Consider the following 113,190-nt stretch of genomic DNA (forward strand, 5'->3'; position numbering starts at 1 on the left):
CTGCAAACCATGCTCGGTTTCATGGGCCAATTGCTGCTGACACGCACCCAGGACCAGCACGAATGCTATGCTCGATAGCAAACGAGAATTAACTTTTCGCATACAGTTCTCGTACTGTTTCCGTCATTGTTCGCTCGCGTCGGGATCATGGATGGATTCGTCGCAGGTAAAGCGGTCAGCACCAGAGGGGGTACGAAGACCCGACGGCAAGGCGACGTTTTCGTGAATCCGAATCCCTTCAGGCAATTTCGCATCTCGACCGTAGATGTATCCCGGTGCCAATGGATAGAGATCGGTAATCGATGGGTCATTCTTCAAGTCATAAGTCCGAGCTTGGGGCTGCCCGGTGGACGAAAGCGGCACATACTTATACGTAAACATTGTGATGTACATCGAATCCTTAGTCACAGAAATCACATATTTGTCGGAGTCCGAAACAGGATCAAAACTGGTGTCGTACCTGTCGTATCGCGTCCAATTGAAAGTTCTCCCTCCATCGGTCGAATAGGCCACATAGTCGATACATCCTCTGTCGCCACACACGTTTCTGGAAACCCGAGGAATTGCCACATTCATCCCCGTAGGATCGTCGATGATAAGCCGTCCTCGGAATGCAGTAGGCCAGAGCAGACCAATCCTTGTCCGCACTCCGGTCCGCGTGTCGTTGTACCACGCATAACCAAGACAATGGTTGTAGTTTTCCAGCGTGACGACACGGTGATCGTCAATGCGATAGACGACCTGCGGCGGCACGTTGTAGTGTAGTTCTGGAATCTGGCTCGTCTTGATTGCCTGTTGTCTATGCTCAGTGTCATGGGCCAATGGCTGCTGGCAGGCAGTCAATACAAGCGCGACCGCCATGCTCAGCCCCAAGCGGACATTAACTTTTCGCATACAGAGCCTCCGTGCGCAGTTGCTTGGCCTGCGCCTCCGTGATCGCATCGGCAACTGTTTCCTTTTCGACGCCATCCGGCACAGGCGGCACGTTCAGGGTTCCGCCCGCAAAGTACGGATCGGTGTAGTTCAGCCAATCCGCGTCACGCATCAGCCGCACCCAGAAATCGGGGTCATCGAACGAATCGCAGAATCCGATTGGCAGGTCCCACGCCGCAACGCGCGTCATGAATGGTTCGAACTGGGGCAACGTACTGTGATTGGTCGGCATCGGCTGGTAATCCTCGATCCGATTCAGCATCTCGCCATGCGTTTCAATCCGCCTTCTCGTGCCGCTCGGCGCATACGGATCGTCAACCGATACCCACTTCTCCTGGTCGTGGATGGATTCGAGGTAGGGCACGCCTGAGTCCAGATAGTTTCCGTCGTCGTCGCGCGCACCAAGTGAATCCTGATCGGAGCGCGCCTCATCAAAGTAGCGAAGGACGTTCTTCGTTTCCATCTTGCCGTCCTTCATCAGCGTCACCTTACGCACCGTAGGCTGCGACATTTCCTCAGCGGTAATTGGCGAAGGCACCTGCTCGGCGTTGATGTTGACCTGCTGGTTACCGTTCGGCACCTTCCACAAAAGCATCCCGGCAGCGCTCCGGTTGCCGTTCCAGAATTCGGTCGGCTTGACACCTTGCTCAGGGTTTGGAATCGGTGGCAAATGTCCAAACCTTTTCATGCCGGGTTCGTCACCACAGGGCGTACCCCGCGCCAGCATGCGCTGCTTGACCGTATCGCCCAGCTCTGAAATCAGCTCATTCGATACACCCTGCCAGCCGATGCTTTGCAGCGGCGAGGCTCCCATTACGCGGTCGTGTGCGTTGAAATAGCAGTAGAAGCGGCCATGATTGTCGCGCTCCCTGACGCCGTTGAAGACGGCATCGGGCTTCCAGAACTCATTGTTCTGCGTCGCACCTACGTGAAGCTGCTCCAGTTGCTCGGCAGTGAACGTCTTTTTGTCGCGCTGGATGCGTTTTGCAATGGCGCGAAACGTGTTGACCCGCGCCTGCGTGGTCGGACGCTTGCCGTGCGACGTCAGTGCGTCGGTCGGCTTGTCCTCCAGGGCAAACGGCGAATCCATCACCACCAGCGAATCCGGCGCACGCGTCTTGCACATCAGGGTCGCAGCCATGGAAACCATCGTTCCCTGGCTGTGCGACATGATAGTCACCGTGTCCTGCGGATAGGTGGTTCTGATCCGGTCAATCAGGTCGGCGAGGCGCTGTGCGGCATGCGCATAGTATTGACGCCCTGGCGCACTGTGCAATTCCCGGTCCCATTCGGTATTGAACCACTGCATGTTCACGAAACCGAACAGGTCCCGACTGAAGCCAGTCTCGCTCCACAGCTGCTGGAGGTTGTTGGTGCCATTCTGGAATGGGCCGCCGCCCCAGTACCACGGACCCTGTTTCTTCGAGCCAGCGTCCGTCCACCGATCAGCACCGTCGATATTCCTTAGCGGAACTTTCCAGTTCTTTTCCTCGCCATCCTTGGCGCGATAACCCCAGTAGAACCGGATGACAGGTGACCTCTTCATAGCAGCTATCCTATGCGGTGACAAGTTCCCGTCGTTGCCGTCCACATAGACATTCGGTATTAGATCCGCTCGACCCAACCGAGCATTCAAACCTGTGCAAATTTGACTTTCCGCCGCGTTATACCACTCCCCCTCCGAGTTGACACCGTGGACGAAGATGATGACGCCAGGCAGATGCGGCGGAAGCAAAGCCTTCGCATACACCCGGTAGCTATCCGGCGTCATATAGGATTCCCAGTATGGCTGGCCGAGATGATCGCGCTGCATGGGAACCGTATTGGTAGCGACGTTCAGTTGATAGGGTTGTCGGGTTGCGGATGCCGTATCCGCGTTATCCTTCTGGTTTTTCGCTACCTCACCCATCGTTACGCATTCCTGTTCTTCTGGAGCATCAGTTTCAGACCTTGCGCCACTTCGTCCATCGAAATCGAAGTCTCACCGTTCGCAGTTGTCTTACCTTCCACAATCTTTCCGTTCGCGAGCTGGATGCGATATTGACGGTTCGCAAGGGGACGTCCGGTGAGGTTGTCGCAGAGGACAAATTTTTCGTTATTCGTCACACTGGACTGCGCGAACTTCGGCAGCGGCAGTGACAGCGATCCAGGTCCGCTCTTGTCGATCCCCGCGATCTTGAGGATCAGTTCACCCGCACCGCCGATTTCGACGTTGTCGCCATGAACCTTGACGTACGCCGTGCCGCCGCCCTGCAGGATGACCCCGTTCGCCGCATTGGCCGTCAGCGTTCCTGCCGCGCTCGAAAACTGCATGTTGTCCTGCGAGACGAGTTCCATCGCGTCCGACTGGGCCTGTATCTGGACCTTCCCGCGCATCGCCAGCAGGCGGATTCCGGCGCGCTGTGCGAAGACGGACACGGTCTCCACTGCGGCAAGGGCGATGTTCTTCAGGGCATTGACATTGAAGCCCGACGAGGTGGCGAAACTGGTATCCTTCCCGGTCGATACCATCAAGCGACTTGGCGTCGCGACGCCGATGCCGTGCGGTGCCGTCAGGGCGATAACAGCCTGCTTGAGTCCTGCCAGTTCGTCCTTGAGCCACTGGTTTTCGGCCTTCAGGTCGGCGATCTCGGCCCGGGCTATCGTCGCAGCCGAAGCCAGCCCCTCGGCCTGCGCCTGCGTGAGATTGAACTGGGTCTGCGCCGCGTCCATGTCGGTCATGGAGCCCTGTGCCTTCTCCTGCTTCCATGCCGTCACCAGCAGACCATCGGCACGCACGCTTCCCTTGTTGTCCGTGCGCAGTTCGAATCCTTGCCCGCGCGCCTTGATTTCACGATCCACGACATGGCCCAGGTTGAGCTGGGATTTGCCGTGTTCCGTCGCGGCCTTGATATGCTCCTCGCCCTCGCGGTCTTCCATCTGGAACGTGTTGTTCCGGCGTGTGCGGATCGTGTGGCGTTGCGCCCATGGATGCCCCGAATGAATCGGGTCCGTGTCCTGGACCGTATGCAGCACTTGGGAAATAAACGGTAGATTCGGATTACCCCACAGAAAGGCCACGGTAACGACGGCACCCGGTTCGAGTCCAAAGTGAAAGCCTGTCTGCCCCGGCCCACCGAACGGCTTGGCGAGCCGCATCGGGCAGCTCTCCAGCCCCGGCGTGCGCTGGTCACGATCTGCGTGAATATGGACGATGTAGCGCCCCTGCTCATCGAGATACGGCCCGACATAGCCTTTGGTCGAAGCGATGGTGCCCGTCACCACACCTTCGATACGGGGCCAGGTATGCTCCTCCAGCGGGTGCCTGTACTGACGGTCGCTCGGGATAGCCGTAAAGTCCACCTTGTAGCCCTGCTTGCGCGAGGCGCTGCACGTCACGCGCACTGCCAGCAGCCCGTACTTCGCATCGGGCAGGTCACGGTTCGACAGTTTCAGCACGCAGGACGGCGCGAGGTCGAGCATGTCACAGGTGCCCGTATACGTGATCTGCGCCGCAAGCGCTGCCTCCTGCCGCAGCAGCGCCTCCTCTTCCGCCTGCACCTTGCCCAGGTACGGTGTCCCCCATGTGTAGGCTTCGCCATAGGTCGTGCGGTCGTCGTAAACAAACTTTCTCCCGTCAACGGGTTCGACAGCGCCCTCCTCGGGACTGTAGCTGCGCACCACATAATTCGCCGGTATTACCTCCGAATGCATCTCAAGAGACTTGACCGACTCCCTTCCACCGGTGACAAGACCGCTCGGCTCCAGCAAGGGCACTGTCAGTTTCTCCGGGTTGCGCGTGTAGTACGTGAAGTCGTCACCGAAACGCACTACCTCGCAACGCTTGCCCTGTTCACACACAAACCAGATGCCGCTCATCCGGCAAAGCCGTGTAATGAACGTGAGGTCATCCTCACCCCACTGAACGACGAACTCCCACTTGCGGTAGGTGCGGTAAAGGTTGAACAGATAGTCTGCGAGAATCTGGTCGAAGTCGTTTTCCCTGAGAATCTGCTCGATGATCTCGGGAATTCTCCTGTCTATGAAATGGCGGTACCGCGGGGTGTTCCGTAACAGCGCGAGGCGGGACTCCAGCACAACCTCGTAGACCGCCTGGTCGCGAGTATCGGATAGGTGCGCGAAACTGGTAATCACGCCCGGTACGCGATGGGGCGCCTCCGGCTGGCTCCAGCGCGTGGGGGCTGGCGGCTGCATGACGAACGCCGCCTTATGATTCAGGTACTCGCTGCGCGAAAGATCGTGCCGGGGATGCGTAAACTGGATCATATATTTCGTCGGCTCACACATGCCACGCGTGCCGGTGAACGAGAAGATGTCCGCGAGTGCCGCGCTTTTGACCTGCGGCATGTCGAGGGTGTAATACTGGTGAACGTCGACACCCGGACGCACCACCGGATCGCGTGAATTCAAGTCTTCACTCCTGATTGTCTATTGACAGACCGACTCAGCCCCACAATCTATCGAAGCTGAAGGTCGAAAGACAATAGAACGAATCTGAAATGACAATATTGACGTTGATGAACATCACAGGGGTGTGATTTTTTCCTACCGACACTATTCGCTGCGACTCGAAAAGTGACTTGCCTCCACCTCAATAGGAATCCTATATTTATGAGATAAATAAAAAACAGGATGTGTGCGGCTTCCATGGCAACCCGCCCAGCGGCTAGCAGCGCGGCATGATGGCGGCCAGAAATGATACGGACTATCGTGCCGGGTAACCGAAGGAGCTGGTTCTTCAAATGGGGTTTTCGGCGTGTGGTTCGGGCCATTGTCCTGTTGATAAGGAAAGGTCCGCCAGTCACCCGTCAGGGGTCAGTGGGCAAAGTAACAGGAAGTTCGTGGACCATTGCAGGCAACGTCGTATCGATCGCCTCCGCCAGCGTGTCGAACGCCGGCCCGATCTCCTCGTCGGGCACGCAGGCATAGCCGATCAGCAAGCCCGGGTTCGCGCGCTCGCGCGACGAGTAATACCCCGAAAGCGGCCGCACCACGATATTGCGCGCGAGCGCGGCTTCGGCCACGGCGCGGTCGTCGCTGCCCTCGGGCAGTTGCATCACCACGTGCAGACCCGCGTCGCCGCCCATGGCGGGCAACGCGTCGCCGTAGCGGCGCGAGACGGCGTCCAGCAGCACCTGACGGCGTTGACCGTAGAGCGCGCGCATCTTGCGGATATGCGAGGTGAAATGCCCTTCGGCGATGAATTCCGCGAGCACGGCCTGCTGCAGCAATTGCCCCTCGCGATACAGCTCCGCGCTCGCGGTCGCGAAGCTTTCCGCAAGCGCTTCCGGCGCGACGAGATAACCCACGCGCAAGCCCGGAAACAGCGTCTTGCCGAAGCTCCCCACATAGATCACCTGCCCCGCCGTATCGAGCCCCTGCAGTGATGCGAGCGGACGGCTGCCGTAACGGAACTCGCTGTCGTAGTCGTCCTCAATGATCCAGCATTGGTGCTGGCGCGCGTACTCGAGCAACATGCGCCGGCGCGCGAGGCTCATCACCATGCCAAGCGGGTACTGGTGCGAAGGCGTGACGAGCATGAGCCGCGGCGGCGGTGCGGCGAAGTCGCCGGCCGACGGGTTGAGGCCTTCGCTGTCCACGGCGATCGGCCGCGTGTTGAGGCCCGAGACGTGCAGCACGCTGCGCACGCCCCAGTAGCACGGGTCTTCGGTCCAGATGGTGTCGCCGGGGTCGGAGAGCAGACGCACGGCCAGATCGATGGACTGGTGAATGCCCGTCGTGATGATGATCTGCTCCGGCGAGCAGCGCACCGAGCGCGAGGTACGCAGATAGTCGGCCAGCACGTGGCGCAGCAGCGCGAGACCGCCGCCGGGCGCGTAGGTCAGCAGGTCCGGGCGCAGGCTGCGCCAGTACTTGTTGTGCAGACGCGTCCACACGCGCGCGGGGAAGCGGGAGACGTCCGGCACGCCGGGCATGAACGCGCCGCCTTGACGCTTCGATACGCCGGCGCCGGTGATCAGGCGCGTGCCGCGTGCCGAGAGCGTGCGCGTCGCGGGGTGCTGTGAGTGAGCGGCGGTTTCCAGACCGCTCGCCCCGGTGGCGCCAGTTGCCGCCGTGGCGAGCGTTTGCGCGCCATGCACAATCTGGCTGTTAGTTGCGATTATCCCGGCAGACAGGACGGCTCCTGGCAAATCCGCACTTTTTCGCGCCGGCATGGAGCCAATTTCGGTCGATCCCACGATCTCGTCGGGCGACGTGTCCGCCACGAACGTCCCGCGCCCCGTCGCCGAGGTGACATAGCCTTCGAGCACCAATTGTTCGTAGACCTGCGTCACGGTATTGCGCGCAATCCCCAGTTCGGCCGCCAGCAGCCGCGACGACGGCACCCGCGCCCCGGCCGGCAGCTCGCGCGACAGGATCGCCTGCTGCAGCAGCTTGTGCAGTTGCCGGTATACCGGCTGGGCGCTTCCGCGGTCGAGCCGTTGCGCCAGCCAATCGGACAGAACACTCGCACGCATCGAAATTGGCTCCTAAAGATTGCACTGAATGGCTCTGAAATTTAGAGCCAAACGTGAGTATAGTCGCGACATGGACTGCTTGCCGGTCCGCCAGCCAACCTCAGAACTGACACCGATTCCACAGGAGATGAACGTGAGCAAGAACGCCGACCTGCAAAGCCGCAAGAACGCCATTACCCCGCGCGGCGTGGGCGTGATGTGCGACTTCTACGCCGAGCGTGCCGAAAACGCCGAGCTGTGGGACGTGGAAGGCCGCCGCTTCATCGACTTCGCCGCCGGTATCGCCGTGTGCAACACGGGCCACCGCCATCCGAAGATCGTCGCCGCCATCAAGGCGCAGCTCGACCGGTTCACGCACACGGCCTACCAGATCGTGCCTTACGAGTCATACGTCTCGCTGGCCGAAAAGGTCGCCCAGCGCGCGCCGGGCAGCTTCGCCAAGAAGGCTGCCTTCTTCACGACGGGCGCCGAAGCCGTCGAAAACGCCGTCAAGATTGCACGCGCCCATACGGGCCGTCCCGGCGTGATCGCCTTCGCGGGTGGCTTCCACGGCCGCACGCTGATGGGCATGGCGCTCACGGGCAAGGTCGCTCCGTACAAGCTTGCGTTCGGCCCGTTCCCGGCCGACGTGTACCACGCCCCGTACCCGAACCCGGTCCACGGCATCAGCACGGCCGACTCGCTCAAGCACATCGAGATGCTGTTCAAGGCCGACATCGATCCGAAGCGCGTGGCCGCGATCATCTTCGAACCGGTGCAGGGCGAAGGCGGCTTCTACCAGGCGCCGGCTGATTTCGTGCGCGGCCTGCGCAAGATTTGCGACACGCACGGCATCCTGCTGATCGCCGACGAAGTGCAAACGGGCTTCGCACGCACCGGCAAGCTGTTCGCGATGGAACACTACGACGTCACGCCGGACCTCATGACGATCGCCAAGAGCCTGGCAGGCGGCATGCCCCTTTCGGGCGTGGTGGGCCGCGCGGATGTCATGGACGCGGCGGCGCCCGGCGGTCTCGGCGGCACGTACGCGGGCAATCCGCTGGCCGTGGCCTCGGCGCACGCGGTGATCGAGATCATCGAAGAAGAGAAGCTCTGCGAGCGCGCCACGAAGCTCGGCGACAAGCTCAAGGCCAGGCTCGATGCGATGAAGGCCGACGTGCCGCAAATCGCCGACGTGCGCGGCCCCGGCGCGATGAACGCAGTCGAGTTCTGCAAGCCGGGCACGAGCGAAGCCGACGCCGACTTCACGAAGCGCGTGCAAACCGCCGCGCTGAACCGCGGCTTGCTGCTGCTCGTTTGCGGCGTGTACTCGAACGTCGTGCGCTTCCTGTTCCCGCTGACGATCCAGGACGCCGTATTCGACGAAGCGCTCGCGATCCTCGAAGAGTCGATCAAGGAAGCCGTGGGCGTGCCTGCGTAAGCCCCCACCCCATGCGGGTCCGCGAGTGGCGGGCCAGCCGCGAAACGGCACACCGGCGCTTGCCGCTGTGCCGTTCGTCGTTCTAAATGAATCGTAGTCAATCCGGAGTTCACGCATGAACCTGAAAGATGCATCGCTGCTGCAAACCAGCGCCTTCATCAACGGCGAATGGCAAGGCGCCGAAGACGGCGCTACGTTCGAAGTGAAGAACCCCGCCACCGGCGCGGTCATCGGCACGGTGCCGCGCATGGGCGCCGCCGAAACACGCCGCGCGATCGCCGCGGCGAACGCCGCATGGCCGGCGTGGCGCGCGAAGACCGCGAAGGAGCGCAGCGTCATCCTGCGCAAGTGGCACGACCTGATGATGGAAAACGCCGACGACCTGGCGCTCATCCTCACGACGGAGCAAGGCAAGCCGCTAGCCGAGGCGAAGGGCGAGATCGGCTACGCCGCGTCGTTCCTCGAGTGGTTCGCGGAGGAAGGCAAGCGTATTTACGGCGACACGATCCCCACGCCCGCCAACGACAAGCGCATCGTCGTGACGAAGGAGCCCGTGGGCGTGTGCGCCGCGATCACGCCGTGGAATTTCCCCGCCGCGATGATCACCCGCAAGGTCGGCCCCGCGCTCGCGGCAGGCTGCCCGATCGTGCTCAAGCCCGCCGAAGCCACGCCGTTCTCGGCGCTCGCGCTAGCCGTGCTGGCCGAGCGCGCGGGCGTGCCGCGCGGCGTGTTCAGCGTCGTGACGGGCGACCCGAAAGCGATTGGCGGCGAACTCACGAGCAACCCGACCGTGCGCAAGCTCTCGTTCACGGGCTCGACGCCAGTGGGCCGCCTGCTCATGAGCCAGTGCGCCTCGACGGTCAAGAAGGTCTCGCTGGAACTGGGCGGCAACGCACCGTTCATCGTGTTCGAAGACGCCGATCTCGATGCAGCCGTAGCCGGCGCCATCGCCTCGAAGTATCGCAACAGCGGCCAGACCTGTGTGTGCACGAACCGCTTCTACGTGCACGACGCCGTGTACGACGCGTTCGCGGCCAAACTGCGCGACGCGGTGGAAAAGCTCAAGGTCGGCCTCGGCACGGAGTCTGGCGTGACGCAAGGCCCGCTCATCAACGAAGCGGCCGTGCTGAAGGTGGAATCGCATATCGAAGACGCGCTCGCGAAAGGCGCTCAGGTGATCACGGGCGGCAAGCGCCACGCGCTCGGCCACGGCTTTTTCGAGCCGACCATCCTCACCGGCGTTACGCCCGCGATGAAGGTCGCGCGCGACGAAACCTTCGGGCCGCTCGCGCCGCTGTTCCGCTTCTCGTCCGATGAAGAAGTGATCAGGATGGCGAACGATACCGAATTCGGACTCGCCGCCTATTTCTACAGCCGCGACATCGGCCGCGTGTGGCGCGTGGCCGAAGCGCTCGAATACGGCATGGTGGGCATCAACACCGGCCTGATCTCGAACGAAGTCGCGCCGTTCGGCGGCGTGAAGCAGTCCGGCCTTGGCCGCGAAGGCTCGCACTATGGCGTGGACGACTACGTGGTGATCAAGTACATGTGCATGGCGGGCATGTAACCGCCAGACGAACAACGGGCGCCTTTCCTGGCGCCCGTTCGGATCGTATAAAGAAGCCGCGGATCAAGTCGATCCGCGGCTTTTACAATTCAGAGCGACCAAAAATCAGACGCGCTCGATAGCGATCGCAATCCCCTGGCCCACGCCGATACACATCGTGCAAAGCGCGAAGCGGCCTTGCGTGCGATGGAGCTGATACGTGGCGGTCGTCACGAGCCGCGCGCCGCTCATCCCGAGCGGATGGCCAAGCGCAATCGCCCCGCCGTTAGGGTTGACGCGAGGATCATCGTCGGCAACGCCGAGCATGCGCAGCACGGCGAGCCCTTGCGAAGCAAACGCTTCGTTTAACTCGATAACATCGAACTGGTCAATGGTCATGTTCAGACGCGCGAGGAGCTTCTGCGTAGCGGGCGCGGGACCAATACCCATCACGCGCGGCGCGACGCCAGCCGTCGCGATACCGAGGACGCGCGCACGCGGCACAAGCCCGAAACGCTTCGCGTTTTCCTCATTGGCGAGGAGCAGCGCGCACGCGCCGTCATTCACGCCCGAAGCATTGCCTGCCGTTACCGAGCCGTCCGGGCGCACGACGCCCTTGAGCTTGGCCAGCGCCTCGAGGCTCGTCTCACGCGGATGCTCGTCGCGCGAGAACACAATCGGATCGCCCTTCTTCTGCGCAATCGTCACCGCGACGATCTCTTGCGCAAGCGTGCCATCCGCCTGCGCGCGAGCCGCCTTCTGCTGGCTGCGAACCGCGAACGCATCCTGATCGGCGCGGCTCACGTTGTAGTCGACGGCGACGTTTTCGCCCGTTTCCGGCATCGAGTCCACACCGTACTGCTGCTTCATCAGCGGATTGACGAAGCGCCAGCCAATCGTCGTGTCGTAGATCGCGGCGTCGCGAGCGAAGGCGCTCGCCGACTTGCCCATGACAAACGGCGCGCGGCTCATGCTTTCCACGCCGCCCGCAATCATCAGCCCGGTTTCGCCCGACTTGAGTGCGCGCGCGGCAATGCCCACGGCGTCCATGCCGGAGCCGCACAGGCGGTTCACCGTCGAGCCCGGCACAGCCTGCGGCAGGCCCGCCAGCAGCGACGACATGCGCGCGACGTTGCGGTTGTCCTCGCCCGCCTGGTTTGCGCAGCCGTAGATGACGTCGTCGATCGCCGTCCAGTCCACGTCCTTGTTGCGCTCCATGAGCGCCTTGAGCGGAACGGCGCCGAGGTCGTCGGCACGAACCTGGGCAAGGGCGCCCGCGTAGCGGCCGATAGGCGTACGAACCGCGTCGCAGATGAATGCTTGCGCCATGTGAGTCTCCTTTCGATCGCAGACACCTGATGCGATCCCATGCAAAGATGATTGAGATTGACGGACTGCGCGGGCGAAAACGGGAGATCGAACGCGCACGTCCCCGTGCGTTTTGTTCGACTGCCGAACCTATGATCGTTGATCGAACAATTTGACGGCCATAATAGGCGTGTCCTGGGACGGGTGTCAAGCACGCGGGGCTGGCCCCAGAAACGAGAAAGCCGCACGGGACGAGTGCCCGTACGGCTTCGCGGGTTCAGGCGGGCGCGAGGCGCCAGCCAGTGAGGCGAACGCTTAACGCGACATCATGAGCGCGCCGACGTTGTGCATGACCCACATGGTGCCGAAGATCAGGAACGCGACGGCGAGCACCGTGTATGCGAGCGACAGCACGTTCCAGCCCTGCCCCGGCGACGTGTTCAGATGCAGGAAGAACACGAGGTGCACGACCACCTGCACGAAGGCGAGCACCGCGATCACGATCAAGGCCGTAGTGGCATCGAGCGTGCCGTGCAGAACGACGCCGAACGCGCCCGCGGTAAGCAGCACCGAAAGAATGAAGCCCGCCACATAGCTGCCGAGGCTGCCGTGCGACTCCGCATGAGATTGAGCCATTTAGAGCACGCTCCCCAGATAGACAAAAGTAAACACGCAGATCCACACCACGTCGAGAAAATGCCAGAAGAGGCTCAGGCACGTGAGGCGGCGGATTTCCTGCTCGCCCAGTTCCCGTGCGCGAACCACCTGGATCATCATCACGAGCATCCACAGCAGGCCGAAGAAGACGTGCAGGCCGTGCGTGGCGACAAGCGTGAAGAACGACGAAAGGAACGCGCTGCGCTGCGGTCCGGCGCCTTCCGCGATCAGGTGCGAAAACTCGCGCAGTTCGAGCACGAGAAACGACGCCCCCAGAATGAAGGTGACGGCGAGCCAGCCGAGCACCACGCCGTTCTTGCGCTGATGTGCGCCGAGCATCGCGAAGCCGTACGTGATGCTTGAAAGCAGCAGCACGGCCGTTTCGAGCGCCACGCCTTGAATGTCGAACAGGTCCTTGCCCGTGGGGCCGCCCGCAAACTGGTGGCTCAGCACGCCGAACGTGGCGAACAGCGCCGCGAACAGCAGGCAGTCGGTCATCAGGTAGACCCAGAAGCCGAACACCGAGTGCGACTGCGGGTGATCGTGGTGATCGAGTTCGGCAAGGGTTGCCACATTGGTTTTCTGTAACATCAGACTGCCTCCTCGGCGACCAGGTCACGCTTGGCCACGGCGGCGCCGGTGCCAAAGCGGCTTTCTTCGATCTCGCGGACCTTCGCGGCCGGAATGTAATAACCGTCGTTGTTGCCGAAGCTCTTGAGGATCACCGTCAGCGCGACGCCGACGAACCCGAGCACCGCCAGCCACGTGATGTGCCACACGGCCGCGAAACCCAGCACGAGGCTGAACATGCCGACGAAGAAGCCCGCCGACGTGTTCGACGGCATGTGGATGTCGCTATATTTCGCGGCGAGCCCCGGACCGCGGCCGGCTTCCTTCATGTGCGCGAACGCGTCGATGTCGTCCACGTGCGGAATGACCGCGAAGTTATAGACGGCCGGCGGCGAGGACGTTGCCCATTCGAGCGTGCGGCCGTCCCACGGATCGCCCGTCACGTCCTTGCATTCGGCCTTGTTGCGGTTCACGAAGGCCATGACCCACAGCAGGACCTGGAACACGATGCCGACCGCGATGATCGCCGCGCCAATTGCGGCGACGACGAAGTACGGATGCCATTCGGGCACGTCGTAGTGGTTGGTACGGCGCGTTGCGCCCATGAAACCGAGCACGTAGAGCGGCACGAAGGCCACATAGAAGCCGACGAACCAGCACCAGAACGACGCCTTGCCGAGCTTTTCGCTGGGCTTGAGACCGAACACCTTCGGGAACCAGTACTGCAGGCCCGCGAGGTAGCCGAACACCACGCCGCCGATAATCGCGTTGTGGAAGTGAGCGACCAGGAAGAGCGAGTTGTGGAGCACGAAGTCCGCGCCCGGAATCGCGAGCATCACGCCGGTCATACCCGCGATCGAGAACGTCACCATGAAGCCGACGGTCCAGAGCACGGGCGCGGTGAAGTGCACACGGCCGCGATACATCGTAAACAGCCAGTTGAAGATCTTCACGCCGGTGGGAATGGCGATGATCATCGTCGCGATACCGAAGAACGCGTTGACGTCGGCGCCCGCGCCCATTGTGAAGAAGTGGTGCGCCCACACGAGGAACGCCAGCACCATGATCGCGCACGAGGCGTAGACCATCGTCTTGTAGCCGAACAGCGGCTTCTTGCAGAAGGTGGCCATCACTTCCGAATAGATGCCGAACGCAGGCAGCACGAGGATGTACACCTCGGGGTGACCCCACGCCCAGATCAGGTTCAGATACAGCATGGCGTTGCCGCCGAGCTCGTTCGTGAAGAAATGCGTGCCGACATAGCGGTCGAGGCCGAGCAGCGCCACCGCGATCGTGAGGATCGGGAACGTGGCCATGATGAGCACGTTCGAGCACAGCGCCGTCCACGTGAACACGGGCATCTTCATGAGCGTCATGCCGGGCGCGCGCATCTTGACGATCGTGACGAAGAAGTTCACGGCCGTGATCAGGGTGCCGACGCCGGAGAGCTGGACCGCCCAGATGTAGTAGTCCACCCCCACGTCTGGACTGAACTGCAGTTCAGAGAGCGGCGGATACGCGAGCCAGCCCACCTTCGCGAACTCGCCGATCACGAGCGAGAGGTTGATGAGGATCGCGCTGATCGCCGTCATCCAGAACGAAAGCGAGTTCAGGAACGGGAACGCCACGTCGCGCGCACCGATCTGCAGGGGCACGACGAGGTTGAAGAAGCCGACCATGAGCGCCATCGCCATGAAGAAGATCATGATGACGCCGTGCGCCGTGAAGATCTGGTCGAAGTGATGCGGCGGCAGATAGCCGGGCGAATCGAATGCCATGGCCTGCTGGATACGCATCATGACTGCGTCGGCGAAGCCGCGCACGAGCATGAGCACCGCCACGATCATGTACATCACGCCGATGCGTTTGTGGTCCACGCTCGTGAGCCACTCGGTCCAGATGTACTTCCACTTGCCGGTCACGGTAACAAGACCGAGCACGCCGACGACGATCAGCGCCATGAACGCCGCCGCGCCCATGATGATGGGCTGATCGAACGGGATCGCCTCTAATGTGAGTTTTCCGAACATGCTGCTTACCCCTTGGTCACGCAGGACGGGTCGAAATTCGTGACGTGCCCGTTGTTGTACTTCGCGATGATGTTATTGAAGAGCTTCGGGTCGACGGTCGAGAAGTACTGCACCGGCGCCTTCTCCTGCGGCTTCGCGACCGTTGCGTACTCGTCCATCGAAAGCTGGGTGGACGACGTCTTCACCTTCTGCACCCACGCGTCGAAGTCCTGCTGGCTCGTTGCGAGCGTGCGGAACTTCATGTCCGAGAAGCCCTTGCCGCTGTAGTTGGACGAGAGGCCGTCGAAATCGCCCGCTTCGTCGGCGATCAGGTGGAGACGCGTTTGCATGCCCGCCATGGCGTAGACCTGGGTGCCCAGCTGCGGGATGAAGAACGAGTTCATCACCGCGTCCGACGTAATGCGGAAGTTGACCGGCGTGCCCACCGGCACGGCGAGCTGGTTCACCGAGGCGATGCCGAGGTCGGGATAGATGAAAAGCCACTTCCAGTCGAGCGCGACGACCTCGACGTTGATCGGCTTCACGCTCGACTCCAGCGGCTTGTACGGGTCGAGCTCGTGCGAGGTGCGCCACGTGAGGATGGCGAGGAACAGGATGATCGCGGCCGGAATGGCCCAGACCACCACTTCGATCGCCGTGGAGTGGGCCCACTTCGGCGCATAGGTCGCGTTGCGGTTCGAGGCTCGGTAGCGCCATGCGAACAGGAGCGTCAGGATGATGACGGGCACCACGACCAGCAGCATGGCCCATGTGGCCGTGAGGATGAGCGACTTCTCGGCCGCGCCTACGCTGCCCTTCGGGTCCAGCACGGCAAAATTGCCGCTGCACCCCGCAAGAGAAACGAGCAGCCCGCTGCCGAGGGGGATTAACCACCTTTTAAAGGCTTTTCTGTCTTTCATGTTTGCCTGTTCTTCCGTTGTCCACCAAAACGCGTAACACCCAACACATTTGCATCGCAAATTCGCCACGCAAAATGCACCCGTATCGTATTCAGCGCGATTCTACGGAAAGCACCAATCTCAAAATTTGATCTCTGCTAAGGATTAGCCAGCGTGACAAAGCTCGATCAGGCAAGCGCGACGGAAAGCCGCAAATATCTTTCCAATAGCTTTCATCCTGAAAACGCCCGCTGCACGCCGGTTTCGGCGCGAGGACCAGCGTGCGCGCGCAAGCGAAGAAGGGGACTAAGGGCACGCGCGGCGCAATCGAAGAAGGGGCGAAAAAATGCGCGACGTCATTCGAATTTCGTTACCACTGTTAACTCGCTTCATTTTGGGCTGAGCCGATATTCGGTTTTTATAGAGAAATTCACGCATCAATCATTTTTCGCCAAAAAATTAATTGACTAAAATCAAACAGCCGGATGACAAATGATCCGGCGCGCGCATTTGACGCATGCCATGCCACGCCACACCCTCGATGTTGACCCGGGCGCCCAGCCCCGAAAGTTCGCGCCCGCCTCGCCCTCGCCGTTTTCGTCGCATGTTGGCGAAACCGATCGCTTGGGTTATCTTGATAGGTTCTTCAAGCGCCGCAGCAAGATCGAACGCCAGCCCATGAATTCTGCTTCCAGTGCCTCGCCAGACCGCTCCGCCGACCAGCAGGAAATTCCCGAAAAGCCAGGCGACTCCTATGTGCAGTCGTTCGCGCGCGGGCTTTCGGTAATCCGCGCGTTCAACGCCGAGCATCCCGAGCAGACCCTCACCGACGTCGCCGCCGCCACGGGCCTCACGCGCGCCGGGGCGCGCCGCATTCTGCTCACGCTGCAGACACTCGGCTACGTCGAAGCCGAAGGCCGGCTCTTTCGCCTTACCCCGCGCATTCTCGACCTGGGCTTCGCTTACCTCACGTCGATGCCGTTCTGGAATCTCGCCGAGCCGGTGATGGAGGAGTTGTCGCAAGAAGTGCACGAGAGCTGCTCGGCGGCCGTGCTCGACCGCACCGAGATTGTCTACGTGCTGCGCGTGCCCACGCACAAGATCATGACGATCAACCTCTCGATCGGCAGCCGCTTACCCGCATACTGCACCTCCATGGGGCGCGTGCTGCTCGCCTCGCTCGACGACGCCGCACTCGACGAAACGCTCGGCTCCTCGCCGCTCTATGCGCACACGGCGCGCACGGTCACCGACGTCGGCGAACTCAAGAAGATCATCGCTCAGGTGCGCCAGCAAGGCTGGGCCATCGTCGATCAGGAACTGGAAGGCGGCCTCATCTCGATCTCCGCGCCTATCCGCAACCGGCAGGGCCGCGTGATCGCCGCGATGAACATTAGCGGCAACGCGCAGCGCACCTCGGCGAAGCAGATGGTGAAGACCTTCCTCGATCCGCTTCAGCACGCCGCGGCGCGTGTGTCCAGCATGGTCGCGCGGCGCACGTAAAGACGAGAGCGCAATCCGGCGCGACCAGGCAAGCCGCCCCGGCGCGCACGCTAGCGCCATTTCAGGCAGCCTCGGCAAACACCTGCACCAGCCAGTCGGCGAAAGCGCGCACGCGCAGCGACAACTGGCGGTTCTGCGGATACAGCACCGAGACCGGCAAGGGCGGCGGCGGATGCGCGGGCAGCACGACGCACAGCTCGCCGTTGGCGAGCCGTTCGCGCACGCGGTAGCGCGGCACCTGCACGATGCCGAGCCCTGCCAGCGCACCCGCCGCGTAGAGTTCCGCGCCGTTCACGGCCACCGGGCCCGGCAGCGTCACGCGGGCGATGCCGTCGCCGGTCGTGAATTCGAGCGGGAGCGCGCGACCCGTGGCCGGCGACACATAGTTCACGGCACGATGGCCGGCTCTGCCCGGATTTTCCGTGTGCGTGCCGGCGAGCGCCTCGATCGACTCCGGGTCGCCGTGCCGTTCCAGATACGCGGGGCTCGCGCAGGTCACCTGCTCCAGCAGCGCCACGCGCCGTGCAATCATCGAGGAGTCGGCCAGCTCCCCCGCGCGCAGCACGCAGTCCACGCCTTCGCGCACGAGATCGACGAAGTGGTCGCCCGAGCCGATGAAGAGCTCGACGCGCGGATAGCGCGCGAGAAAGTCGGGCAGCCGCGGCATCACGAAGTACTGCGTGAGCGTGCCCTGCATGTTCACGCGCAAGCGCCCCTGCGGATCGGTGTCGCGAAACGCCTCCTCGGTTTCCTCGAGGTCGGCGAGCAGGCGCATGCAGCGCTGGTAGTAGGCGTCGCCGTCGAGCGTCGGCCTGACCTGGCGCGTGGTGCGTTCGAGCAGACGCACGCCGAGGCGCGCTTCGAGACGCTTGATCGAATTGGTGACCGTCGCGCGCGGCAGGTTCAGATCCTCGGCCGCCTGCGTGAAGCTGCGGCGGTCGACGATGCGCGTGAAAATCTGCATCTCCTGGAAACGGTCCAAGGGCATTCTCGTTGAGTTCTCGGGTCGCCTGTCATCTTCTCACGGCAACCGCGCCCAACCAAAAATCCCCCCGCCCGTTCGAGTCCTTAAGCGGCTGTCAAGCGGCGCTCAAGGACGGCGCCGCGGCTATCCGGCCGCCACCTGCCGCACGAGCTTGACGAACGCCCCGCCCGCTTCCTCCAGATGCCCCGAGTTGTCGATGCGCGCGAACGCGGCGCCCGACGGCACCTCGAACGGCGCGCGCCGCGCGAGACGCAACGCGACCTGCTCGGGCGTCTCGCGCGCCCGCGAAGCGAGGCGCGCAGCGAGTACGTGCTGCGCGGCTTCGATGTGCACGAGCGTCATGCGCGGATAGCGCTCGAATGCCTCGCCTGCGTACGCGCGCGAACCGTTCACCACGACGGTGCAGCCAAGCGCCATCCATTGGTCGATCTCCACGCCCACGCCGTAGTGCAGCGCGTGGCTGCGCCATTGCAGCGCGAAGAGGCCGCGCTGCGAACGCGCCTCGAATTCGGCCTCGGTGAGCGCGATGTGGTTCTCGCCGCCGCTGTCTTCGCGCGTGATGTAGCGATGCGCGAAGACGACGTCTTCGCCGGACAGGCGCTCGCGCGCATAACGCAGCAGCGTGTCCTTGCCCGCTCCCGAAGGCCCCATCACATAGATCAGGCCGCCCTTCATGCGCGGGCCCCCGCGAACGGCAAGCGCCGCCACAGCGCGAACGGCGCGCCCGGCCCGGGCTCGACGAAGAGCGCCGCACCCTCCACCGGCAGCGGGTTGGCACCCTGCATCCGCGTGTTCCAGGCAGCGACGAGTTGCGCGCACGTTTGCGCGTCGGTAAGCGAATCGGAGAGCGTCATGTGAAAGCGGAATTCTTCGAACACGTACGGGTAGCCCCACGCTTCGACGTAGGCGCGCTGACGCTGCGTGAGCGGCGCGTCCAGGCGCTTCGCGAGTTCGGCGGGCGTTTGCGGGGCGCGCAGCGAGCCGAGCGCGCGCAGTGCGTTGGCAGCCAGCTCGCGCAGCGCGGTCTCGCCGGCATCGTCGGCGGGGCGCAGCGCCACGAAGCGGCCGAGCAGCGCCGCCTCGACACTGGCCTGGAAGCACGCCTGCCCCCGCGCCCACTGCTGCGCGGCGGCGAGGAGCGCCGCGGGCGTCACGCCCGGCGCGAGACGGAACGGCGGCACGAGCGTGCCGTGCCAGCCATAGCGGCGCGGCGCGACCGTGAGCGCTTCCAGCGGCCGCGGCAGGCCCGCGACCCATGGCGGCGGCGCGAGGGTATCGCCCGTTTCTGGATCGCGGCCGAGCCACGCACAGCCCGCCTGCCACCATGCCGACTCGCGCGGCGGCGCATAGTAGAGCGCGAAGCGCGTGGCGGAGCCGAAGGCTTCGTGCAGCACGCTCATATGTCGTGCTCCACCATCAGCTGCACGCGGTCGGCGGCGAAGTGCGTGATGCCGTACTTGATCGGCACGCCTTCGAGATCGACGTCGACGTTTTCCACCCACAGCACCGGCTGCTGCCGGTTGATGTTCAGGCGCCGCGCCACCTCGGCCTCGGGCAGCACGCTGCCGATCCGGCTCCACTTGCGCAAATAGTCGGTCACGCCGTATTCGGCGAGGGCCTTCGAGGTGCTGTCGACGCGCTCCATGACCACGGGCAGATCGGCAAAGCGCGCGGCGGGATACCAGCTGCGCGCGTAAGTGAGCGGCACGCCGTCCGACTCGTGCAACGTTTCGAGCCGGTAGACGAGCGCACCCGCGCGCAGGCCGAGCGCCTTGGCAACCGTGGGGTCCGCCTTGCCGCGCGACGACGAGAGCAGCCTGCCCGCCGCCGAATGCTGATGGCGCTTCAGGTTCTCGGTAAAGCGCGTGCGCTTGCCGATGGTGTAGTCGATCGCGCCGGGCTGCACGAAGGTGCCGCGCCCCTGCTCCACGCTCACGAGCCCCAACGCCGCGAGGCCCAGCATCGCGCGCCGCACCGTGTGGCGGTTCACGTCGAAGCGGCGCGCAAGTTCGCCCTCGCTAGGCAGCCGGCCGTCTTCGCCGAAGCCCTTCGCGGCAATCTCGGCCGCGAGGATCTGCTCGATCTGCCGCCACACCGCCACACCGGCGCCACGCTCAAGCAGGCTGGACGGCGCCTCGTCGTTCGATGTCATGGTGCTGTCATTCCTCTCGGTTCCAATAGCATTTTGTGCATTGTAGTGCGCAGGGCGTGATGGAAATATGAAAACCTTCCTTGCGCCTGCATTAGATGACTGCATCTATAAACGTCTAGACGTTTAGATGAATAGATGGTTCAATCGAGGTCCAGACAAGGTTGTTCAAGAGGCGCAGTTGTCACGTCCGTTCTCCCCGTTCACGACACAGGAACTCCGATGAACGCTTCCTCTACCCCATCCTGCGCACCGGCGACCCGGCGCGCATGGATGGCCGTTCTCGCGCACACCCCACGCGCCGAGCTCGAAGCGGCGCTGAACGCCGCGCTCGCCGGTGCGCCCGAGCCCGCTTTCGACTGGCTGCGTCCACCACAAACCGGACTGGCCATGGTACGCGGGCGCATTGGCGGCACCGGCGACGCCTTCAACCTGGGCGAAGCCACCGTCACGCGCGCCACGCTGCGCCTGCGCGCCTCGGGCACCGAAGGCGGCGGTGCAAGCCAGCCCGGCCCGGTCGGCGTGGCCTGCCATCTGGGCCGCGACAAACGCCGCGCCGAACTGGCCGCGCTCGCCGATGCGCTGCTGCAACTCCCCGCGCGCCACGACCAGCTGCACGCCCGGTTGATCGAGCCGCTTGCCGCGCGTCTTGCCGCACGACGCGACGCGCGCCGCGCCGACGCCGCCAGCACGCGGGTCGAGTTCTTCACGATGGTCCGAGGTGACGCATGAGCGACCAACGCAATGCCATGACGCCCGATTTGCTCGCGGCGCTCGCGCCCGGCTTTAGCGATCCGGTTCACGACACGCAGACCGTGTTCCGCACGCTGCTCGACACGCTCGCGCGCCCCGGCACGATCGGCGTGATCGAAACGCCGTTGCCGGCAGCCACGGCGACGGGCGCCTCCCCCGCGCGCGCCGGCCTCGCCGCCTTCGCCTCGCTGCTCGCGCTCGCAGACTACGCCACACCCGTGTGGCTCGCTCAGGTCGACGCCGCACTCGCAGCCGCGCTGCGCTTTCACGCAGGCGCGCCGCTTGCACAGCAAGCGCGCGAAGCCGCGTTCGCCTATGTGCACGACGCGGCCGCACTGCCGCCGCTCGAAGACTTCGCGACCGGCACGCCCGAGTCGCCGGAGCAATCGGCCACGGTGTTCGTACGGGTCGATTCGCTCGCCGGCGGCGCACCGCTTACGCTGCGCGGCCCCGGCATCGAAACGACCTGCAGCATCGCGCCCGTCGGCCTGCCCGAGCGCTTCTGGCGCGAACGCGCCGCCCTCGCGCCGCACTTCCCGTGCGGCATCGACTTCTATCTCGTGTGCGGCGAGCGCCTGATGGGCCTGCCGCGCACCACTCTCGTGGAGATGCACTGATGTACGTCGCCGTCAAAGGAGGAGAGCGCGCCATCGAAGCGTCGTGGCGTCTGCTCGACGAGGCGCGCCGCGGCGATACGCGCGTGCCCGGGCTGAGCGTCACGCAGATCCGCGAGCAGATGCGGCTGGCCGTGGCGCGTGTGATGGCCGAAGGTTCGGTCTACGACGAAGAGCTTGCCGCGCTCGCGATCAAGCAGGCCGCGGGCGATCTCGTCGAAGCGATCTTTCTGTTGCGCGCGTATCGCACCACGCTGCCGCGTTTTGGCTACACGCAGCCGGTCGAAACGGAAAACATGGTGGTGGAGCGCCGCATTTCCGCCACCTTCAAGGACGTGCCCGGCGGCCAGGTGCTCGGCGCGACCTACGATTACACGCAGCGTCTGCTCGACTTCGCGCTGCTCGCCGAAGACGACGATGCCGCGAGCGCCACGCCTCGCGCACCGCGAGCCACCCCGCGCGAAGAAGCGATGCCGCGCGTGGTCTCCCTGCTCGACAAGGAAGGCCTGATCGAGCAGGAAAAGCGCTCGCCGCAGGCGCGCGAGCCCGGCGACCTCTCGCGCGAGCCGCTCGCGTTTCCCGCCGACCGCACCGTGCGCCTGCAGAATCTCGCGCGCGGCGACGAGGGCTTCCTGCTCGCAATGGGCTATGCCACGCAACGCGGCTACGCGCATTCGCACCCGTTCGCCGGCGAGATCCGCTTTGGTTCGGTCTGCGTAGAAATGGTGCTGGACGAACTCGATGAAGCCGTGGAAATCGGCGAAATCGACTTGACCGAGTGCCAGATGATCAACCAGTTCGCGGGCGCGAAAGACGTGCCGCCGCAATTCACGCAAGGCTACGGTCTCGCGTTCGGCCACGCGGAACGCAAGGCCATGGCGATGGCGCTGGTGGATCGCGCGCTGCGCGCCGAGGAGCTGGGCGAGACGATCGCCTCGCCGACTCAGGACATCGAATTCATGCTCTCGCACAGCGATAACGTGGAAGCCTCGGGCTTCGTACAACACCTGAAGCTGCCGCACTACGTGGACTTCCAGGCTGAGCTGGAACTCGTGCGCAAGCTGCGCGCGCAGCACGAAAGCAGCACCGGCGCCGATGCAGATGCAGATGCAGATGCAGATGTCGGCGAGCAAAACAGGGAGGCCGCATGAACGCGCCCGATACCTTGCCATCCACCGCAGCCGAAGTCGCGTCGCACGAAACGCAGGCCGTCTCAGGCTACAACTTCGCGTACCTCGACGAGCAGACCAAGCGCATGCTGCGCCGCGCGCTCCTCAAGGCCGTGGCCGTGCCCGGCTACCAGGTGCCGTTCGCCTCGCGCGAAATGCCGCTGCCGTATGGCTGGGGCACGGGCGGCATCCAGGTGACGGCGGCGATCATCGGCGCGAAGGACACGCTCAAGGTGATCGACCAGGGCTCGGACGACACCACGAACGCCGTGAACATCCGCCGCTTCTTCGCGCGCACCACGGGTGTCGCCACCACGCGGCGCACGAGCGAGGCGTCGATCGTCCAGACGCGGCACCGCATTCCCGAAACGCCGCTCACGGACAAGCAGATCCTCGTGTATCAGGTGCCGATGCCCGAGCCGCTGTTCCGGCTCGAGCCGCGCGTGGCCGAATGCAAGAAGCTGCATGCGCTGGCCGACTATGGTCTCATCAGCGTGAAGCTCTATGAGGACATCGTGCAGCACGGCAGCATCGCCACGACGTACGACTACCCGGTGACCGTGAACAGCCGTTATCTGACGTCGCCCTCGCCGATTCCGAAGTTCGACAACCCCAAGCTGCATATGAATGCCGCACTGCAGTTGTTCGGCGCGGGCCGCGAGCGCCGCATCTACGCCATTCCGCCGTACACGCCGGTGAAGAGCCTCGACTTCGACGACCATCCCTTCGAAGTGCAGCGCTGGGAGCATGCGTGCGCCCTGTGCGGCTCGCACGAGAGCTTCCTCGACGAGATGATCGTCGACGACGCAGGCAAACGCATGTTCGTGTGTTCGGACAGCGACTACTGCCACGACCGGCGCGAACAGATCGATGCGCACGCAACGAACGAAGCAGGAGAACAGGCATGACGCCGCTGCTAAGCGCAAGATCGCTCACGAAGCAGTACGGCGGCCGCAACGGCTGCCGCGACGTGAGCTTCGACCTGTATCCCGGCGAGGTGCTGTGCATCGTCGGCGAATCGGGCTCGGGCAAGACCACGCTGCTCAACACGCTCGCGCTGCGCACCGGGTCCGATTCGGGCACGCTGCACTATACGAACGCGAACGGCGAAACGCTCGACCTGCGCACGCTTTCCGAGCCGCGCCGGCGCCTGCTTGCGCGCACCGAATGGGGCTTCGTGCAGCAGAATCCGCGCGACGGGCTGCGCGCGGGCGTTTCTGCGGGCGCCAATATCGGCGAGCCGCTGATGGCCGTGGGCGCACGCCACTATGGGCAAATCCGCCATGCGGCGCAGCAATGGATGCAGCGTGTGGAACTGGACGCCCAGCGCATCGACGAATTGCCCTCGGCGTTTTCGGGCGGCATGCAGCAGCGCCTGCAAATCGCGCGCAATCTCGTCACGGGACCGCGCCTCGTCTTCATGGACGAGCCCACGGCGGGTCTCGACGTGTCCGTGCAGGCGCGCCTGCTCGACCTGCTGCGCACGCTCACGACCCACCTGCATCTTTCGGTGCTGATCGTCACGCACGACATCGGCGTGGCACGCCTGCTCGCGCATCGCTTGATGGTGATGCAAGGCGGCACGGTGGTCGAAGCGGGCCTGACCGACCAGGTGCTGGACGACCCGCAACACCCCTATACGCAGACGCTGGTGGCATCGGTGCTACCGGTCTAGGATGAAAGACATGACTCTGAACTCATCACCTGGCACGCGCGCGTTCCTCGAAAGACCGGCGCTCATGCTGCGCGCCGAAGACGTGCGCAAGACCTTCACGCTGCACGGACAGGGCGGCATCGGCATCGAGGCGCTCGCGGGCGTGTCGCTCGACGTGGAGCGCGGCGAATGCATCGTGCTGGTCGGCCCCTCGGGCGCGGGCAAAAGCACGTTCTTGCGCTGCCTGTACGGCAACTATCTCGCGAGCGGCGGGTCCATCGCGATCCGCGACGAAGGCGCGCCGCTCGAGCATCGGGAAATCACGGGCGCAGCGCCCCACGACATCCTGCGCCTGCGCCGCAACGTGGTGGGCTACGTGAGCCAGTTTCTGCGCGTGATTCCGCGCGTGAGCGCGCTCGACATCGTAGCTGCACCGCTCGTTTCGCGCGGCGTGGAGGAAGGCGAGGCACGCGAGCGCGCGCAAACTCTGCTGGCACGCCTGAACGTGCCTCAGCGCCTCTGGCCGCTCGCGCCCGCCACGTTTTCGGGCGGCGAGCAGCAGCGCGTAAACATCGCGCGGGGCTTGATCGCGCAGCACCGCGTGCTGTTGCTCGACGAACCCACGGCCTCGCTCGACGCGGAAAACCGCGAACTCGTCGCGAGCCTGATTGGCGAGGCGCGCGAGCGGGGCGCCGCGATCGTCGGCGTATTCCACGACGAAGACACGCGCGGGCGCGTCGCTACGCGCGTACTCGAACTCAGCGCGCCGCGCGCGCAAGCGCCGCTCGGCGCCGCAGCCTGAATCCCGCCTGAACCGCGCAACCCGATATCTGATACGGAGCCTGACGATGTTGATCAAGAACGCTCGCATCGTGACGCGAGACGAAGTTTTCACCGGCACGCTAAGCATGGCAGACGGCAAGATCCGCGACATCTCGCGCGGCTCGACCGCCGCGCCCGAAGCCGAAGACTGGGACGGCGACTTCCTGCTGCCCGGTCTCGTCGAACTGCACACCGACAACCTGGAAAAGCACCTCGCGCCGCGCCCCGGCGTGCACTGGAACACCGACGCCGCATTCGTCATTCACGACGCGCAGATCGCCGCCGCCGGCATCACCACGGTATTCGACGCGCTCGCCATCGGCACGCGCCTGGCCGTGGGCGTGCGCGGCCGCGACGTGCAGCTCGCGAGCGCCAGGGCGCTCACACGCTTCTCAGAGCGCAACCTGCTGCGCGCCGAGCACTTCCTGCACCTGCGCTGCGAAATCGCCACCGAAGACGTCATCGAGCTGTTCGATACGCTCAGCGGCCACCCGCTGCTGCGCCTCGCCTCGGTGATGGACCATACGCCCGGCCAGCGCCAGTGGCACGACCGCGCGCAATGGCGCCGCTTCCAGGAGCGCCATGGCAAGTGGACTGACGAGCAGACCAACACCATGCTCGCGGAAATGGCCACCGAGCAGGAGCGCTACGCCGACGCGCACCGCCTCGAAATCGTGCAGCGCTGCCGTGCACGCAACATCCCGCTCGCGAGCCACGACGACACGCTCGTGGAGCACGTCGAGCAGGCCGCTGCCGAAGGCATCGTGCTCGCCGAATTCCCGACCACGCGCGTGGCCGCCGAGGAAGCGAAAAAGCGCGGCATCGCGACGATCATGGGTGCGCCGAACGTGGTGCGCGGCGGCTCGCACTCGGGCAACGTCTCGGCGCTGGAACTGGCGCAGGCCGGTTTGCTCGACATCCTCTCGTCGGACTACGTGCCGTCGAGCCTCCTGACCGCCGCGTTCGACCTCGTGACCGGGGCCGACTGGACGCTGCCGCGCGCGCTCGCCACGGTCTCGTGGGAGCCCGCCAGCAAGTCGGGCCTGCACGACCGCGGCGCGATCGAGCCGGGGCTGCGCGCGGACTTCGTGCGGGTGACGATGCTCGATTCGCTGCCCGTGCCGCGCGCGACATGGCGCGCGGGCGTGCGCGTGGTCTGACGTCATCCACGCGGTGCAGCCGATGCATTTGCTGCACCACAACAAAACGGCGCGCGATCCAGCCCCGTCATGGCGGAGGGCCAACGGCGCGCGCCGTCGATTCGGTTTCAGCCTCCCTTCATATCGTTGACGATGTCTCGGGCGCATGACATCGCATTCTTCCGACTGTTGCGGCAGAGCATCGCGCAACCCATCCCGGGAACCCCGCAGCGGCCCCTCTGCATTGGCCTGCACACCTTGCCCAACAAGGCTCCGGGTTAAATCGTACAAGCGCACGGGCGTACACTTGGCGAGTCCCTTTCCCGCTATCCGGTATTACACTAGCGACGCAGCAATTTTGACCTGGTAAGCTTGCGCGCGCTTCGCTGGCCGCAGGCTGGCGGGTCCAACAATAATCCGGCGCGAGCCGCGCCGGTGAATGCGCCATGGCGGCACAACCGCACGCGGCGCGCCCTGAACCATCTAGAGGAGTACCCATAGTGAAGAAACTGCTTGCCACCCTCACGGTTGCCATGCTCGCCGTCTCGGCCGGCGTCGCCCATGCGAAGGACTGGTCCACCGTGCGTTTCGGCGTTGACGCCAGCTACGCACCGTTCGAATCCAAAGCACCCGATGGCAAGCTGGTCGGCTTCGACATCGACCTCGGCAACGAAATCTGCAAGCGCCTGAACGCCAAGTGCGTGTGGGTCGAGCAAGACTTCGACGGCATGATCCCGGGCCTGAAGGCCAAGAAGTTCGACGGCGTACTCTCGTCGATGACGATCACCCCGCAGCGTGAGCAGCAGATCGCCTTCTCGGCGAAGCTGTTCAACACGCCGACGCGCCTCGTCGCCAAGAAGGGCTCGAGCCTCGCCCCGACGGCCGACTCGCTCAAGGGCAAGTCGGTTGGCGTCGAGCAAGGCACGATCCAGGAAACCTACGCGAAGGAAAACTGGGCGCCCAAGGGCGTGAACGTCGTTCCTTACCAGAACCAGGACCAGGTCTACGCCGACCTGATCTCGGGCCGTCTGGACGCCGCGCTGCAGGATGAAGTGCAAGCGGATCTGGGCTTCCTGAAGACGCCGCGCGGCGCCGGTTTCCAGTTCGCCGGCAAGGAAATCCCGACGGGTGCCGCCGCTATCGGCCTGCGCAAGGAAGACGCCGACCTGAAGACGAAGATCGACAAGGCTATCGCCGACATGATCAAGGACGGCACGTACAAGAAGATCGAAGCCAAGTACTTCGACTTCGACGTGTACGGCAGCTAAGCACCGCATCGCGGCGCGCGAAGCCCGGGCCTTGTGTCCGGGCTTTTTCTTTTCCGGCATCTTGTTTCGGATTCCGTATTGATTGACGATACCGCAGGCGCGCGCGGGCGCGCTGGTTCCGGCGGCGCGTCGAATCGGCTAAGATCGGTCTACGGTCCCCTGCATGTGCTTATGGGACCATCGTTCACTCCATTACCTTTTGCGGGCCGCCGCGCCTCGCGCATCTATCATGCAAACCCGAAACCACCCGTTGATCGCGCCCGCCCTCGGTACCGCGCGGGAACTTGCCAGTTTCCACTACGGCAAAGCCGGCGGTCCCAAGGTCTACATCCAGTCCTCGCTGCACGCCGACGAGTTGCCGGGCATGCTCGTCTCGTGGGTGCTGCGCCGCAAGCTCGCGGAACTGGAAGCGGCGGGCCGCCTTCGCGGCGAGATCGTGATCGTGCCGGTGCCCAACCCCGTGGGCCTGAATCAGCACTGGCTCGGGCACATGATCGGCCGCTTCGAGTCGAACACGGCGCAGAACTTCAACCGCAATTTCCACGAGCTCACCGCGCTCGTGCTGCCCAACATCGAGGGGCGCCTCGGGTCTGACGAAGCCGCGAACCGCACGGCCATCCGCGCGGCCATGGGCGAAGCACTGGCCGCGCAGCAGCCCAAAACCGAACTCGATTCGATGCGCCTCGCGCTCCAGCGCCTTTCGTACGACGCCGACATCGTGCTGGACCTGCATTGCGACTGGGAAGCCGCCATGCACATCTACACGAACCCCGAACTGTGGCCCGAGGTCGAGCCGCTCGCGCGCTATCTCGACGCCAAGGCGTCGCTCCTCGCGCTCAACTCGATCGGCAACCCGTTCGACGAGATTCACAGCTTCTGCTGGTCGGAGCTGCGCGAGCGCTTCGGCACGCGCTTTCCCATTCCGTACGGCTCGATTTCGGTAACGGTCGAGCTGCGCGGCCAACGCGACGTCTCGCACGAACTCGCCGAGCACGACGCGCAAGCCATCGTCGACTACCTGATCGGGCGCGGCGTGATCGAAGGCACCGCCGCGGCGCTGCCGCCGCTCGCCCATGCGGCCACGCCGCTCGCGGGCACGGAGCCGATCGTGGCGCCTGCCAGCGGCGTGCTCGTGTTTCGCGTGGATTGCGGGACGTGGGTGGAGCGCGGCGCGGCAATTGCCGATGTCATCGACCCGCTCGCCGACACCGTGACGACGCTGCACGCCGGCGTGAGCGGCGTGATGTACGCACGGCATAGCGCGCGCTTCGCCATGGCCGGCATGGAAGTCGCACGCATTGCCGGCGAAAAGCCCATTCGCAGCGGCTCGCTTCTCTCGCTGTAACTGCAACGCCTGACCGTAACAGGGCTCGCATCATGAGTGCGAGCCCTTTTTCATTGATGTCTCCCGCCATTCAAATTAATTCGGTTAACTAACTTTCAATTTTCGTGAATCGATGTCAATCGACCATGTAAAGCGCGCATTGATCGGCCGTTAATGCGCCCTTGAGATAAATCAAGCCCAGTTTGAAGCCAGATTCAAAAAATCCATTAACCAGCGAATAGAAGAAAGCTTAGGAAAAAATTTTATAAGGCCGATTGCCGCAGTCCGGCCTTTCAGATTGACAGGGAAATCGGCCGCAAAGCCAGTAACAGCGAGCCTCCGGCGCCGTTCACCCCCGCCGCAACCCATGTGTCGCATTCGCACAACAGAATGGCGACATTTTCCCTACAAAGTCTTACTGTCACATTCCTTTCGTTATCGACCCTTAAATTGCAGCCCGTCGCATTGACCGGCCCATAAGAGGCCGGAGTAGTCATCTTTCCTTTACCCGGAGAAACAGTTGAAAAAGAAAATTCTGACCACCGCTATTCTTGCCTCGATCGCAGGCGTTGCCCATGCACAGAGCAGCGTGACGCTGTACGGCATTATCGACGCCGGTGTGAACTACATCAGCAACGTGAAGAACTCGAACGGGACGAATGGCAGCTCGCATCAGTTCTCGTACGGTGACGGCGTGGCCCAAGGCAGCCGTTGGGGCCTGCGCGGCTCGGAAGACCTGGGCGGCGGCCTGAAGGCGATCTTCGTGCTCGAAAACGGCTTCAACAGCGGTAACGGCACGGCAGGCCAGGGCGGCGCGATGTTCGGCCGTCAAGCTTTCGTCGGTCTGACGCAATCGAACATCGGTTCGCTGACGTTCGGCCGTCAATACTCGCTCAACACGGACATTCTCGGCTCGCAGTACTCGACCGGTGGCAACACGGTGTCGGGTAACTGGGCCTACCACTTCAACGACATCGACCAGCTGACGTCGAGCCGCATCAACAACTCGGTCAAGTTCCAGAGCGTGAACTTCTCGGGCTTCACGTTCGGCGCGTTGTACGGCTTCTCGAACTCGACCTCGTTCGCCGGCGCACCGGCAACGGGCCCGGCGGCCAGCCCGATCGCCGGCTCGTCGCGCGCGTACAGCTTCGGCGCAAACTACGGCTACGGTCCGTTCAGCCTCGGCGCTGCCTACTTTAACCAGACGTATCCGGGCCAGACCACGCCGTCGACCTCGACCACGATCGCCAACGTGCCGCAGGGCACGCTGCGCGACCTGCGCTCGTTCGGCGTGGGTGGCCGCTACATCGTCGGCCCCGCAACGCTGTGGGCCCTGTGGACCAACACGCTGCTCTCGCCGATCGCCGGTTCGTCGACGCTCTACAACGCGTACGAAGCAGGCGGCAAGTACGCCTTCACGCCGGCTCTCTCGGCTGCGCTCGGCTACACGTACTCGCGCACCTCGGGCAGCCAGACGGCTCACTGGAACCAGGTCAACGCATCGCTCGACTACGCGCTGAGCAAGCGCACCGACGTGTACGGCCTGGTGTCGTACCAGGACGCGTCGGGCACGCTCGCGAACGGCCAGAAGGTTCAGGCGCAGATCGGCGACTCGGGCTCGAACATTTTCCAGCCGTCGGGCACGGGTTCGCAGGATCAAGTCGCGGTTCGCGTCGGTATCCGCCACAAGTTCTAAGCAGCCGCATTACGCAGCAACCGCATTACGCAGCATCGTCACGCAACAGCGGCAGCCGGCGGCTCATGGCGCCGGCTCTGCTCGGCGCGCGGCAGCCTACGCTGCAGGGCGCGCCTTACCGGACGGGGCATCCCTTGGGATGCCCCGCTTTTTTTGGTTCATCGCAACTGATGCGCGACGCCCCTCATCACGCCTTTCTGACGAATTCCGATTTGAGGCTCATGGCGCCGAAGCCATCTATCTTGCAATCGATATCGTGGTCGCTGTCCACCAGACGGATATTCTTCACTTTGGTGCCCATCTTGATCACGCCGCCCGAGCCCTTGAGTTTCAAGTCCTTGATGACCGTGACGGTATCCCCGTCCTGAAGGACATTGCCGGCCGAATCGCGATACACCTTGCCCGCTGCTTCTGCCGGCGCGGCGGCTTGCCTCGACCATTCATGCGCACACTCCGGGCAGACGTAGACGTCCCCATCCTCGTAGGTGAACTCGGAATTACATTTCGGACAGCGTGGCAATGCGCTCATGGGAAATCCTTGGTGGTGACGGAGCAATAAAAGCGCGCAAGTATACCGGCTTCGGCGCGTTGCCCAATCCGGCAAGCGTCCGGCCTGCGACGTTATGTCCGTCGCCGACCCGCCCTGGCCCCGCTTCTGGTACGCTGCGCTCTCTCACCTCGCAGCTATCGAACCGATGGAACTCCCTTTCAACGAAGCCGCCGTTTCGGTCACGCGCAACGCGCTTTCAGCGGCCGGCCAGGTCTTCCCCATGCGTGACATCGAGGACGTGCGCATCGTCATTGGGCGGCGCAGCCGCGTCGTGCCGGTCGCGATCAGCGTGCTCGGCGCCGCAGGCGCTGTCGTGGGCGGCGTGCTCGGCTCGGCGGCCGGTCTCGCGTGCGGCGTGATGGTGATCGTCGTGGGCTGGCTCGCCTGGCTCTGGCAGGAAGCCGTGCACCGGCTCTATGTCGTGACGGGCGGAGAATCGCGCGAGGCGGTCACGAGCCTCGACCCGGCATTCCTCGAACGCGTGCAGGAAGCCGTGCGCACCGCCAAGGCCGCGCAGGCGGCGCAGGCCGAGGGCGGCACGACGCGGCCCGCCGCGCCCTGATACCGCCGGAAGCACAGCCTGCAGCACTGCGGGCAGCGCGCCCCTCACTCCATCTCGATCGACTTCACGTGCCAGATATCGCGGGCGTATTCCGCGATCGCACGGTCCGAAGAGAATTGCCCCATCCCCGCCACGTTTTCGATCGCGCTCGCGGTCCACGCCGGCACGTCCATGAAGCGCTGGTCGGCGGCATCCTGCGCCTCGATGAAGGCCGAGTAGTCGGCCAGCACGAGGTAGTGGTCGCCCCAGTCCACGAGCGTATGGAAGATGTCCGTATAGCGTGCCGGATCGTGCGGTGAGAAGAAGCCCGTGCGGATCTGGTCGAGCGCGCGGCGCAATTCGGCGTTTTCCTCGTAGACCTGGCGCGGCCGGTAGCCTGCGCAACGCAGCTGGTCGACCTGGTCGGACGTGTGCCCGAAGATGAAGATGTTGTCCTGACCCACGGCCTCGCCGATCTCGATGTTCGCGCCATCGAGCGTGCCCATGGTGAGCGCGCCGTTGAGTGCGAGCTTCATGTTGCCGGTGCCCGAGGCTTCGGTGCCCGCCGTCGAAATCTGCTCGGAAAGGTCCGCCGCGGGAATCAGCACCTCGGCCACGCTCACGCCGTAGTTCGGCACGAACACCACCTTGAGCCGGTCGCCCACCACGGGATCGTTGTTGATCTTCGCGGCCACGTCGTTGATGAGGTGGATGATCATCTTCGCCATCCGGTAGGCCGACGCGGCCTTGCCCGCGAACAGCACGACGCGCGGCACCCAATCGCCCTCCGGCGCTTCGACAATGCGGTTGTAGCGCGTGATCACGTGCAGCACGTTGAGCAACTGGCGCTTGTATTCGTGAATGCGCTTGACCTGCATGTCGAACAGCGCGTCGGGATTGAAGATGATGCCGGTGCGCTGCAAGGCGCGATGTGCGAGACGCACCTTGTTGCTGCGCTTGGCCGCGCGGAACGCGGCTTCGAACGAAGCGTCGCCGCGCAGCTTGCGCAGCGCGCCCAGTTCGAAGAGATCGCTGCGCCAGCGCGGCCCGATCGCTTCGTCCACGAGGTGCGCGAGCGGCGGGCTCGCCTGCGCGAGCCAGCGGCGCGGCGTGATGCCGTTGGTCACGTTCGTGAAACGGTTGGGAAAGAGACGCGCGAAGTCGGCGAAGATATCGCGCGTCATCAGTTGCGAGTGCAACTTCGAGACACCGTTCACCTTGTGGCTAGCCACGATCGCGAGATAGGCCATGCGCACGCGGCGCTGGCCGTATTCGTCCACGAGCGAGATGCGGCGGATCAGATCGAGGTCGTGCGCGCCGCGGTCGCTCGCTTCGCGCAGGAACGCCGCGTTGATGTCGAAAATGATTTCGAGGTGGCGCGGCAAGAGGCGCGCCAATAGTTCGACGTCCCAGGTTTCCAGCGCTTCGGGCATCAGCGTGTGGTTGGTATACGAGAACACGTGGCGCACGTGGCCCATCGCTTCGTCCCACGGCAGATGATGCACGTCCACGAGCAGGCGGATCAGCTCGGGAATGGCCAGCACCGGGTGCGTGTCGTTCAGGTGCACCGCGACCTTTTCGGAGAAGCGCCCGAACGTGCTGTGCGTGCGCAGGTAGCGGCGAATCAGGTCCTGCATCGTCGCGGAAACGAAGAAGTATTCCTGGCGCAGACGCAGTTCGCGCCCGGCCATCGTCGAGTCGTCGGGATAGAGCAGTCGCGAGACGTTCTCGGAGATGTTGCGCGCCTCCACCGCGCGCTGATAGTCGCCCTGGTTGAACGCCGAGAGGTCGAGTTCTTCATCCGCGCGCGCGGACCACAGCCGCAGCGTGTTGGTCGCGCTCGTGGCGTAGCCGGGAATGACCGTGTCGTAGGCCATGGCGTTCACATGCTGCGTGTCGACCCATTCGACATGGCCGTTGCGCTGCATGGTGCGCCCGCCAAAATGCACGGGATACTGGACCTCGGGCCGCGGAAACTCCCACGGATTGCCATAACGCAGCCAGTAGTCGGGCGCTTCGACCTGTTCGCCGTTCACGATCTGCTGGCGGAACATGCCGTAGTCGTAGCGAATGCCATAACCGAAGCCCGGAATGCCGAGCGTCGCCATCGAATCGAGAAAGCACGCTGCGAGCCGGCCGAGACCGCCGTTGCCGAGTGCCGCGTCGGGCTCGTAGTCGAGCACCGTGTCCATGTCGACGCCCACGCTCGCCAGCGCCTCTCTCATCTCGTCGTGTATGCCGAGCGCGATCAGCGCGTTCGAGAATGTGCGGCCGATGAGAAATTCCATCGACAGGTAATAGACGCGTTTGACGTCCTGGTCGTACTGGCGGCGCGTGGTGATCATCCAGCGTTCGACGAGCCGGTCGCGCACGGCGAGCGCCGCGGCGTGCAGCCAGTCCTGCGGACGTGCCGTTACGGCGTCCTTGCCGACGCCGTACATCAGGCGATTGGAGAGGGAACGGCGCAGCGCTTCGACGCTGCTTTGCAACTGATCGAACTCGAGACCGATAGCTGTCATCAACTGACTCCTGTCGACCGCACCCAGTGCAGAGCGCCTGGTGCGGTCCCACGCAAAGCGCCGGAAATGGCGGCGCGCCCACAAAGGTGCAGGGCGCGCGGTTGTCCTCGGCCTGCGCCGCGCGCGGCGGAATGGGGCGATGACGCATCGGCGGCGGCGCAAAGGGCCGGCGCCGCTCGCCAGCGAGCGCAGATCAATTTGCAGAGTAGTGCATTTTCAAATGCCGTGCGGCGGCGCGCCAACCGCGCACGGAACGCGGCCGCGAGGCACGCGGAACCTGCCTGGCGCCCCGATCGCTTGCCATGCGGAGCCATGCGGACGATTCCGCGCGCGCAGCGCGGCGGCACGCGTACGCGTGAAGGGCTTGGCAGTTAGTTGCGATATGGCGACATTCGATGGCCATTGAGCGCCGGTCATAGCCTTACAGTCAGCCCACGGTCTGAAGCGTCTCCTGCAAAACCGGGCGGGCTCTGTAACAATCGCAGAATTCGCCCGTGCGGCCCGCGCCGCAGCCTTCATCGTCCACCGGCCCGAAACTGTCTTGTCCGAAACCTTTCCCGCGGCGCGCGAAACCCGCAATACCCTCAATACCGAGCCGCCCGACGCGCCCATGCCGGCGAAAAACCGCCGCGCCATGGGCGCGGTGATGCTCGCCGTCGCGCTCGCGACACTCGACACCGCCATCGCCAACACCGCGCTGCCCGCCATCGCCACCGACCTGCACGCGGCACCCGCCGCCTCGGTGTGGATCATCAACGCGTACCAGCTCGCGATGGTCGCCACGCTGCTGCCGCTCGCCGCGCTTGGCGACATCATCGGCCACCGGCGCATCTATATCAGCGGCCTTGCGATCTTCACGGTCGCTTCGCTCGCCTGCGCGCTCGCGCCCACGCTGACCGCGCTCGCCGGAGCGCGCGTGCTGCAGGGGCTCGGCGCGAGCGCCATCATGAGCGTGAACACGGCGCTGATCCGCTTTCTCTACCCGCCGCACCGGCTCGGGCGCGGGCTCGGCATGAACGCGCTGGTCGTGGGCGTTTCGTTCGCCGTGGGTCCGACCATGGCCTCGCTGATCCTCTCCGCGGGCACCTGGCCGTGGCTCTTCGCGATCAACGTGCCGCTCGGCGTGCTCGCGCTCGTGTTCGCGCTGCCCGCGCTGCCGCAGACGGCGCGCGGCACGCACGCCTTCGATCCCGTGGCGGCGGTGCTCAATGTCATCACGTTCGCGGCGCTGATCTTCGCGCTCGGCGAGGCCGCGCAGCGCGCGCCAGGCGTGGAAGTGGGTATGGCGGCCGTCGTGGCGCTGGTGTTCGGCGCGCTGCTGATCCGGCGCGAGGCCGGGCATCCCGCGCCCATGCTGCCCGTGGATCTGTTCCGCCGGCCGGTTTTCGCGCTTTCGTCGGTCACCGCGATCTGCTCGTTCGCGGCGCAGGGTCTCGCGTTCGTCTCGCTGCCGTTCTATTTCGAAACCGTGCTGATGCGCAGCCAGGTGGAAACCGGCTTCCTGATGACGCCCTGGCCCGTGGTCGTGGCTGCCGCCGCGCCCATTGCGGGGCGCCTCTCTGACCGCTATCCGCCGGGCCTGCTCGGTGCGATCGGGCTTGCCATTCTCTCGGCGGGCATGGCGTCGCTGGCGCTGCTGCCCGCCCATCCCACGGTGACGGACATCGTCGTGCGCATGGCGCTCTGCGGCGCGGGCTTCGGCTTTTTCCAGTCGCCCAACCTGCGGGCGATCATGGCGAGCGCACCGCCAGAGCGCAGCGGCGGCGCGAGCGGCACCATCGCGGTCTCGCGTCTGCTCGGGCAGACGACGGGCGCGGCGTTGGTGGCGCTGTGCTTCGGGATCGTGGGCCGGCACGGCCCGACGCTCGCCCTGGGCCTTGGCTGCGTCTTTGCGGGCGCGGCGGCCATTGCGAGCGGGCTGCGGCTGTTCGCGCCGTCGCACCGGGCGGTGCAGCGCCGGTGATGCGGGCGGTGGGCGGTGGGCGGTGGGCGGCCGAGCCTGAGGTCTCAGGGCAAAGGCGCACGCGAAAAGCGCGCCTTCGCCAGCCCGCCTGGCGGCTTATCGCGCGAAGTAGCCCTTCACCGCCGCCACGAACGTGTCGATATCGGCGGCCGTCACGTCGAGGTGCGTGACGAAGCGCGACGCGTACAGCATCTGCGTGAGGATGCCGCGCTCCTTGAGATACGCCTCCAGCGGCGCGCAATGTTCCTGCGGGAACTGCACGAACACCATATTCGTGGCCTGCGACATCACCTTCACCTGCTCGATCTGCGCGAGACCGGCGGCGAGACGCGCGGCGTTCGCATGGTCGTCGGCGAGACGCGTGACGTTGTAATCGAGCGCGTAAAGGCACGCGGCCGCGAGCACGCCCGCCTGGCGCATGCCGCCGCCCAGCACCTTGCGCCAGCGATGCGCGGCGTCGATGAGCGCGCGGCTGCCCACCAGCACCGACCCCACCGGCGTGCCCAAGCCCTTCGAAAAGCAGATCGACACCGAGTCGAAGCCCGCCGTGAGCGCCTCGAGCGGCTGGCCCGAAGCGACCGCCGCGTTGTACACGCGTGCCCCGTCGAGATGCGTGGCGAGCCCGCGCTCATGCGCGAGCTGCGTGGCCTTTGCGACGTAGTCTGCCGGCAGGACCTTGCCGCCGATCGTGTTTTCAAGCGCGAGCAGACGCGTGCGCGCGAAGTGGTCGTCGAGCGGCTTGATCGCCGCGGCAATGCGCTCGAGCGGGATCGAGCCGTCTTCGGCGTTGTCGAGCGGCTGCGGCTGGATGCTGCCCAGCACGGCCGCGCCGCCGCCCTCGTACTTATAGGTGTGCGCCGCCTGGCCGACGATGTACTCGTCGCCGCGCGCGCAATGCGCCATCAGCGCGGCGAGGTTGCTCTGCGTGCCGCTGGGGAAGAAGAGTCCCGCTTCCTTGCCCGCCTCCTGCGCCACGCGCGCCTGCAGGCGCAGCACGGTCGGGTCGTCGCCCCATACGTCGTCGCCGGTTTCGGCGCGGGTCATGGCGGCGAGCATGGCTTCGCTCGGGCGGGTGACGGTGTCGCTGCGCAGGTCGATCATTGCGATGAAATCCTCGTGGTTGAAGCACGCGCGGAACGCACGGGCGCGCGCCTCGTCGGGCGCGCCGCACGGCGTGGGAACCATCGAGTGTATTTTCAAACGGCGGCCCAGCGCAATGCCGTGCCGGGCGCAGCGCGCGCTTTCGCCGTGACCGGGCCCTAGTGCACGAGCAGCGGCAGCGGATCGACGGGCTTGCCGTCGCTGCGGACTTCGAACTGAACGCCGCCGGCGCCCATTTCCGCGATCGGCTGGCCTTGTGAGACGGCGTCGTCTTCCTTCACGAGCAGCTTGCCGTTGCGGCCATAAGCCGTCACGACCTGGTCGTTGTGCTTGATGATCACGAGCGGCCCGTAGGCCTCGATACCCGTGCCCGCGTAGACCACGCGGCCCGCGGCGGCGGCCTTGACCTCCTCGCCGGGCGTGCCGCCGATCACGATGCCGGTCGACTTGCCAGGCACGAAACGCTGCAGGATCGGCCCGCGCGCGGGCCATGCGAGCGCGATGCTGGGCGCAACGGGAGCCGGCATGGCTACGCCGGCGGCGGCGGGCGCGCCGCCGGGCATCTGCGCCTGCGGCGCAGCCGGTGCGTAACTGGGCGGGGGCGCTACGCGCAGCACCTGGCCTGGCAGGATCTGGGCGTTGGCGGAAGGCAGCTGGTTCCAGCTCGCGATGTCCTGGGGACGCTGGCCGAAGGCCCCGGCCACGCGCGAGAGCGTGTCGCCCGGATTGACGCGGTAGTAGCCCGCGGGCACGCCGCTCGTGGACATGGGGGGCGCGCTTTGGGTTTCCCAGGGCGTGAAGGTGCTGCTACAGGCGCTGCAGACGAGCGTGAGGGCGGCCAGCGCCGCATACGCGCCCGGGTTTCGCCGTTGTCGATTCATCTTGCTGTTCCTCGCTTGGTCCTCGCGTATGACAAAAAATACGCATGTGGAGTGCGCGGCGGGCCGCAGGCGTTCGCTTGCGCGCCACCTTCCGCGCGAGTTGAGCCGAAGCTAAGCCGGAAATGGCGAACGTCCCCCATTATATCGTTCATGCTCCAGCCGCCTTTTTTCGCCGGCATGCTCGCCCGGCCTGCGTTTGCGCGGGTCAACGCCTATACTGGTTCTCGCGTCATCCGATAATCAGATGAAAGGCCTCTCGCTGCAGTCCCATGGCCCTGAGGGATCCGGGAATGAACAAAGCCACCTTTCTTTCGCTGCAGCTCAACGTCGAAGATGTCACGTCGTCGCCGGGCCTTGTCGAATTGTTGAACAACCATCTCATCTTTGCGGCCGACGTGGCCGAAGCCGCCGACGAACTGGTGCAGCACGCCAGCATCGCACGGCTTTCCGGCACCACCCAGGCGTGCGTGGAAATTCCCGCCGTAGTCATCGAGCGCTTGCGCGACGCGCTCGACACGCTGAGCGGCTATGACGAAACCTGGCTTTTCGCGCTCGAGCCCGGCCGTGCGCTCTTCGACGATATTGCACGCCGGCCTCGCCTGCTTCACTAGTACGCGAACCCGGAGCGGACGGCGCCTATCCGCATCGCCCGCCCCGTTTGCCTGCGCGCCGGCGCCTGTGTACCAGGCTGCCGCGCGCGGAGCGCCCTGTTTTTGGCGCGCCGAACTGGGGGAACCGCCGTGAAATCCATTCTGAACCGCCGTAACGCCGCGCTCTCCGGCGCGCCATCGCGAATCCTTGCCGTGGCCCACGATGCCGCGACGCAGCGCGCCGCCGCCAGCGTTGCCGCCAGCCGCGTCCCACAATCCGCGCCCGAGGCGACCGTTGCGCCGTCCGAGACTCCCGTCGAGGTCGAGTCGCGCGCTGAGCCGGCCGCGGGTGCAGCCGCGTTGCCCGAAGGCGCCGGCGGCCCACGGCCGGTCTCCACGCTCCATCCGGTGCCGGTCATGCCTGCGCACCTGAACGGCCGCCCGGTGCAGATCGCCGACGGCACCGCGTTCGAAGCGCTCCACGCCGCCGACGAGTTGATGACCTTTCGCGTCTATCGCTGCTTTGCCTATACGGTCAGCCTCTTCTTCCATCCGCCCACGCTCGGCTACTTCGTCGCGCTCCATCATGAAAGCGTACTGTGGCGCGCGCTGAAAGCCAACGACCTCGACGCGGCCGGCTCCGCATTTCACCTGATGCAGGAGCAAGCCACGCGCCTCGCCGACGGCGAAACGCGCCGCGTCCAGCTCGTCGCGCAAAACGCGGAGCTCACGCGGCAGATCGAGGAGTCCGAGGCCCAGGCCGAACGCCTGCGTGTCGATCTGCAGCGCCATGCGGAACAGGAACAGACGGTGACGGGCCGCCAGCATCAGGTGCGCAAGGAGGTGGCGCAGCTGGAGGCGCAGCGCATTGCCGCGCAGGCCCAGTTGAACAAGGCGCACCGGACGCTGCATCAGCTCAAGGTCGCGACGAGCGAGGGCGTGCCCCATCTGCATGCGCGCTGATCAGGCGAGCGGACCCAGTTGCCGCGCGAATCGCCGGGCGGCTTCGAGGCCGAAGCGGCTCGCCGCCAGCTTCACGTCGCGCTCATAGTCGACGTCGATGCTCATGCGCCACGCCGCAATGCGCTTGCCATAGCAAATCAGCGCATCGAGCGACTGCATGACGAATACGATGGCGGGCAGCACCTGCTGGTACAGGCGTTGCGCGCGCTCGACGTCGCCTGAGCAATACGCCTCGTAAGCCTCCTGCTGCCAGTCGAAGCAATCGGGCGCGACGATCATGCCCGCGCAGCCGGCGCGCAGGTTGTCGAGCAATTCCAGGCCGCCGCGGCCGTTGAGCACGGGCATCAGGTCGCCGATCTGTGCGATCGTTTCGGCGATCGTCACCGCCGGGCCTTCGCCCTTGAGCACGCGAAAGTTCGGGCATTGCGCAGCAAGCGCGCGCAAACTGCCCGGCGAAAGCCCGACGCCCAGATACTCCGGTGCGTTCTGGATGCCGACCGTCACCTCGAGCCCCGCCATCACGCCAGCGAAGAAGTCGAAATAGAACGATTCGGGTTGCGCAGGCTCGCCTCGGGCGCGCACGGGAGGCTGCAGGATCAGCCATGCCGCGCCGCGCTCGATGGCGTATTGCGCGAATTCGCGCTGCGCCTGCACCGTGGGACCGGTCACCGTGACGACAAGCGGCAACGCGCCGCCGCTGTCCTCCTGCGCCCAGTCGATCACCTGCTCGCGTTCGGTGCGCGAAAGCTTGTTGACCTCGGTCGCGAGCCCGAGCACGGCGATGCCCGGCGCGCCGCCGCGCACGGCCGCTTCGACCTGGCGCCGCATAGCGGCGCGGTCGAGGCGGTTATCGCGATCGAAGAACGCATAGAGGATCGGGTAGATGCCGGCAATTGCGCCGGCGGCATTGGCAGGCGCGCTCATCGCATGCTCCGGCACGCTCAGTGGGAGTCGCGCGGCACGGCCGCACCGCTTGCGCCGACGAGAAAGTCCAGGTCGGCGCCCTTGTCGGCCTGCAGCACGTGCTCGACGTAAAGCCGGTAATAGCCGCGCTCGGGCAGCCCGGGCGCCTGCCACTGCGTCTTGCGGCGCGCGAGTTCCGCGTCGGAGACTTCCAGATGCAGGCGCCGCGCCGCGACGTCCAGTTCGATCATGTCGCCCGTGCGCACGAGCGCGAGCGGACCGCCCGCGGCCGCTTCGGGCGACACGTGCAGCACGACCGCGCCATACGCCGTGCCGCTCATGCGGCCGTCCGAAATGCGCACCATGTCGGTAATGCCCTTTTGCAGCACCTTCTTCGGCAGCGGCATGTTGCCGACCTCGGCGAAGCCCGGATAGCCCTTCGGCCCCGCCCCTTTGAGGACCATGATGCAATGCTCGTCGATATCGAGCGATGCGTCGTCGACCTTCGCGTGCAGTTCCTCGACGTTCTCGAACACCACCGCGCGGCCGCGATGACGCAGCAGCGCCGGCGTGGCGGCAGAAGGCTTGATGACCGCGCCGTCGGGCGCGAGGTTGCCCTTGAGCACGGCGATGCCGGCCTTGGGCTTGAACGGCTGCGCAAACGAGGTAATGACTTCGGCGTTGTAGTTCGGCGCGTCGGCCACGTTTTCCCAAATGGTTTTACCGTTGACCGTCAACGCGTCCCGATGCAGCAGCCCTTGCTCGCCCAGTTGCCGCAGCACCGCGGGCAAACCGCCCGCGTAATAGAAATCCTCCATCAGATAATGGCCGGAAGGCTGCAGATTCACGAGGCAAGGGACGTCGGAGCCGAGTTCCCAGTCGTCGAGCGAAAGCGGCACGCCAATGCGCCGCGCGAGTGCGATCAGGTGCACGACGGCGTTGGTCGAGCCGCCGATAGCCGCGTTGGTGCGGATCGCGTTTTCGAACGCCGCGCGCGTGAGAATCTTCGACATCGTGAGGTCCTCGCGCACCATCTCGACGATGCGCCGCCCGGCGAGTTGCGCGAGCACCTGGCGGCGCGCATCGACAGCGGGAATGGCCGCGTTGTGCGGCAGCCCCATGCCCAGCGATTCGACCATCGAAGCCATCGTGGAAGCCGTGCCCATGGTCATGCAGTGGCCGCGCGAGCGGTTCATGCACGATTCCGCCTCGACGAATTCGGACTGCGACATCGTCCCCGCGCGCACTTCCTCCGACATTTGCCACACGCCCGTGCCCGAGCCGATCTCATGGCCCCGGAAACGCCCGTTGAGCATCGGGCCGCCCGAGACGGCGAGCGCGGGCAAATTGCACGACGCAGCGCCCATCAGCAAGGCCGGCGTGGTCTTGTCGCAACCGACGAGCAGAATCGTGCCGTCGACCGGATTGCCGCGAATCGACTCCTCGACGTCCATGGAGGCGAGGTTGCGAAACAGCATCGCGGTGGGCCGCAGGTTCGATTCGCCGAGCGACATGACCGGAAATTCGAGCGGCAGACCGCCGGCCTCGTACACGCCTTTTTTCACGTACTGCGCAAGTTCGCGAAAATGGGCATTGCACGGCGTGAGTTCCGACCACGTATTGCAGATGCCGATAACGGGGCGGCCGTCGAACGCATCGTGAGGGATGCCCTGATTCTTCATCCACGAGCGGTGAATGAAGCCGTCCTTGTCGGCTTTGCCGAACCAGGCCTGGCTGCGCAAGGGCTTGCGGGGGGAACGGGTCATGGCGGGGCGTCTCCTGTAGCGGGGCAACTGTCAGGGAAACTGCCGCCCGATCATAGGAGTGACGTTCGGACCCGTCAATGTTTGATATGGCGTCCTTAGATATGGACAATACGCGCCACAAGAAAGTACGGGCCGGTGGAGAACCGGCCCGCGCTGGACTGCCTATTGCAACAACGAGCAACAACGTACTGCCTACTGCGTACTGCAACTGCACGGCTGCACCTCTCACTGCGCCAGCCAACTTCAACTACCTTCTGCTCTCTGCCTGCTGCAACGTCCTGACTGCAACCACTCAACTGCGTACTGCTACTACGTATTGCAACTGCACACTGCGAACCGCACCTTCCACTGCAACAACTCACTGCGCTCAATTGCGTATTGCAACTGCAACTTCTACTGCAATTCACAACTCACCACTGCTGCAACTACTGACTGCGTACAGCGACAACTCACTACAGGGGGGAACTTGCCGGAACCGCCTGGAGCGGTTCCGTTCGGCCAAGGCTTAGTGGCCGAAGTAAATGCGCTGGTTCGGTGCCACTTGCGCCGGCTGCACCGCCGCGCCCGACTGCGACGTGCCGGCTGCCGGTGCGCCGTAGCCACTGGTGTCGCCAGCGGCGAGCTTTTCCTGGGTCACGCGCGCCTCGGCGGCTTGCAGGTTTTCCGGGTAGTTCACATAGTCAGCCGACGGCTTGTAGCCCGCGTGCTCGAGTTGAACCAGTTCCGCGCGCACTTGAGCGCGGGTCAGGCCTTGCTCGCTCGACTGGGCAAACGAGATTGCCGGGATGGCAAGAGCGGCGGCAACGACAACTGCGGGGAGAAGCTTGTTCATGATCGGACCTCCATCTGTTTTATGTCCGCTTCGGAACACCGTGTTCGTCAGCGGTTGATTACAGTCTAGGCGTCCAGTCACGCTAGGGAAAACCCTAATTTGTCAAAACACCGTTGCGATTTTGGTAATAAAAAAAGGTGAGTCCCGCGGACTCACCTTACGATTCCGACAAAGACCGTAACGACAATGCGGTCTTTCGTCTCGCGACCTTACGACCAGTCGGCGTGGAAGCTGCCTGGCTTGTCGATGCGCTCGAACGTGTGTGCGCCGAAGAAGTCGCGCTGCGCCTGCACGAGGTTGGCGGGCACGCGCTCCGAGCGGTAGCCGTCGAAGTACGCAACGGCCGACGAGAATGCCGGCACCGGCACGCCCGCGCTCACCGCCTGGATCACCACGTCGCGCAGCGCCGACTGATAGTTGGCCGCGATGTCACGGAAATAGGGATCGAGCAGCAGGTTGTCGAGTTGCGGGTCCTTTGCGTAGGCGTCCGTGATCTTCTGCAGGAAGCGCGCGCGAATGATGCAGCCCGCGCGGAAGATTTTGGCGATCGTGCCGTATTGCAGGTCCCACTTGTACTCGTCGGAAGCCATGCGCAGTTGCGCGAAGCCTTGCGCGTACGAAATCACCTTCGAGAAGTACAGCGCGCGGCGCACCGACTCGATGAACGCCTTGCGGTCGCCCGAGAACGGCTTCGCGTCGGGGCCCGAAAGCACCTTGCTCGCGGCCACGCGCTGCGTCTTGAGCGACGAAAGCACGCGCGCGAACACGGCTTCGGTGATGAGCGGCAGCGGCGCGCCGAGATCCAGCGCGTTCTGGCTCGTCCACTTGCCGGTGCCCTTTTGTGCGGCGCGGTCGAGAATCACGTCGACGAGATCCTTGCCCGTTGCCTCGTCCTTCTTGCCGAAGATCTTCGAGGTAATCTCGATCAGGTAGCTGTCGAGCTCGCCTTCGTTCCACTCGGTGTAGACCTTGCCCAGTTCCTCGTTCGAGAGGCCGAGCACCTGCTTGAGCACCGCGTAGCTTTCGGCGATCAGTTGCATGTCGCCGTACTCGATGCCGTTGTGCACCATCTTCACGAAATGGCCCGCGCCGTCCGGACCCATGTAGGCCACGCACGGCTCGCCGTCCGGCGCCTTCGCGGCGATCTCGGTCAGGATCGGCGCAACCAGATCGTAAGCATCGCGCTGGCCGCCCGGCATGATCGACGGGCCCTTGAGCGCGCCTTCCTCGCCGCCCGACACGCCCGTGCCGATAAAGTGCAGGCCCGACTTCGCGAGCTCCTGGTTGCGGCGGATGGTATCGGTGAAGTGCGTGTTGCCGCCGTCGATCAGGATGTCGCCCTTCTCCAGCAGCGGCTTGAGCGCGGCGATGGTGTCGTCGGTGGGCGCGCCGGCCTTCACCATCATCAGGATGCGGCGCGGCTTTTCGAGCGAATCCACGAACTCCTCGAGCGTGTACGCCGGCACGAGCTTGCGATCCGGATACTCAGCGATCAGCTCGTCGGTTCGGGCGCGGCTGCGATTGAACACCGAGACCGCGTGGCCGCGGCTTTCGATGTTGAGCGCGAGATTGCTACCCATCACGGCCAGACCCACAACGCCGATTGGCTGTTTGCTCATGTTGTTTCTCCACTTCATTCATTGACGGCGCCGCAACGGGGCGCCAACCGTGCAAGCATAAGGGAAACGTAGCGGCGCTGCGCGAACGCGCACATGCGTCCCCGACGTTTGCCGACCTGCTTACTGTTTCCGGAACACCAGGCTGAAATTGTTCGCGGGCATCGGCACGCGCGCTACGCACTCGAAGCCCTGCGCCAGCGCCAACGCCTCCACTTCCTCCATGTCGCGCACGCCCCAGGACGGGTCGCGCGCACGCAGGTCGGCGTCGAAAGCCTCGTTGCTCGGCGCCGTGTGCGCGCCTTCGCGCCGGTACGGCCCGTAAAGAACGAGCGCTCCACCCGTAGCAACGCGCGCGCCCGCGCCTTTCATGAGCGCCTGCGCCGCTTCCCACGGCGCGATGTGAATCATGTTGATGCAGACGATAGCGTCCACCGCGTCGATCGGCCAGGGCTCGCGGCGCACGTCGAGATCGAGCGGCGCACGCAGGTTGGCGAGACCCGAGTGCTCGCGCCAGGCGTCGATCGAGGCGCGGGCGCGCGCGTCCTGGTCGCTCGGCTGCCACACGAGGTCGGGAAACGCGGCCGCGAAGTGGACAGCATGCTGGCCCGTGCCGCTCGCGATCTCGAGCACCGTGCCCCGCGCGGGCAGCGCACCGCGCAGCACCTCCAGAATCGGTGCGGCATTGCGCTCGGCGGCGGGCGCGGAAAGGCGTTGGGCGGCTTGCGGTTCGTTCATCGTCTTGCGGTCTTTCGGTTTAAGTCGGCGTTCATTCGGCGTTCACTCAGTACAGCGAATTCTTGATGCGCTCGGCGAGACCGGCCTCGTAAGTCTCGGCGTCGAACGTCTCGCCATATTGCTCCTCGTTCACGCGGCGCAGCATCTCGCCCGCGCTCGGCAGGTGCGAGCGTTCGACGTGGCGCGACGGGTCCCACAGCTTCGAGCGCACGACGGCCTTGGAGCAGTGGAAGTACGCGCTTTCCACGTCGATCACGAGCACCGAGCGCGGCGGCTTGCCATCCACGGCGAAGCTCGCGAGAAGCGCGGGGTCGGTGCTCACGCGGCCACGCCCGTTCACGCGCAGCATCTCGCCCACGCCCGGCACCATGAACAGCAGCCCCACCTGCGACGCGGCGATCACGTTGCGCAGGCTGTCCACGCGATTGTTGCCGGGACGGTCGGGCAACGCGAGCGTGTGCTCGTCCAGAATGCGCACGAAGCCGGGTGCGTCGCCGCGCGGCGAGCAGTCGAGGCCTTCCGGGCCACCCGTGGCGAGCACGACGAACGGCGAGCTTTCGATGAAGCGCCGGTAATCCGCGTTGACGTGATCGATTTCCTTGCGCAATGCGCGTTCGTGCGGCGTGCCGTAGTGCGCTTCGAGGTCGGCTAGCGTGGTCAGCATGTCGTCGGTTCCGTGGGGTCGTGGGAATGTCAGGGCACGAGGCGCGCGCCCAGGGCGTCGAGCACGGCGGCGCAGGGGGCTTCGAGTTTGAGTGCGAGGAGCGGGTCGGCGCGCGTCTTGCCCATGTTGATCGCGGCCACGGGTTTGCCGCGCTGCTGCGCCCACGCGCAGAAGCGGTAGCCCGAATAAACCATGAGCGAGGAGCCGACCACGAGCACGGCGTCGGCCTCGTCGAGCGCGTTCGAGGCGCTCGCCACGCGCTCGCGCGGCACGTTCTCGCCGAAGAACACCACCGACGGCTTGAGCATGCCGCCGCACGCCGCGCATGCGGGCACGTGGAAGGCGTTGGCGCCGTCGAAGTCGAGATGGGCGTCGCCGTCGGCGGCGGGTTCCGCGTTCGCGCCCACGATGGCCGGGTTGCGCGCCTCGAGTTCCGGCTGGATCGAGGCGCGCGAATACTGCGCGCCGCAGTCGAGGCAATGCACATGCGCGATGCTGCCGTGCAGCTCGATCACGTCCCGGCTGCCCGCGCGCTGATGCAGGCCGTCCACGTTCTGCGTGACGAGCGTGCGCGCGTAGCCCGCCGCGCCGAGACGCGCGAGCGCGCGGTGCGCGCCGTTCGGCTGCGCGAGACCCACCGTGGGCCAGCCGATCAGGCTGCGCGCCCAGTAACGGCGCCGCATGCTCTCCGAGCCGAGGAATTCCTGCAGCGTGATGGGCGGCGAGCGCTTCCAGGCGCCGTTCTCGTCGCGGTAGCCCGGAATGCCCGAATCCGTGCTGATACCCGCGCCCGTCAGCACGAACAGGCGCGGATGGCGCTCGACGAACGCCTGCAGCGCGTCGAGGGCGGCGGCGTCGAAGGCGGGAGCGTTGGAAACGAGGAGGGATTCGGTCATGGCGGCAGGGAGCGATTCCGTTCAGCGCGGCGGCTTGCTGCGCGGCGGCGCGGCCGATGGCGAAGCCGGTTTTGCGGCCCGCTTGCGCGGGGCTTTCGCCTGCGCCTGCCGTTCCGCTTCGCGCGCTTCCCACGCGGCCAGCGCGGCGCGGTACCGGCCGAACTCCTCGTCGTACAGATCGAAGATGCAGGGGTCACAGCCACTATGGCAGCAGTCGTCGTTATCGGGGCATACGGGCGGCTGGGGACGCGGATCATCGTCCGGACGCAGGGGCAAAGACATGGGCGCTCGGGCGTAGTGGTGGTTCAGCGTCCAGTATACGGGACGCGGCGGCCGGGCGTGCGGCAGCGGCCGCCCGGCCTGCGCGCTCAGCCGCGCCCCACGAACGGCATCTTCGTCGCCATGATCGTCATGAACTGGACGTTCGCTTCGAGCGGCAGTTGCGCCATGTGCAGCAGCGCGTCGGCCACGAGTTCCACGTCCATCAGCGGTTCGACGGCGATCTCGCCGTTCGCCTGGGGCACGCCGCGCGCCATGCGCTCGGCCATCTCGGTCGCCGCATTGCCGATATCGATCTGTCCGCACGCAATGTCGTGGCGCCGGCCATCGAGCGAAACGGTTTTCGTCAGACCGGTTATCGCGTGCTTGGTGGCCGTGTAGGCGGCGCTGAACGGCCGCGGCGCGTGCGCCGAAATCGATCCGTTGTTGATGATGCGCCCGCCTCGCGGCGTCTGCCGCTTCATGAGCCCGAACGCCGCGCGGGTGCACAGGAATACGCCGGTGAGATTCGTATCGACCACGGCGCGCCAGTCGTCCACCGAAAGCTCGTCGATGTCGACGGCCGGCGCGTTGCGACCCGCGTTGTTGAAGAGCAGGTCGAGCCGGCCAAAGCGCGTGCGAATCGTCTCGAAGAGCGCTTCGACGGCTGCCGTGTCGGTCACGTCGCAAGGCACAGCCAGTGCCTCCTCGCCGCGCGCGCGGGCCTCGCTGGCGAGCGCTTCGAGCGGCGCGGCCCGCCGCCCGGTCAGCACGACGGCAAAGCCGTTGGCCAGCAGCCTTTGCGCGCACGCGCGGCCAATGCCGCTGCCCGCGCCCGTCACCAGTGCGATCTTGCGTTGTCCCGTATCACTCATCGTTGCCTCTTTCCTTCGGTTGAGCCTTCAATCGAGCGGCTGATCGTTGGGATTCGCGAACAGCGCCTTCATCGGTTCCGACATTGGATAGTCGAGATTCACGCCCGCAGGCGGAATGGGCGACTCGAACCAGCGCCGGTAAAGCGCGAGCGCCTCGCCCGAGCGCTCCATCTTCGCGATGGTGTCGTCGGCAATGCGCTTGAAGGCGGTGTCGCCGCGCCGGAACATGCAGCCGTACACTTCCGACCTGACCGGGGTGCCGACGATCGCGAGAACGTGCGCGTCGTTCAGGTTACGCGCGCTTTGCGCGACGGGTGCGCCCGGCGTCTCGCCCGCCAAATAACCGGTCGCGAGCGAGGCGTGCAGCAGCGGCTCGTCCATCACGAAGGCAACGGCGCGTCCCGAGCGTACGGCTTCGACGGAATCGCCGTGAGTCTTCGCGACGACGATGTGCATGTTCATCGCGCGCTCCATGTTCCAGCGGCGCAGCAGGCGCTCTTCCGACGTGCCGGCGGTCGTGGCCACCGTACGGCCCGCGAGATCGCCGAAGTCCTTGACCGGCGATCCGCGCTTCACGAGCATGCGCACGCCGTACTCGAAGATGCTGTTGGAAAACGCCACGTCGTTCTCGCGCTCGCGCGTGTGCGTCGTGGTGCTGCATTCGAGATCGACCGTGCCGTTCTGCACGAGCGTGATGCGGTTCTGCGGCGTGACGACGAGTTCACGCACGCGCAGCTCGGGGCGCCTGAGCGCCTCGCGCACGTTATCCACGATGCGCTGGGCGATCTCGTACGAGTAGCCCGTTGCGTGCTCGCCGCCAGCCATATAAGAAAACGGCACGGTGGCCTCGCGCACACCGATGACGATGGTCCCGGTGTCGCGAATCTTGCGCAGCGTGGGGCTTTCCAGTTCATCCGCATGCAGCGCACCTGCAGCCGTGCAGACGCACGCGAGCGCAACGCAGCGCATGTGGCCGCACACCCTTCTGGCGATACCCAGCGGCTTTGATTCGCGCTTCAACCGTTTCTCCCCTGGATCTCTCGTTCGTTCGCGTAGAGCGCGCGCACGGCGGCGCTCCCCCAGCGCGCGATTGTACCGGCGACCCGTGTCGGCTCGCGTTTGCGGCCTTTGCTCCGATGATCGTGTGAAAGACTTCGATACGACGTAGACGCATGACGCGCATGCCGGGCATGCGTACGAAGCTCATGCGCGGCGGGATGGAACGCAAGGATAGCGCGTTCGGACACGCGCTTCGCTTGTTGCTTCGACCCGAACTCCGCTCATACGCGGAAATCTGCCGCCATGTCCTCGTCGCTGCGCGCGACGATCGTGCCGCTGCGCGCGGCCTTGAGGAACACGTCGTAATCGCGCTCCACCTGATCGGCATAGCTGAACGCGTAGCTCGTGAGCGCCTCCGCGAACTGGTCGCTGCGGCCAATGTACGAAGAAATTTCGATGGCGGCGCTGCCGGACTTCGCATGCGCGCGTGCGAGCGCCCAGCCGCATAGACGTGCATAGCCGCAAAGCAGCGTGCTGTCGAGCAACTGCAGATCGACTGAGAGCTTCATGTCGCGCAACTGGCGCACATAGAAATGGCGCCCCGCGGGCCCCGTGGTCCAGCCAAGGAAGATATCGCTCGCTGCCTGCAAAAGCCGCTGGCCGTGCACGACGCGCGCGCCTTCGTGCTTGATCGAATGCGACTTGAAGTACTGCGAAACGACCGAGCGACGCGCCTCTTTCACCTGCAGGAAGAGCGGCTTCTCGTGATGATCGACGAGCAGCATCACGAGGCAGCGCGTGCCCACGCTGCCTACGCCCACCACCTTGAACACCAGGTCCTGAATCGCGAAGTGATCGAGCAGTTCTCGCCGGTCGGGTGCGAGTGTCTTCGCGTAATCCTCGTACATGGGCTCGATCAGCGTGCGCCAGTCGCCCAGCGTGAACCAGTCGTCTTCGGGTTCGAACAGCGTGTTGACGCCGTGCACATGAAAGAGCGCGGGCGGGGCGTCGTGAATCGTCCAGTGGTCGCCATCGCGCTCCGCGAGCTTTTCGAGCAGGTTCTCGTGTGTACGATTCGCGGCCTTCTCCATGCCGCGCCGGATCAGGCGGCGGCCTTCGGGCGTGAGCGCGGTTTCGACCATGCGGTCGAAGGTGATTTTGTCGTACCAGAGATCGAGCGCGCCGTATTCCGCGTATTGACGCAGGCGGTCGCGATAGCTGGTCACAGCCGTCATCACCAGTTCCTCGGCTACGCCGCGCGAATAACGCATGTGCCGCGCCGCCACGACGAAGCTCGCCACGAGGCGCTTCACATCCCACTCCCACGGGCCGGGCGCGACCTCGTCGAAATCGTTGAGATCGAACACGAGCTGACGCTCGGGCGTGGCGAAGGCCCCGAAGTTCAGCAGATGCGCATCGCCGCAAATCTCCATCGTCATGCCGGTGTTGGGCACACCCGCGAGGTCGTGCGCCTGAAGAATCGCGCTGCCGCGAAAGAACGTGAACGGCGAGACGATCATGCGCCCGTAGCGCAGCTGCACGAGGTTCGGCACGCGCCCTTCGCTGCTCGAGCGCAGCAGGGCGAGCGGATCGCGCTTGATGGTGCCGGTTTCCTTGTGGCTCGAACGTTTCGAGCGCTCGCGCGCGGCACGCCCGGCCGCCTCGCGTTCAGCAACGGTACTCCCATTCATGACCTTCTCCGGTTCTTGTACGGTCTCGCGCCAATCTGGCAAACGGGGAAATGCGGGGGATATTCGTCCTGCATGGGCGGCGGTTTTTCGCTCGTGAATGCCTGCCAATTTAAGCGTGGGGCCCCTTTCGTGCAAGCAACGTGGCCGGCACCGGCGCCTCGCCGGGCGCCGCGTTTGAACTGGTCGCCTTCGTGTGCGTACTGTGCGTCGGCGTGCTGCCCGCTTTCTCATGCTGCCGGTTTTTCATTGAGCGGTGAGGCGCCGCGCGCCGACCGCGCTAGAATGGCGCGATTCACGGCGCGCCGCGCACGGCGCTAACGTTCTTCGAGCGCCATCATGTCCCTCACCGCCTGGCTCTTCTTTCTGCCCGCCTGCTTCGCGCTGAACATGGCGCCGGGGCCGAACAATCTGCTCTCCATCAACGTGGCCGCGCAGCACGGTTTCCTGCGTGCGTTCCTCGGCGGCACGGGCCGGCTCGTTTCGTTCGCCGCCATGATCGCGCTCGCGGCCACGGGTCTTGCCGTGGTGCTGCGCGCTTCCGAGGCGGTCTTCTTCGTCATCAAGCTCGCGGGCGCCGCTTACCTCGTGTGGCTCGCTGTGCAGCTTTGGCGCAGCGACGCCAACCCTGTCGGCGAGAACATGGATAGCGACGCCTCGCTCGCGCGCCTCGCGTGGCGCGAGTGCCTCGTGGCGGCGGGCAACCCCAAGGCGATTCTGGTTTTCACGGCCTTCCTGCCGCAATTCGTCGATGTCGCCAAGCCCATCGCGCCGCAGTTCGGCGTGCTCGGCGCGAGCTTTCTCGTGCTCGAAAGCGTGGCCATCGCGCTCTACTCGCTCGCCGGCATGTACCTCGGCCGCTGGCTCACGCGCACTACGGTGCGCCGCTGGTTCAATCGCACCTGCGGCACATTTCTCGGCCTGATCGGCGTGAGTTTTCTGCTCGTGCGGCGCGCCTGATCAGCCTCTTCAGGCGCCCTTCTTCCATAAGCTTCTCTTGATGATTTTCGCGAGAAACTTTAACTGTCGTTAATCGACAGCACCCCCTATGCTCAACCCATCGTCCGGGGTCGCGGCGAGCGGGCAGCTGTTTCCCTAGCGCGCGCGAAACGCCCTGCAGACAAGCGGTTTTCAACGTCATTGGGGTTTCAACATGAAGATCTGCATCTTTGGAGCGGGCGCCATTGGAGGCATGATGGGCGTGCAACTGGCACGCGCAGGCGCCGATGTGAGCTTCGTTGCGCGCGGCCCGCATCTGGCCGCCATGCGCGAGAACGGGGCACGCCTGCTGATGGACGGCGAGGAGTACGTAGCGAAGGTGCGCTGCACGTCCGATCCGCGCGAACTGGGCGTGCAGGACGTCGTCATCATTACGCTCAAGGCGCATTCGGTGGCCGGCGTGATCGACGCGATGCAGCCGCTCCTCGGCAAGCACACGGCTATCGTCACGGGCACCAACGGCATTCCCTATTGGTACTTCTACCAGCATGGCGGCAAGTTCGCGGGCACGCGGCTCGAAAGCATCGACCCGGACGGCGCGCAATGGAACCGTCTCACGCCCGAGCGCGCGATTGGCTGCGTGCTCTATCCGGCGGCCGAAATCGACGCGCCTGGCGTGATCCGTCACGTGTACGGCAAGAAGTTTCCGATTGGCGAGCCTTCGGGCGAGCGCACGCCGCGCATCGTCCAGCTGCATGAAGCCATGCAGGCTGCCGGGTTCGAAGCGCCGATCCGCGAGAACATCCGCGACGAAATCTGGCTCAAGCTGTGGGGCAATCTCTGCTTCAACCCGATCAGCGCACTCACGCACGCCACGCTCGACGTCATCACCAGCGACCCGGCCACGCGCGCCGTGGCGCGCACGATGATGCTCGAAGGCAAGCGCATTGCCGAGCAGTTCGGCGTGAACTTCCGCGTGGATGTGGAGCGTCGCATCGACGGCGCGGGCGCGGTGGGCGCGCACAAGACCTCGATGCTCGTCGACCTCGAAACCGGCCGGCCGATGGAGATCGATCCGCTGATCACCGTCGTGCAGGAAATGGGCAGGCTGGTTGGCGAGCCGACGCCTGCCATCGACACCGTGCTCGCACTCGTCAAGCAGCGCGAGCGAATGGCGATGCAGCCGGCGTAACGTGCATGGTGAAGGGGTGGCGTGTGCGCCGCCCTTTTCTTCTGCATCGGTTCCGGTGCTGGAAAAACAAACGGGTCGCATCATCGAGCGACCCGCTTTGTTTTGCAGAAGAAGGAAACGCGCGCTATTCGATGCGGGCGTGGGTGCGGGTCACCTGGAGCGGTGGCGGCGCATCGGCGCCGCGCAACGCGACACGCATCGGCGCGCCGCTCGAGCCTCGCATCGGCGCGCCGTCGATGGACGTTTCCGGCAGCGCTTCGCTATCCGGCGATGCGGCCTGTGCGTCAGCCCCCTCCGCGACTGCCCCCATGAACTGCGACCACGCCGCCTGAGCACAAGGCCGCAGCGAACGATGGCGACGCCGCACGAGCATCGTCGTCACGTTGACGACGGGATGCAGCAGGCGCGTAACGAGCGGCCCCGCGGGCACGGGCCAGTGACACGTTGTTGCGTGCGCAACGTCGCCCGCGCGATGCGCATGCGCCCCGCGCGCGCCGTCCACGCACACCGGCAACACGCCGATGCCCATGCCGAGCTGCGCCATGCGCGCCACGCCCGCCACGTGCGCGAACTCCTGCAGCGGCCTCCCCTCAGGCCGCAGACCGTCCAGCGCACGCATCACCGCGCCGCGGCAGCCCGCGTCACGATTGAGCGTAACGAGCGGTTCACGCGCGAGATCGTCCCATCTCAGCGCCCCCTGTAGCGCAAGCGGATGGTGGGCGGGCAAGAGCGCGCAAAGCGGCGTGGCCGAGAGCGGCTGCACATCGAGATTGCCGCTCGCGAACGGCACGCTTTCCGCGATCACGCCGAAGTCGACTTCGCCCTGCTCGACCGCCTGCAGCACGGACGCCTGCGGCAGGTCCTGCAGTTGCAGCGTGAGCGCAGGAAACGCCGCCGCGCACCGCGCGAGCGCGGCGGGCACCCAGGTTGACGAAAGGGCCGGGTTGCTCGCCACGAGCACCACGCCGCTATGCGCCTGGTGCGCGTCGCGGCCCTCGTTGAGCGCCATCTCGATCTCGTCGAGCAAGCGGCCGATCCGCCGCTCGAAGCCGCTGCCCGCGAGCGTGAGCTCGACCTGGCGCGTGGTACGGTCGAACAGCTTGAGCTCGACCGCTTCTTCCAGTTCGCGCACGCAGCGGCTCACCGCCGACTGCGTGAGCCCGAACTCGCGCGCGGCGCGCGTGAAACTGCGCGCCCGCGCCACCGCGACGAACACCTTGAGTTGCTGGAGCGATACGTTCATCGACATGGCGGGCCCGCGCGCCTCATTCGCCGCTTTGGTTGGACCAGTGCGGCAACCCTGCGCCCGTATTCGTGGCGAGCGTCACGTTGGGCTCGTTGCCCGCTTCATTGCTGGCTTCGCTGCTCTGCTCGATCAGACGCTTGCGCATCGGTGCGAGGAAGAACTTGGCGCTCACGCCCGCCGCAATCGTGATGACCGCAGCCGCGATGAACACCGCGCTCCAGCCGCCCGTGGCGGACAGTACGGAGGCCACCGGGACGAGCAGTGCGGCGGTGCCCTTGGCGGTGTACAGCGTGCCGGCGTTCGATGCAGCGTACTTGCTGCCGAAGGTGTCCGCGCAGATGGCCGGGAAGATCGAGAAGATCTCGCCCCAGAACAGGAAGATGAGCGCGGCGAAAGTCATGAACGCATAGGGGTTCGTGCCGAACTGCATCATGCCGAGCAGCGCGAGCCCTTCGCCCACGAAGATCAGGAACATCGCGTTCTCACGGCCGATCTTGTCGGAGATGAAGCCGCACAACGGACGCGTAAAGCCGTTGCAGATGTTGTCGATCGAGAGCGTGAGCGTGAGGAGCGGCAGCGTCATGCCGAACACCGTCATCGGAATGCGGGCGAGGCCCCAGTCCTTCGCGATCGGCCCGATCTGCGCCGTTGCCATCAGGCCGCCGGCGGCCACCGCGACGAAGCAGACGTAGATCACCCAGAATACCGGCTGCTTGACCATTTGCCCCGGCGTATAGTCGACGCGCGAGACGAGACGACGGCCAGCCGCGGCTACGGGGCGCGTCACGGGCTTCACGAGCAGGAGCGAGAGCACGAGAATCGACACGCCCTGAAGCACGCCGAAGAAGAAGAACGTGTGCTCGTAGCCGGAACGCGTGATCATGTTCGCAATCGGAATCACCGTCACGGCGGCACCGGCGCCGAAGCCCGCAGCCGTGAGGCCCGCGGCGAGGCCGCGGCGGTCCGGGAACCACTTGAGCGCGTTACCCACGCAGGTTCCGTACACGCCGCCCGCGCCGATGCCCGCGATCACGGCCGACACGTAGAGCATCGGCAGCGTCGTGACGTAGGAGTTGATCACCCAGGCGAGGCCCGCGCAAACCGCGCCGCCCGCCACGACCGGGCGCGGGCCGAACTTGTCGACGAGCCAGCCTTCCACCGGCACGAGCCAGGTCTCGGTCAGAATGAAAATCGAGAACGCCAGTTGAATCTCCGCCTGGCCCCAGTGGTGGCGCGAATTCATCGGCGCGACGAACAGCGTCCATGCGTATTGCAGATTGGCAACGAGCGCCATGCATAGCATGCCCACCACCAGTTGAAACCAGCGGTTCGTCCAGAACGGACCGCTCTCGCTCCTCTGACCGATTGCATTCATATCGCTTGTCTCCGCTATCTATTCATTGCAGCCTGCATGATTACGGGTCTGCATAAATTCAGGCTTATGGTTTTAGCTTTTCACTTCACCGCACTGTGTCTTTTATTCGCCGGTTGAATCAAAAAATCGAACGACAATTCGTCAATCCTCGTTCACCCTGGCATGACCTCCGACCCCTGAAAATCTCGTAAAACAAGGGCTTTTCTACGCGTTGTCCCTTATGAACCCGTATTTCCGAGCGTTAACCCGAACATGGCTTCGAGTGTGTTGCACGGCATTCGGACTCCTTTCAACTTATGCTAGGGTGATTGCTGAATTACTCACAATTAAAGTTTGTTATTATGTGGATTCAGTATCCTTTATGGTTCGGCCATGACGATGCGAAACGCCACGCTGCGCCAGCTCAAGGTCTTCGAGACCGTGGCGCGCCACCTCAGTTTCTCGCGTGCCGCGGAGGAGCTGCATCTCACCCAGCCGGCCGTTTCCACGCAGGTTCGGCAGCTCGAAGATCACGCAGGCCTGCCGCTCTTCGAGCAGCTCGGCAAGAAGATCTATCTCACGCCCGCGGGCACGGAGATGCTGCACTACAGCCGCGCGATCATGCAGCAGTTCCACGAAGTGGACGAGGCGATGAGCCAGCTAAAAGGCGTCTCGGGCGGCAAGCTCAACGTCGCCGTCATTAGCGCCGGCGATTACTTCTTCCCGCGTCTGCTGGCCGAGTTCACGCGCCGCTACAAGGGCGTCGCACTCAATCTCTCCGTGCACAACCGTGAGCAGCTGCTTCAGCAGCTCGCCACCAACCAGACCGATCTCGCCGTGATGGTTCGTCCCCCGCACGCAACCGACGCCATCAACGAGCCGTTTGCGCCGCACCCGTACGTGATCGTTGCGGCGCCCACGCATCCACTCGCCAGCAAGCGCGCGATCAAGCTCAGCACGCTCGCCAACGAGGCGTTCATCGTGCGCGAGCGCGGCTCGGACACGTGGAACTCGATGGAAGAAGGCTTCGCCGGCAAGATCACGAACCTGAAGATCGCCATGGAGATCCAGAGCACCGAGACGATCAAGCAGGCCGTCATCGCGGGCATGGGCATCGCCTTTCTTTCGGCGCACACCATCAGCCTCGAACTGCAGGTCGGTCACCTCACCGTGCTCGACGTCGAAGGCTTCCCGGTGATGCTCAACTGGTACGTCGTGCACCGGAAAAACAAGCGCCTGCCGCCCGTCGCGCTCGCGTTCAAGCGCTTCCTCATGGAGGAAGGCGCAGCGCTCATCGAGAACATTACGAAAGTGTCAGAAGCGAGCTTGCATAAGTAAGGTTTGATGGCTGCACCACAAATCATCAGGCGTGACTAATCATTCGCGTCGTATTGCGCGTTCTGTCGTTGTCCCCTGGGTCCGTAAATGGTCTCTGGCGTTGCCACCTTCGTCGGTGGCAGCGCGCACGATAATTCGGGACGACGTCAGTGCGGCCCCTGCCGCTGACGCAGCGCGCCGCCCCGGCTGCGCCGCCGCCGTGGCAAGTCCTGCGACGCGTGATGACCCGCGCGCCCGCCGCCGCCATGAGGCGTGTCGCCAACGGCCAGCCAGGGCGGGGCGAACGCGCCGCTGCCGCAGGCCGCGACCAGCATTTCATCCGGCACACCCGCAAAACTTGCATTGAATGTCGTGCTGAAGGGCTCGCGTGGCGGTGACGCTTCGACGGCGCCGGCGCGTGCGAGCCGCGGTCGCCGGGCGCCGCTCATGAGCCGCGCGCCCAGCGCCGCGCACAGCACGCTCGCCGCGACCAGCACGGAGATTTCGAAATCGGACGAAGCACGGGCGCTCAGGAATCCATAGCCGAGCGCCGCGCCTAGCAGCAGCGCCATCACATGCATGATGCGGTCGCCGCGGCCGAACGGCACGCGCCTGCGCACCGCGCGGCTCGCTTGCGCGCCGCGGCTGAACAGGCTCAGCGCGCCGCCCGTCAGCATGGCGCCGGTCGCCGCCGCGACGAACAGCGCCACACGTTCGCCAGCACTGCGCTCGGGCTGCAATACGTAGCCAACGAACTCGCCGATCAGGACACACGCGCCCGATACACCACCCAGCAGCGCCGCCGTCCGCGCGCTTAGCGTGAGGTCGCGTCGGCCCGCAAGGCACAAACCGCCCAGCACGCCGACTTCCACCGCGACCGTCGCGTCGGGCGCGTGCATCCAGCCCGCAGCGATTACGCCGGGCGGCACGGTCAGTAGCAATGCGAACGAAATGGCAAAGGCGAGCCGACGCTTGTGCGACGCACCAGCACGCCTCGCGCAGCGCGTCGCGGCACGAGAACGCGACAAACGCCAGGCACGCACCGGCGCGAGCGCCGCCAATTGTGCAAATGCACAACCGAGCCATGCGAACAGCGCGCCGGCGGCCAACCACGCCAGTTCGCCAGCCAGTTGCTCCGGCATCTCTCCTCCTCGCGCGGCATCGCTGCCGCGCGCGTCTTTAGTTTCAGGCCGTCACGCCGAGCCTTCTACGGCAGCGAGCGACTCGATCTGCACCGAAGCGTCGCCCAGCGCATTGCTCAAGGTACCGATCCCATCGATGGTGACCTCGACCGTTGCGCCATCAACGATCGAGCCTACGCCGAGCGAGGTGCCGCACGCGATCACGTCGCCCGGTTCGAGCGTCAGGTCCTGCGAAATGAGGCTCACCTGCTGTGCCGGCGAAAACACCATGTCGTCGAGCGGATAATTCTGCCGCTCCACGCCATCGAGTTTCGTGACGACGCGTGCACGCCGCCAGTCGAACCCGGAAACGATAGCCGGGCCGAGACAACAGAACGTATCGAAACCTTTGGCGCGGCACCATTGCGGAAAGTGCGGATTCTCGGCGATGAGGCCCGCGGCCGTGACGTCATTGACGATCGTGTAGCCGAAGATCGCCGACTCGGCTTCCTCGACGCCCGCATCGCGGCAGCGCTTGCCGATCACGATGCCGAGTTCGCCTTCGAAGACGATTTTTCCCGCATAGTGAGCAGGACGCCGAATCAATTCCGAAGACCCGATCACCGAAGCCGCCGGCTTGATCAGAAAAAGCGGGTGCGACGGCACCGGTTTTTCGAGTTTCGCGGCGAGCGCGTGAAAATTGTTCCAGAGCGCAACCACCTTGCCGGGCGCACAGGGCGCAAGCGGCGTGAGCGCGCGCAGCGACAGCACCGCGCCGGTGGGCACCGGCTGATCGAGCCCTTCGTATTCGTGCAGGTAACCGTTCTCGACGCGGCCGAACACGATGCTGCCGTCGCTCGCCATCAAACGCATCCACGTTTCCATGTTTCCTCCCTGGTTTCAGACGGCGCCAGAAGCGCGCAGCGAGTGGATCTCGTCCTTCGTGTAGCCGAATTCGGCGAGCACTTCGTCGGTGTGTTCGCCCAACATCGGCGAACGCGTGACTTCGGTCGGGCTGTCCGAGAGCTTGATCGGATTGCCCACCGTGAGGTACTTGCCCCGCACCGGGTGATCCACCTCGACGATCGTGCCGCTCGCGCGCAGCGATTCGTCGCTGGCGATCTCCTTCATCGAGAGAATCGGGCCGCACGGAATGTCGTAACGGTTGAGCACGGCCATCGCGTCGAACTTCGTGCGATGCATGGTCCAGTGCTCGATCTCGTCGAAGATCGCCTTCAGGCGCGGCAGGCGCGCATTCGGCGTGGCGTAGTCCGGGTCGTCGATCCACTCCTCCCGCCCGATCAGCTTGCAGATGCGGTCCCAGACGGGCGCCTGCGCGATGAAGTAGATATAGGCGTTCGGATCGGTCTCCCAACCCTTGCACTTGAGAATCCAGCCCGGCTGGCCGCCGCCGGACGCATTGCCGGCGCGCGGCACGGCCTCGCCGAAGCCTTCGTTGGGATACTGCGGGTACTCCTTCATGACGCCGGTGCGCTCGAGCCGCTGCTGGTCGCGCAACTTCACGCGGCACAGGTTGAGTACGCCGTCCTGCATGGCCGCGAGCACCTTCTGGCCGCGCCCCGTATGCGTGCGCTGATAGAGCGCCGTGACAATGCCGAGCGCGAGATGCAGGCCCGTGCCACTGTCACCGATCTGCGCGCCGGAGACGACCGGCGGGCCGTCGTCGAAGCCCGTCGTCGACGCTGCGCCGCCCACGCACTGCGCGACGTTCTCGTAGACCTTGCAGTCTTCATACGGACCGGGGCCGAAGCCCTTCACCGAGGCGACGATCATGCGCGGGTTCAGCGTCTGGATACGTTCCCAGCTGAAACCCATGCGCTCGAGCGCGCCCGGCGCGAAGTTTTCGACCAGCACGTCGCAGTCGCGAATGAGCCGCTCCAGCACGCGCTTGCCTTGCGGGTTTTTCGTGTCTAGCGTGAGCGAACGCTTGTTGCCGTTGAGCATCGTGAAGTAGAGGCTGTCCGCATCCGGCAGGTCGCGCAGCTGCTCCCGCGTGATGTCACCGGCGCCTGTGCGCTCTACCTTGATCACGTCCGCGCCGAACCAGGCGAGCAGTTGCGTGCAGGTGGGTCCCGACTGCACGTGCGTGAAATCGAGGATGCGCACGCCGTTCAATGCCTTGCCCATGTCATGTCTCCTTATCTAATCGTGGCCGGGCGAGTTTTCGAAAATCGGTGGGGTTGCGTGGGCAGAGGCGTTTCGCGCGGTGGCGCGTCATCTGCGTCCTTGAACAATACGGTATGTGATATATCAGAACGAGGCAAGAGGGAAATTGCCTATCGGGAATGCCATTAGAATCGCGTCGAAGCCTTATCCAGCATGGTCTTCACGCAAGTTCGACAGTATTGACGCACCGCACACAAGGGAAAACCCCGAGCATGGAGCACGTCTGATATGCCAGATTCCGTGTGAAGGATGGTTGCAAGTGCGCGATTTGATCAGGGGTGCCAGGGGTTGATGCGCATAAAGTCGGCTGACGCACGCCGGTCAGCGGATGCGTCGTAGACGGGCGCCAAGGGCCGTCAACGTAAAACGGGAGACCTTTGGTCTCCCGTTTTACGTTGAATGCGCGGCACCTGCCGCCGCGTCTGCGTCAATCCAGAAAATCGCAGTTCTTCTCGACATAGGCCGCGAGATCGAGCGAATGCTGGCGCACGAGCTTTTCCGCCAGTTCGGTATCGCGCTTCTCCAGCGCCTCGATAATGCGCAGATGGTCGACGATCGAGCGCGAAGCCCGGTCGCTCTGCGAAATCGTCATGCGGCGAATGGCGCGCACGTGCACGAAGATGTTTTTTATGGTGTCGAGGATGATCTGCGAGCGGGAAAGCTCGACGATCGCCTGGTGGAACGCGATGTTGGCGTCCGAGTACTCGGCGATGTGTTCGGCGGGCGTGCTGTCGCGGAAGTCGTCGAACATATGGCGCAGACGCGCGATTTCCGCGTCGGTGGCGTGGATGGTAGCGAGGCGCGCGGCCATGCTTTCGAGCGCCGCCCACATCTGGATCATCTCCACAATCTCGCGCTTGCTCTTGCGCACGATATAGATGCCGCGACGCGGCACCATGCGCAGGAAGCCTTCCTGCTCGAGCAGCGTCATGGCCTCGCGCACCGGCGTGCGGCTCACCCCGAGCGATTCGCTCAGCACGCGCTCGTCGAGCCGGATTTCCTCGCGCGATTGGTAGATGTCGGCGTCGGCAATGGCCTGGCGGAGCATGGCGTAAGCCTGATCGCGCAGGCTCAGCGTGGCGTTGATGGGCTGCAGCGCCAGCTTGAGCGGCGCCGCTTCCCGGCTTGCTACAACTTCAGTTTGTTCTGACGACATTGATTACCTCTTTTCCGACCTGCGGACGGATTCGCGGACCGAATTGTGCACGACGAACGGCCCTGGCGCGCGGCGCTTCACCCAAACCAACGTACCGGCCATGCTGCGCGGCCTGCTCAATGGCAGACTGCGGCAGCCACCTGGCGATCATGACCGTAGCAGCGGCACCCAGACCCACAACCGCTGCACCAAACAGTGCGAGAGAAACGAAATCCATTTGAAGCTCCGCATGATTGAGTAATTGAATAACTCAATCATATGCTGCGTCGCGACAAAAATCAATATTCTGTATGTGATATATCAGATACAGTCGTTTCCGCACAACAGCACCTCGATACTGCGGGGCTTATTGGGGAGCACTCCCACATTGTGGGCACGACCGACCGGATACCCATGAAAAACAACCAATCCTAGTGAGAAACCGGTGCTGCCCGCAAGGGCTTATGCCATTGAGGGCATGATCGCGTCATACAAAAGGTGCAAACGAGACTGGCACGCAACACAAACCGTGGCTGCCAATGCCATTTAAGCATTTCAGGTTGACAGGGCTGCAAGGCCCCCCGCACACTCGACGCATGCACACTTTCGCCACCCACCTCGTCATCGCAAACACGATGAATCATCCGTGGAAAACCCATACGGGCAGCCCACGGGGATGGTGTGCGTACTAGCAGTCTGTCGTCACGCAAATCACAAGCCCCGCCGGCATCGACGGGGCTTTCTTTTTTCTGGGTGGCAGCGCTCCGTTCGTCGGCTCCAAAAACTGGAGAAAACGATGGATGACGCTTTTCAGGCAACCTCGCTGACCGCTTCACAACGCGCTTCACAATCCGCCTCACGGCCCGCTGCGCACACCGTTGCGGACGCAACCGTGTGCTTCGACGATCCGCTGCCCGCACAATCGATCCACTTCGCCGTGCCGCCCATGCGCACGCTCACCTGGCGCGTGAATGCGCCGGCCACGCTGCGGGTTCAGGTGGCCCAGGTGTGGGTCACGCGTGCCCGCTCGCCGTACGACCACTGGCTGCAACCGGGCGAGACGCTTCGGCTCGGGCGAGGCGAGCGCATCTGGCTCAGCACCGAGACCGCCTTGCCGGCACGCGTGAGCATCACGAGCGCATGGCAGCCACCGTTTGCGGGCGTACGGCGCGGCATGGAGCGCCTCGCCGCCTGGCTCGCACTGCTCACGCTCGGGCGTTCGCGCGAGGCGTGAGGCGCGACACCCTGGCGCCTGGACGCGCTTCGAGCCGAAGCCCGAGCCGCAAACGCCAGGACGCCGGATGCGCCGCCCAACTGGCGCATCCGGCGTCGTAAATCGAGGCGCGCATCGGCACGCGAATTCAGAACTTGTGCCGCAGCCCGAGGTTTACGATGGTCTGGTTCGACGTGCCCGCGTAACCATACGAGCCGATCGAAGCCTCGGCCGGCATCGAGCCGCCTGTGCCGTTGCCGGTATCGCCGCTCGCATGCTGCCAGGCCGCCGTCATGTAAAGGTCCGTGCGCTTCGAGAGGCTGTAATCCGCGCCGAGCGACACCTGGTTGTAATTCGCCGACGTATCGCCATTGGCGTGCGTGTAGCTGTAGCCAATGCCGAGCAGCAGCGCGGGGCTCAGCTGATAGTTCATGAAGCCCTGGCCGGTGTTGTACTTTTGCGTTTCGCGGAACACCGAGCTCGCGTCCGGCGAGTAGCGCGCATTGCTGTAGCCGAGGCCGAAGGTGAACTGGCCGAGTTGATACTGCGCCGCCGCGCGCGCGATGGTGAGCGAGTGTGCCGTGGCATAGCCGGCGTTGATCGGGCCGTCGAAGGTGCCGTCCGAGGTGCTCGTCCAGCCGCCGGTGCGAATGCCGTTCACGGCCTGGCTGTTGGCCGCGTAGAAGTAGCCGCCAGCCAGCGCGAGCGGACCGTTGGTGTAGTTGACCGCCGCCGAGTACGACTGTTCGGCGCCAGTCGAGCCCGCAATGCCGCCAAACGAATACATCGCCGCGACCTGCAGGCCGCTCCACACCGGCGTGGTGTACTTGACGGCGTTGTTCACGCGGAAGCTGTTGTCGTAGTTATCGACGTCGCCCGGCGTTGCGAACACGGAACCGAAATAGTTGTCCGCCGTGATGCCCTGCACGAGGTCGATGAGCGGGTCATACTGCCGCCCGAGCGTGAGCGACCCGTACTGGTCGGCCGTCAGGCCCACGTATGCCTGTCGGCCGAACAGCCTGCCGCCCTGCGCGAGCGCGCCCGTGGACGGGTTGAAGCCGTTTTCGAGCTGGAAGATCGCCTTGAGGCCGCCGCCGAGATCTTCGGCGCCCTTCAAACCCCATCGCGAGCCGGAAAGATTGCCGAAGCTGCTGTTGCCGAGCGTCCAGAGGTTCTTGCTGCCGTCGGCGTGGTTGACGTAGGTGATCGAGGTGTCGATCGTGCCGTACAGCGTCACGCTGGTCTGTGCGTCTGCCGTGCCAGCCACCCCGAGCGCGGCAAGCGAAAGGGAAGTCAAGGCTAGTCTTTTCACGTCATTCTCCCGGCGCAGTAAAACAACTCTTGACCAAAGCAGACTAACTCGCCCGTCGAGCATTGTAAAAGGATTAAACAGGCTGTCTCGAATTAGTGACAGCGATTTCAGGAAGCGCCCCGCTAACTGCCGAAACATTATCTCCGGCGGCGCAACAATGCGCAGGACAACTGCCTGCGACGCCCGTCACGCAAGGCTTGCGGCGGACCCTCGGGTCGGCGCGCGTTTCAGTATGCGATACGCGTCCGCCCATTGGTCATCACTTGACGATTACCTTGCCGTTCCCATTCTCCAGTTAATCAGGCTTGGCAAACATGGACTCCCAAACAGCCATTCGCCAATTGAATCCGCCAGTTACGATGCGCCATCGCGCCGAATTGATCCGCACCCAATAGCGGTTTCTTGCACGGGAGCGTCAACCGGCGGGGAGTCCCATGCGTTTGCTGAGCTTAACTAGTCCTTTCCGAACGATTACGATTCGGTGCGAATTTCCGGTTCGCGCGCAAGGTGCGCGAGAACCGGCCTCGAAAGAACGTAAGCCCAAAACGCGAATAAACGCGATGTCCCCACCGGGGAAGCTGTAACAGTCGATACGGCGACATCGCAGAGAGCCACCAGACCGATCCATGTCCCAATCGCATTCTTCGCGCAGGGCGCGCGCCCTCGGGGCGCTGCGCCGCCGTGCCGATGCCCTGCACCTGCAGCGCTTTATCGCGCCGGTGTTCGCGCTCGGCATCTGCGCGCTGCTGCTGGTCGTGTTCCAGCACCTCTCGCGCACGGTCGACTACCACTCGGTGATCCGCCAGCTCTGGACGCTCACACCCGCGCAATGGGTCGGCGCGCTCGCCGCCACGGCCGTGAGCTTCGTCGCGCTGGTCGGACGCGACGCGGTGGGCCTGCGCTACCTGGGCGCGCGCGTCTCGCGCGGCGCGCTGTGGGCCGGCGCGATCGCCGGCTCGGCGCTCGGCAACGTCACCGGCTTCGGCGCGCTCACGGGCGGCGCCGTGCGCTGCCGCGTGTATGGCAGCGCAGGCGTCACCGCCGCGCAGATCGGCCGCATGACGGTGTTCACGAGCGTCACACTCGCCCTCGCGCTCGTGCTCATGACCGCGCTCGGCATGGTGGGCGCCGCCGGCACGCTCTCCGGTCTGCTGCCTCTCGCGCCCGATGAACTGCGCCTGATCGGGGGCACGGTGCTGGGCTGCGGCGCGGTGATGGTCATCCTTTGTCCCGCAAGCGCGCGCGAAATCGAGCCGTTCGGCCGCGCGTGGCTGCGCTTTTCGGTGCCGGCGCGGCGCGACCTCGTCGCACAGTTGCTGCTGGCCGCGCTCGACGTGGTCGGCGCCGGGCTCGCGCTCTGGTCGGTCATGCCGCACGCGCTCCTCGGCTTCACCGACTTCCTCACCGTCTATTGCGCCGCCATGCTGCTCGGCCTGATCGGCCACACGCCCGGCGGCATTGGCGTGTTCGAAGCCGCGATGGTGTACGCGCTCGGCCCGAGCGTGCCCACCTCCAAGGTGCTCGCCGCGCTGCTCGCCTATCGCGCGATCTACTTCGGCGCGCCGCTCGCGCTCGCCGCGGCTGTGCTCACCGTGTTCGAGGGCCGCGCGCTCAAGACACCGCTCAGCGCGCGCTTCGCCAGGCGCGGCGCCGACGGCGTCTCGCAGCTCGCGCCGCTCTTCCTCGCCATCGTGACGTTCGTGACCGGCAGCATGCTCGTGATCTCAGGGGCCACGCCCGCGTTCTCCAAGCGCATCGCGCTGCTGCAAACCGTCGTGCCGCTCTGGGTGCTCGAAAGCTCGCAGCTGATGGGCAGCCTCTTCGGCGTGTTGCTGCTCTTCGTCGCGCGCGGTCTGCTGCGGCGCCTGGACGCCGCCTGGTGGCTCGCGCTCGTGATCGCCGTGGCCAACCTCGCGCTCTCGCTCGCCAAGGGCCTCGCCTTCGTCGAAGCGGGCGTCCTGTGCGTGCTGATCGTGCTGCTGCTCGGCACGCGCAAGCGCTTCAATCGTCACTCGTCGATGTTCAGCGAGCGCTTCACGCCGGCCTGGCTCGCCTCGGTCGGCTGCGTGATCGCGCTCGCCGTTTGGGTGCTGCTGTTCGCGTTCCGCGACGTGCAGTACTCGCAAAGCCTCTGGTGGCAATTCGCCTTCCACAGCCGCGCCCCGCGCGCACTGCGCGCCACGCTCGGCGCCGGCGTGTTCGCCGCTGCGCTCGCGCTGTGGCAATTGCTGCGCCCCGCCGCAGGCCGCTTCGTGATGCCCCCGAGCGAAGACCTCGAAGAGGCCGCGCGTATCGTGCGCGCCCAGGAGCGCAGCGACGCGGGCCTCGCGCTGATGGGTGACAAGAGCTTCCTCTTCTCCGCCTCGCGCCAGGCTTTCCTCATGTACGCGAAGCGCGGCCGCACGTGGGCGGCGCTGCACGATCCAGTCGGCCCGCGCGAAGAATGGCCCGCGCTGATCCGCGAATTCGTTACGCTCGCGCACGCGCACAATGGCCGCGCGGCGTTCTACCAGGTACGCGCCGACGCGCTGCCGCTCTATCTCGATGCCGGCCTCACGTTGATGAAGCTCGGCGAGGAGGCGCGCGTGATGCTGCAGGAATTCGACCTCAAAGGTCCGCAGCGCGCGCATCTGCGCTATGCGCTCAAGCGCGGCGAACGCGACGGCTTTTCGATCGAGCATATCGAGCCCACGCAGATGGGCGCGAGCCTGCCGGTGCTGCGCGCGATCTCCGACGCCTGGCTGCAGGACCGCGAAGCGCGCGAAAAGAGCTTCTCTGTGGCCGCGTTCGACGACGACTATCTCGCCGCGCAGTCCGTGTTGCTGATCCGCCAGAACGGCGAGCCGCTCGCCTTCGTCACCTTCATGACCACCGATCTGAACACCGACGCAACGGTGGGCGTCATGCGCCATTTGCCGGGCGCCTCGCCGTACGCGATGGAATACCTGTTCACGCAGCTCGCACTGCATCTGAAGGCCGCCGGCTACCAGTCGCTCTCGCTCGGCATGGCGCCGCTCTCGGGTATGGGTCCCTCGCCGCTCGCTTCGCCGTGGCACCGGCTCGCGGGCTTCATCTGGCGCTTCGGCGGCCGTTTCTATAACTTCCGCGGGCTGCGCGGCTTCAAGAACAAGTTCGCGCCGCGTTGGGAACCACGCTATCTGGCCGCCTCAGGCTCGATCAGCGTGTTCATCACCCTCGCCGATCTATCGCTGCTGGCAGGAGGCTGGCGCTCATGACATTCCGTATTCCCAGGCTGCCGCGCATTGCAGGCACGGCAGCGGGCGCTGCTGTGCTCGTGATTGTCACGGCTCACGCCAACGCGGCTTCAACGCCCGCCTCTACGCCCGCTTCCGCCGCGACGATGCACATTTCCGGCGGCCGTTACGGCGAAGTTGCGGTGACGAAACCGGGCGGCGCGATGCGCGGCTTCACCGTGCTGTTCTCGGCGGCCGCGCACTGGAGCGCCGCCGACCAGGCACGCGCCGATGCGCTCGCGCAGCATGGCGCGCTCGTCGTGGGTGTCGACACGGAGCGCTATGCGCAGAACCTCGCCGCCGTGAAGAACGAGACCTGCCACAAGCTCTACAGCGACGCCGAAGCGCTAAGCCACCAGCTCGAACGCCAGCAGGGCGCGAGCGAGTACTACGCGCCGATCGCCATCGGCAGCGGCGAAGGTGCGCTCATCGCACAGCGCATGCTCTCGCAGGCGCCCGCGAACACGATGGCGGGCGCCGTGTCGCTCGATCCCGCCGCGGAACTCGACGCGCGCTTCGAACCCTGCCCGGCCGACCCCACGCTCTCGCGCGGCAATGGCTTGCCCGGTTTCTTCGAGCAGGGCGTGACGACAAAAGAAGCACGCGCAACCCTTTCAGGCACACCGCGCGCCTTCGCCCCCGGCGTTGCCGACGCCGACAAGATCGTTGCGCTCACATCGAATCACCTGCGCGTCGTGACGGAAAGCGAAGAGGACGTGTCGGACCTGCCGCTCGTCGAACTGCCCGCGGCACATCCCACCGACATGCTCGCGGTGGTGATCTCGGGCGACGGCGGCTGGCGCGATCTCGACAAGACGATTGCAGAAGCGCTGCAAAAGCAGGGCGTTTCGGTGATCGGCTGGGACGCGCTGCGCTACTTCTGGAGCGAAAAGACACCCGGGCAAACGAGCCACGATCTCGCCCGCGTGCTGAAGACCTACGGCTCGCGCTGGCATGCGCAGCACATCGCGCTCGTGGGCTACTCGTTCGGCGCGGACGTGATGCCGTTCGCCTACAACCGTCTGCCCGACGCATTGCGCGCGAAGGTGTCGTACATGTCGCTGCTCGGCTTCGCGCCGGACGCCGACTTCCAGATCCGCGTGACGGGCTGGCTCGGCATGCCCGCCAGCGACAAGGCACTGCAGGTGCGCCCGGAACTCGCGAAGGTGCCGCCTTCGATCGTGCAGTGCGTATACGGCGCGGGCGAGAAAGACACCTTGTGCCCGGCGCTCGTGAATACGGGCGTGGACGTCGTCAAGACGGGCGGCGATCACCACTTCGACGGCGACTACAACGCGCTCGCAGGCAAGATCATTGCAGGGTGGAAGAAGGAGATCGCGGCGCGGGGGTGAGCGCGCGAGTCGTATGGCAGCCCGCTCGTCCAGGACTGAACCGTCTCATCTTGCGCACCCATAAAAAAGCGCCGGCGTAAGCCGGCGCAAAGAGAGACTGCTCTAAACCCTTGCTCAGGCGACCACAGGCGCCGCCGCCTTCGCGTCCTCTTCCTGCTCCACCGAGGAGCGGATCAGGTAATCGAATGCGCCGAGCGATGCCTTCGCACCTTCGCCCACGGCGATCACGATCTGCTTGAACGGCACGGTCGTCACGTCGCCCGCGGCGAACACGCCCGGCACCGACGTCTGGCCCTTCGCGTCCACTTCGATCTCGCCGTGCTTCGACAGCGCCACCGTGCCCTTGAGGAACTCGCTGTTCGGCACGAGGCCGATCTGCACGAACACGCCTTCGAGTTCGAGATGATGCTTCTCGCCCGACGTACGTTCGAGCCAGGCGAGACCGGTGACCTTCTGGCCGTCGCCGGAGATATCCGTGGTTTGCGCGTTCACGTGCACCGTGACGTTCGGCAGGCTGCGCAGCTTGCGTTGCAGCACTTCGTCCGCACGCAGTTGCGCGCCGAATTCGAGCAGCGTGACATGGCTCACGATACCGGCCAGGTCGATCGCCGCTTCCACGCCCGAGTTGCCGCCGCCGATCACCGCCACGCGCTTGCCCTTGAAGAGCGGGCCGTCGCAGTGCGGGCAGTAGGCCACGCCCTTGTTCTTGTATTGCTGCTCACCCGGGACATCGACGTTACGCCAGCGCGCACCCGTTGCGAGCACGACACTCTTCGCGCGCAGCGTCGCGCCGCTTTGCGTGCGCACTTCGAAGCCGTTGCCCGTGGGCACGAGCGCTTCGGCGCGCTGCAGATTCATGATGTCGACGTCATAGGCACGCACATGCTGCTCCAGCGCCGCGGCGAACTTCGGCCCTTCCGTTTCGGTGACCGAGACGAAATTCTCGATCGACATCGTGTCGAGCACCTGGCCGCCGAAGCGCTCGGCGAGCACGCCGGTGCGAATGCCCTTGCGCGCCGCGTAAATCGCAGCCGCAGCGCCTGCGGGGCCGCCGCCGACGATGAGCATGTCGAACACATCCTTCTGGTTCAGCTTCTCGGCGGCACGCGACGATGCGCCGGTATCGAGCTTCGCGAGAATCTCTTCTACGCCCATGCGGCCCTGGCCGAACACTTCGCCGTTCAGGTAGATGGTCGGCACGGCCATGATCTGGCGCTTCTCGACTTCGTCCTGATAGAGCGCGCCGTCGATGGTGACGATCTGCACGTTCGGGTTGAGCGTAGCCATCGCGTTGATCGACTGCACGACTTCCGGGCAGTTCTGGCACGACAGCGACATATAGACTTCGAACGAGAACGCGCCGTCGAGCGCCTTCACCTGCTCGATCGTCTCGTTCTCGAGCTTGACCGGATGGCCGCCCACCTGGAGCAGCGCCAGCACGAGCGACGTGAATTCGTGGCCCATCGGAATACCCGCGAACGTGACCTTCACGTCGGAGTTCGCGCGCTTGATGTCGAACGAAGGGGTACGCGCGTCGCCGGCTGCGGCGCCACGGCGTTCTTCGTAGGTGATGCGATCCGAGAGCGAGGCGATGTCCTGCAGCAGTTGCTGCAGTTCTTGCGACTTCTCGCTTTCGTCCAGGTACGCAACGATCTCGATCGACTGCGTGACTTTTTCGAGGTAGCTTTTGAGTTGATCTTTGAGGTTGGCGTCGAGCATGGCTTTTTTTCCGGCTAGAGAAGAAGCGGGGGAATGCTAAGTATTGCCTGGCAATTTCGCCGCTCCGCTTATGGCGTAACGAGGCGAACAGGGTTCCCGGGCCGCGGCCGCGTGGGCACGGCCCGGGGATACTGCGGATGAGACCTGGGCGCCATGCGATCGCGGCGATCGCATGGATACAGCGACGCTTAGATCTTGCCGACGAGGTCGAGCGACGGCTTGAGCGTTTCAGCGCCCGGCGTCCACTTGGCGGGGCAGACTTCACCCGGGTGAGCGGCGACGTACTGAGCCGCTTGCACCTTGCGCAGCAGTTCCTTGGCGTCACGGCCGATACCGTTGTCGTGGATTTCGCACAGCTTGATCTCGCCTTCCGGGTTGATCACGAACGTGCCGCGCAGTGCCAGGCCTTCTTCTTCGATCATCACGTCGAAGTTGCGCGTGATTGCGCCCGTCGGGTCGCCGACCAGCGGGTACTGGATCTTGGCGATCGTGTCCGACGTGTCGTGCCATGCCTTGTGCGTGAAGTGCGTGTCGGTCGACACACCGTAGATTTCGACGCCCAGCTTCTGGAATTCTGCGTAATGGTCGGCCAGGTCGCCGAGTTCCGTCGGGCACACGAAAGTGAAGTCGGCCGGGTAGAACACGACAACCGACCACTTGCCCTTGAGGTTTTCTTCAGAGACCGGAACGAACTTACCGTTGTGGTATGCGGTTGCCTTGAACGGCTTGACTTGCGTGTTGATGAGAGACATGCGTTGTTTCCTCGCTCTGGGTTGGGAAAAGGTATGGACGAAGGTTACGGGAACCGCGTCCGTTTGAAAAATTGGTTGCTTTGATCGCTGGTATTAACCTTGCCTATCGGGCCCCATAGCATTCCTCGAAGCCCGCCAGTCAAGGGATCGGCGCCCGCGTCACGCGGCCCGAGCAACCCCCGGGGCGGTGAGCATACAACGAAACTGCGACAATGCGCCTCATATGCCCGCCCTTTCGTGGTGCGTCCGCGAGGCTTTGCCTTTTAGATGCAGGCGCAACGGCCGTTCTGCAAGGGACGCAGACTTACCGCGTCAAAGCGCGCCGCCACGCGCGGTTGCCGCACGCGCCGCAAGCCGCTCGCGCAGGTACTGCGTGAACGCGCGGATCGTCACGGAAGCTTCACGATGCTGCGGGTACAGCGCATGCAGCGCGTTGGGCGGCGGCATGAACGGCTCGAGCACCTCGACCAGCAGTCCCGCATCAACCGATCCCGCCACGATGAAGTCCGGCAGATAGCAGATGCCGAGCCCGGCAATGGCCGCGTCGCGGATCACTTCGCCGTTGTTCGCGCGTAGCGGCCCGTGCACGTCGAAAGGCGTACGCACGCCGTCGACGATGAATTCCCACGGCGCGCGGCCCTGCTGCCCGTACGGCAGGCAGGCGTGCTGCGCGAGATCGGCGGGCGTTTGCGGCGCGCGGCGGCGGCGCCGGTAGCCGGGGCTGCAGCAGGCGATCATGCGCACGTCGACCAGCTTTTGCGCGACCAGCGTGGAATCGGCCAGCCGGCCAATGCGCAACGCCATGTCGAAACCCTCGCCGATCACGTCCACGGTGCGGTCGCTCAGGTCCATGTCGAAGCGCACGTCCGGATGCTCGCGCAGAAATTCGGCGACGAGCGGCGAAAGGTGCGCCATGCCGAACGACATCGGCGCGCTCACTTTCAGGAGGCCGCGCGGCTCGCTGCGCCGGTCCGACATGGCCTGCCCGGCTTCGGCCACGTCCGCAAGAATGCGTTTCGCGCGCTCGTAGAAGTCCTGCCCGAGGTCCGTGACCGCCAGCTTGCGCGTGTTGCGCACGAGCAGGCGGACGCCCAGATCGGCCTCCAGCGCCGCCACGCGCCGGCTCACGAACTGCTTGGAAAGCCGCAGCCGATGGGCCGCCGCCGTGAAATTGCCCGCATCCACGGTATTCACGAAGATCCGCATGTCGTCGAGTTGCATTCCGATTGTCCACTTCAATGTGACAGTTAGTCGTATTTTACGACGATTTTATTCGATTTGATTGACCTAAAATTCTTCCATCGCAACCAGTCAACCGAATCGAAACGATTCACACGGAGAGACGAAAATGATCGAACTTCGCAAGGCAGACCAACGCGGCCGCGCTGAACATGGCTGGCTCAGCTCGCGTCACACGTTTTCGTTTGCCAACTACTACGATCCGAAGCAAGTGGGCTTTTCGGACCTGCTCGTGATCAACGACGACCGCGTGGCCCCGGCGCGCGGCTTCGGCAAGCATCCGCACCGCGACATGGAAATCTTCTCGTACGTGCTGGAAGGCGCGCTCGAGCACAAGGACTCGATGGGCACGGGCTCGGTGATCGTCCCCGGCGACGTACAACTGATGAGCGCCGGCACCGGCGTCGCGCACAGCGAATTCAACCACTCGGCCGACGAAGGAGTGCACTTCCTGCAGATCTGGATTGCACCGAACGTGAAGGGCGCGCAGCCGCGCTACCAGCAGAAGCACATCGCCGATGAGGAAAAGCGCGGCAAGTTCCGCCTGATCCTCTCGCCGGACGGCGCCGAAGACTCGCTGCTGCTGCGCCAGGACGCACGCGTGTATGCAGGACGACTCGACGGCACGGAAACGGCGAAGGTCGAAGTGGGCGCCGACCGCTACGCCTACGTTCATGTGGCGCGCGGCAGCGTGGCCCTGAACGGCGTGGAACTCGGCGAAGGCGACGGCGCGCGCATCCGCTCCGAGCGCGAACTGAGCTTCAGCGACGGACACGGTGCCGAGGTCCTGGTGTTCGATCTGCGTAATATTGAAGTGTCGGAGCTCTGGTCTTAACCCGGGCGTTGCGCCTGAGGTTATGCTGGCGCAGCCGGCGCGCGGCGGTCCGCTCACTGGGAGCGGGCCGCCGCCCGGCAAAGCGCGAGCGCATACGTAGTGAACCACTTAATACTTCTTCGGAGAGAACCATGCGATACAACCTGTTCGGGCCGGGCAACGACGTCGTGCTGCTGGTCTCGCGCATCCTGCTGACTTCCCTGTTCATCCTGTTCGGCTGGTCGAAGATCACGGGCTTTTCGGGCACCGTCGACTACATGGCGCACGTAGGCGCGCCCGTGCCGATGCTGTCGGCCGTCATCGCCGTAATCATGGAGTTCGCGGTAGGCATTCTGCTGCTCGTGGGGTTCTATACGCGGCCGCTCGCCGTGCTGCTCGCGATCTACACCGTTGCGACGGCGTTCATCGGCCATCACTTCTGGACCATGACGGGCGCCGATCAAATGGCGAACATGATCAACTTCTACAAGAACATCAGCATCGCGGGCGGCTTGCTCGCACTCGCGGTGACGGGGCCGGGAGCGATCTCGATCGACAGGAAGTAACGCACGGTTTGGTTTGACTGCAGAAAGGCGCGATGCGCGATGGCATCGCGCCTTTTTTGTGTCCCTGAGTATTTGATCAAATTTACTTCACCATTCGCTCATGCGAAGATTTGATCAAATCCCAGGGAGACACACAATGCAAACCCGGCAAGGGGTGAACTGGGCGCGCGCGCAGCGCATCCTCACCCGTGAACGCGAAGCCTTCATCGCCGCGCGTCCGAAGTCGCAGGCCTTGTCCGCGCAGGCTGCCCGCCATCTGCTGTTCGGCGTGCCGCTGCATTGGATGAACGACTGGTCCACGCCCTTCTCGCTGTATGTCGATGCCGCGCGCGGCGCTGGCTTCACCGACGTGGACGGACACCGCTACGCCGACTTCTGCCTGGGCGACACGGGCGCGATGTTCGGCCATGCGCCGCAGCCCGTGGCACGCGCGCTCGCGGCCCAGGCACAACGCGGCTTCACGACCATGCTGCCGGGCGAAGACGCCGTCGCCGTGGGCGAAGCGCTTGCCGGGCGCTTCGGCCTGCCCTTCTGGCAGTTCGCGATGACCGCGAGCGACGCCAACCGCTTCGCCGTACGCTGGGCGCGCGCGGCCACGGGCCGGCGCACGATACTCGTGTTCAACGGCTGCTATCACGGCACCGTCGATGACGTTTTCGTCGATCTCGTCGATGGCCAGCCCACGCAACGCGCGAGCCTGCTCGGCCAGGTTCACGACCTGCTGCCGACCACGCGCGTGGTCGAGTTCAACGATCTCGAAGCGCTCGCGCGCGCACTCGCCGACAACGACGTGGCCTGCGTGCTCGCCGAGCCCGCCATGACGAACGTGGGCATGGTGCTGCCCGAACCCGGCTTCTGGCGCGAGGCGCAGGCGCTCATGAAGCGGCACGGCACGCTGCTATTGATCGACGAAACGCACACGATCAGCAGCGGGCCGCGCGGCTACGCGCGCGGGCATGGCATCGAGCCCGACCTCTTCGTGCTCGGCAAGCCGGTGGGCGGCGGCGTGCCGTGCGCTGTCTACGGCTTCTCGGCCGAATTCGCCGCGCGTGCGCAGCAGGCGAAGCTCGACGCGCCGCCGGGCCATTCGGGCATCGGCACGACGCTTACGGCGAATGCGTTTTCGATGAGCGCAATGCGCGCGACGCTTGGCGAAGTCATGACGGAAGCCGCCTACACGCACATGTTCGCGTTGGCCGAACGGCTCGCCAACGGGCTCGCAGCAACGATCGCGCGCCATGCGCTGCCGTGGTGCGTGACACGCGTAGGCGCACGCACCGAGTTCCAGTTCTGCGCCACGCCGCCGCGCAACGGCAGCGAGGCGCGCGCCGCCATGGATGACGAACTCGAACACCTGCTGCATCTCTATCTGCTCAATCGCGGCGTGCTCATCACGCCGTTCCACAACATGATGCTCGTGTGCCCGGACACGACCGAGGCCGACGTCGATCGTCTGCTCGGCGCATTCGATACCTGCCTGGGCGAACTGGGCGAACTGGGCGAATTGAACGACCCGAACACACGATGAAAACACGCGCGCATCAATCGCTGCAGGACGAGACGTACGCCACCCTGCGCCGCTGGCTGAGTCTCGGGCGCTTCTTGCCCGGCGAGCGTTTGCGCATTCACGCGCTCGCTGAGCAATTGCGCGTGGGCGAGATGCCGGTGCGCGCGGCGCTCGTGCGCCTCGCCGGCGAGTCCGCACTCGTGAACCTCCCCAACCGCGGCGTGGTGGTGCCGCAGCTCACGCGCGCGCAGTTCGACGACGTGCTCAACGTACGCGTGATGCTCGAAGGCGAAGCGGCATTTCTCGCCGCCGCGCGTCTGACCGCCAGCGACATCGCGCAGCTCGACGCCCTATGCGCACAGATGGCCGAAGCGCTGGAGCAGAACAAGCGCGCGCGCTATCTCGACGCCAACGAAGACTTCCACCTTACGCTCTATCGCGCGAGCGGCTCGCCGCTGCTCGTGGATCTGATCGAAACGGTGTGGCTCCAGGTCGGGCCGATCTCGAACCTGCTGTTCGACGACCCCGGCTTTGCGCGCACGCTCAACGATGCACACGATGGCCTGATGCGGCGGCTAAAGCGCCGCGACGCGCAAGGCGCGCGGCGCGCCGTCGAGCGCGATCTGCGCCACGCCGCGAAGCCGTTGCGCATGCATTGCCTGTCCGACGACGGGCACACGGCGGACACGGCTTGATATGCTTGGCAGCGCGCCTGCCTGCCCTCATGTTCTCCTTACGACCCATTACGCGCGATGCACGATCCACAAGACAACCTCTACGCGTACCTCACTTCGCTCCAGCAATCGGCGCTGAGCGCGCTCAAGCGCCTGCCGCTCAAGAGCCGTGCCGCACAAGGCACGCTCATGGCGCTGCGCGCCGTATGCGCGGCAGGTCTTGCGTACAGCATCGGCCGCGCGCTTCACACCGAACAGGCGTTCTGGGCGGCGATCACGGCGATTGCCGTCACCCAGCACGACTACGCCGATACGCTTGCGCAGTCGCGCGACCAGTTCATCGGCGCGATTGCAGGCGGCGCGGTGGGCCTCGCGACGGCTGCGTTCGGCCCGGAAAATCTCGCGGCCTACCTCGTAGCGGTGAGTGTGGTGATCATCGGCTGCTGGTGCCTGAGCGTGAGCACCGCGGCACGGCTGGGCGCGATCACCACCACCATCGTGCTTCTCGTGCCCTTGAACGGGCCGGTGTGGGACGTTGCGCTCTTTCGCGTGGCGCAGGTCGCCATCGGCATGGCCTGCGCGGTGCCGGTCAGCTGGCTGTTTTCGTATGTCGAGCGGCGCTGGCTGCATGCGTGAGCACCGTCTCTCAACGCACGCGAAATAATCCATCTCCATGCGCTCAGGAATCCGGCCCGCGTTACCGGCGATAATCCATACCGCCGTGCGGCCAGGTTGCCGGGAGCGGGATCTGCGGCGCGTGCGCGCAGTCGCCGCGCAAATACCCCCGTCGATGGGAAATCGTGCGAAACTCCTCCGCCGCGCTCCGCCGACGCCATGCAAAACGTGGCGACATTAAGGGGCGCAATCGAGAACGCAACCCACGCCGCCGCAATTTCACCCTATGAACACCACCACCCGCCCCGCCGCTTCGAACGCCAAGCCCCGCAAGTCCATCACGCTCCTGCAAATGCTCGCGCTGATCGGCGCCGGCGGCATCGCGGCATCGCTGCTGTTCCGCTACTTCCTGTGAGCGAAGCGCGTCCGGGAAATCAAGCCAACCGTTTTCGCTTATGTACAAGAAAGGCGTCGCCCTCGAAATCCAGTTCTCTCCCGAACGCCTGAATGACGGCGCAGGCGACCCGTACTGGATCGACCTCACCGCCGACGAAGCCGCCGCGCTGCTGGCCGCGCTGCAAAGCAGGCTCGCCGAGCGCGAGAGCACCGCAGCGCCGCTTGTCGTCGCACTCGACACTCCGTCCGAAAGCGCCGCGCCCGAGGCACCTGCAAGCGCCTCAACGGCTGCTGCCGGCGCCGACGACGGCCCCAAGCAATGGGTCTGCGTGATCTGCGGCTGGGTGTACGACGAAGCCGCTGGCGCCCCCGACGACGGCCTCGCTCCCGGCACCCGCTGGGCCGACGTACCCGACGACTGGCGCTGCCCGCTCTGCGACGTGGGCAAGGAAGACTTCGCGCTCGTCGAGTTCTAAGGCACGACGCTCACGGCGCGCGGCGCTCACACGCCCGCGCGTCCAGGCGACTCGTAGAAGAGCGCAAACAACTCCGACTGCGAACTCACGCCGAGCTTCGCGTAAATATGCTTCTTGTGCGCACGCACGGTCTCGAACGAAATTTCGAGCCGCTCCGCAATCGCACGCGTGGAAAAGCCGCTCAGGCTCAAGCGCACCACCTCGATCTCGCGCGCGGTGAGCGGCACGCGTCCGCTTTGCTGCGTGACCGCCTCGATGCGGCTCGCGAAGCCCGCCTCGCTCAACCGCCCCTGCTGCGCCGTGCTGTCGGCTTCAACCGTATCCGCAGCGACCGCCTCGGCAGCGCCCTCGGCAAACCTCTCATACGCAAGCCGCTGCTTCATGAGCGCGACCACCCACGGCGCGAACATCGCGAACATCGCAATATCGCGCTCCGTGTAATGGTGCTTTGCGCCCAGCGAGAAAATCAGCGTGCGCGCTTCGTCGAGAGGCAAGTTGAACTGCACTTCGTCGCCGATGATATTGCTCTTGAAGTAGCGCTGGTAGTAGTCCGTCATGCGGAAGTTATCGGGCGCGACTTCGGCGAGCGTGACGAGTCCCGCGCGCGGCTTTTCGCTTGCGTTGAGATAGAACGGATCGAGCAGGTACATCCCCTCCAGATACGCGCGGAACAAGAGATCCACGGTGCCGTCGGGCATGGGCGACTCGGCGCACACGAGCGGCGCGCGATCGCGCCGGAAGACGAGCGCAACCCAGTTGTCGAACGCCACGAAGCGCTCGATCACGCGCGTCATGCGCGTCCAGAAGTCGGGGCCGTCGAGGGCGTCGATCAGCGTCGCGATATGGTGATGGAACGCGCGGTCCTGCCAGTCCAGTTCCATGGCCTCTCCGATCAGGGGTACCCCTGCAGGGTAATTCCTCGACAAAAATAACGTGGAGATAATAGCCGCTCCTGACGCCCACGCGGTGCTTTACGTAATACATAAAGGAAGGAGACAGGCATGCAACTCGAACTCGCGCAGATCCCGATCGTGGACGGCGCAGTCGCTCCCAACCTCGCCCGCGTGCTCGACGCCACGACCAGGCGCCGCGAAGGCAGCGACCTCATCGTTTTTCCCGAAGCCACGCTCACCGGCTTTCCCACCCGCGAAAACGTGCGCGACGTGGCGGAAACGCTCGAAGGTCCGTCTTTGAGCAAAGTGCGCGACGCGGCACGCGCGGCCAATATCGGCGTTGCCGTGGGCCTCGCCGAGCGCGAAGGCGACCGCTTCTACAACACGACCGTGCTGATCGACGAACGCGGCGACATCGCGCTGCGTTACCGCAAAACGCATCTGTGGGCCACGGACGTGGGCGTGTTCACGCCGGGCGAGCGCTTCGAAGTGTGCGAATTCAAGGGCACAACCGTGGGTCTGCTGATCTGCTACGACATCGAGTTTCCCGAAACGGCGCGCGCCGTGGCCTCGCTCGGCGCGGAAATGCTCGTCGTCACGAACGGCAACATGGATCCGTTCGGCCCGGTGCATCGCCGCGCGATCGTTGCGCGCGCGATGGAAAACCAGATGTTCGCCGCGCTCGTGAACCGCATCGGCGACGGTGACGACAACCTCACGTTCCCCGGTGAAACCGCGCTCGTGAGCCCGTTCGGCGACGTGCTCTGCGAGTTGAAGAACGAAGACGCGGTGCTGCACGCGAAGGTGGACCGCGCGCTGCTCGCACAAAGCCGCGAACACTACAGCTATCTGCACGACGCACGCATTGCGCTCGATCTTGCGGACGAGAACGACGCGCAAGGACGCCGCTCGCTCAATATCCGCCCTCGCACGCTTTAAAGCCTCAACAGCCTCAATCGCGCCAGGCAGCAAAGCCCGGCAAGCCGCTTCCCGTGGCTCGCCAGGCTCGCCCACGCCTGCCAGAACCGCAGTACCCAGGAGACAACTGCATCATGAAGCCTGCCTCGCCGTCGCATGAACGCGGCACACACGAACCTCACCTGAAGCGCACGCTCGGCCTGCCGTCCGTGCTCCTGTTCGGCCTCGCCTACATGGCGCCGCTGATCGTCTACGGCACCTATGGCGTGCTCGCCGGCGCGAGCCAGGACACCGCCGCCCTCGCGTATCTCATCGCGCTCGTCGCAATCGTGTTCACGGCGCTCAGCTACGGCAAGCTCGCGCGCCTGTTCCCGGTGGCGGGTTCGGCCTACACGTACACGCGCAAGAGCTTCAATTCGCACCTGGGCTTCATGATCGGCTGGGCCACGCTGCTCGACTACTTCTTCCTGCCGATGGTGATCTGGCTGATCGGCGCGGCCTATCTTGGCGCTGCGTTCCCGAGCGTGCCCACGTGGATCTGGATTGTCGCGTTCATCGTGTTCACTAGCGCGCTGAACATCGTCGGCATCGAACTCGCCGCGCGTTTGAACATCGTGCTGATGATCGTGCAGCTCGGCATTACGGCAATGTTCGTAGTCCTGTGTCTGCACTATGCCGCCGCGGCCGCGGGTCCGGGCGGGCTCATCGCAGCGCAGCCGTTCTTCCAGCCGCACGTGCCGCTTTCGGCCACCATGGCGGGCGCGGCGATCGCCGCCTATTCGTACCTCGGCTTCGACGCCGTTTCCACGCTCACCGAGGAAACCATCGAGCCTGAAAAGACCATTCCGCGCGCCATCGTGCTGATCGCGCTGGTGGGCGGCGCGATCTTCGTGATCGCTGCGTACACGCTGCAGCTCGCGCATCCGGGCGCCGTCTTCAAGGACCCCGATTCGGCCGCGTTCGAAATCGCGCGCAAGGTGGGCGGCGATATCTTCGTGACGATTTTCCTCGCGGGGCTGATTCTCGCGCAGTTCGCCTCGGGCATCTCGGCACAGGCGAGCGTCGGGCGTCTGCTCTATGCCATGGGCCGCGATGAAGTGCTGCCCAGGTCGGTTTTCGGCTACATCCACCCGCGCTTTCGCACGCCTGCGATCAACATCGCGATTGCCGGTATCGTGGGCTTGATCGCGCTGAAGCTCGATGTGGCCACGTCTACCTCGTTCATCAACTTCGGCGCGTTCCTCGCGTTCACTTCGGTGAACCTGTGCGTGATCCGCCAGTACTTCAGCGGCGCGGCAGGCACGCGTGGCTTTGGTTTCCTCGGCGGTCTGGTGTTCCCGCTGATCGGCGCCGTGACCGATATCTGGCTGCTGTGCAGCCTCGAGAAGACGGCGATCGTGCTCGGCATCATCTGGTTCGTGCTCGGCGTCGCGTATCTCGGCTGGATCACGCGCTGCTTCCGGCAAGCTCCGCCGGAAATGGCGGTGTAAGCGAAGCGCTGCTGCCTGCTTCGAATGAAACGGCACGGGCTTTCGCGTCGGGGCGGAAGCCCGTCTTTTCGTCATGTGGGATGCAAGCTTCGAGACGCCTTCATCGGGCTTTCGAAATACCTCGAAAAAACGAGCGTTCGGTCGTGCGCAGCGGAACCGAACTACAATGCATGCCGTCCGATGCAATGCCGCATTGCCGCCCTGTTTGCCCCGAACATGTCCCGTTTTTCGAAAGCCATCCCTCGTTTGCCCGTCCCGCTTCGCAGCGCCGCCCTCGCCGTCGTCACGGTGACGCTGGCTGCTGCGCTCGGCGCGTGCTCGTCGCCCAAGCCCAAGTTCCAGGAAGATCAGCTGCTGAGCACGGCGCCCAGCCAGTTCTCGCGCAGCTTCAACTACGCGAGCACGGACGCCTGCGAGTCGTCGCGCCGCGCATTGCTGAGCCAGGGCTATATGACGACGATGACACGCAACGACAGCGTCGACGCCACGAAGAACTTCCAGCCGACGCTCGACCAGCATATCGTCGTGGAGGTGCACGTGGTCTGCACGCCGGGCGACGCGAGCAATACGAGCATGGTGTACGTGAACGCCGTGCAGAACGGCTACGCCCTCAAGAAAAGCGATACCTCGGCGAGCGTGGGGCTCTCGATTCTGGGGTCGGTTTCGCTTCCTATTCGCTCGAACAGCGACGAAATGGTGAAGATTTCAAGCGAGACGATCCAGTCTGGCCCGTTTTATTCGCGCTTCTTCGATCTGGTGGGACGGTATTTGACCGCATCGGCGCGCAGCGAGCCTGTGCCGGGCGCCGGGGCGATCAAGATTACGCCGTTGCCGCCGCCTGTCGAGCCGGTCACGGCAAGCGCCGCGCCCGCCGCGACCACAGTGGGGTCGGCCGCGCCGGCTGCCGCCGCAGCGGCTGCGGCGACGGGTGCGGCGGTGTTGCATGGCGCCACGCTGCCCGCCGCGCCGGTCGTGACAGCGCCACCGTCTGCGCCGGCGCCGGCGCCTGCGTCTGCGCCTTCCACTGCGGCGCCCGCGCCCGCCGCTTCTGCTCCCGGCGCTTCCGCACCGGTCGATCACGGTGCTGCCGCTGCGGCGGCGATCATGGGCGTGCCGGCTCCGGCAAACCCGCAGGCTGTGGGCCTCGCAGCGAGTGTGACCACTCACAACGCGGCGACACCTGCGGCAGCGCAAACGCTCGCGTCGACTTCGGCGACCTCCGGCGTCCAGAGCGTGGCAGCCGCAACGGCAATGCCTTCAGCCGCCGCGGCCACGCCGGCTGTAGCCCCGGCCGCATCGCCCCCCTCGCCTTAAGCGCCGCCGCGCGCCAAACCGGGCGTCACGCCGGCCGGCTCACGCACGCCCGCGCGAGCCATGCGCCGCCTGCGCGCTCAGCGCAAGCCCGCCATCATCGCGCCCATGCCCACGAGCAGGCTGCCCATCAGGCGATTCACAGCCCGCATGCGGCTCGGCCGCTGCAGCACGTGGCGCAGCCGGTGCGAGAACAGCGCCATCGAAGCCACGCCGCCCGCAAACAGCAGCGCGAACGTCGCCGCCAGCAGCCAATACTGACGGTCGGCGCCCCAGGGCGCATCGGCGCTCATGAACTGTGGGAAAAACGAAGGGAAGAACAGCAAGGTCTTCGGATTGAGCCCGGAGGTCGCGAATCCGCGCCAGAACAAATCGCGACGGCTCGCATCATCGGCTTCGGCAGGCGCGTCCGTGCCCGTCAAAGCGCGGCTGCGCCACTGCTTGCAGCCCAGCCAGACAAGATAGGCCGCGCCCAGCCAGCGCAGCACCGTAAGTGAATGCTCACTAATGAGCAGCAGCGAATTGAGGCCCAGCGCCGTCAGCGCGAGCTGAAGCAGCACCGCGAGCGTGCCGCCCCAGACGCAGGGCAGGGCCTGGCGCCAGCCGGCGTGGAGCGCCTGGCTCATGGTGAGCACGTTGACAGGACCGGGCGTGTAGACAAGGACGAGCGCGGCGGCGAGAAAAGAGAGATACAGCTGGATCGACATTGCGGGGCGCGCTGGCAAAGGCGTGGTGACGAACGGCGCTCTGGGTAGCGAAAGGGATCGAAAACGGGCAACAAAAAACCGCGCGAAAGCGCGGTCTTCGAATGCCATCTGCCTGACCGGACATTGCTGAGCGCGTGCTTGAACGCGCGCAACGCCCGGTAGCCGCCGCAGGGTGCAACGGAAACCGGCTCTGACGGACCACCGCGGCTCGTGGCTGCGGCGGCGCTCCCCACGACGGGGTGGTGGCCGCGTGGGTCGTGCCAGGCAAGAAGGCATGTGGAAAATATACCGGGGATCGACCAGTATAGGCTTCCGGTTTTCTGGAAAAGTGGCGCTATAGACGGAAGCTTCTTCCGCTAAAATCGGCAAGACCTGTACAAGATTCTTTTTCGCCATGAGCCCTCGTGAACGCCCGCCCAAAGCGCTAGACAACCAGGACCGCAAGATCCTCAGCGCCCTGCAAAAGAACGCCCGACTCTCGAACGCGGAACTAGCCGAGCAGGTGGGCATGTCCACCACCGCGTGCTGGAACCGCACGCGCCAGCTCGAAGCCGATGGCTATATCGACGGCTATGTCGCACTCGTGAACCAGCAAAAGCTGGGCTACGCCGACATCGTGATTCTGGAAGTGACGCTCGACCGCCACGAAGACGACGCACTCGCGCGCTTCGGCGCCGAACTCGCGGCGCTGCCCGAAGTGCTGGAGGCCTATCTCGTCTCCGGCGAGTACGACTACTGGATCAAGGTGGCGGTGGACGGCACCGCCGGCTACGAGCGCTTCCTGCGCGAGAAGCTCTATCGCATCTCGAGCATTCGCCACAGCCGGTCGATGTTCGCCTTGCGCTGCATGAAGGACGTGCCGTCCATGCAGGTGTGACGCGCGTTGGTTTTGGCAATCACGCGAAGGGCGTGAGCGTCAGCGCTGCACGATCAACGTCACGCGCCGGTTCAGTGCGCGGCTTGCGGGGTCGTTGCCCGCCACGAGCGGGAAGTTGTCGGCGCGGCCAATGGCAGCGAGCCGGTGAGGCTCGATGCCGCGCTCGACCAGATAGCGCACCACCGCGCCCGCGCGCGCCGAAGAAAGCTCCCAGTTCGACGCGAACTTCGCGTTCGAGATCGGCGTGCTGTCGGTGTGCCCTTCCACGAGGATATTGCCCGTCGGCGCTGCGCGCAGCACTTCGGCGATACGACCCAGCACGCCCAGCGATTCGGGCAGCAGCGTGGCATCGCCCGCGTTGAACAGGATCTTCGCGTTGATGCCGATCTCCACGCCGCGCGCCGCCGGCACGATCGTGATTTCGCCGCGCTGGCGCAGCGTTTCGAGCGCGGCGAGCAACGCCTGATCGGCGGCGGGCATGTTCTCGACCGCTGGCGCCGTGTTCGTTGGCTGCGCAGCCGAACGTATTTCGGACTCCCTATGTCTTGCGAGCTGCATCGCATAGAGCGCGAGGAACAGCACCATCAGCGTCGTGATCAAGTCCGCGTAGGAAATGAGCCAGCGGCCGGAACCCGATTCGCCGCCGTCGTCCTCGTCGAGATCGAATTGCGCCGTGAGAGGCAGGTCTTTATTGGCAGGCATGGGCAGTCAGCTCGCGCGCGTCGTGTCCAGCGCCCACACGTTCGCTTCGTCCTGCAAACCGCCGGTCTTGCCGCCCACCTCGCCAGCAAGGCGAGTGGCGATCGTGTGGGGCGACTCCTTGCGTGAAATGGCGAGCAGGCCGTCGAGATAAAGCTTGCGCAGGCGCAGTTCGCTTTCGATATGCGCGCGCATCTTGCCGAATAGCGGCAGAAAGACGAGGTTCGCGAAAGCAAGACCGTAAAGCGTGGCGACGAAGGCCACGGCAATGCCCGGCCCGAGTTCGGCAGGCTCGATGAGATGCCCCGTGACCTGAATAAGGCCGAGCACCGAGCCGAGAATGCCGAACGTGGGCGCGTAGCCGCCCGCCTGCTGCCACACGCGCGCCGCCGCCATGTGCTGGCGTCCCCAGGCTTCGAGTTCGCGCAGGAGCGCATCGTCGAGCACCGCGGTCGAAACGCCGCTTGCAAGCAGTTCGAGCCCGCGCCGCGCGAACGGATGTATGTCTTGCAGATCCATCGATTCGAATGCGAGCAGACCGTCGAGCTTGGCCCGATCGCCCCATTCCAGCACGGCGGCGAGGCTCGCTTCGTCTACGCGCGGCGCTTTCACGAAGGCCATGCGCAGATGCTTCACGGCGTCGAAGAAGCGCGCCCAGGTGTTCTGGATCATCACGGCGCCGAGCGTGCCGCCCAGCACGATGGCCAGCGCCTCGGGCTGGAGCAGCGTGACGACATGGCCGCCTTCGAGCGAGAAGCCCGCGACCACGGCAAGCGCGCCAACGGCGATACCGATCAGGGTAAGCAGATCCATGCGTGTCTCCGATTAAGCGATCTGGCTAGCCGGCTAGCGCGCGCCAGGTGTCTTGAGTGCACGCACCGCTTCCAGCAGGCGCTGCTCGATGTCCTCGACTTCCGCGGGATCGATCTTGATGTCGCGGCGCATGACCCACGACACCTCGTTCTTGCGCGCGTCCGCCATCACCGAAAGCAGTCTCTCCGATACGGCCTGATCCTCGATCGAGGCAAGCAGCTTCGCGAGATCGTAGGTATCGAGCGCACTCACGGCTTCGAACAGCGTGCGCTGATCGACGAACAACAGATCGTCGAGCGCCTTGAGTTCGCCCGAGCCGCGGTTCGCGCGCTTCGAGAAATACGCCACGCCCTTTTGCTCGACAAAGTTGAGCACTTTCGATTTGCGGAACGCGAAAACCTCGTCGGCGATTTCGGCATGCGAGAGCTTGTTGAGAATGACCTTGCGCTCCACGCCGATCAGCGCTTCGAGATCGGCCAGTTCGATCAGTTCGAGTTCGCTGTTGATCGACACATCGAGATCGCTGTCCGCTACCTGCGTCGCGCGCTCCACGATACGCACGGGGTCGAACGTCACGACCTGGCGGCCCAATGCGCCTTCCGCCGCTGTCGCGTTATTGGCGAGGTGCGTGACCTGAGCGCTTTGCATCGCGACGAGATTGAGCTTCTCCATGCGCCGGAGCATGGCCATCACATGCGGACGCGAATGGCCCGCCACGGCACGGCACTTCTGCACCACGTCGGCGAGCGGCACGCTTGCTTCGGCGGCGCTCGCGCCGTGCCGCGACCAGGTATCGCCGCTTTCCGCGCGATCGCTCGCGCCAGCGATCAGCGCGAGCACGTGCGCATACGAAAGGACGCCCGGCATGAAGTCGGCATGAGTGTAGGTGGCGAGCAGATCGTCCTTCGCCTTGACGCGCCGCGTGAGCGTGCGCACCACATGGCGCAGCATCGGCGTGACGCGTTCGAGTTCTTCCTCGATGAGGCTCGCCGGCACGACGGTCAGCTGGCAAAAGCTGAGCGCCTTGGCCGTGTTCGGCCGCGGTTCCGCGCCGAGCAGCGCGGTCTCGCCGAAAAATTCACCGCGTCCGAGCGTGGCCATCACGACTTTCTTGTCGTCGCAGCGGGTGGAGATTTCGACCTTGCCTTCGGCGATCACGAAGATCAATCGCTCGCCTGCAAAGCCTTCCGAATAAATGATCTCGCCCGGCGCCGCCGTACGTGACCATGTTTGACTGCGATTCAAGTTCTATCCCCGGAAAACGATTTCGTCGCCCGCATTTGTCTGACTATCCCATGCGTGTGCGAACTGAGTGCCATGTGTCGCGTTTACGGCGTTTCCCAGGACGTTCTTGAATCGGAATGCATAGACGGCACGCGTGGACGTGCGCGTGCGCCGCTGTGTCATGCGCGCCTGACGAGCGCAAACGATTGCTTGCGCGAGAAGTGCTGCAAATGGGCTATGCATTGGGTGGGGTAAAGGAATGCGGCCGGTTCGCACCGGCCGCATGTGTCGCCCCCATCAGTCTTTCACGCAGCGAGTTTTCCCGTCGCATCGCTGCTCGCCGGCGCACTCACGCCTGCGCGCACAAAACGAAGCGCTTGCATGAGCGTTTCGTGCTCGCCTATGTGGTTCGCGAGCAGCAGGATCAGCTGCGCATTGGCCGATTGACTCTGCGCCTCGTCGAGATCGCGATGCATGTCGATCAGCGCTTCGTAAAAGTCGTCCGGCCTTGCCAGATTCGGTTGGGTGTTCAGCATGGTTGTCTCCTCGTTCCGCTATGCCGTGCCTTTTACGCCAAGCGCCCGCTCGAGCGCGCGCTCCACGCGCGCCGCATCGGTGCGCCGCCAGCGCGCGCTCACGTGCTGGTCCGGGCGAATCAGATAGAACGCGCCGTCCTGCGCGCCGTAGCGCTGCGCCGCCAGCCCTTGCACGTCGCGCAACACCACCGTCGATGCCGGCAGACCCGCGGGCACCGCCGCATCGGCTTCGAGCATCATCACGAACTTGAGCGGCACCGGAGAACGCGAGAGCGCCTGCAGCGTGTCGAGCGTCGCCGTATCGAACGCCGAGCCCGCACGGCTGAACACAAGGCCCGCGAACTGGTCGCCCAGATGCGCGAGCAGCCAGCTCTCGTGACCCGCTGCGTCGCGCACCGGGGCGTCTGCGCACGAGGCGCCCGGCTCCATCTGGCCGTCGAACGAATCTTCGTCGGGCGTGTTCAAGGTCGATTCGCGCAGCACCGCCGGCACGGAAAGCCGGCCGCTGTTCACCAGTTGCCGCGCAAATGCATGCTCGCGAGCGAGCGTGAGCACGGCGTCGCGGAACACGCGGCTCACCGCGCTCTTTGGCGTGATGAAGTCGGTCGAGCGCGTGGAGTTGCGGATGTTTTCGTCGGCTGCATATTCGCGCTCGCTCGCGTAGGTGTCGAGCAGCGCATCGGGCGCGTGGTCCTCCAGCACCATCGCGAGCTTCCATGCGAGGTTTTCGCCGTCCTGGAAGCCGCTATTCGCTCCGCGCGCGCCGAACGGCGACACCAGATGCGCCGAATCGCCCGCGAACAGCACGTTGCCCTGGCGGAAGCTGTCCATGCGCAGGCAAGAGAACGTGTAGATGCTCACCCACTCCAGCTCGAACTTCACGTCGGGCCCGAGCAGCGCGCGCACGCGCGGAATCACGCGCTCGGGCGTTTTTTCGAGGACCGGGTCGGCGTCCCAGCCGAGCTGGAAATCGATGCGCCATACGTTGTCGGGCTGGCGATGCAGCAGCACCGACTGGTTCGGATGGAACGGCGGATCGAACCAGAACCAGCGTTCGGTGGGGAAGTCGGCTTCCATCTTCACGTCGGCGATAAGGAAGCGGTCCTTGAACGTGCGGCCGTGGCTGTCGAGGCCGAGCAGCTTGCGCAGCGGACTGCGCGAGCCGTCGGCGGCCACCACGTAGCGCGCAAGCAGCGTGTACGGGCCGTCGGGCGTTTCGATTTCGAGCGCGACGTGCGCATCGGCAGCGCCCGGCGTGCCGTGCTGCGCGACGCCCGTCACCTTGTTTTTCCAGCGGATTTCGAGGTTGGGCAGCGCCTGCGCGCGTTCGAGCAGGTAGCCTTCCACGTAGTGCTGCTGGAGATTGACGAAAGCCGGCCGATGATGGCCGCTTTCGGGCAGCAGGTTGAATGTGTAGACGAGTTCGTCCTTGCGGAACACCTTGCCCACGTTCCAGCTCACACCCTTTTCGACCATGCGGTCGCCGCAGCCGAGGCGGTCGAAGATATCGAGCGAGCGCTTGGAAAAGCAGATGGCGCGCGAGCCCGTGGAAAGCGTGCAGTCGTCGTCCACGAGCACCACCGGCACACCTTGCCGCGCGAGGTCGATGGCCGTCGCGAGGCCCACCGGCCCCGCGCCGACCACCACGACCGGACGCACGCACGCGGCGGCGTCCGGAGCCTGCTCGCTGCATCGCGTGTAGTCGAATGTCTGCGTCTGATAGTCGATCATCTTTGTCTCCACCATTCCACCTTGTCGGGCGTCACTCAATCCTGCAGCGCGTCCCACATCTCCTTGTCGCGCTGCGCCGTCCAGATGCGCGGATGCGTGATGCCGCTCGCTTCGTCGTACGCGCGCGTCACGTCGAACGGCAGGCAGTGCTCGTAGATGAACACGTGGCCGAACTTCGGGTCCATCGCCTCGCGCGTGAGCGACATCGCGCCCTTCAGGTCGAGCTTCTGCGCCACGGCGGCGCGGCCTTGCGCGAGCAGCGTGGTCACGAAGTCCTTCGTGTAATCGAGGCCCTTGTTGACTTCTGCGGGGTCGAGCAGCGCGGGGCCGCGGCCCGGCACGAGCTTTTCGGCGCCGAGCGAGCGCAGCGCTTCAAGCGTGGCGGGCCATTCGGCGAGCTGGGCGTCGCCGCAATAGCACGCAGCGTCGTATTCGACGAGGTCGCCCGAGAACAACACCTTCTGCTGCGGCAGCCACACCACGGTGTCGCCCTTCGTGTGACCCGAGCCGAGGTGCGCGATCTTCACTTCGAGCTTGCCGAGAAACAGCGTGATTTCCTTCTCGAACACGAGCGTGGGCCACGTGAGGCCCGGCACCGTTTCGACGCCCGCGAACAGGCGCGGGAAGCGCTCGATTTCCGACCTCATGTCGGCTTCGCCACGCTCGACGATCATTTCGTACGTGCCGCGGCTCGCGATGATCTGCTGCGCGCCTTCCTTGAAGTACGCCGAAGCGCCGAGCACGCGCACCGCGTGATAGTGCGAGAGCACGACGTATTTGATGGGCTTGTCGGTAACGGTGCGGATCTTCGCGATGAGGTCCTGCGCCATGGCGGGTGTGGCCGTGGTGTCGACGATCAGCACGCCGTCGTCGCCGATGATCACGCCCGAGTTGGGGTCGCCTTCGGTGGTGTACGCGTAGGCGTTTTCCGAGAGCTGCGTGAAGGTGACCTTCTTTTCTTCGAGGTCGGCCTGGGATGCGAACGCCTTTGCCATGTTGAGTCTCCGTATCGAGGGGCTCTGGAAGCCAGAGCGGGGCGAAGCGCGCACGGGCTGGGCGCATTGGGCGCCAGCCCGGATTGTCTCGCCCCGTTTGAAGTTGAAATGGACCGCTGTTGTGCCGGGGTGAGGCCATCATGGTCTTCGCGCCTTTATTTGTCAATAGCGAACTACATTGCTATAGATTAATTTCTATTGGACGCACCGCAGCCCGTGCGGTTGCCAACGGCTGCCGCCGTTCAGTTAACATGGACCCTTTTTCAGCCAGAGAAAAGCGCAATGAGAGGTCGCAACGACAGCGCCGCGTCCGCGCCGCAAGGCAGCGCGACGGCGGCCCGCACGCAGCGCGGCATCCAGAGCGTGGAGGTGGGCGGACGCCTGCTGCGCGCCCTCGCCGACGCGCGCGCGCCGCTTGGCGCCACCGATCTCGCGGCGAGCGGCGACATTCCGTCGAGCCAGGCGCACGCCTATCTCGTGAGCCTCACGCGCCTCGGGCTCATCAAGCGCGATGCGCTGTCGGGGCGCTATGAGCCGGGCCCGCTCGCGCTGCGCCTCGGGCTGCTGCATCTCGCGCAGCAGCCCGCGTTGCGCGAGGCCGTGCCGCGCGCCGCGGCGCTCGCGCAGACGCTCAATTGCAGCGTCGCGCTGTGCATTGCCGGGCCGCAGGGGCCGACGATCGTGCGCTACGAGCACGCGAGCCTGCCGCTGCACGTGAACCTGCATGTCGGCACGGTGATGTCGCTGCGCGCCACGGCCACGGGCCGCGTGTTCTGCGCCTTCCTCGGGCCGGAGGCGCTCGAAGCCGCATGGGCCGCGCAAACCGCGCAGCCGGTGTGGCGCGGCACCAGCCACCTCGCCGGCGCCGCCGGCGCGCCCCGGGAACGCACGCCCGATGCCGCCTTCCTCGCCTCGCTCGACACCATTCGCGCGCGCGGCTACGAACTCGCCGTCGACGCGCCCAGCCCCGGCGTGAGCAGCGTATGCGTGCCCGTGCTCGGCCCGGGGCGCGAGCCGAGGCTCACGCTCACCGCCATCGGCGCGAGCGGGATGCTCGACGTGCGCGCGAACGGCGCGGTCGTGCGCGCGCTGCGCGACGCCGCTGCCGAAATCTCTGCCGCCGCCTTTTCATCGACATCGACATGCCCCGAGTAAGTTCCAGGCCGCCGCGCGACGACTCCGGCAAGACGACCGAAACCGTGCACCCGGACGCCGTGGCCAACGCCGCAGCCGAAGCCGGCAAGCCGCAACGCGGCATCCAGTCGCTCGATGTCACGGGCGAGCTGCTCGCCGCGCTCGTCGCGGCGGGCACGCCCTTGCCGCTGCGCGACCTCGCCGCCGCCGCGGGAATGCCGCCCGCCAAGGCCTTCCCGCACCTCGTGAGTCTGCAGAAGATCGGCCTGCTCGCGCGCGACGCGGCGGGCCGCTACGAAGCGGGACCGCTCAGTCTCGAACTCGGCCTGATCGGCCTTGCGCGTCTTTCGCCGGTTCGCGAAGCCGACGCCGAGCTGGTGGGCCTCGCCGCCGCCACCGCGATGAGCGTCGCGCTCGCGGTGCCGGGGCCGCTCGGGCCGACCGTCGTGCGTCTCGAAGAATCGGCGCTGCCGCTGCACGTGAGCCTGCGCCCCGGCACGGTAATGTCGCTCGTGAACACGTCGATCGGACGCGTGTTCGCCGCATGGGTCGACGACGACGTGCGCGCCGCCCTCCTCGCCCAGGACGAACTGCGGCTTGCGGGCGCGAAGCCGCGCGAAGGCGCCACGCCCGCCTACCTCGCGCGGCTCGCCGCCATTCGCGCCGAAGGCGTGGACACGGCGCTCGACAAACCCATTCCCGGCATCAGCACCGTGACCGCGCCCGTGTTCGACCACACCGGCAGCGTGTGCCTCGTGCTCGCAGTGATGGGCCCTTCGGGCAGCCTCGACATCGCGCGCGAAGGCACGGCGGCGCAACTGCTGATCGCCGCCGCGCAGCGCCTCTCGCGGCGCTTCGGCTACATGGAAGGCGCGGCCGCCGCGCCGCTATGAACGCCTTTTGCGCGCGAGATAAAACGACCCCCTGATGAGAACCTGCATATGAGCACGGCATCGACCGGACCCACGCTGCGCCAGATCGCCGACCTGCCCTGTCCGCGCGGCCTGCCGCTGCTCGGCAATCTGCTGCAGCTTTCGCCGCCGCGTCTGCATTTGATCCTCGAGCAATGGGCCGCCGAACTCGGCGCGCCCTACCGCTTCCAGGTGGGCGGCATCCCCATCACGATCTGGACCGACACCGAGTTGATCCAGCAGATCATGCGCGAGCGCCCGCATCGCTTCCGCCGCTATCAGCCGATCGAAGCCGTGTTCGAGGAGATGGGTTTCAACGGGCTTTTTTCGGCCGAAGGCGTTGCGTGGGAACCGCAGCGCAAGCTCGTGATGCAGGCGCTCTCGATTCCCAACATCAAGGCGTTCTACCCCACGCTGGCGGATATCACGCAGCGGCTTCACACGCGCTGGCAACGCGCGGCCGAGCGTGGCGAAACCGTCGAGATGACCGACGATCTCAAGCGCTACACGGTAGACGTGACGAGCGCGCTCGCGTTCGGCGAAGATCCGCGCACGCTCGAGCGCGATCACGGCGTGATTCAGGAGCATCTGGAGCGCCTCCTGCCGGGCGTGATGAGACGCACCAATGCGCTCTTTCCGTACTGGCGATATGTCAAGCTGCCGGCGGACCGCAAGCTCGAGCGCTCGCTCGAGGAAGTGCACCGCTACGTGAACGCGATGATGGCGCGCGCCCGCGAGCGCATGCGCGACGAGCCATCGGAAACGCCGCGCAATCTGCTCGAAGCGATGCTCGTGCAACAGCAGGCGCCCGGCGGCGAAGCAACCATCAGCGATGCGCAGATCCGCGCCAACGTGCTCACGCTCCTGATCGCGGGCGAAGACACGACCGCCGATTCCATCGCGTGGACACTGCCCTACCTCGCCGCGGACACGGCCCTGCAGCAGCATCTCGGCGACGAAGCTTCACGCGTGCTCGGCAATTCGACGGTATGCCCCGACTACGCAACGTTGAAAGACCTCGATATTTTCGAGGCGATCTGCATCGAAGCGACGCGTCTGCGCCCGGTCGCGTCCGTGCATTCGTTCGAGCCGCTGGAAGATGTGGTGGTGGACAACGTGGCGCTGCCCAAGGGCACGCGCATGTTCTTCGTCGCGCGTCCCGCCATGCTCGACGCGAAGCATTTTGCCGATCCGCACCGTTACGACCCGTGGCGCTGGATGAAGCGCGGCGAACGCGAAGCCGATGATGGAAAAGCCCACGACGTGCGCGCGTACCTGCAGTTCGGCGCAGGGCCGCGCGTGTGTCCAGGCCGCCATCTCGCGACCGTGGAGATGCGCCTCGCGCTCTCGATGCTGATGCAGTCGTTCACGCTCGAACTGGCGATCGATCCCGCGAAGATTCAGGAAGTGCAGGCGTTCACGATGGTGCCGGATAGGATGCCCGTGCGGCTTAAACGGCGCGAAGGCGCTGCGGCGGCGTAAGCGTCAACGCCCGTCCTCGGGCGTGCCGACCGTGGAAGTATCGCCGGGCGCGCCATCGCCGCGCGCCTGCGCGTCGCGCACCTTTTCGAGCGCCTTGGGCCCGAGCCCGAGCGACACGCCGAGCGCGAGCGCATCGAGCACCGCGAGATGCGCGATGCGCACCACGGCAGGCGCGTGCGCATCGCTCGCGGCCGGCACGCGCAGCAAGAGGGGAATATCTACCACCCACGCGAGACGCGAACCCGCACTCGTGAGCGCGATGGTCGTCGCGCCGCGCTCCTTCGCGATCTGGATGCTCTCGTTCACTTCCACGCTGCGCCCCGACTGCGAGATCGCGAACGCCACGTCGCCCGGTTCGAGCAGCGCCGCGTAAAGGCGCTGCAAATGGGCATCCGTGAACGCGTTCGCGGCGATGTCGAGCCGCAGCAGGCGCAGCGCCGCGTCTTGCGCGACGAGCCCCGAGCCCGCGCCCACGCCGAAAAAGTACACGCGCCGCGCGCTGGAGAGCGCCGCGACCGCCGCCTCGAACACAGCCGTATCGAGCGAAGCGCGCGCGTGGGTCACGCCCTGCACGACCGACTCCGTCACCTTGTCGAGCAGGGTGCCGACCTCGCCGGCCCATTCGGCGCCGCTCGCCTCGCCACCCGTCATCTCCGTGGCGAGCGCGAAGGGCACGTTGCCCGCCGCGCTCTGCGCGAGCCGCATCTTGAAGTCGCGCAGGCCGTGCGCGCCCACCGCCCGGCAAAAGCGCGTAACGGAGGGCTCGGACACGTCCGCGCGCAACGCGAGTTCGGTGATGCTCGCGCGCATGGCGAAGTCGATGTCGGCAAGCACCATCTCCGCGACCTTGCGCTCGGCGGGACGCAGCGACTCCGCGACGTTGCGGATGTGATGGATCAGGTTGGAGACCGGCAAGCTGTTTTTCCCGTGGAAGATACGAGGCGCCCGCTATCCAGATTACGATGCGTGCTTCCGCTTCAATCGAGCCGCTTGCCGCTTTCAGTATCGAACAGATGCAGGTGCGCCAAAGGCAAACCTAGCGTCATGCGCTGGCCCGGAGAAACATCGGGGCGCGCGCGCGTGGTGACGCACCATGTCGTGTCGCCTATTTTCCCGTACAAGTGGGTCTCCGCGCCAGTCGGTTCGACCACGTCCACGCTGAACGGCACGTCGCCGCCCGCCTCGATGTGCTCGGGCCGCACGCCGAGCGTCACGCGCGCGCCCGCCTGGGCCTTGCCCTCCGGCAGGGCAATACGCACGCCGTCTTCGAGCACGAGCGCCGTGCCGCGCGCGTCGCTCATCACCGTGCCCTCGGCGAAGTTCATCGAAGGCGAGCCGAGGAAGCTCGCCACGAACAGGTTGCCCGGTTTGTCGTAAAGGTCGAGCGGGCGCCCGATCTGTTCGATACGCCCCGCGTTCATCACGACGATGCGGTCGGCCATCGTCATCGCCTCGATCTGGTCGTGCGTGACATACACCACCGTGTTGCGCAGACGCTGATGCAGCGCCTTGATCTCGGTACGCATCTGCACGCGCAGCTTGGCGTCGAGGTTCGAAAGCGGCTCGTCGAAGAGGAACAGCGCGGGCTCGCGCACCACGGCGCGGCCCATGGCGACGCGCTGGCGCTGGCCGCCCGAGAGTGCGCGCGGCAGGCGCTCCAGGTAGCCCGACAGGTTGAGCATTTTTGCGGCGGCTTCGATGCGCGGCTTGAAACCGTCCTCGCGCTCCTTGCGAATGCGCGGACCGAACGCGATGTTGTCGTACACCGAAAGATGCGGGTAGAGCGCGTAGCTCTGGAACACCATCGAGATGTTGCGCTGCTGCGGCGGCAGCGCGTTCGCACGCGTTCCGCCGATGGTGAGGTCGCCGCCGGTGATGTCCTCCAGGCCGGCGATCATGCGCATCACCGTGGTTTTGCCGCAACCCGAAGGGCCGACGAGCACGACGAATTCGCCGTCTTCGATGTCGAGGTCGACGCCGTGCACGACCTGGGTCTCGCCATACCGCTTGTAGATGCCGTTCAGTTGTACCGCTGCCATGCTTTCCTCGTTTGCGTGAAGTCTTTTCAGGTCGAAACGTCGCGAGCGCGCCTCAGAACGGATCGAGCGTCAGCTCGTTCGCCATCATCCGGTTGCCCGCCATGAGGCCCGCGTCCACGGGCAGCGCCACGCCCGTGATCACGCGCGCCTGCGGAGAGGCGAGAAACTGCACGGCGTCGGCGATGTCCTCGGGCGTGGCCACGTCGCCGAGCGGATACCATTTGCTGAGTTCTTCGAAGATCTTCGGATGCTGCTCGACGCGTGCACGCCACGCGGGCGTCTTCACCGTGCCGGGGCAAACGATGTTCGCGCGTATGCCGTGTGGGCCCAACTCCATGGCGAGCGCCTTCGTGTAGCTCACGAGGCCCGCTTTCGCCGCGCTGTACGCGGGGTGGCCAAGCGCCGAAAGGCCGTTCACCGAGCCGATCAGCACGAGCGCACCGCGCCGGCGCTCGATCATCGAGGCGCGCACGGCTTCGACCGTGTAGTAGGTGCCGTTCAGGTTCAGGTCGATGTCGCGCCGCCAGCTAGCGGCGTCGGTATGCGCGAGCGTCGTGCCGAGCGCGCCGCCTGCGTTCGCCACGGCCACGTCCACCGGGCCGCGCGCCGCCACGCCGCGCGCCACGGCTGCGGTCACGGCGGCCTGATCGCTCACGTCGGCGGCGAGCGGCTCGAGGCGCGCCGCGCCCGCTTCGCCCAATTCCGCCGCGAGCCGTTGCACGCCCTCCCCATCGCGGTCGAGCGCGAGCACCGTGTCGCCCGCCTCCAGAAACCGTTTGCACAGCGCGCGGCCTATGCCCCCGCTTGCGCCCGTCACCAGCACCACCCGGCTCATGTCGACTCTCCGTGCGGCTCGCCGTCTTACCGGAGAGCCTGAAAATTTCCTACATACGAATGCCGGGCGATTACCCGTATACGGGTTTATACCGACCACATCGCGCTGCTGCAGCGCATGAATTTCCCCTGTTTTACAGCATGTTATGCAAATTTCGGCACGCGAAACAATATCGAGATTACCAGGTGACAATGCTTTTTTCATCCTGTAGGATTTTTTCAAACAACGCAACCCAGCAGCCGGGTCAAGGCGGCGGCATAAGCAGGAACAACCACCAGCAACAACAACCCCGCATGGGATGGGACCAAGCGCTAAAGCGCCCATTCCCATCGACAAGGAGAGAACGAATGTCGTTTCAGGCACGTGCAACCACCCTGCTCGGCAAGCTCGCCGTCGCGCTAGCCTTCGCCGGCATCACCGCCGCGGCGCACGCCGATACGGTCCGCGTGACCGTCGCCCACTACAGCGACGCCACCGCCCCGTACTTCGAGAAAATGGCCAAGCAGTTCGAAGCCGCCAATCCCGGCATCACGATCAAGATCGAAGACGTGAACTGGGACTCGCTGCAACAGAAGCTGCAAACGGACATCTCCGGCGGCGCCAACGCCGACCTCGCGATCATCGGCACGCGGTGGCTCCTCGACTTCGTGAAGGACGACATTGCCGAGCCGCTCGACCCGTACATGGACGCGAACTTCAAGGGCCGCTTCATCGGCCCGTTCCTGGCTCCGGGTCAAATCAACGGCAAGACCTACGGCCTGCCGATCGCCGCTTCGGCGCGCGCGCTTTACTACAACAAGGACATGCTCGCCTCGGTCGGCTATCCGAACGGCCCGAAGACCTGGAACGACGTGGTCGACGCCTCGAAGAAGCTGAAGGCGAAGGGCATTGCGGGCTTCGGTCTGCAGGGCAAGGAAATCGAAACCGACGTGTACTTCTACTACGCGTTGTGGACCCACGGCGGCGAAGTGGTGGGCAAGGACGGCAAGGCGGCATTCAACTCGCCGGCTGGCGTGAAGGCCGCGACGCTCTACAAGACGATGATCGACGAAGGTCTCACCCAGCCGGGCGTGACGGGCTACAGCCGTGAAGACGTGCAGAACCTCTTCAAGCAGGGCCGCGTAGCGATGATGATCTCGGCGCCGTTCCTCGCCAAGCAGTTGCAGAAGGAAGCACCGAACATCAAGTACGGCATCGACCCGATCCCGGTAGCCACGACGCCCGCCACCTACGCGGTGACCGACTCGATCATGATGTTCAAGAACTCCAAGGCGAAGCAGAGCGCCTGGAAGTTCCTGGACTTCCTGTTCACGAAGGAACCGCGCGTGCAGTTCACGAGCACGGAAGGCTTCCTGCCGACCACCAAGGCTGAAGCGAGCGACCCGGCGTTCCAGAATCCGGACACGCAAGCCTTCATCGCGCTGCTGCCGCATGCGAAGTTCGCGCCGACCGTGACGGGCTGGGAAGACACCGCAAAGGCCGTGACCAACGCAATGCAGGCGGTCTACCTCGGCAAGGCCAAGCCCGCCGATGCGCTGAACCAGGCGGCCACGGAAGCGAACAAGTCGCTCGGCAAGTAAGCCTCAATGGCAACGGCGGCGTGCGCGCGAAGGTCCTGGCGCGCGCCGCAACGCCTGAGAACCGACGTTTCGAAGCACTGACGATTCGACATGACTACGGGTCCCCTGAAGCCCTCGCCCGCCACCGCACCGGCCGGCGATGCCCCCGACCGATCACGCGCACGCCATCGCATGAGCCGACCACCCCGCGCCGTATCCGCGCCCCGCGCGCCCTGGCTCCTGATCGTGCCGAGTCTCGTGCTCGCGCTCTTCATCATCAGCTATCCGATCTTCAACATCGTGTATCAGTCGCTGCACGACGTGTCGCGCTTCGGGCAGATTCGCGACTTCAGCGGCCTGCAGAACTTCTATAACGTGTTCGGCGACCCGGTGTTCATGAGCGCCCTGAGGAACACGCTGATCTGGACATTCTTCGTCGTGGTGGGCACGGTGCTCATTTCCGTGCCGGTCGCGCTCGTGCTCAATCAGGACTTCTACGGCCGCGGCATTGCGCGCACGATCGTCATGCTGCCGTGGTCCGTCTCGCTCACGATGACGGCCGTGGTCTGGCGCTGGGCGTTCAACGACGACTACGGCATGGTCAACGTCACGCTGCAGCGTCTGGGTCTCACTTCGGGTCCGATCCACTGGCTCGCGACGCCCGAGTATGCGTTCCCGGTGGAAATCTGCGTGGGCATACTCGTGTCGATCCCCTTCACGACCACGATCCTGCTGGGCGGCCTTTCCTCGGTGCCGGGCGACATCTACGAAGCCGCGCGCATCGATGGCGCGAGCGCCTGGCAACAGTTCCGCCAGCTCACGCTGCCGCTGCTCAAGCCGTTCATCAACATGGCGATCCTGCTGAACGTGATCTACGTGTTCAACTCGTTCCCGATCATCTGGGTGATGACGCAAGGCGGCCCCGACGACAGCACGCATATTCTCGTCACCTACCTTTACGAACTGGGCTTCCGGTTAGGGCGGCCCGGCGAAGCCGCCGCCGTCTCGCTCGTCATGCTCGTCATCCTGTTCGCATTCTCGGTGGTCTACCTGCGTCTGCAGGCAAAACGCGGCGGCGCCGAAGGAGACCTGGCATGAACCGCAAGCTCAAACGCTCGATCGGGTGCTGGCTCGCGCTTTCGCCGCTCGTCGTGGCCGTGCTGTTTCCGTTCGCGGTGATGTTCTTCACCTCGTTCAAGCCGGCTTCGGAAGTGTTCGTCTATCCGGCGCGCTGGCTGCCGATGCAGTGGCGCTGGCAGAACTATGTCGACATGTGGCAGGCCGCGAACTTCGGCGTCGCGCTGCGCAACAGCATCGTGGTGAGCTGTCTTTCCACGGCGCTCGCACTCGCCGTGAGCCTGCCGGCCGCCTACGCGCTCGCGCGCTTTCCGTTCCGCGGGCGCGGCCTATACCGCCAGTTCCTGCTCGTCACGCAGATGCTCTCGCCCATCCTGCTCGTGGTCGGCCTGTTCCGGCTCGCGGCGATGATTCCCTATGGCGACGGCAATCTCGTCGATTCGAAGATCGGCGTGATCGTCTCTTATGCGGCGTTCAATATCGCGTTTGCCGTGTGGATGCTCTCGTCGTATTTCCAGACCGTGCCGCGCGATCTCGAAGAATCGGCGTGGCTCGAAGGCTGCAGCCGCACGGGCGCCGTATTCCGCGTGTTCCTGCCGCTCGCGGTGCCGGCCGTGGTGGTCACGGCGATCTTCACGTTCATCAGCGCATGGAATGAGTTCGCCGTGGTCTATACGCTGATTCGCTCGCCCGAAAACAAGACGCTCACGGTGCAGGTCACCGACATGGTGGCCGGCAAATACACCGTGGAATGGCAGCTCGTCATGGCGGCCACGCTCGCAGCCACGCTGCCGGTTTCCGTGGTGTTCGCCTGGCTGCAGCGCTACATGGTGAAGGGACTCGCGCTCGGCGCAGTGAAGTAGCGGACAAAGAGAGGCGGCCTCGTCGTGCGCGTGGCCCGCCCCTGAATCGCAGTGGCTTTCATGCGGGCAGGCATCGTGCCTCGCCGGCTTTCAGCGGTGGTGCAGATGCAGCAGGATCAGCGTGAGCGTAACGAGCGAACCGAGTGTCGAGTGCAAAATGGTGCGCGAAGTCACGTGGGCCTCGCGCCGATAGTACTCGGCGAGCATGAACGGGCCGGTGCCCGTGGGCAGCGCCGCGAGTAACACCGCGATTTCCACGAGCGGGCCAGGCAGCCCGAATACGCGACCGGCCAGCCACCACGTGAGCAGCGGCTGCGCGACGAGCTTGCAGAGCGTGAGCCACCACGACGACTCACGCGGCGCCTCGCCGCTCGCGCGTCGTTCGGCGAGAAAGAGTCCGAGGCTGACGAGCGCGCACGGGCTCGCCGCGCCGCCCAGCAGCTTCAGGAAGGTTTCCGCGCTGGCGGGCAGGGTGACGTGCGCGGCCGAAACGACCGCCCCCAGCGCCGGTGCAACCAGCAGCGGATTGCGCAGGAGCGAGCGCACGACCTTGATGGCGAGCCGGTGCGGACGCCGCTCGCTTTGCAGCCCCGTTTCGATCAGCACGATGGCGATGGCGAACAGCACGCAGACCACGAGGATCGTCGCGATGGTCGTGGGCGTGAGGCTCGACGGCCCGAACGCGATCATGCACAGCGGGAAGCCCACGTAGCCGGTATTCGGATACGCGGCGGCAAGCCCGTCGATGCTTGCATCCGCGAGCGGGCGGCCGAGGAACACGCGCGCGCCCACCACGGCGACGAACACGGTGAGACCGGCAAGACCGAATGCGGCGACGAACGCCGGCTGATAAAGCTCGCGCCACGTTGCGTGCGCAAGGATATCGAAGAGCAGCGCGGGAAGCGCGAGCCACACGACGAAGCGGTTCAGCTCGGACGCCGCGGCAGGGCCGAGGACATTCGTGCGGCGGCAGGCGAAGCCCGCGAAAATGAGGCCGAAAACCGGCAGGAGAATAGAAACGGCAGCAAGCATCGGGATTCGTGAATGCAAAGCGCGCGGACGTGCCGCGCGCCAGGGTGAAACGGAAGACGGACCGTTGCGCTAATCCATCGCCGCGTGACCCGCATCGACGGCGGCGGCGCCCGGGCCGGTGCGGATCAGGAAGAGCAGCGGAATCACGAGCAGCGTAGCCACGAACATCATCTTGAAGTCGTTCAGGTACGCGATCATCTGCGCCTGCTGCGTGATCGACTGGTTGAGCACGGCGAGATCGTACCGCGAACCGCTTTCGAGCATCTGCTGAACCGCAGGATTGAACGGGGTCACGTTCGCGGCGAGGTCCGCATGCGCGATCTGCGTGCCGCGCGTGACGAAGGTCTGCACGATCGAAATGCCGATACTGCTGCCGATGTTGCGCATGAGGCTATAGGTGGCCGTACCGTCTGCGCGCAGCTGCGGCGTGAGCGTCGAGAACGTCAGCGCGGAAAGCGGCACGAACACGAAACCGAGGCCAAATCCCTGCACCACGCCGGGCCACACGATATCCGAGGGCGAGAGTACGAGCGTGTACTGCATCATCTGCCAGAGCGCGTACGCGGAGACCACGAAGCCGAACAGCAGAATGACGCGCGCATCCACGCGTTTCAGTATGCGCCCTGCTATCAGCATGGCGACCATCGTGCCCGCGCCGCTCGGCGCCGTGACGAGCCCCGTGGTGGCGACCGGATAGCCCATGAGGTTCTGCAGCATGGGCGGCAGCAGCGCGCGCGTGGCGTAGAGCACCGCGCCGATCACGAAGATGAAGAGCGTGCCGGTCGCGAAGTTGCGGTCCTTGAGCAGCTGGTAGCGAAAGAACGTGCCGGGCCCCGAGGTGGCCGTATGCGCGACGAAGAACGCGAAGGCAATGACCGCCACCAGCGCTTCGATGCGGATCTCCAGCGAGCCGAACCAGTCGAGCTGCTCGCCGCGGTCGAGCAAGGCCTGCAGGGCGCCAATGGCGAGCGCGAGTGTGGCGAAACCGAATACGTCGAAGCGCTGCGTGCGGCCGGGCACGCGCGCAGGCATGAAAGTCGAGACGCCGAAGAACGCAAACAGGCCCACCGGCACGTTGATGAAGAACACCCAGCGCCAGTTGTAGCTATCCGTGAGCCAGCCGCCCAGCGTCGGCCCGAGCACGGGTCCGACCATCACGCCCATGCCCCAGACCGCCATGGCTTGCCCCTGACGCTCGCGCGGATTGATGTCGAGAAGAATGGACTGCGAGAGCGGCACGAGCGACGCGCCGAACACGCCCTGCAACAGCCGCGACGCGACGATCTCGCCGAGCGTTTCGGAAAGCCCGCATAGCGCCGAGGCGACGGTGAAGCCGGCAATCGCCACGCCAAGGAGGCGCTTCACGCCGAAGCGGTCGGCGAGCCAGCCCGTGAGCGGCGTGGCAATGGCGGCCGCGACGATATACGAGGTGAGCACCCAGGTGATCTCGTCCTGGGACGCAGACAGCGTGCCCTGCATGTGCGGCAGCGCCACATTGGCGATCGTGCTGTCGAGCGTCTGCATCAGCGTGGCGAGCATGATCGAGAGCGTGATCATGCCACGATTGAGCGGGGCTTCCTTGCCCGACTCCGCCCGACGCTGCGCGGCGGAGCCGTCCTGCATGACTGCGGTCATCGTGCGGTTGTCTTGCGGCTGGCTTGATTAGGGGGCGGAGCGCGTCGAATTAATAAGCCTGCTTATTATACGACTCGCGCCTGCCGGCGCAATCGGTATTGCCAGGGCGAGGACACGCGTGTGAAGGCGCGAGCCGCACGCCCGTATAATCGCGCGATGACTACCGACCTCGAAAAGCGTTTTGGCTTCCTGGTCGTCGACGTGGGCCGGCTCTATGGCAAACGTTACGACGAGCGTGCGAAGTCGTCGCTCGAACTCACGCGCGCGCAGTGCCGCATGATCGCGTACCTCGCACACTACGGCGACATGAACCAGGCGCGCCTCGCCGAACTGCTGGAAGTGGCGCCGATTTCCGCCGGGCGGCTGCTCGAGCGTATGGAAGAAGGCGGCTGGGTCGTGCGCACGCCCAACCCGGAGGACCGCCGCGAATGGCTGGTGAGCCTCACGCCCAGGGCGGAAGGCGTGCTCACGGGCGCGCGCCGCGTGGGCGACGAAGTCCAGGCGGAAGCCCTGGCGGGCTTCACGCCTGAAGAAGCCGAGCAGTTCAGCGCGATGCTTCAGCGGATGCGCGCCAATCTCGGCGCGCTGGTGGAGCGTTAGCCCGGCGCGGTAACTCGCGTTATTCGCGTTATCGCAGCCGCACGAGCGTGGACTTGAGTTCCGTGTACTTTTCGAGCGCGTGCAGCGACTTGTCGCGGCCGTTGCCGGATTCCTTGAAGCCGCCGAACGGGAAGTTCATGTCGCCGCCTTCGTCGTAGCAGTTCACCCACACCGTCCCCGCACGCAGCCTGCGCGAAATTTCGTGGGCGTGCGTGAGGTTCGCGGTCCAGACGGCCGCCGCGAGCCCGTAGTCACTGTCGTTGGCAATGCGCACCGCTTCGTCGATCGTACTGAACGTGATGACCGAAAGCACCGGCCCGAAGATTTCCTCGCGTGCGATCTTCGTGTCGTGATGCGTATCGAACACCGTGGGCTCCACGTAGAAGCCGCCACTCTCCGCATTCACGCGTTCGCCGCCTGTCAGCAGCTTCGAGTCCCTGCGGCCGGCTTCGATATAGCTCAGCACCCGCTCCAGCTGAATCTTGTCGATGATCGCGCCCATCGACGCCTCCGGATCAAGAGGATTGCCAGGCTTATAGGCCTTCGCGGCCTCGACGAGCTTTGCGAGGAATACGTCCTTGATCTCGTGATGCACGAGCAGGCGCGAACCGGCCGTACACATTTCGCCCATGTTGTAGAAGATCGCGCTCGCCGCCGCACTCGCCGCACGGTCGAGATCCGGGCAATCGTGCAGCACGATATTGGGCGACTTGCCGCCAAGCTCCAGCCACACGCGCTTGAGGTTCGACTGGCCCGCGTACTGCATGATCTGCTTGCCCACGTTCGTCGAGCCTGTGAACGCAATGCAGTCCACGTCGCGATGCAGGCCGAGCAGTTTGCCAGGTTCCCCGCCGCCGGGCAGCACGTTGAACACGCCGGCCGGAATGCCGGCCTCGTGCGCGAGCTGCGCCACGCGAATAGCCGTGAGCGGCGACTTCTCGGAAGGCTTGAGCACGACGCTGTTGCCCGCCGCGAGCGCAGGCCCGAACTTCCACGAGGCCATCAGGATCGGGAAGTTCCACGGCACGACGGCGGCGACCACGCCAATCGGCTCGCGCGTGACGAGGCCCACGAGATGATGATCGGCGGGCACGACTTCGCCGCCCACCTTGTCGATGGCTTCCGCGAACCATTGCACGCAATATGCCGCGCCCGGCACGTCCACGCTCGTCGTGTCGCCAATGGGCTTGCCTGCGTCGAGTGTTTCGAGCAGCGCGAGTTCGTCGAGATGCTCGCGCATGAGCGCAGCCCAGCGCAGCAGAACGGCCTTGCGCGCACGCGGATTCAGGCCGGCCCACACGCCTTCGTCGAATGCGCGGCGAGCGGCGCCGACCGCGGCGTCGACATCGGCTGCGCCACAATCGGCCACGCTCGCGAGCACGCGGCCGTCGATCGGGCTCACGCAATCGAACGTGCGGCCCGAATACGCGTCGCGATACGCGCCGTCGATGAATGCGCGGCCTTCGATCGAAAGCGTCGCGGCCTTGTCCTGCCAATAAGTAAAAGTTTTCTTTTCCATCAGGATGCCTCAATGATTTGCGATCCACCTTGCACGCCGCTACGCGGCGTCAGGTGAAACGGGTTCGCGCGATCAGGGAGTCAGAAGGTGGGCGGCGAATTGGCCGACACCACTTCACAAACTTCGTTCGCGCTGGGATTGCGAAACCGGTGCGGGAAGCGGCTTTCGAAATAGTAGCTGTCTCCGGGGTCGAGCAGCCAGGTCGTGCCATCCACGGTCAGCTCGAGCTGTCCGGCGACCACCACGCCGCCTTCGTGCCCGGCGTGCACCAGCATTTCAGGGCCGGTATCGGCAAGCGGCTGATAGACCTCGCGCATGATCCCCATGTTGCGATCTTTCACGTTCGCGCCGGCCAGATAGAACTCGATCGACGCATTGCCGAGGTTCGGCATTTCGCCGCGCCGCGACACGACTTCTGTCCCTTCGGTCAGGTCGAAGGTGAAGAATTCAGCGAGGCTCATCGGTATGCATTCGAGCAGCTTCTTGAGCGAACCCACAGAGGGACTGACGCGACTTTGCTCGATCAGCGAGATCGCGCCATTGGTCACGCCCGCTCGCTTGGCGAGTTCGCGCTGCGACAAACCATAGCGTTTGCGGACATGGCGCAGGCGCGTGGCGACTTCGGATGACACAGAGGCAGACTCGGGCACGATGAAGGACCGTTGACAGGATGACTGCGCGTAGAGGGCGCGGTGGATGTGTTGAATATTCTAATCAGTTTGCTTTATTTTGCGTCAGTACAAACCCCTGTAAGTGATTCGAAATATAAGTACAGGAGCCGATATTTTGCACAGCGAGCGATTTCACAGGGGTGTCGGGGAAAGTGCTGACATCAAAAACTTGAAAAAATAATTGACGCCCTTTTTGACTCGTATATGCTGAACTACAGGTCGAACACAGCATCGTTTCTGCCACGCTGCAGCGCAAAAACAGCGTTTTATGCGAGAAACATAGCGAGTTGGCCGAGTCTGGAAAGCAATACATCGATGTCGTTCAATGTTTAATGCCTTGCTCAAATTGACGATCTCGCATGCTTGAACCAGACGTCTTTTTCAACGCAACCAGTCGAGTGTTATCGTGAGAGTCCGTGGCCCTCTGGTGAGGTGGGATCGTAGTCATGCGAGGTGTCTTCGCAATGACTGCACCGCCATCGCCGACGGCAGTAGCGGCAGGCTTGCCTCTCGCCTGTTCCTGTCCGTCTTCACGATCCTTTCCCGCCGCTCCGTTCGGCGTCACAACTCGGTCTCCGCACGCGCCTTCATTGCCGTCCATACGGACGAAGTCGCGTCGCTTCTGCCGTAGCGCCTCTCCTTTCTGCGCCGTTCGCTTTCTTCGCCATTGCTGGTTCGCGAAGCGTCTCATCACGCCTTCGCGGTGTGGCTGCGCACGCCTGAACACCGTCGCGCCCCACAACGGCAAGAAACGAACCGCCTACATGATCTCCACGCGCAGCGCCATCCGTTAGCGCCGCTCGCGCGGAGCACACAGGGTTTGTAGTTTTGCGTCCCGCAAGGCTGCAAGGTCATGTCACGCCCGTAGCTTTGACACATCACGCACGGGCAAGCAAGCGAATCATTAGTCATGCGAATCAGACCAGTAGTTGGCGTTACCGCCGACCGCACGATGATGGGACCGCACGCGTCACATGTTGCCGGCGAGAAGTACATCGCCGCGACTGTGGATGGAGCAGGCGCGCTCGCATTCGTGCTGCCCGCCCTCGGCGAGCGGCAGGCTGCGGCCGACATTCTCGAAGCCGTGGACGGACTGCTATTCACGGGCAGCTATTCGAACGTCGAACCGCACCGTTACGCGGGCCCGGCGAGCGCGGCCGGCACGCTGCACGACCCCGCCCGCGACGCCACCACGCTGCCGCTCATGCGCGTCGCGATCGAGGCAGGCGTGCCGGTGCTCGCCATCTGCCGCGGCTTCCAGGAGATGAACGTGGCGTTCGGCGGCACGCTGCATCAGCAGGTGCACAACGTTGCACGCTATGACGACCATCGCGAGAACAAGGACGATCCGCTCGACACGCAATACGGTCCGGCGCACGCATTGAAGCTCGTGGAAGGCGGCATGCTGCAGCAGCTTGCAGGCGGCGCGCGCGAAGCACGCGTGAATTCGCTGCACGGCCAGGGCATCGAACGGCTGGGAGCGGGCCTCGTGGCCGAGGCATTCGCACCCGACGGCCTCATCGAAGCCGTGAGCGTCGCGAACGCAGCGGGCTTCGCGCTCGGCGTGCAGTGGCACCCCGAATGGAAGTACGCGGACGACGCGCTGTCGACCGCGATCTTCCGCACGTTCGGCGAAGCCTGCCGCAACCGCATGCTGGCCCGAATACCAGGCGGGGCCGGACACGACGTGGCGCATGCGCCGCGCGCCGCCCACGCCTGAAGCCGGCCCATACAGAACAGAGAGAACGATCATGCATGAAATCGACGAATTCCTGAAAAAGCATCACATCACCGAAATCGAAGCGATCATCCCCGACATGGCGGGCATTGCGCGCGGCAAGATCATCCCGCGCAGCAAGTTCGAATCGGGTGAATCGATGCGCTTGCCGCAAGCCGTGATGATCCAGACCGTGACGGGCGATTACCCCGAAGACGGCAGCCTCACCGGCGTCACCGATCCCGACATGGTGTGCGTGCCCGACCCCTCGACGATCCGCATCATTCCGTGGGCCGTCGATCCCACCGCCCAGGTGATCCACGACTGCGTGCATTTCGACGGCTCGCCCGTCGAAATCTCGCCGCGCCGCGTGCTGCGCCGCGTGCTCGAACTCTACGAGGCGAAGGGCTGGAAGCCCGTCATTGCGCCAGAGCTGGAGTTCTATCTCGTCGACATGAACAAGGACCCGGACATTCCGCTCACGCCGCCCATCGGCCGCACAGGCCGTCCGGAAACGGGCCGCCAGGCGTATTCGATCGAAGCGGTGAACGAGTTCGATCCGCTGTTCGAAGACATCTACGAGTACTGCGATATTCAGGACCTCGAAGTCGATACGCTCATTCACGAGGTGGGCGCGGCGCAGATGGAAATCAACTTCCTGCACGGCGATCCGCTCAATCTCGCCGACCGTGTGTTCCTCTTCAAGCGCACGGTGCGTGAAGCGGCGCTGCGCCACCACATGTACGCCACCTTCATGGCGAAACCCATGGAGAACGAACCGGGTTCGGCCATGCACGTTCACCAGAGCCTCGTCTCGGCGGAAAGCGGTCAGAACCTCTTCACGGGCTCGGACGGCAAACCAACGGACATGTTCTACGCATATATCGCCGGACAGCAGAAGTACACGCCCGCGCTGATGCCGATCTTCGCGCCGTACATCAACTCGTATCGCCGGCTTTCGCGCTTCATGGCCGCGCCGATCAACGTGGCGTGGGGCTACGACAACCGGACCGTGGGCTTTCGCGTGCCGTACTCGTCGCCAGCCGCGCGCCGTGTGGAAAACCGCATTCCGGGCGTGGACACCAATCCGTACCTCGCGATCGCCGCAACGCTTGCGGCCGGCTATCTGGGCATGACACAGCACCTCAAGCCCACGGAACCGCTCGTGAGCGACGGCTATTCGCTGCCTTACCAGTTGCCGCGCAACCTGGAAGAAGGCCTCACGTTGATGAGCGCGAGCGAACCGCTCATGGGCATTCTCGGCGAGAAGTTCGTGCGCGCCTACCTCGCGCTCAAGGAAACCGAATACGAAGCGTATTTCCGCGTGATCAGCTCGTGGGAACGCAAGCACCTGCTGCTGCACGTGTAAACGAAAGGAGACACAGCAATGAGCTATCGAATCGACGCCCCCGCCAGCGCGCTGCAGGAAGTGCCGACGACGCTACGCGCGCAATCCAGCCGAACGACGCGCTCGACGAGCGAGTATCGCGCGCTGGACGCCGCGCATCACATTCACCCGTTTTCGGACATGGGCTCGCTCAACAAGGCGGGTAGCCGCGTGATCGTGAAGGCGAAAGGCGTGTACCTGTGGGACTCGGAAGGCAACCAGATCATCGACGGCATGGCCGGGCTTTGGTGTGTGAACGTGGGTTACGGCCGCAGGGAACTGGCCGACGCCGCCTACGAGCAAATGCTGGAACTGCCGTTCTACAACACGTTCTTCAAGACCACGCACCCGCCGGTCATCGAATTGTCGGCGCTGCTCGCCCAGCTTTCCCCCGAGCCGTTCAACCACTTCTTCTATTGCAACAGCGGCTCCGAGGGCAACGACACGGTGCTGCGCATCGTGCATCAATACTGGCTCACGCAAGGCAAGCCCTCGAAGAAGATCGTCATCTCGCGCCGGAACGCGTATCACGGGTCGACGATCGCGGGCGGCACGCTGGGCGGCATGGGCTACATGCACGAGCAGATGCCCTCGAAGGTCGAGAACATCGTGCACATCGACCAGCCGTACTTCTACGGCGAAGCGCAAGGCAACCTGTCGCCCGAGGAATTCGGCCTTGCGCGGGCGCAGCAGCTCGAAGCGAAGATTCTCGAAGTGGACGCGGAGAACGTGGCCGCCTTTATCGGCGAGCCGTTCCAGGGCGCTGGCGGCGTGATCTTCCCGCCTTCGACCTACTGGCCGGAAATTCAGCGCATTTGCCGCAAGTACGACATCCTGCTTTGCGCCGACGAAGTGATAGGCGGCTTTGGCCGCACCGGCGAATGGTTCGCGCATCAGCACTTCGGCTTCGAGCCCGACCTCATCACGATGGCCAAGGGCCTCACGAGCGGCTATGTGCCGATGGGCGCAGTGGGCATTCACGACCGCATTGCGAAGGCGCTCATCGAGAACGGCGAGTTCAATCACGGCCTGACTTACTCGGGGCATCCGGTCGCCGCCGCCGTGGCCGTGGCGAATCTCAAGCTGCTGCGCGACGAAGGCATCGTCACGCGCGTGAAGAACGACACCGGCCCGTACTTCCAGCAACGCCTGCGTGAGACCTTCGCCAATCATCCGATCATCGGCGAGATCTCGGGCGCGGGTCTCGTGGCAGGCCTGCAGCTCGCGGAAAATCCGAGGGCGCGCAAACGCTTCGCCAATGGCGGCGACGTGGGCACGCTCTGCCGCGACTTCTGCTTCAACGGCAACCTCATCATGCGCGCCACGGGCGACCGCATGCTGCTCTCGCCGCCGCTCGTGGTCACGCGCGGCGAGATCAATGAAATCGTGTCGAAGGCGAAGCAGGCCATCGACGCAACTGCGCAACAACTGGGTCTTTCTTAACGCGACTTGTCCACGGCGGGCGGCGCAACGGGGTGCTGGGCCTCCCGCCGATCTTCATCTTCAGGGGAAAGCAACATGAGTGTGAGTCATCTTCGTCATGCGGTCGCGATCGCGGCCCTCGCAGCGTGTGCAGGCCTCACGGCCATTCCGAGCCAGCCTGCGCACGCGGCCGACGGCGATTTGAACGTCTATAACTGGTCCGACTACATTGCGAAAGACACGATCCCGAACTTCGAAAAGGAAGCCGGCATCAAGGTCAAGTACGACAACTACGATAGCGACGACACGCTGCAGGCCAAGCTGCTGGCCGGCAGCTCGGGCTACGACATCGTCGTGCCCACGTCGAACTACATGGCCAAGCAGATTCAGGCCGGCGTCTATCAGAAGCTCGACAAGTCGAAGATTCCCAACCTCGCGAACCTCGATCCCGTGCTCATGCACATGATCGCCGACGCCGATCCGGGCAATCAGTACGGCGTGCCCTGGGCGTTCGGCACCGACGGCATCGGCTACAACAAGCAGGCGGTCGAAAAGGCGCTCGGACCGAACGCGCCCGTGGATAGCTGGGCGCTCGTGTTCGATCCGCAAAATCTCTCGAAGCTCAAGGGCTGCGGCGTGTCGTTCCTCGACCAGGCCGTGGACGTGTTCGCCGCAACGCTGCAATACATGCACAAGGACCCCAACAGCACGAACCCCGGGGACTATCAGGCCGCATTCGAAGTGCTGAAGAAGGTCCGCCCGTACATCACCCAGTTCAACTCGTCGGGCTATATCAACGACCTCGTCAACAACGATATCTGCGTCGCCGTGGCATGGTCGGGCGACGTCGGCATCGCGCACCGTCGTGCCGAGGAAGCCAAGCGTTCATACGACATCAAGTTCTCGAACGTGAAGGAAGGCGGCCTGCTGTGGTTCGACGTGATGGTCGTGCCCAAGGATGCACCGCACCCCGAAAACGCAATGAAGTGGATCAACTACATCTCCGATCCGAAGGTCAACGCGCAAATCACCAACGAAGTGTTCTATCCGACGGCGAACAAGGCCGCACGCCAGTTCGTCACGCCGTCAGTTGCGCAGGACGCGACGGTGTACCCGCCGGAAGACGTGCTCAAGAAGATGACGCTGATGAAGCCGATGCCGGCTGACATCCTGCGCCTCGAGAACCGTCTGTGGGCCCAGTTGAAGACCGGCCACTGACACGCTGATTCCCCCTGAAGGAAACAAGAAGGAGACGACGCGGAAGAGGGATCGCTCGACCCCTCTCCGCCTGAAGTGCGCAATTCCGTAGTCAGGCCGCGCAGCGCCGCCCCCCTTTTTTGACGACGCGCGCGAGCCTTTCCCGAGCTCCGTTCGCAGTACGAATCGCGAGTCGCGCCAGCGCCCCGTGCGGGCCGGCTCGCGCCTGAAAAACGTGTGCTGCGATCAGAAAGGAACCAAGGTCAGATCATGAATTCGACGTCCAAAGTCAACGCCCCAGAAGCTGCGCGCGCCACCGCGACCCCGCCAAGGAACGATGCGTTCGTGCGTATCGAAAACGTCGTCAAGAAGTTCGGCGACAGCACCGCCGTGGACAACGTGAGCCTGAACATCGCCAAGAACGAGCTTTTTGCGCTGCTCGGCAGTTCGGGCTGCGGCAAGTCCACCCTGCTGCGCATGCTCGCGGGCCTCGAAACGGCCACGTCGGGCCGCATCTTCGTCGACGGCGAAGACCTCGCGTCGCTGCCGCCGTACCGCCGCCCCGTCAACATGATGTTCCAGTCGTATGCGCTCTTCCCGCACATGAGCGTGGAGTCGAACGTGGCGTTCGGCCTCAAGCAGGAAGGCGTGCCGAAGAACGAAATCCGCGAGCGTGTGGCCGACGCGCTCAACCTCGTGCAGATGGGCCGCTATGCAAAGCGCAAACCCCATCAGCTTTCCGGCGGCCAGCAGCAACGCGTGGCGCTTGCGCGCTCGCTCGTGAAGCGCCCCAAGCTCCTGCTGCTCGACGAGCCGATGTCGGCGCTCGACAAGAAGATCCGCCAGAAGACCCAGCTCGAACTCGTGAACATCATCGAGAAAGTCGATGTCACCTGTGTGATGGTCACGCACGATCAGGAAGAGGCGATGACCATGGCCAACCGCCTCGCCGTGATGAGCGAGGGCCACATCGTGCAGATCGGCTCGCCCGGCGAAGTCTACGAATTCCCCAATAGCCGCTTCTCGGCCGAGTTCATCGGCTCGACCAACCTGTTCGAAGGCAAGGTCGTCGAGGACGAGCCCGATCACATCTTCGTGGAAAGCGAAGACCTCGAAACGCGCATGTACGTGAGCCATGGCGTGACCGGGCCTCTCGGCATGCCCGTGGGCATTTCGGTGCGGCCGGAGCGCGTGCGCGTGACGCGCGAGAAGCCGGGCACCCCGCACAACTGGGCGCGCGGCGTGGTCACGGACGTCGCCTACATGGGCAGCTATTCGCTTTATCACGTGCGTCTGCCGGGCGGCAAGGTGGTCGTCTCGAACCTCTCCAGCTCGCACCTGATGAGCGAGGGCGCGCCCGCCTGGAACGACGATGTCTACGTGTCCTGGTCGCCGGCCAGCGGCGTCGTGCTCACGCAGTAAGGAGGCCCCAATCATGAGTACCACTCTTCATACCACGCCGCAATCCGGCCGCGCAGCCGCAGATGCGCGCCGCGGCGCGCTCGCGCGCCTGTTCTCGCGCTTCGTGCCGTCGGGGCGCACCGCCGTGATCGGCGTGCCGTTCATCTGGCTCACGCTGTTCTTCGCGCTGCCCTTCGTGCTCGTACTGAAGATCAGCTTCGCCGACCAGGTAATGGGCATTCCGCCCTACTCGAACCTGGTCGAGATGAAGGACGGCATGGTGCACTTCGCGCTGCAGCTCGGACACTACGCGTTCCTGCTGCAGGACAGCCTCTACATCGCCACCTATCTCAGCTCGCTGAAGATGGCGGCGGTCTCGACGATCTTTTGCCTGCTGATCGGCTACCCGATCGCCTATTACATCGCGCGCTCGAACCCGGCCACGCGCAACCTGCTCATGATGGGCGTGATGCTGCCGTTCTGGACGTCGTTCCTGATCCGCGTCTACGCGTGGATCGGCATTCTCAAGGACGACGGCCTGCTCAATCACGCGCTCATTGCCCTCGGCCTGATCCATTCGCCGCTGAGGCTCTATCACAGCGACGCGGGCGTCTATATCGGCATGGTCTATTCGTACCTGCCCTTCATGGTGATGCCGCTCTACGCACACCTCGTGAAGATGGACCTCACGCTGCTCGAAGCCGCCTACGATCTGGGCGCCAAACCGTGGGTGGCCTTCACGCAGATCACCCTGCCGCTTTCGAAGAACGGAATCATCGCGGGCAGCCTGCTCGTGTTCATTCCCGCGGTGGGCGAGTACGTGATTCCCGAACTGCTTGGCGGCGCCGACACGCTCATGATCGGCCGCGTGATGTGGGACGAGTTCTTCAACAAC

103 protein-coding genes (1 of these 103 only partly in view) are annotated in these 113,190 nt (G+C 64.9%); 49 read left to right on the forward strand and 54 right to left on the reverse strand.

Annotation, left to right across the window (positions count from 1 at the left end):
- Positions 1-123: 123 nt before the first annotated feature.
- From BHE01S_RS38000 to pdxR, 4 genes are all read right to left on the reverse strand, one after another.
- Positions 124-894, reverse strand: a complete 771-nt coding sequence (locus BHE01S_RS38000) for a T6SS immunity protein Tli3 family protein (RefSeq protein ID WP_157025600.1) — start codon at positions 892-894, stop codon at positions 124-126.
- A complete protein-coding gene (locus BHE01S_RS23570) occupies positions 881-2,842 on the reverse strand; it encodes a T6SS effector phospholipase Tle3 domain-containing protein (protein ID WP_042268328.1) in 1,962 nt (653 codons plus the stop codon). The genes BHE01S_RS38000 and BHE01S_RS23570 overlap by 14 nt, the downstream gene beginning before the upstream one ends.
- 2 nt (positions 2,843-2,844) lie before the next feature.
- Positions 2,845-5,343: a type VI secretion system Vgr family protein gene (locus BHE01S_RS23575; protein WP_052406067.1), complete on the reverse strand. Its 2,499-nt coding sequence runs from the start codon at positions 5,341-5,343 to the stop codon at positions 2,845-2,847.
- A 398-nt stretch (positions 5,344-5,741) separates the two neighbouring features.
- The gene (gene pdxR / locus BHE01S_RS23580; protein ID WP_042268330.1) at positions 5,742-7,412 is read right to left on the reverse strand and encodes a MocR-like pyridoxine biosynthesis transcription factor PdxR; all 1,671 of its coding nucleotides are present in this window, start codon (positions 7,410-7,412) and stop codon (positions 5,742-5,744) included.
- 127 nt (positions 7,413-7,539) lie between these two features.
- Between pdxR and gabT the strand changes: the two genes are divergently transcribed.
- Positions 7,540-8,832 (forward strand): 4-aminobutyrate--2-oxoglutarate transaminase, encoded by a 1,293-nt coding sequence (gene gabT, locus BHE01S_RS23585; protein ID WP_042268331.1) that lies wholly within the window; start codon positions 7,540-7,542, stop codon positions 8,830-8,832.
- A 115-nt stretch (positions 8,833-8,947) separates the two neighbouring features.
- Positions 8,948-10,399, forward strand: a complete 1,452-nt coding sequence (gabD, locus tag BHE01S_RS23590; RefSeq protein WP_042268333.1) for an NADP-dependent succinate-semialdehyde dehydrogenase — start codon at positions 8,948-8,950, stop codon at positions 10,397-10,399.
- A gap of 105 nt (positions 10,400-10,504) precedes the next feature.
- Here the strand turns inward: gabD and pcaF are convergent, their stop codons facing one another.
- The 5 genes from pcaF to cyoA form a co-directional block, all read right to left on the reverse strand.
- A complete protein-coding gene (gene pcaF, locus BHE01S_RS23595; RefSeq protein ID WP_042268335.1) occupies positions 10,505-11,707 on the reverse strand; it encodes a 3-oxoadipyl-CoA thiolase in 1,203 nt (400 codons plus the stop codon).
- Between the two features lie 294 nt (positions 11,708-12,001).
- Complete coding sequence (gene cyoD, locus BHE01S_RS23600) at positions 12,002-12,322, reverse strand: cytochrome o ubiquinol oxidase subunit IV (RefSeq protein WP_042268337.1); 321 nt, start codon at positions 12,320-12,322, stop codon at positions 12,002-12,004.
- The gene (cyoC, locus tag BHE01S_RS23605; RefSeq protein WP_042268340.1) at positions 12,323-12,934 is read right to left on the reverse strand and encodes a cytochrome o ubiquinol oxidase subunit III; all 612 of its coding nucleotides are present in this window, start codon (positions 12,932-12,934) and stop codon (positions 12,323-12,325) included.
- Complete coding sequence (cyoB, locus tag BHE01S_RS23610; protein WP_042268344.1) at positions 12,934-14,943, reverse strand: cytochrome o ubiquinol oxidase subunit I; 2,010 nt, start codon at positions 14,941-14,943, stop codon at positions 12,934-12,936. The genes cyoC and cyoB overlap by 1 nt, the downstream gene beginning before the upstream one ends.
- A gap of 5 nt (positions 14,944-14,948) precedes the next feature.
- Complete coding sequence (gene cyoA, locus BHE01S_RS23615; RefSeq protein ID WP_042268346.1) at positions 14,949-15,842, reverse strand: ubiquinol oxidase subunit II; 894 nt, start codon at positions 15,840-15,842, stop codon at positions 14,949-14,951.
- 153 nt (positions 15,843-15,995) lie between these two features.
- Here cyoA and BHE01S_RS38005 point away from each other — a divergent pair, with 153 nt between their 5' ends.
- Together BHE01S_RS38005 and BHE01S_RS23620 are read left to right on the forward strand one after the other, a co-directional pair.
- Positions 15,996-16,292, forward strand: coding sequence for a hypothetical protein (locus BHE01S_RS38005; protein WP_157025602.1), 297 nt, complete (start codon positions 15,996-15,998; stop codon positions 16,290-16,292).
- Positions 16,293-16,499: 207 nt separating this feature from the next.
- On the forward strand, positions 16,500-17,324 hold the full coding sequence (locus tag BHE01S_RS23620; RefSeq protein ID WP_042268555.1) for an IclR family transcriptional regulator: 825 nt from the start codon (positions 16,500-16,502) through the stop codon (positions 17,322-17,324).
- Between the two features lie 61 nt (positions 17,325-17,385).
- On the opposite strand, the gene BHE01S_RS23625 is transcribed toward BHE01S_RS23620, so the two are convergent.
- The 4 genes from BHE01S_RS23625 to phnF all read right to left on the reverse strand — a co-directional run bounded on the left by BHE01S_RS23625 (position 17,386) and on the right by phnF (position 20,461).
- Entirely contained in the window at positions 17,386-18,306 is a 921-nt protein-coding gene (locus BHE01S_RS23625) for a LysR family transcriptional regulator (protein ID WP_042268556.1), read from the reverse strand.
- A gap of 126 nt (positions 18,307-18,432) precedes the next feature.
- Positions 18,433-18,984: a phosphonate metabolism protein/1,5-bisphosphokinase (PRPP-forming) PhnN gene (gene phnN, locus BHE01S_RS23630; RefSeq protein WP_042268557.1), complete on the reverse strand. Its 552-nt coding sequence runs from the start codon at positions 18,982-18,984 to the stop codon at positions 18,433-18,435.
- Complete coding sequence (locus BHE01S_RS23635) at positions 18,981-19,709, reverse strand: DUF1045 domain-containing protein (protein ID WP_042268349.1); 729 nt, start codon at positions 19,707-19,709, stop codon at positions 18,981-18,983. The genes phnN and BHE01S_RS23635 overlap by 4 nt, the downstream gene beginning before the upstream one ends.
- Positions 19,706-20,461, reverse strand: a complete 756-nt coding sequence (phnF, locus tag BHE01S_RS23640) for a phosphonate metabolism transcriptional regulator PhnF (protein WP_042268352.1) — start codon at positions 20,459-20,461, stop codon at positions 19,706-19,708. The genes BHE01S_RS23635 and phnF overlap by 4 nt, the downstream gene beginning before the upstream one ends.
- A gap of 219 nt (positions 20,462-20,680) precedes the next feature.
- Here phnF and phnG point away from each other — a divergent pair, with 219 nt between their 5' ends.
- From phnG to BHE01S_RS23695, 10 genes are all read left to right on the forward strand, one after another.
- Positions 20,681-21,190: a phosphonate C-P lyase system protein PhnG gene (phnG, locus tag BHE01S_RS23645; protein ID WP_042268354.1), complete on the forward strand. Its 510-nt coding sequence runs from the start codon at positions 20,681-20,683 to the stop codon at positions 21,188-21,190.
- Positions 21,187-21,828, forward strand: coding sequence for a phosphonate C-P lyase system protein PhnH (gene phnH, locus BHE01S_RS23650; RefSeq protein WP_042268355.1), 642 nt, complete (start codon positions 21,187-21,189; stop codon positions 21,826-21,828). Before phnG ends, phnH begins: the two co-directional genes overlap by 4 nt.
- On the forward strand, positions 21,828-22,976 hold the full coding sequence (locus tag BHE01S_RS23655; RefSeq protein WP_042268357.1) for a carbon-phosphorus lyase complex subunit PhnI: 1,149 nt from the start codon (positions 21,828-21,830) through the stop codon (positions 22,974-22,976). The genes phnH and BHE01S_RS23655 overlap by 1 nt, the downstream gene beginning before the upstream one ends.
- On the forward strand, positions 22,973-23,902 hold the full coding sequence (locus BHE01S_RS23660) for an alpha-D-ribose 1-methylphosphonate 5-phosphate C-P-lyase PhnJ (RefSeq protein WP_042268358.1): 930 nt from the start codon (positions 22,973-22,975) through the stop codon (positions 23,900-23,902). The genes BHE01S_RS23655 and BHE01S_RS23660 overlap by 4 nt, the downstream gene beginning before the upstream one ends.
- Positions 23,899-24,669 (forward strand): phosphonate C-P lyase system protein PhnK, encoded by a 771-nt coding sequence (gene phnK, locus BHE01S_RS23665; protein ID WP_042268361.1) that lies wholly within the window; start codon positions 23,899-23,901, stop codon positions 24,667-24,669. The genes BHE01S_RS23660 and phnK overlap by 4 nt, the downstream gene beginning before the upstream one ends.
- Positions 24,670-24,679: 10 nt before the next feature.
- Entirely contained in the window at positions 24,680-25,450 is a 771-nt protein-coding gene (gene phnL, locus BHE01S_RS23670; protein WP_167337706.1) for a phosphonate C-P lyase system protein PhnL, read from the forward strand.
- A 46-nt stretch (positions 25,451-25,496) separates the two neighbouring features.
- A complete protein-coding gene (locus BHE01S_RS23675; RefSeq protein ID WP_042268365.1) occupies positions 25,497-26,630 on the forward strand; it encodes an alpha-D-ribose 1-methylphosphonate 5-triphosphate diphosphatase in 1,134 nt (377 codons plus the stop codon).
- Between the two features lie 479 nt (positions 26,631-27,109).
- Positions 27,110-27,877, forward strand: coding sequence for an ABC transporter substrate-binding protein (locus BHE01S_RS23685; protein ID WP_042268370.1), 768 nt, complete (start codon positions 27,110-27,112; stop codon positions 27,875-27,877).
- Positions 27,878-28,106: 229 nt separating this feature from the next.
- Complete coding sequence (locus tag BHE01S_RS23690) at positions 28,107-29,222, forward strand: succinylglutamate desuccinylase/aspartoacylase family protein (protein ID WP_042268372.1); 1,116 nt, start codon at positions 28,107-28,109, stop codon at positions 29,220-29,222.
- 499 nt (positions 29,223-29,721) lie between these two features.
- Positions 29,722-30,897 (forward strand): porin, encoded by a 1,176-nt coding sequence (locus BHE01S_RS23695; RefSeq protein ID WP_042268375.1) that lies wholly within the window; start codon positions 29,722-29,724, stop codon positions 30,895-30,897.
- 187 nt (positions 30,898-31,084) lie between these two features.
- Here BHE01S_RS23695 and BHE01S_RS23700 read toward each other — a convergent pair whose 3' ends face one another.
- Complete coding sequence (locus BHE01S_RS23700; protein WP_042268377.1) at positions 31,085-31,426, reverse strand: zinc ribbon domain-containing protein YjdM; 342 nt, start codon at positions 31,424-31,426, stop codon at positions 31,085-31,087.
- 166 nt (positions 31,427-31,592) lie between these two features.
- Here BHE01S_RS23700 and BHE01S_RS23705 point away from each other — a divergent pair, with 166 nt between their 5' ends.
- Positions 31,593-32,009 (forward strand): DUF6232 family protein, encoded by a 417-nt coding sequence (locus BHE01S_RS23705; RefSeq protein WP_042268380.1) that lies wholly within the window; start codon positions 31,593-31,595, stop codon positions 32,007-32,009.
- A 44-nt stretch (positions 32,010-32,053) separates the two neighbouring features.
- Here the strand turns inward: BHE01S_RS23705 and BHE01S_RS23710 are convergent, their stop codons facing one another.
- Positions 32,054-34,507, reverse strand: coding sequence for a glycogen/starch/alpha-glucan phosphorylase (locus tag BHE01S_RS23710; protein ID WP_042268382.1), 2,454 nt, complete (start codon positions 34,505-34,507; stop codon positions 32,054-32,056).
- Between the two features lie 610 nt (positions 34,508-35,117).
- Here BHE01S_RS23710 and BHE01S_RS23715 point away from each other — a divergent pair.
- A complete protein-coding gene (locus BHE01S_RS23715) occupies positions 35,118-36,470 on the forward strand; it encodes an MFS transporter (RefSeq protein WP_084069158.1) in 1,353 nt (450 codons plus the stop codon).
- Positions 36,471-36,566: 96 nt separating this feature from the next.
- On the opposite strand, the gene ltaE is transcribed toward BHE01S_RS23715, so the two are convergent.
- Positions 36,567-37,571, reverse strand: coding sequence for a low-specificity L-threonine aldolase (ltaE, locus tag BHE01S_RS23720; protein WP_042268558.1), 1,005 nt, complete (start codon positions 37,569-37,571; stop codon positions 36,567-36,569).
- A gap of 158 nt (positions 37,572-37,729) precedes the next feature.
- Positions 37,730-38,452, reverse strand: a complete 723-nt coding sequence (locus tag BHE01S_RS23725; RefSeq protein ID WP_042268385.1) for a peptidoglycan DD-metalloendopeptidase family protein — start codon at positions 38,450-38,452, stop codon at positions 37,730-37,732.
- 290 nt (positions 38,453-38,742) lie between these two features.
- Between BHE01S_RS23725 and BHE01S_RS23730 the strand changes: the two genes are divergently transcribed.
- Both BHE01S_RS23730 and BHE01S_RS23735 read left to right on the forward strand, forming a co-directional pair.
- A complete protein-coding gene (locus tag BHE01S_RS23730; RefSeq protein ID WP_042268387.1) occupies positions 38,743-39,063 on the forward strand; it encodes a hypothetical protein in 321 nt (106 codons plus the stop codon).
- A gap of 129 nt (positions 39,064-39,192) precedes the next feature.
- On the forward strand, positions 39,193-40,005 hold the full coding sequence (locus BHE01S_RS23735; protein ID WP_042268389.1) for a DUF2968 domain-containing protein: 813 nt from the start codon (positions 39,193-39,195) through the stop codon (positions 40,003-40,005).
- On the opposite strand, the gene BHE01S_RS23740 is transcribed toward BHE01S_RS23735, so the two are convergent.
- From BHE01S_RS23740 to BHE01S_RS23790, 11 genes are all read right to left on the reverse strand, one after another.
- The gene (locus tag BHE01S_RS23740) at positions 40,006-40,929 is read right to left on the reverse strand and encodes a dihydrodipicolinate synthase family protein (protein WP_245639842.1); all 924 of its coding nucleotides are present in this window, start codon (positions 40,927-40,929) and stop codon (positions 40,006-40,008) included. It abuts the gene before it with no gap.
- Positions 40,930-40,946: 17 nt separating this feature from the next.
- The gene (locus tag BHE01S_RS23745) at positions 40,947-42,674 is read right to left on the reverse strand and encodes an IlvD/Edd family dehydratase (RefSeq protein ID WP_042268393.1); all 1,728 of its coding nucleotides are present in this window, start codon (positions 42,672-42,674) and stop codon (positions 40,947-40,949) included.
- A gap of 505 nt (positions 42,675-43,179) precedes the next feature.
- Positions 43,180-43,506, reverse strand: a complete 327-nt coding sequence (locus tag BHE01S_RS23750) for a DUF4148 domain-containing protein (protein WP_042268395.1) — start codon at positions 43,504-43,506, stop codon at positions 43,180-43,182.
- A gap of 209 nt (positions 43,507-43,715) precedes the next feature.
- The gene (gene gndA, locus BHE01S_RS23755; protein ID WP_042268560.1) at positions 43,716-45,125 is read right to left on the reverse strand and encodes an NADP-dependent phosphogluconate dehydrogenase; all 1,410 of its coding nucleotides are present in this window, start codon (positions 45,123-45,125) and stop codon (positions 43,716-43,718) included.
- A 120-nt stretch (positions 45,126-45,245) separates the two neighbouring features.
- Entirely contained in the window at positions 45,246-45,860 is a 615-nt protein-coding gene (locus tag BHE01S_RS23760) for a DUF938 domain-containing protein (RefSeq protein ID WP_042268398.1), read from the reverse strand.
- Between the two features lie 46 nt (positions 45,861-45,906).
- A complete protein-coding gene (locus BHE01S_RS23765; protein ID WP_042268400.1) occupies positions 45,907-46,524 on the reverse strand; it encodes a pyridoxamine 5'-phosphate oxidase family protein in 618 nt (205 codons plus the stop codon).
- A 29-nt stretch (positions 46,525-46,553) separates the two neighbouring features.
- Entirely contained in the window at positions 46,554-47,420 is an 867-nt protein-coding gene (locus BHE01S_RS23770; protein WP_042268402.1) for an NAD-dependent protein deacetylase, read from the reverse strand.
- Positions 47,421-47,441: 21 nt separating this feature from the next.
- Positions 47,442-47,702 (reverse strand): oxidoreductase-like domain-containing protein, encoded by a 261-nt coding sequence (locus BHE01S_RS38010; protein ID WP_042268403.1) that lies wholly within the window; start codon positions 47,700-47,702, stop codon positions 47,442-47,444.
- Positions 47,703-47,788: 86 nt separating this feature from the next.
- Positions 47,789-48,553: an SDR family oxidoreductase gene (locus tag BHE01S_RS23780; protein WP_042268407.1), complete on the reverse strand. Its 765-nt coding sequence runs from the start codon at positions 48,551-48,553 to the stop codon at positions 47,789-47,791.
- Positions 48,554-48,580: 27 nt separating this feature from the next.
- Positions 48,581-49,522, reverse strand: coding sequence for a transporter substrate-binding domain-containing protein (locus BHE01S_RS23785; RefSeq protein WP_042268409.1), 942 nt, complete (start codon positions 49,520-49,522; stop codon positions 48,581-48,583).
- Between the two features lie 311 nt (positions 49,523-49,833).
- Positions 49,834-51,243, reverse strand: coding sequence for a DUF2252 domain-containing protein (locus BHE01S_RS23790; protein ID WP_042268411.1), 1,410 nt, complete (start codon positions 51,241-51,243; stop codon positions 49,834-49,836).
- A 336-nt stretch (positions 51,244-51,579) separates the two neighbouring features.
- On the opposite strand from BHE01S_RS23790, the gene BHE01S_RS23795 reads away from it, so the two are divergent.
- Both BHE01S_RS23795 and BHE01S_RS23800 read left to right on the forward strand, forming a co-directional pair.
- Positions 51,580-52,200 carry a LysE family translocator gene (locus BHE01S_RS23795; protein ID WP_042268414.1) on the forward strand — a complete coding sequence of 207 codons (621 nt, stop codon included), beginning with the start codon at positions 51,580-51,582 and terminating at the stop codon, positions 52,198-52,200.
- A 193-nt stretch (positions 52,201-52,393) separates the two neighbouring features.
- The gene (locus tag BHE01S_RS23800) at positions 52,394-53,371 is read left to right on the forward strand and encodes a 2-dehydropantoate 2-reductase (RefSeq protein ID WP_042268416.1); all 978 of its coding nucleotides are present in this window, start codon (positions 52,394-52,396) and stop codon (positions 53,369-53,371) included.
- A gap of 124 nt (positions 53,372-53,495) precedes the next feature.
- Here BHE01S_RS23800 and BHE01S_RS23805 read toward each other — a convergent pair whose 3' ends face one another.
- Entirely contained in the window at positions 53,496-54,614 is a 1,119-nt protein-coding gene (locus BHE01S_RS23805; protein WP_042268561.1) for a LysR family transcriptional regulator, read from the reverse strand.
- A 22-nt stretch (positions 54,615-54,636) separates the two neighbouring features.
- Complete coding sequence (gene oxlT, locus BHE01S_RS23810; protein WP_042268418.1) at positions 54,637-55,992, reverse strand: oxalate/formate MFS antiporter; 1,356 nt, start codon at positions 55,990-55,992, stop codon at positions 54,637-54,639.
- 372 nt (positions 55,993-56,364) lie between these two features.
- On the opposite strand from oxlT, the gene BHE01S_RS23815 reads away from it, so the two are divergent.
- A complete protein-coding gene (locus BHE01S_RS23815; protein WP_042268421.1) occupies positions 56,365-57,309 on the forward strand; it encodes a LysR family transcriptional regulator in 945 nt (314 codons plus the stop codon).
- Between the two features lie 146 nt (positions 57,310-57,455).
- Here BHE01S_RS23815 and BHE01S_RS23820 read toward each other — a convergent pair whose 3' ends face one another.
- The 5 genes from BHE01S_RS23820 to BHE01S_RS37075 all read right to left on the reverse strand — a co-directional run bounded on the left by BHE01S_RS23820 (position 57,456) and on the right by BHE01S_RS37075 (position 61,969).
- Complete coding sequence (locus BHE01S_RS23820; RefSeq protein WP_042268423.1) at positions 57,456-58,430, reverse strand: hypothetical protein; 975 nt, start codon at positions 58,428-58,430, stop codon at positions 57,456-57,458.
- Between the two features lie 51 nt (positions 58,431-58,481).
- Positions 58,482-59,294 (reverse strand): fumarylacetoacetate hydrolase family protein, encoded by an 813-nt coding sequence (locus BHE01S_RS23825; RefSeq protein ID WP_042268426.1) that lies wholly within the window; start codon positions 59,292-59,294, stop codon positions 58,482-58,484.
- Between the two features lie 15 nt (positions 59,295-59,309).
- Positions 59,310-60,557, reverse strand: coding sequence for a formyl-CoA transferase (gene frc, locus BHE01S_RS23830; protein WP_042268428.1), 1,248 nt, complete (start codon positions 60,555-60,557; stop codon positions 59,310-59,312).
- Positions 60,558-61,023: 466 nt separating this feature from the next.
- Positions 61,024-61,752, reverse strand: coding sequence for a GntR family transcriptional regulator (locus tag BHE01S_RS23835; protein ID WP_042268430.1), 729 nt, complete (start codon positions 61,750-61,752; stop codon positions 61,024-61,026).
- The gene (locus BHE01S_RS37075; RefSeq protein WP_084069148.1) at positions 61,733-61,969 is read right to left on the reverse strand and encodes a hypothetical protein; all 237 of its coding nucleotides are present in this window, start codon (positions 61,967-61,969) and stop codon (positions 61,733-61,735) included. The genes BHE01S_RS23835 and BHE01S_RS37075 overlap by 20 nt, the downstream gene beginning before the upstream one ends.
- Before the next feature lie 558 nt (positions 61,970-62,527).
- Between BHE01S_RS37075 and BHE01S_RS23840 the strand changes: the two genes are divergently transcribed.
- Complete coding sequence (locus BHE01S_RS23840) at positions 62,528-62,965, forward strand: DUF2917 domain-containing protein (RefSeq protein WP_084069150.1); 438 nt, start codon at positions 62,528-62,530, stop codon at positions 62,963-62,965.
- Positions 62,966-63,092: 127 nt separating this feature from the next.
- Here the strand turns inward: BHE01S_RS23840 and BHE01S_RS23845 are convergent, their stop codons facing one another.
- Entirely contained in the window at positions 63,093-64,256 is a 1,164-nt protein-coding gene (locus BHE01S_RS23845; protein ID WP_042268432.1) for a porin, read from the reverse strand.
- Between the two features lie 626 nt (positions 64,257-64,882).
- Here BHE01S_RS23845 and mprF point away from each other — a divergent pair.
- Together mprF and BHE01S_RS23855 are read left to right on the forward strand one after the other, a co-directional pair.
- Positions 64,883-67,492 carry a bifunctional lysylphosphatidylglycerol flippase/synthetase MprF gene (mprF, locus tag BHE01S_RS23850; RefSeq protein ID WP_042268434.1) on the forward strand — a complete coding sequence of 870 codons (2,610 nt, stop codon included), beginning with the start codon at positions 64,883-64,885 and terminating at the stop codon, positions 67,490-67,492.
- Entirely contained in the window at positions 67,489-68,862 is a 1,374-nt protein-coding gene (locus tag BHE01S_RS23855; protein WP_052406069.1) for a virulence factor family protein, read from the forward strand. Before mprF ends, BHE01S_RS23855 begins: the two co-directional genes overlap by 4 nt.
- 114 nt (positions 68,863-68,976) lie before the next feature.
- Here BHE01S_RS23855 and ahpF read toward each other — a convergent pair whose 3' ends face one another.
- The 3 genes from ahpF to BHE01S_RS23870 form a co-directional block, all read right to left on the reverse strand.
- Entirely contained in the window at positions 68,977-70,581 is a 1,605-nt protein-coding gene (gene ahpF / locus BHE01S_RS23860; RefSeq protein ID WP_042268437.1) for an alkyl hydroperoxide reductase subunit F, read from the reverse strand.
- A gap of 188 nt (positions 70,582-70,769) precedes the next feature.
- Positions 70,770-71,333, reverse strand: coding sequence for an alkyl hydroperoxide reductase subunit C (gene ahpC / locus BHE01S_RS23865; protein WP_042268440.1), 564 nt, complete (start codon positions 71,331-71,333; stop codon positions 70,770-70,772).
- Between the two features lie 312 nt (positions 71,334-71,645).
- Positions 71,646-72,554 (reverse strand): LysR family transcriptional regulator, encoded by a 909-nt coding sequence (locus BHE01S_RS23870; protein WP_042268443.1) that lies wholly within the window; start codon positions 72,552-72,554, stop codon positions 71,646-71,648.
- Between the two features lie 127 nt (positions 72,555-72,681).
- Here BHE01S_RS23870 and BHE01S_RS23875 point away from each other — a divergent pair, with 127 nt between their 5' ends.
- The 7 genes from BHE01S_RS23875 (at position 72,682) to BHE01S_RS37080 (ending at position 77,620) form a co-directional block, all read left to right on the forward strand.
- Positions 72,682-73,407 carry a pirin family protein gene (locus BHE01S_RS23875; protein ID WP_042268444.1) on the forward strand — a complete coding sequence of 242 codons (726 nt, stop codon included), beginning with the start codon at positions 72,682-72,684 and terminating at the stop codon, positions 73,405-73,407.
- Between the two features lie 131 nt (positions 73,408-73,538).
- The gene (locus BHE01S_RS23880) at positions 73,539-73,952 is read left to right on the forward strand and encodes a DoxX family protein (protein WP_042268447.1); all 414 of its coding nucleotides are present in this window, start codon (positions 73,539-73,541) and stop codon (positions 73,950-73,952) included.
- Positions 73,953-74,088: 136 nt separating this feature from the next.
- A complete protein-coding gene (locus BHE01S_RS23885; RefSeq protein WP_042268449.1) occupies positions 74,089-75,480 on the forward strand; it encodes an aspartate aminotransferase family protein in 1,392 nt (463 codons plus the stop codon).
- Positions 75,477-76,154 (forward strand): GntR family transcriptional regulator, encoded by a 678-nt coding sequence (locus tag BHE01S_RS23890; protein ID WP_042268450.1) that lies wholly within the window; start codon positions 75,477-75,479, stop codon positions 76,152-76,154. The genes BHE01S_RS23885 and BHE01S_RS23890 overlap by 4 nt, the downstream gene beginning before the upstream one ends.
- Positions 76,155-76,211: 57 nt before the next feature.
- Positions 76,212-76,769, forward strand: coding sequence for an FUSC family protein (locus tag BHE01S_RS23895; protein ID WP_052406071.1), 558 nt, complete (start codon positions 76,212-76,214; stop codon positions 76,767-76,769).
- Between the two features lie 265 nt (positions 76,770-77,034).
- Complete coding sequence (locus tag BHE01S_RS39580; protein WP_281177770.1) at positions 77,035-77,163, forward strand: hypothetical protein; 129 nt, start codon at positions 77,035-77,037, stop codon at positions 77,161-77,163.
- Positions 77,164-77,203: 40 nt separating this feature from the next.
- Positions 77,204-77,620 (forward strand): rubredoxin, encoded by a 417-nt coding sequence (locus tag BHE01S_RS37080; RefSeq protein WP_084069152.1) that lies wholly within the window; start codon positions 77,204-77,206, stop codon positions 77,618-77,620.
- Between the two features lie 26 nt (positions 77,621-77,646).
- Here the strand turns inward: BHE01S_RS37080 and BHE01S_RS23905 are convergent, their stop codons facing one another.
- Complete coding sequence (locus BHE01S_RS23905) at positions 77,647-78,501, reverse strand: helix-turn-helix transcriptional regulator (RefSeq protein WP_042268452.1); 855 nt, start codon at positions 78,499-78,501, stop codon at positions 77,647-77,649.
- A gap of 120 nt (positions 78,502-78,621) precedes the next feature.
- Here BHE01S_RS23905 and BHE01S_RS23910 point away from each other — a divergent pair, with 120 nt between their 5' ends.
- The 3 genes from BHE01S_RS23910 to BHE01S_RS23920 all read left to right on the forward strand — a co-directional run bounded on the left by BHE01S_RS23910 (position 78,622) and on the right by BHE01S_RS23920 (position 82,235).
- Positions 78,622-79,452, forward strand: coding sequence for a carbon-nitrogen hydrolase family protein (locus BHE01S_RS23910; protein ID WP_042268455.1), 831 nt, complete (start codon positions 78,622-78,624; stop codon positions 79,450-79,452).
- Positions 79,453-79,565: 113 nt separating this feature from the next.
- On the forward strand, positions 79,566-80,921 hold the full coding sequence (locus tag BHE01S_RS23915) for an APC family permease (protein WP_042268459.1): 1,356 nt from the start codon (positions 79,566-79,568) through the stop codon (positions 80,919-80,921).
- Positions 80,922-81,167: 246 nt separating this feature from the next.
- Complete coding sequence (locus BHE01S_RS23920; protein WP_042268462.1) at positions 81,168-82,235, forward strand: DUF2242 domain-containing protein; 1,068 nt, start codon at positions 81,168-81,170, stop codon at positions 82,233-82,235.
- A 77-nt stretch (positions 82,236-82,312) separates the two neighbouring features.
- Here the strand turns inward: BHE01S_RS23920 and BHE01S_RS23925 are convergent, their stop codons facing one another.
- A complete protein-coding gene (locus BHE01S_RS23925) occupies positions 82,313-82,939 on the reverse strand; it encodes a LysE family translocator (protein WP_042268464.1) in 627 nt (208 codons plus the stop codon).
- A 394-nt stretch (positions 82,940-83,333) separates the two neighbouring features.
- On the opposite strand from BHE01S_RS23925, the gene BHE01S_RS23930 reads away from it, so the two are divergent.
- On the forward strand, positions 83,334-83,816 hold the full coding sequence (locus tag BHE01S_RS23930; RefSeq protein WP_028202732.1) for an Lrp/AsnC family transcriptional regulator: 483 nt from the start codon (positions 83,334-83,336) through the stop codon (positions 83,814-83,816).
- Positions 83,817-83,855: 39 nt separating this feature from the next.
- Here BHE01S_RS23930 and BHE01S_RS23935 read toward each other — a convergent pair whose 3' ends face one another.
- The 6 genes from BHE01S_RS23935 to BHE01S_RS23960 form a co-directional block, all read right to left on the reverse strand.
- A complete protein-coding gene (locus tag BHE01S_RS23935) occupies positions 83,856-84,518 on the reverse strand; it encodes an OmpA/MotB family protein (RefSeq protein ID WP_042268467.1) in 663 nt (220 codons plus the stop codon).
- A 6-nt stretch (positions 84,519-84,524) separates the two neighbouring features.
- Positions 84,525-85,328, reverse strand: a complete 804-nt coding sequence (locus BHE01S_RS23940; RefSeq protein ID WP_042268469.1) for a flagellar motor protein — start codon at positions 85,326-85,328, stop codon at positions 84,525-84,527.
- Between the two features lie 33 nt (positions 85,329-85,361).
- Entirely contained in the window at positions 85,362-86,573 is a 1,212-nt protein-coding gene (locus BHE01S_RS23945; protein WP_042268471.1) for a cyclic nucleotide-binding domain-containing protein, read from the reverse strand.
- A gap of 284 nt (positions 86,574-86,857) precedes the next feature.
- The gene (locus BHE01S_RS23950; protein WP_042268473.1) at positions 86,858-87,088 is read right to left on the reverse strand and encodes a DUF2783 domain-containing protein; all 231 of its coding nucleotides are present in this window, start codon (positions 87,086-87,088) and stop codon (positions 86,858-86,860) included.
- Between the two features lie 18 nt (positions 87,089-87,106).
- Positions 87,107-88,819, reverse strand: coding sequence for an FAD-dependent oxidoreductase (locus BHE01S_RS23955; protein ID WP_042268565.1), 1,713 nt, complete (start codon positions 88,817-88,819; stop codon positions 87,107-87,109).
- A 35-nt stretch (positions 88,820-88,854) separates the two neighbouring features.
- Positions 88,855-89,814: an MBL fold metallo-hydrolase gene (locus BHE01S_RS23960; protein WP_042268476.1), complete on the reverse strand. Its 960-nt coding sequence runs from the start codon at positions 89,812-89,814 to the stop codon at positions 88,855-88,857.
- Between the two features lie 282 nt (positions 89,815-90,096).
- Between BHE01S_RS23960 and BHE01S_RS23965 the strand changes: the two genes are divergently transcribed.
- Genes BHE01S_RS23965 through BHE01S_RS23975 form a run of 3 tightly spaced genes read left to right on the forward strand, consistent with a single transcriptional unit; the run spans position 90,097 to position 93,341 of the window.
- Positions 90,097-90,969 (forward strand): IclR family transcriptional regulator, encoded by an 873-nt coding sequence (locus BHE01S_RS23965; RefSeq protein ID WP_042268478.1) that lies wholly within the window; start codon positions 90,097-90,099, stop codon positions 90,967-90,969.
- On the forward strand, positions 90,957-91,841 hold the full coding sequence (locus BHE01S_RS23970; protein ID WP_084069154.1) for an IclR family transcriptional regulator: 885 nt from the start codon (positions 90,957-90,959) through the stop codon (positions 91,839-91,841). The genes BHE01S_RS23965 and BHE01S_RS23970 overlap by 13 nt, the downstream gene beginning before the upstream one ends.
- 48 nt (positions 91,842-91,889) lie before the next feature.
- On the forward strand, positions 91,890-93,341 hold the full coding sequence (locus tag BHE01S_RS23975; protein ID WP_042268480.1) for a cytochrome P450: 1,452 nt from the start codon (positions 91,890-91,892) through the stop codon (positions 93,339-93,341).
- A 3-nt stretch (positions 93,342-93,344) separates the two neighbouring features.
- Here BHE01S_RS23975 and BHE01S_RS23980 read toward each other — a convergent pair whose 3' ends face one another.
- The 3 genes from BHE01S_RS23980 to BHE01S_RS23990 form a co-directional block, all read right to left on the reverse strand.
- The gene (locus tag BHE01S_RS23980) at positions 93,345-94,256 is read right to left on the reverse strand and encodes a MurR/RpiR family transcriptional regulator (protein WP_042268483.1); all 912 of its coding nucleotides are present in this window, start codon (positions 94,254-94,256) and stop codon (positions 93,345-93,347) included.
- A gap of 62 nt (positions 94,257-94,318) precedes the next feature.
- A complete protein-coding gene (locus tag BHE01S_RS23985; protein ID WP_042268484.1) occupies positions 94,319-95,380 on the reverse strand; it encodes an ABC transporter ATP-binding protein in 1,062 nt (353 codons plus the stop codon).
- 52 nt (positions 95,381-95,432) lie between these two features.
- Complete coding sequence (locus tag BHE01S_RS23990) at positions 95,433-96,215, reverse strand: SDR family oxidoreductase (RefSeq protein ID WP_042268486.1); 783 nt, start codon at positions 96,213-96,215, stop codon at positions 95,433-95,435.
- Positions 96,216-96,562: 347 nt separating this feature from the next.
- Here BHE01S_RS23990 and BHE01S_RS23995 point away from each other — a divergent pair, with 347 nt between their 5' ends.
- The 3 genes from BHE01S_RS23995 (at position 96,563) to BHE01S_RS24005 (ending at position 99,714) form a co-directional block, all read left to right on the forward strand.
- The gene (locus BHE01S_RS23995) at positions 96,563-97,795 is read left to right on the forward strand and encodes an ABC transporter substrate-binding protein (protein WP_042268489.1); all 1,233 of its coding nucleotides are present in this window, start codon (positions 96,563-96,565) and stop codon (positions 97,793-97,795) included.
- A 171-nt stretch (positions 97,796-97,966) separates the two neighbouring features.
- The gene (locus BHE01S_RS24000) at positions 97,967-98,872 is read left to right on the forward strand and encodes a carbohydrate ABC transporter permease (RefSeq protein WP_042268491.1); all 906 of its coding nucleotides are present in this window, start codon (positions 97,967-97,969) and stop codon (positions 98,870-98,872) included.
- Positions 98,869-99,714 (forward strand): carbohydrate ABC transporter permease, encoded by an 846-nt coding sequence (locus BHE01S_RS24005; RefSeq protein ID WP_042268494.1) that lies wholly within the window; start codon positions 98,869-98,871, stop codon positions 99,712-99,714. The genes BHE01S_RS24000 and BHE01S_RS24005 overlap by 4 nt, the downstream gene beginning before the upstream one ends.
- Before the next feature lie 90 nt (positions 99,715-99,804).
- On the opposite strand, the gene BHE01S_RS24010 is transcribed toward BHE01S_RS24005, so the two are convergent.
- On the reverse strand, positions 99,805-100,746 hold the full coding sequence (locus BHE01S_RS24010) for an AEC family transporter (protein ID WP_042268496.1): 942 nt from the start codon (positions 100,744-100,746) through the stop codon (positions 99,805-99,807).
- A gap of 69 nt (positions 100,747-100,815) precedes the next feature.
- Positions 100,816-102,303 carry a DHA2 family efflux MFS transporter permease subunit gene (locus tag BHE01S_RS24015; protein ID WP_174479528.1) on the reverse strand — a complete coding sequence of 496 codons (1,488 nt, stop codon included), beginning with the start codon at positions 102,301-102,303 and terminating at the stop codon, positions 100,816-100,818.
- A 234-nt stretch (positions 102,304-102,537) separates the two neighbouring features.
- On the opposite strand from BHE01S_RS24015, the gene BHE01S_RS24020 reads away from it, so the two are divergent.
- Positions 102,538-102,981, forward strand: coding sequence for a MarR family winged helix-turn-helix transcriptional regulator (locus BHE01S_RS24020; protein ID WP_042268499.1), 444 nt, complete (start codon positions 102,538-102,540; stop codon positions 102,979-102,981).
- A gap of 28 nt (positions 102,982-103,009) precedes the next feature.
- Here BHE01S_RS24020 and BHE01S_RS24025 read toward each other — a convergent pair whose 3' ends face one another.
- Together BHE01S_RS24025 and BHE01S_RS24030 are read right to left on the reverse strand one after the other, a co-directional pair.
- Positions 103,010-104,500 (reverse strand): aldehyde dehydrogenase, encoded by a 1,491-nt coding sequence (locus BHE01S_RS24025; protein ID WP_042268500.1) that lies wholly within the window; start codon positions 104,498-104,500, stop codon positions 103,010-103,012.
- A gap of 80 nt (positions 104,501-104,580) precedes the next feature.
- Positions 104,581-105,132, reverse strand: a complete 552-nt coding sequence (locus tag BHE01S_RS24030; protein ID WP_042268504.1) for a cupin domain-containing protein — start codon at positions 105,130-105,132, stop codon at positions 104,581-104,583.
- Between the two features lie 445 nt (positions 105,133-105,577).
- On the opposite strand from BHE01S_RS24030, the gene BHE01S_RS39240 reads away from it, so the two are divergent.
- The 7 genes from BHE01S_RS39240 to BHE01S_RS24060 form a co-directional block, all read left to right on the forward strand.
- The gene (locus BHE01S_RS39240) at positions 105,578-105,802 is read left to right on the forward strand and encodes a hypothetical protein (RefSeq protein ID WP_245639843.1); all 225 of its coding nucleotides are present in this window, start codon (positions 105,578-105,580) and stop codon (positions 105,800-105,802) included.
- Between the two features lie 279 nt (positions 105,803-106,081).
- Complete coding sequence (locus BHE01S_RS24035) at positions 106,082-106,891, forward strand: gamma-glutamyl-gamma-aminobutyrate hydrolase family protein (RefSeq protein WP_042268506.1); 810 nt, start codon at positions 106,082-106,084, stop codon at positions 106,889-106,891.
- Positions 106,892-106,922: 31 nt separating this feature from the next.
- A complete protein-coding gene (locus BHE01S_RS24040) occupies positions 106,923-108,257 on the forward strand; it encodes a glutamine synthetase family protein (protein WP_042268568.1) in 1,335 nt (444 codons plus the stop codon).
- An 18-nt stretch (positions 108,258-108,275) separates the two neighbouring features.
- Positions 108,276-109,718 (forward strand): aspartate aminotransferase family protein, encoded by a 1,443-nt coding sequence (locus tag BHE01S_RS24045; RefSeq protein ID WP_042268508.1) that lies wholly within the window; start codon positions 108,276-108,278, stop codon positions 109,716-109,718.
- A gap of 75 nt (positions 109,719-109,793) precedes the next feature.
- Positions 109,794-110,915 carry a polyamine ABC transporter substrate-binding protein gene (locus BHE01S_RS24050; protein WP_042268510.1) on the forward strand — a complete coding sequence of 374 codons (1,122 nt, stop codon included), beginning with the start codon at positions 109,794-109,796 and terminating at the stop codon, positions 110,913-110,915.
- A 249-nt stretch (positions 110,916-111,164) separates the two neighbouring features.
- Positions 111,165-112,316, forward strand: a complete 1,152-nt coding sequence (locus tag BHE01S_RS24055) for an ABC transporter ATP-binding protein (RefSeq protein WP_042268512.1) — start codon at positions 111,165-111,167, stop codon at positions 112,314-112,316.
- A gap of 13 nt (positions 112,317-112,329) precedes the next feature.
- Positions 112,330-113,190: the 5' portion of an ABC transporter permease subunit gene (locus BHE01S_RS24060; protein ID WP_042268514.1), read on the forward strand. It continues 111 nt past the right edge of the window; only the first 861 of its 972 coding nucleotides appear in the window; it begins with the start codon at positions 112,330-112,332; its stop codon lies off the right edge, out of view.

The sequence above is a fragment of the Paraburkholderia heleia NBRC 101817 genome, from assembly GCF_000739775.1.
GTDB lineage: Bacteria > Pseudomonadota > Gammaproteobacteria > Burkholderiales > Burkholderiaceae > Paraburkholderia > Paraburkholderia heleia.

What these genes read in the sequence shown, in the direction of transcription:
- BHE01S_RS23770 (WP_042268402.1), bottom strand. Translation starts at nt 47,420, where the DNA reads ATGACCGAATCCCTCCTCGTTTCCAACGCTCCCGCCTTCGACGCCGCC.
- BHE01S_RS23740 (WP_245639842.1), bottom strand. Translation starts at nt 40,929, where the DNA reads ATGAGCGCGCCTGCCAATGCCGCCGGCGCAATTGCCGGCATCTACCCG.
- BHE01S_RS23885 (WP_042268449.1), top strand. Translation starts at nt 74,089, where the DNA reads ATGCAAACCCGGCAAGGGGTGAACTGGGCGCGCGCGCAGCGCATCCTC.
- BHE01S_RS23995 (WP_042268489.1), top strand. Translation starts at nt 96,563, where the DNA reads ATGTCGTTTCAGGCACGTGCAACCACCCTGCTCGGCAAGCTCGCCGTC.
- BHE01S_RS23690 (WP_042268372.1), top strand. Translation starts at nt 28,107, where the DNA reads ATGCAAACCCGAAACCACCCGTTGATCGCGCCCGCCCTCGGTACCGCG.
- ltaE (WP_042268558.1), bottom strand. Translation starts at nt 37,571, where the DNA reads ATGATCGACCTGCGCAGCGACACCGTCACCCGCCCGAGCGAAGCCATG.
- BHE01S_RS23765 (WP_042268400.1), bottom strand. Translation starts at nt 46,524, where the DNA reads ATGCTGACCACGCTAGCCGACCTCGAAGCGCACTACGGCACGCCGCAC.
- BHE01S_RS23790 (WP_042268411.1), bottom strand. Translation starts at nt 51,243, where the DNA reads ATGAATGGGAGTACCGTTGCTGAACGCGAGGCGGCCGGGCGTGCCGCG.
- BHE01S_RS23635 (WP_042268349.1), bottom strand. Translation starts at nt 19,709, where the DNA reads ATGAGCGTGCTGCACGAAGCCTTCGGCTCCGCCACGCGCTTCGCGCTC.
- BHE01S_RS24000 (WP_042268491.1), top strand. Translation starts at nt 97,967, where the DNA reads ATGAGCCGACCACCCCGCGCCGTATCCGCGCCCCGCGCGCCCTGGCTC.
- ahpF (WP_042268437.1), bottom strand. Translation starts at nt 70,581, where the DNA reads ATGCTCGACGCCAACCTCAAAGATCAACTCAAAAGCTACCTCGAAAAA.
- pdxR (WP_042268330.1), bottom strand. Translation starts at nt 7,412, where the DNA reads ATGCGTGCGAGTGTTCTGTCCGATTGGCTGGCGCAACGGCTCGACCGC.
- cyoC (WP_042268340.1), bottom strand. Translation starts at nt 12,934, where the DNA reads ATGTTACAGAAAACCAATGTGGCAACCCTTGCCGAACTCGATCACCAC.
- cyoA (WP_042268346.1), bottom strand. Translation starts at nt 15,842, where the DNA reads ATGAAAGACAGAAAAGCCTTTAAAAGGTGGTTAATCCCCCTCGGCAGC.
- BHE01S_RS24010 (WP_042268496.1), bottom strand. Translation starts at nt 100,746, where the DNA reads ATGCTTGCTGCCGTTTCTATTCTCCTGCCGGTTTTCGGCCTCATTTTC.
- BHE01S_RS23800 (WP_042268416.1), top strand. Translation starts at nt 52,394, where the DNA reads ATGAAGATCTGCATCTTTGGAGCGGGCGCCATTGGAGGCATGATGGGC.
- frc (WP_042268428.1), bottom strand. Translation starts at nt 60,557, where the DNA reads ATGGGCAAGGCATTGAACGGCGTGCGCATCCTCGATTTCACGCACGTG.
- BHE01S_RS24055 (WP_042268512.1), top strand. Translation starts at nt 111,165, where the DNA reads ATGAATTCGACGTCCAAAGTCAACGCCCCAGAAGCTGCGCGCGCCACC.
- BHE01S_RS23620 (WP_042268555.1), top strand. Translation starts at nt 16,500, where the DNA reads ATGAATTCTGCTTCCAGTGCCTCGCCAGACCGCTCCGCCGACCAGCAG.
- BHE01S_RS39580 (WP_281177770.1), top strand. Translation starts at nt 77,035, where the DNA reads ATGAACACCACCACCCGCCCCGCCGCTTCGAACGCCAAGCCCCGCAAG.
- pcaF (WP_042268335.1), bottom strand. Translation starts at nt 11,707, where the DNA reads ATGGCGCAAGCATTCATCTGCGACGCGGTTCGTACGCCTATCGGCCGC.
- BHE01S_RS23820 (WP_042268423.1), bottom strand. Translation starts at nt 58,430, where the DNA reads ATGCCGGAGCAACTGGCTGGCGAACTGGCGTGGTTGGCCGCCGGCGCG.
- BHE01S_RS23915 (WP_042268459.1), top strand. Translation starts at nt 79,566, where the DNA reads ATGAAGCCTGCCTCGCCGTCGCATGAACGCGGCACACACGAACCTCAC.
- BHE01S_RS23660 (WP_042268358.1), top strand. Translation starts at nt 22,973, where the DNA reads ATGAACGCGCCCGATACCTTGCCATCCACCGCAGCCGAAGTCGCGTCG.
- gndA (WP_042268560.1), bottom strand. Translation starts at nt 45,125, where the DNA reads ATGAGCAAACAGCCAATCGGCGTTGTGGGTCTGGCCGTGATGGGTAGC.
- BHE01S_RS23805 (WP_042268561.1), bottom strand. Translation starts at nt 54,614, where the DNA reads ATGAACGTATCGCTCCAGCAACTCAAGGTGTTCGTCGCGGTGGCGCGG.
- BHE01S_RS24005 (WP_042268494.1), top strand. Translation starts at nt 98,869, where the DNA reads ATGAACCGCAAGCTCAAACGCTCGATCGGGTGCTGGCTCGCGCTTTCG.
- BHE01S_RS23970 (WP_084069154.1), top strand. Translation starts at nt 90,957, where the DNA reads ATGCCCCGAGTAAGTTCCAGGCCGCCGCGCGACGACTCCGGCAAGACG.
- BHE01S_RS23570 (WP_042268328.1), bottom strand. Translation starts at nt 2,842, where the DNA reads ATGGGTGAGGTAGCGAAAAACCAGAAGGATAACGCGGATACGGCATCC.
- phnK (WP_042268361.1), top strand. Translation starts at nt 23,899, where the DNA reads ATGACGCCGCTGCTAAGCGCAAGATCGCTCACGAAGCAGTACGGCGGC.
- phnF (WP_042268352.1), bottom strand. Translation starts at nt 20,461, where the DNA reads ATGACATCGAACGACGAGGCGCCGTCCAGCCTGCTTGAGCGTGGCGCC.
- BHE01S_RS23710 (WP_042268382.1), bottom strand. Translation starts at nt 34,507, where the DNA reads ATGACAGCTATCGGTCTCGAGTTCGATCAGTTGCAAAGCAGCGTCGAA.
- BHE01S_RS23880 (WP_042268447.1), top strand. Translation starts at nt 73,539, where the DNA reads ATGCGATACAACCTGTTCGGGCCGGGCAACGACGTCGTGCTGCTGGTC.
- BHE01S_RS23925 (WP_042268464.1), bottom strand. Translation starts at nt 82,939, where the DNA reads ATGTCGATCCAGCTGTATCTCTCTTTTCTCGCCGCCGCGCTCGTCCTT.
- BHE01S_RS23975 (WP_042268480.1), top strand. Translation starts at nt 91,890, where the DNA reads ATGAGCACGGCATCGACCGGACCCACGCTGCGCCAGATCGCCGACCTG.
- BHE01S_RS24035 (WP_042268506.1), top strand. Translation starts at nt 106,082, where the DNA reads ATGCGAATCAGACCAGTAGTTGGCGTTACCGCCGACCGCACGATGATG.
- BHE01S_RS23835 (WP_042268430.1), bottom strand. Translation starts at nt 61,752, where the DNA reads ATGTCGTCAGAACAAACTGAAGTTGTAGCAAGCCGGGAAGCGGCGCCG.
- BHE01S_RS38000 (WP_157025600.1), bottom strand. Translation starts at nt 894, where the DNA reads ATGCGAAAAGTTAATGTCCGCTTGGGGCTGAGCATGGCGGTCGCGCTT.
- phnG (WP_042268354.1), top strand. Translation starts at nt 20,681, where the DNA reads ATGAACGCTTCCTCTACCCCATCCTGCGCACCGGCGACCCGGCGCGCA.
- BHE01S_RS23990 (WP_042268486.1), bottom strand. Translation starts at nt 96,215, where the DNA reads ATGAGCCGGGTGGTGCTGGTGACGGGCGCAAGCGGGGGCATAGGCCGC.
- gabD (WP_042268333.1), top strand. Translation starts at nt 8,948, where the DNA reads ATGAACCTGAAAGATGCATCGCTGCTGCAAACCAGCGCCTTCATCAAC.
- phnH (WP_042268355.1), top strand. Translation starts at nt 21,187, where the DNA reads ATGAGCGACCAACGCAATGCCATGACGCCCGATTTGCTCGCGGCGCTC.
- BHE01S_RS23795 (WP_042268414.1), top strand. Translation starts at nt 51,580, where the DNA reads ATGTCCCTCACCGCCTGGCTCTTCTTTCTGCCCGCCTGCTTCGCGCTG.
- BHE01S_RS24040 (WP_042268568.1), top strand. Translation starts at nt 106,923, where the DNA reads ATGCATGAAATCGACGAATTCCTGAAAAAGCATCACATCACCGAAATC.
- ahpC (WP_042268440.1), bottom strand. Translation starts at nt 71,333, where the DNA reads ATGTCTCTCATCAACACGCAAGTCAAGCCGTTCAAGGCAACCGCATAC.
- BHE01S_RS23745 (WP_042268393.1), bottom strand. Translation starts at nt 42,674, where the DNA reads ATGACCCGTTCCCCCCGCAAGCCCTTGCGCAGCCAGGCCTGGTTCGGC.
- BHE01S_RS23760 (WP_042268398.1), bottom strand. Translation starts at nt 45,860, where the DNA reads ATGAACGAACCGCAAGCCGCCCAACGCCTTTCCGCGCCCGCCGCCGAG.
- BHE01S_RS23700 (WP_042268377.1), bottom strand. Translation starts at nt 31,426, where the DNA reads ATGAGCGCATTGCCACGCTGTCCGAAATGTAATTCCGAGTTCACCTAC.
- cyoB (WP_042268344.1), bottom strand. Translation starts at nt 14,943, where the DNA reads ATGTTCGGAAAACTCACATTAGAGGCGATCCCGTTCGATCAGCCCATC.
- BHE01S_RS23780 (WP_042268407.1), bottom strand. Translation starts at nt 48,553, where the DNA reads ATGAGTGATACGGGACAACGCAAGATCGCACTGGTGACGGGCGCGGGC.
- BHE01S_RS23655 (WP_042268357.1), top strand. Translation starts at nt 21,828, where the DNA reads ATGTACGTCGCCGTCAAAGGAGGAGAGCGCGCCATCGAAGCGTCGTGG.
- BHE01S_RS23730 (WP_042268387.1), top strand. Translation starts at nt 38,743, where the DNA reads ATGAACAAAGCCACCTTTCTTTCGCTGCAGCTCAACGTCGAAGATGTC.
- BHE01S_RS23985 (WP_042268484.1), bottom strand. Translation starts at nt 95,380, where the DNA reads ATGGCAGCGGTACAACTGAACGGCATCTACAAGCGGTATGGCGAGACC.
- BHE01S_RS24015 (WP_174479528.1), bottom strand. Translation starts at nt 102,303, where the DNA reads ATGATCACGCTCTCGATCATGCTCGCCACGCTGATGCAGACGCTCGAC.
- BHE01S_RS37080 (WP_084069152.1), top strand. Translation starts at nt 77,204, where the DNA reads ATGTACAAGAAAGGCGTCGCCCTCGAAATCCAGTTCTCTCCCGAACGC.
- mprF (WP_042268434.1), top strand. Translation starts at nt 64,883, where the DNA reads ATGTCCCAATCGCATTCTTCGCGCAGGGCGCGCGCCCTCGGGGCGCTG.
- BHE01S_RS37075 (WP_084069148.1), bottom strand. Translation starts at nt 61,969, where the DNA reads ATGGATTTCGTTTCTCTCGCACTGTTTGGTGCAGCGGTTGTGGGTCTG.
- BHE01S_RS23890 (WP_042268450.1), top strand. Translation starts at nt 75,477, where the DNA reads ATGAAAACACGCGCGCATCAATCGCTGCAGGACGAGACGTACGCCACC.
- BHE01S_RS24025 (WP_042268500.1), bottom strand. Translation starts at nt 104,500, where the DNA reads ATGGAAAAGAAAACTTTTACTTATTGGCAGGACAAGGCCGCGACGCTT.
- BHE01S_RS23965 (WP_042268478.1), top strand. Translation starts at nt 90,097, where the DNA reads ATGAGAGGTCGCAACGACAGCGCCGCGTCCGCGCCGCAAGGCAGCGCG.
- BHE01S_RS23955 (WP_042268565.1), bottom strand. Translation starts at nt 88,819, where the DNA reads ATGATCGACTATCAGACGCAGACATTCGACTACACGCGATGCAGCGAG.
- BHE01S_RS23875 (WP_042268444.1), top strand. Translation starts at nt 72,682, where the DNA reads ATGATCGAACTTCGCAAGGCAGACCAACGCGGCCGCGCTGAACATGGC.
- BHE01S_RS23705 (WP_042268380.1), top strand. Translation starts at nt 31,593, where the DNA reads ATGGAACTCCCTTTCAACGAAGCCGCCGTTTCGGTCACGCGCAACGCG.
- BHE01S_RS23870 (WP_042268443.1), bottom strand. Translation starts at nt 72,554, where the DNA reads ATGCAACTCGACGACATGCGGATCTTCGTGAATACCGTGGATGCGGGC.
- BHE01S_RS23725 (WP_042268385.1), bottom strand. Translation starts at nt 38,452, where the DNA reads ATGAATCGACAACGGCGAAACCCGGGCGCGTATGCGGCGCTGGCCGCC.
- BHE01S_RS23675 (WP_042268365.1), top strand. Translation starts at nt 25,497, where the DNA reads ATGTTGATCAAGAACGCTCGCATCGTGACGCGAGACGAAGTTTTCACC.
- oxlT (WP_042268418.1), bottom strand. Translation starts at nt 55,992, where the DNA reads ATGAATGCAATCGGTCAGAGGAGCGAGAGCGGTCCGTTCTGGACGAAC.
- BHE01S_RS23950 (WP_042268473.1), bottom strand. Translation starts at nt 87,088, where the DNA reads ATGCTGAACACCCAACCGAATCTGGCAAGGCCGGACGACTTTTACGAA.
- BHE01S_RS23930 (WP_028202732.1), top strand. Translation starts at nt 83,334, where the DNA reads ATGAGCCCTCGTGAACGCCCGCCCAAAGCGCTAGACAACCAGGACCGC.
- BHE01S_RS23905 (WP_042268452.1), bottom strand. Translation starts at nt 78,501, where the DNA reads ATGGAACTGGACTGGCAGGACCGCGCGTTCCATCACCATATCGCGACG.
- BHE01S_RS23940 (WP_042268469.1), bottom strand. Translation starts at nt 85,328, where the DNA reads ATGGATCTGCTTACCCTGATCGGTATCGCCGTTGGCGCGCTTGCCGTG.
- BHE01S_RS23715 (WP_084069158.1), top strand. Translation starts at nt 35,118, where the DNA reads ATGCCGGCGAAAAACCGCCGCGCCATGGGCGCGGTGATGCTCGCCGTC.
- gabT (WP_042268331.1), top strand. Translation starts at nt 7,540, where the DNA reads ATGAACGTGAGCAAGAACGCCGACCTGCAAAGCCGCAAGAACGCCATT.
- BHE01S_RS23935 (WP_042268467.1), bottom strand. Translation starts at nt 84,518, where the DNA reads ATGCCTGCCAATAAAGACCTGCCTCTCACGGCGCAATTCGATCTCGAC.
- BHE01S_RS24045 (WP_042268508.1), top strand. Translation starts at nt 108,276, where the DNA reads ATGAGCTATCGAATCGACGCCCCCGCCAGCGCGCTGCAGGAAGTGCCG.
- BHE01S_RS23960 (WP_042268476.1), bottom strand. Translation starts at nt 89,814, where the DNA reads ATGGCAAAGGCGTTCGCATCCCAGGCCGACCTCGAAGAAAAGAAGGTC.
- BHE01S_RS23815 (WP_042268421.1), top strand. Translation starts at nt 56,365, where the DNA reads ATGACGATGCGAAACGCCACGCTGCGCCAGCTCAAGGTCTTCGAGACC.
- BHE01S_RS23855 (WP_052406069.1), top strand. Translation starts at nt 67,489, where the DNA reads ATGACATTCCGTATTCCCAGGCTGCCGCGCATTGCAGGCACGGCAGCG.
- BHE01S_RS38010 (WP_042268403.1), bottom strand. Translation starts at nt 47,702, where the DNA reads ATGTCTTTGCCCCTGCGTCCGGACGATGATCCGCGTCCCCAGCCGCCC.
- phnN (WP_042268557.1), bottom strand. Translation starts at nt 18,984, where the DNA reads ATGAAGGGCGGCCTGATCTATGTGATGGGGCCTTCGGGAGCGGGCAAG.
- BHE01S_RS23840 (WP_084069150.1), top strand. Translation starts at nt 62,528, where the DNA reads ATGGATGACGCTTTTCAGGCAACCTCGCTGACCGCTTCACAACGCGCT.
- phnL (WP_167337706.1), top strand. Translation starts at nt 24,680, where the DNA reads ATGACTCTGAACTCATCACCTGGCACGCGCGCGTTCCTCGAAAGACCG.
- BHE01S_RS23750 (WP_042268395.1), bottom strand. Translation starts at nt 43,506, where the DNA reads ATGAACAAGCTTCTCCCCGCAGTTGTCGTTGCCGCCGCTCTTGCCATC.
- BHE01S_RS23825 (WP_042268426.1), bottom strand. Translation starts at nt 59,294, where the DNA reads ATGGAAACGTGGATGCGTTTGATGGCGAGCGACGGCAGCATCGTGTTC.
- BHE01S_RS23895 (WP_052406071.1), top strand. Translation starts at nt 76,212, where the DNA reads ATGCACGATCCACAAGACAACCTCTACGCGTACCTCACTTCGCTCCAG.
- BHE01S_RS23785 (WP_042268409.1), bottom strand. Translation starts at nt 49,522, where the DNA reads ATGCGCTGCGTTGCGCTCGCGTGCGTCTGCACGGCTGCAGGTGCGCTG.
- cyoD (WP_042268337.1), bottom strand. Translation starts at nt 12,322, where the DNA reads ATGGCTCAATCTCATGCGGAGTCGCACGGCAGCCTCGGCAGCTATGTG.
- BHE01S_RS24020 (WP_042268499.1), top strand. Translation starts at nt 102,538, where the DNA reads ATGACTACCGACCTCGAAAAGCGTTTTGGCTTCCTGGTCGTCGACGTG.
- BHE01S_RS23910 (WP_042268455.1), top strand. Translation starts at nt 78,622, where the DNA reads ATGCAACTCGAACTCGCGCAGATCCCGATCGTGGACGGCGCAGTCGCT.
- BHE01S_RS24050 (WP_042268510.1), top strand. Translation starts at nt 109,794, where the DNA reads ATGAGTGTGAGTCATCTTCGTCATGCGGTCGCGATCGCGGCCCTCGCA.